We start from the raw sequence: 83,291 nt of genomic DNA, 5'->3' as shown, positions 1-83,291 counted from the left end.
GGATGGACATGATGGAGTCGCCGCCGAGGGCGAAGAAGTCGTCGTCGACACCGGCGTCCTCGCGCCCGAGCACCTGCCGGAACAGCCCCACCAGCCGTACTTCCAGCGGGTTGTGTGCGGTGTCGGGAGCCAGGGCCTGGGCGAGGCGGGCGGGGGTGCGGTGTTCGAAGACGTGGCGGGCGGAGAACTTCAGTCCTGCCGCACGGGCGCGGCCCACGAGCTGGATGGACATGATGGAGTCGCCGCCGAGGGCGAAGAAGTCGTCGTCGACACCGGCGTCCTCGCGCCCGAGCACCTGCCGGAACAGCCCCACCAGCCGCTCCTCCGAGGCGCCGGAGGCTGCGCGGCCCGCGGTGCCGGTGGTGGCGGCGGGCTCGGGCAGGGCCGCCCGGTCCACCTTGCCGTTGGGAGTGAGCGGCAGCTCGTCGAGGAACACGAACGCGGCGGGCACCATGTACTCGGGCAGCGCCGCCCGCATCCGCGCCTCGACCTCGGCACTCTCCACGCCCTCGGCCACCAGGTAGCCGACCAGGCGGGGTTCGGCGGCGGTGCCGCGGACGGCCGCGGCGGCACGGCGGACGCCGGGCACGGCCTCGGCGGCCGCTTCCACCTCGCCCAGTTCGATCCGGAAGCCGCGCACCTTGACCTGGTCGTCCACCCGGCCGAGGTACTCGATCGTGCCGTCCGGGCGCCGCCGGGCGAGGTCGCCCGTGCGGTACATCCGGCTGCCCACCGGACCGAACGGGTCGGCCACGAACCGGTGCGAGGTCTGGCCGGGCAGCCCGAGGTACCCCCGGGCCAGCCCCTCACCGGCGAGATACAACTCGCCCCGCGCGCCCGGCCGTACGGGCCGCAGCCCGCTGTCGAGCAGCTGCACCCGGGCATACGGGAACGCACGGCCGACCGGGACCGGTCCGTCGGCGAGCGGCTCGCCCGGCTCGATCCGGAACTCCATGACGTTGACGGTCGCCTCGGTCGGGCCGTACGCGTTGATCACGGTCGCCCCGGGGTGGGCGGCCCGCCAGCCGGCGAGCATCTCACCGCGCAACGCCTCGCCGCCGAGCACCAGCGTCCCGGAGGGGGAGACCTCCTCGGGCAGCGTGTCCAGCAGCCTGAGATGGCTGGGCGTGCCCTTGAGGAAGGTGGGGCGCGCGGCACCGATCGCGTCCGGCAGCTCGGCCAGGTGCACCTGACCGCCCGTGACCAGCGGGGTGTACAGGCAGGTGACGGTGAGGTCGAACGACACCGAGGTGTGCGCGAGGGAGATCCCCGCCGCGTCCGGGTAGGCCTCGGCGGCCCGCGCCAGGTAGGCGCCCAGCGCCCGGTGCTCCACCACCACACCCTTGGGGCGGCCCGTCGAGCCCGAGGTGAAGATGACGTACGCGGCGTCCTGCGGGCGCGGCGTACGGCCCACCGCGTCGGCCTCCGCGGTGCCGGGCCGCACGGTGACCAGGCCCGCCGGCGCGAGGTCCGGGTCGGCGGTGACGGCCAGTGCAGGGGCACTGTCCTGAAGGATCACGGCGATGCGCTCGGCCGGGTAGGCAGGGTCCACCGGCACATAGGCGGCACCGGACTTGAGCACGCCGAGCAGCGCGACCATCAGGTCCACCGAGCGCGGCAGCAGCACCGCGACCAGGCGGCCGGGTCCGGCGCCGCGCTCGATCAGCTCGGCGGCCAGAGCGTTGGAGCGGCGGTCGAGCTGCCGGTAGGTGAGGCTCTCGCCGCCGGCGAGGACGGCCGGCGCGTCGGGGGTGCGGGCGGCCTGCGCGGCGAACAGTTCGGGCAGCGTCGCGGCCGAGGACGGGACCGCGGCGACGTCCGCCGACGCGCTCTCCTCGTTCCTGGCGACGCGGCCGAGCGGCGTCCCGGGCGCGGACCCGAAGGCGCGCAGGGTCGCGAGCAGCTCCGCGGCGGCGGCCCGCGCGGTCGCCTCGTCCACCAACTGCGGCTGGTGGCGCACCCGCAGCCGCATCCGCTCGCCGGGTTCGACGACGACACTGATGGCGAAGTGGCTGCCGTCGCGGACCCGGGCGTCGGCCAGTTCGAGCCCGGCCTCCCGGGCGGCAGCGGTGATCGCCGGCAGGTCGAGCGGGTAGTTCTCGAAGCTGAGCAGGGTGTCGAACAGCTCACCCATGCCGAGGGAGCGCTGGATGTCGCCGAGGGCGACATGGTGGTGGTCGAGCAGCGCGGCCTGTTCACGGCCGAGCCGTACGGCGAGGTCGCCCAGTCGCTCGCCCGCGTCGAGGCGGACCGACAGCGGCACGGTGTTGATGAACAGGCCCACCAGGTCGCCCGCGCCCGGCAGTTCGGCCGGGCGGCCGGCCACGGTGACACCGAACAGCGCCTCGTCGCGGCCGGTCAGGCCACGCAGCACGATCGCCCAGGCGGCCTGCACCAGCGTGTTCACGGTGACGCCGTACCGGCGGGCGACCGCGGCCAGGGCGGCCGTCTCCCGCTCGCTCAGCAGGTGCTCCTGGCGGACCGGCTCCAGGACCCGGGCGCCCTGTCCGGTGGCGACCCGCGAGGGCTCGGTCACCTCGGCGAGGGCTGCCCGCCACACCTCCAGGGACGCCTGCGGGTCGGTCCCGTCGAGCCAGGCGAGGTGGTCGCGGTAACGGGCCCGGTCCGCGTCGTCCCGTACCGCACCCGGGGCGCCGTACTCGGCGAACAGGTCGCGCGCCACGATCGGCAACGACCAGCCGTCCACCACGATGTGGTGCAACGTCAGAACCACCGAGCCGGTGCCGTCGGCGCGGCGCACCGCGGCTGCCCGCACCAGGGGCGGACGGGTCAGGTCGAAACGGGTGGCCCGGTCCTCGTCGAGCAGGGCGGCGAACCCGGCGTCGTCGGCGACGCACACCTCCCGTACCGGCACGCCCGGCGCCTCGTGCACCACCTGCACCGACCGCTGGTCCTCGGTCGTGCGGAACCCGGCGCGCAGCGCCTCATGCCGGGCGAGCACCCGGTCAAGGGCGGCGCCGAGCCGTCCCGCGTCCACCGGGGCGGCGAAGTCGAGGACGACCTGCAGGGTGTACGGGTCGGCGTCGGTGTCGTCGAAGGCGTGGTGGAACAGCAGGCCCTGCTGGTTCGGCGAGAGCGGCAGGACCTCCGCCACGCCGGGTTCGGCGATGAGCCGCTCGGCCTCCTCGGCGGAGACGGGCAGCGTGATCCGCCGGGGCGTGGCCGCCGGCTCGTACGTGGAGCACACCTCGGCGAGCGCGGCCACGGTGCGCCGCTCGAACATGTCGCGGAAGCCGAAGGACACCCCGCGGGCACGGGCCCGGCTGAGCAGCCGGAAGCCGAGGATGCTGTCACCGCCGAGCGCGAAGAAGTCCTCGTCGACGCCGACCGACTCCAGGCCGAGGACCTCCGCGAAGAGCTCGCACAACAGCTCCTGGAGCGGTGTCTCGGGGCCCCGCACGGCCGTACCGGCGATCACCGGGACGGGCAGCGCACGCCGGTCGACGTCGCCTCCGGGGGCCGGGGGCAGGGTGTCCAGGGTGACGAGGACGGACGGCACCATGTAGTCGGGCAGTTGTGCGGCGACAGCGTCCCGCAGCGCCCTCGGGTCGACGGTGGCGCCCCGGCGGGGCACCACGTAGCCGACGAGGCGGCGCTCGCCGGGGATGTCCTCGCGGACCACGGCCGCCGCCCGCACCACGTCGGGGTGGGCCGCGAGCGCGGCCTCGACCTCGGCCGGGTCGAACCGGAAGCCGCGCAGCTCGGACAGATCGCCCCGGTCCGCACCGGCGACGTGCTCACGGTCGGCCACCAGCTCGCCGACCAGGGTGCCGGGCGCGTCCGCGAACCGGGCGAGGGTGTCGGTGAACCGGTCGAGCAGCCTCTGTGCGGCCACCGGCTCGAACAGGTGTGGCCGGCACACGAGCCGGGCTGCCAGCCGCTCGCCGGGGACGGCGGTGAGGGTGAGCGGATAGTGGTTGACGTCCGTGACGTCGACGGCGCCCGCCACCAGGCCGCTCCCGCGGGCGACGGCGTCCAGCGCGGCGCGGTCCACGGGATAGTTCTGGAAGGCGACCACGGTGTCGAAGAGACCGGAGACACCGGCCGCCCGCTGCACCTCGACGAGCGGCAGGTACTGATGGGCGAGCAGGTCGGCCTGGTCGTCCTGGACGGACCGGGCCAGCTCGGCGAGGGTGCGGCCCGAGCCGGGACGGGCGCGCAGCGGCACGGTGTTGACGAAGAGCCCGGCCATCTCGGCCACACCCGGCAGCTCGGCGGGGCGGCCGGCCACGGTGATGCCGAACACCACGTCGTCCCGGCCGGTCAGCTCACGCAGCGCGACCGACCAGGCCGCCTGCACCAGGCTGTTGACGGTGACACCCAGCGCGCGGGCGGACTGCTCCAGGCGCGTGGTGGTCGCGGCGTCCAGGGCACTGTCCAGGCGTACGGCGTCGGTGGCGCCGTCGGTGGCGCCGTCCGTGACACCCACCAGGGTCGGGTGGACTCCGGCAAGCGCCTCGCCCCAGACGGCGGCGGAACGCTCCTGGTCGTGCCCGGCCAGCCAGCCGAGGTGGTCTCGGTAGGGCCGGGGCCCGGGGCCCATGTCCTCGCCCGCGTACGCCCGCAGTGTCTCGCCGAGCAGGATCGGCACCGACCAGCCGTCCAGGACGAGGTGGTGGCAGGTCACCATGAACCGGTACCCGTCGTCGAGCCGCAGCAGGGCCGCGCGCAGCAGCGGCGCGGACCTGACGTCGAAGGGCTCACCGGCCTCGGCGCGCAGCACCGCGTCGAGTTCGTCCGCGCGGCCGCGCAGGTCGTGCACCCGCCACGGCACGGCGGCCCGGCGCCGCACCACGAGCACCGGCCGGGCGACCTCCTCGTGGGCGACCGACGAACGTAGCACGGGATGGCGGGAGACCACGGTGTCCAGGGCGGCGCGCAGCCGCTCGGCGTCCACGTCCCCGCTCAGGTCCATACCGATGTGCACGGTGTAGACGGCACCGTCCTGTCCGGCGGTGAGGCTGTGCACCAGCAGGCCGTCCTGCAACGGCGTCAGCGGCAGCACCTCCTCCACCTCGGGGTCGGCGAACAGCGCGGCCAGTTCGGCCTCCGGCAACGGCGCGGGCGGCGCGGACACGGGCGTCGGACCGGCGGCCGGGTCGCCGAGCGTGCAGGAGGGGGCGAGACGGGCCACGGTCCGGGCGCGGAACAGGTCGCGGATCACCACCGTGACGCCCTCGCGGGCGGCACGGGAGACCACGCGGGTGGCGGACAGGGAGGTGCCGCCGAGCGTGAAGAAGTCGTCGTCGACGGTGACGGAGTCCAGGCCGAGCACCTCGGCGTACAGGCCGCACAGCCGCCTCTCCAGCTCGGTGCGCGGGGCCCGCCCGTCGGGCAGCGAGACCCGCACCGGGGCGGGCAGGGCCCGTCTGTCCAGCTTGCCGTTGGGGGTCAGCGGCAGCGCGTCCAGGACCACCACGGCGCTGGGGACCATGTACTCGGGCAGCCGCTCGGCGAGATGGGCGCGCAGGGCCGCGGAGTCGCCTTCCGGGGAGACGATGTAGGCCACGAGGCGTTTGTCGCCGGGCCGGTCCTCGCGCATCAGCACGGCGGCCCGCTCCACCGGCGCGTGTGCGAGCAACGCGGCCTCGATGTCGCCGAGTTCGATCCGGAACCCGCGCACCTTGACCTGGTGGTCCAGGCGGGACAGGAAGGTGAGGGAGCCGTTCGGCTCGACCCGCACCAGGTCGCCGGTGCGGTAGATACGGCCGGGACCGTACGGGTTGGCGACGAACCGCTCGGCGGTCAGGTCCGGCCGGCCGCGATAGCCGCGGGCCACGCCGTCGCCGGCGATGTACAGCTCGCCGCTGTAGCCGGCCGGCACCGGGCGCAGCGCCGAATCGAGCACGTACACCTGGGTGTTGAGGATCGGGGCGCCCAGCGACACCGGACCGCCGTCCCCTTCGACCGGTGCGGTCATCGACCAGACGGTGGTCTCGGTGGGGCCGTACATGTTGGTGACGCTCGCGGCGTGCTCGGTCAGCAGACCGGCCAGGGACTGCGGCAGCGCCTCGCCGCCGGTCAGCACGCGCACGTCGGCGAAGACCTCGGGGCGGGTCTCGACCAGTGGCTGCCACAGGCTGGGGGTGGCCTGCATGACGGTGACGGCCTCGCGCTCGACGATCGCCCTGAGGGCGTCCGGGTCGAGCACCTCGTCCCGGCTCGCGAGCACCACACGGGCGCCGGCGAGCAGCGGCTGGAAGATCTCCAGGACGGCGATGTCGAAACTCACGGTGGTCACCGCGAGCAACCGGTCCTCCGGCCCGACCGGCACCGCACGGGCCATCGCGGTCAGGAAGTTGTCCATCGCGAACCGCTCCAGGGTCACGCCCTTGGGGCGGCCGGTGGAGCCGGAGGTGTAGATGACGTACGCGGTGGAGCGGGGGTCCTGCGGACGGCCGAGCGGGTTAGCGTCCCCGGCCGACCAGTCGACCGAGTCGAGCAGCAGGGCGGGCAGGCCGGCGGGGACCTCGGTGCCGGAGACGGTGACGAGCAGCTCGGGGCCCGCGTCCGCGAGGACCATCGCCCGGCGGTCGGCGGGGTGTTCGGGGTCGACGGGCAGGTAGGCGCCACCGGTCTTGAGCACGGCGAGCAGGGTCACGACCAGGCCGGCGGTGCGCGGCAGCGCCACGCCGACGAGCCGCTCGGGGCCGACCCCGTGCGCGGCCAGCCGGTGGGCGAGCCGGTTGGCGCGGGCGTCCAGCTCGGCGTAGGTGAGCGTCTCGTCGGCGCACAGCGCCACGGCGTCGGGGGTGGCGGCGGCCTGCCGCTCGAACAGCTCGACGAGGCCGCCGGGGATTTCGCCCGCGGTGTCGTTGGGGGCGTGCAGCAGCCGGTCGGCGCTCGCGGCGTCGAGCAGCTCGGCACGGCCGACGGGGGCGTCGGGGGCGGCGGCGAGCGAGCCGAGCAGGGTGAGGAACCGCTCCTGGTGGGCGTGGAGGTCGGCCGCGGAGTAGAGCTCCGGGTTGGCCGCGAACTCCAGGCGTACGTCACCGTCGGCGGGGTCGCCGTAGGTGGCCAGCGCCAGGTCGGCGACCGGGCCGTTGGACAGCTGGCGGGGGGTGGCGAGGACCTCGCCGAAGCGGACCCGGGCGTCGAACGACATGGCGTTGACGGCGGTGCCGAACAGGGCGCCGTCGGTGCCGGTGAGGTCGCGGGCCTGGTGCAGTTCCTCGCGGCGGAACCGCTGCGCGCGCAGCAGGGCGCCCAGTTCGGTGCGGACCGTGCCGACCAGATCGGCGAAGGTGGTGTCCGGGGTGACGGTGACGCGCAGCGGCAGGTCGTTGGCGAGCATCGACGGGGTGGCCAGGGCGGCCGGGGTGCGTCGGGCGGCCACCGGGATGCCGAGGACCACGTCGTCGACGGAGAGCATCCGGTGGTGGTACACGGCGGTGGCGGCGGCGATCACGGCCGGCCAGTGCCCGACCGCGGTGAGCGCGCCGGTCAGCTCGCCCGGCAGGTCGGTGTGGCGGCGCAGGGCGCGGGGAGCGGCGCCGGCCGCGCCGTCGGCGAGGGTCTGGCGCTCCTCGGCCCCGGCGAGACGAGTGAGGAGGAAGTCACGGTCGCTCGCGTGGTGCGGGGAGTCGCGGTAGGCGCGCTCCTCGGCCACGAGTTCGTCGAGCCCCCGGCGGCGAGCCGGGGCGGGCTCCGCACCGGCGGCCAGGGCGGTGTACACGCGGGCCAGGCGGTCCAGGTAGCGGGTCTGCCCGAAGCCGTCGAGGACGATGTGGTGGTAGCGCAGGTAGAAGAAGTGCCGCTCGTCCGAGAGAACCAGCAGGGCGTGCCGGAACAGGGGACCGGCTTCGAGGTCGGGCACGGTGGCGAGATCCCGGTCCATCCAGGCGTGCGCGGCGGCCTCCGGGTCGGCCTCGCCCCGCAGGTCCACCAGGTCCACCGCGGCGTCCACTTCGCCCCGCACGATCTGGAACACCTCGCCGTCGTCCCCGAACCGGGACCGCAGCGTGTCGGCCTCGGCCACCGCGCGGACGACGGAGCGGCGCAGCACCTCGATGTCGAGGGGAACGGAGTCGAAGTGGACGGCGCACTGGTAGAGCGGGCTCTCCGGTTCCAACCGCTGAGCCACCCACACGCCGAGTTGAGCGGCGGTGACCGGCAGGCGGACATCGTCTCGAACCTCGGAAAGTGCCAACCGACTCACGCTCCCAGAACGGTGTACCAGTGCGGACCACAGCGGAGGCGTCGGCCCGGTGACGGCGTGACGCTCCGAGCGGAGGATTCCGGCACCGCCTATCTCGCCCCTATAGGTGGCGGCCCTCCGTCAGGGAGCCCGGGTGCTCCGGGCGCGGCACAGCGGGGCCGTCGACGGCGGGCCGGGGCGGCCTGGAGCCGGTCGGTGAGGTGTCCGTGAGAGGGTGCGGGACTCGGGACTGTCAGAGCAGGGGAACCCGGGTGAAGTGCCCGGCGGCGCGCAGTTCCTCCTCGATGCGGGCAGCCGTCAGGCGGAGTTCGGGGAGGAGTTCCTCGACGCACTCCGCCGCCGTGCGGCCCGCCGCGTGCAGGGCCACGTTCACGGCGGCGACGACCCGGCCCGTACGGTCGTGCAGGGGGACGGCGAGGGTGCGCAGACCGTCCTCCCAGTCCTCGTCGAGCAGGGCGTAGCCCTGCGTGCGGAGGCGGGCGGAGGCGGCGGAGCCCTCCGTGTCCGACAGCAGGACCCGGCCCAGGGAGGTCGCCGCGGCCGGCAGCCGGGTGCCCACCCGGATGTCGACGCCCATGATCCGTGGGGACACGGCCCGTGCCGTGTACTGGATCTCGGCGGTCGGCCCCGAGGACACCAGGACCGCCAGCGCCGTCGACTCGCCGACCCGCGCCGCCAGGTCCGCCAGGTGGGGCGCGGCGATGCGCGGCAGGGACGTACGGGACAGCGGCGGGAAGCCCAGGGACAGGACCCGCGGGGTGAGGCTGAAGGTGCGGGACTCCGGCTGCCCGCGGACCAGGCCCAGGTGTTCGTAGGTGATCAGGGCGCGGCGGGCCGTCGCCCTCGTGAGGCCCGTCGCCCGGGCCACGTCCGTCAGGGTCAGCGCGGCCCTGCCCTCGCCGAACGCCGTCAGGACCGTCAGTCCGCGCGCGAGGGACTCGACGAACTCACGGCCCAGTTCGTTCTTGGACGCGCCGATCCAGGCGGCCGATCCCGAGGGGGGCGGGCCCGGGTCCGGGTCCGGGGCGGCGGCCAGTTCGCGTTCCATCTCGGCCACCGTCGCCCGCAGCCGTGGCAGCAGGGTGTCGCGCAGGTCCGTCGCCGTGTGGCGGCTGGTGTGGCTCACGACGTTCGCCACGCAGGCGATCCGGCCCGTGCGGGGGTCCCGTACGGGGACGGAGACCGCCACCAGGCCCGGTTCGATCAACTGGTCGTCCAGCGCCCAGCCGTTGCGGCCCGCCTGTGTCGCCGTCACCTCGAACTCTCCCTCCCGAAGGGGGAGTTCCCGTGCGGGTACGGCCGGAAAGCCCCGGTTCTCCGGGTCCGCCGCCCGGCGTTCACGCCAGGCCCGCCAGTCGCCCTCCGTCCATTCGGACGCGAACAGGGGCCCGGGCGCGGTGCGTTCGGCCGGGAGCAGGTCGCCGATGCGGAAGCTGAGGGACATCGCGCGGCGGCGGGTGGCCTGGTGGATGAACCGGATGCCGTCGCGGTCGGCGACCGCCAGCGACACCGACTCGTCCAGCTCGTCGGCGAGGGCGTCGGCCCGTGAGGAGAGCAGGGCGGGCAGGCGCAGGGCGGCGAGATAGGCGTTGCCGAGTTCCATGAGGCGGGGGGTCGTCACCGCGTCCCGGCCGTCCAGGCGGACGTATCCCATGCGGGCCAGCGTCGACGTGATGCGGTCGACCGTGGAACGCGCCAGGCCCGTCGCCCGCTCCAGCCCGCTCAGGCTCAGCGTCCCGCCCGCGTCGGTCAGCTCCCGCAGCACCCTGACCCCCCGGATCAGCGGCGCGACCGCCTCGGCCGGCACGGCGGACTCCGGTACCGGCGGGGGAGTGGTGGTCTCAGCGGGCATCGGCTCTCCGGTACGGCGGTCACGGCAGGCCTACGGTAATCCGCCACACCCCCCACGACGCGCCACGCCCCCTGCACCACCAACGCGAGCCCTACCCGCCCCTGCGACGCTCCACGGGCCAGCGAGCCGTACCGCACCTGCGGCGCGCCACGCCCCCTGCACCACCCCGCGAGAGTCGGCCGCCCCGCCCCTACCCCCGCGTCACCCCCACCCGGTAATTCCCGTCCCCGTCCACTCCCAGCACCCGCACCCTGATCCCCTTGGCCGGGTCCCGGAACTCCTCCCCGGTCGTGAACGGCGCGTCCGAGAGTTCCGCGTGGACGTTGGGGCTGCGGGTGCAGCCCCCGCTGTTCCGCCGTGAGTCGTACACGCGTACCGGACCCCGCCCGGTGTCCACGTCCGCGTCGACCTTGTAGACGAGGACGCCCGGCCGGCACACCGTCTCGTCGTTGCCCTCGCGGGTGCGGAGCTCGACCGCGTAGCCGGTGCGGCGGCCGAGGGGGACGAAGAGGAGTTTGGTGCCGAGGCCGGGCCGGGCCAGCGGGGTCAGCGTGAACTCCGAAGTCCCGGACGCCGTCACGCAGTTGACCTGGGCCGCGTCCAGCCAGCCGAGCTTCCACTTGTGCCAGCCGAGGAGGTCGTTGTTGGCGCCCCAGTCCTCGCTCATGATGTCCCAGTGGCCGACCGCGCCCCCGCCGTTCTGGGTGTAGAGGTCGGGCAGGCCGAAGACATGGCTGTTCTCGTGGGGCAGGACCCGGTAGCCGGTCCGCGGGTAGGAACCGGAGCCGTCGTCCTGGCGGGAGTACACGAAGGAGGCGTTGGCGACGGGGACGCCGTCGGCGACCGGGGCGTCGGGATTGCCGGCGAAGGTCACCGACAGGACCGTGTCCAGGGCGGGGGGCCCGGCGTTCGGGGTCACCAGGACGTTCAGGAAGTCGTACGACCGGAAGTCCACCCTGGGATCGGCGGCGGCCACGATGTCCTGGACGAGTCGGCGGTAGCCGGGGTCGAAGGGGGCGCCGCGCTCTATGCCGTAGGCCCGGAAGGACTTCGGCATCCGCAGCCAGTCGGTGATCGGGGCCTCGGGGCGGTAGTCGAGACGGCCGTAGGAACTGGTGCGGAACCAGTTCTGGGTCTGCGGGAAGAACTCGCGGAAGCGGCTCTGGGCGGTGCCGGAGCCGGGCGCGTCGGAGAAGTCGATCATCAGGGTGAGGGCGTGGACGGTGCCGGTGGAGCGGGAGTACCCGCCGGGCGTGGGCAGGCCCTCGGACATCTGGACGGCCGGGCCGCCGCTGATCAGACAGGCGCCGTGGGAGTCGGAGCGGGCCAGGGAGACCGGGCCGGCGGTGGTGGCCCCGGGGACGGGGCGCTCGGTGCCGGCCGAGGTGCTGACCGCGAGGGTCAGCACGGTCACGGACGCGAGGGCGGCGACGCGGCGCGGGCGTATGCGACGTCTGGTCCACGGCATGCGAGCACCCTCCGGAGCGCGGCAGCCGCTGGTCGGAAGGCTGCTCCTCTTCGATCACCCTCTGCCGGGGGAGGGGCGCACGCGCGCTGGAGGGACCGAACGTGGGTATCGCGAGATCTGTGACTCAGGTCACATCATAATTTCTCCTCAACCCGAAATAACCGGGGAGCGTCTCCCCGTTTAGACCTGTGTCCGAGCGAAACGGGGATTGAGTCCCCGGTTCACCGCCAACAGAGGAGCACACCGTGCAGACCGCTCTCACCGTGCAGCGCAAAGCGCCCCGCGCCGACGCCCTGCGCAACCGCGAGCGGATCGTCACCGCCGCCAGCGAGATGTTCACCGAGTTCGGCCCCGACGTGCCGCTCGACGAGATCGCCCGCCGGGCCGGCGTCGGCAACGCCACGGTGTACCGCAACTTCCCCGACCGCGACGCACTCGTCCGTGAGGTCGTCTGTTCCGTCATGGACCGGACGTCCGAGGCGGCCGAGCTCGCGCTCGCGCAGACCGGGGACGCCTTCGGTGCTCTGGAGCGCTTCGTGCACGCCTCCGCCGACGAGCGGATCACGGCACTGTGCCCGATGATCCAGGGCACCTTCGACCAGTACCACCCCGACCTGGTGGCCGCGCGCGAACGCATCGAGCAGCTCGTCGAGCAGCTCATGGACCGGGCCAGGGCGGCCGGTCAGCTTCGCGGCGACGTGAGCGTCGGTGACCTGATGGTCGCCGTGGCCCAGCTGTCCCGGCCCCCGGCCGGTACCGGCTGCCTCACCCTCGACGGGTTCGTGCACCGCACCCTTCAGCTGTTCCTGGACGGACTGCGGGCCCCGGCCCGCTCCGAGCTGCCGGGCGCGGCCCTGACCATGGAGGACCTCCGCCAGGCCTGATCCGACGACGAACCGATTAGTTCACAGCGCGAGAACAGTCTCCATCAACGACTTTCGACCGGCCGTCACCGAAGACGGACCGTCCCCTTTACACATCTTTTTTCCGTTCCGAAGTCCCGAAGTGGGTATCCCCATGTCTGAAACAGCCGCAAAGGCTCCCGGCGCACCGGCCGTGTCCGGTGACGCCAACCGCTGGAAAGCGCTCGTCTTCATCGCGCTCGCCCAGCTGATGGTCGTCCTCGACGCGACCATCGTGAACATCGCCCTGCCGTCCGCCCAGACCGACCTGGGCATCTCCGACGGCAACCGCCAGTGGGTCGTCACGGCCTACGCCCTCGCCTTCGGCGGCCTCCTGCTCTTCGGCGGCCGCATAGCCGACCTGTGGGGCCGCAAGCGCGCCTTCGTGGTCGGCCTGATCGGCTTCGCCCTGGCCTCCGCGCTGGGCGGCGCCGCCACCAGCGGCGCCATGATGTTCGGCGCCCGTGCCCTCCAGGGCGTCTTCGGCGCGCTGCTCGCGCCCGCCGCGCTCTCCCTGCTCGCCGTGATGTTCACGGACGCCAAGGAGCGCGCCAAGGCCTTCGGCATCTACGGTGCGATCGCCGGTGGCGGCGGCGCCGTGGGCTTCATCCTCGGCGGTGTGCTGACCGAGTACATGGACTGGCGCTGGACGTTCTTCGTGAACATCCCGTTCGCGATCGTCGCCGCGCTCGGCGCGTACTTCGTCATCCGTGAGCCCGAGGGCGGCCGCAACCGCAACCCGCTCGACATCCCCGGCGTCCTGCTGTCCACCCTGGGCCTGGTCGCGCTGGTCTACGGCTTCACCCGCGCCGAGTCCGACGGCTGGGCCGACTCCGTGACGGTCGGCATGTTCGTCGCCTCCGCCGTCCTGCTGATCGCCTTCGTCATCACCGAGGCCAAGGTCAAGGCCCCGCTGCTGCCGCTGCGCGTGATCACCGACCGCAACCGCGGCGGGATCTACCTCTCCCTCGGCATCGCGATCATCGCGATGTTCGGCACCTTCCTGTTCCTCACCTACTACCTGCAGATCGTGAAGGGCTTCTCGCCGATCAAGACCGGCTTCGCCTTCATGCCGATGATCGTCGGCATGATGGTCGGTTCCACCCAGATCGGCACCCGTCTGATGACCCGCCTGCCGGCCCGCCTGCTGATGGGCCCCGGCTTCCTGGTCGCCGCGGTCGGCATGCTCCTGATGACGCAGCTGGAGATCGGCTCGTCGTACGCCTCGACGATCCTGCCCGCGATGCTGCTGCTCGGCCTCGGCATGGGTACGGCGTTCATGCCCGCCATGTCCCTGGCCACCCTGGGCGTCGAGCCCCGTGACGCCGGTGTCGCCTCCGCGATGGTCAACACCTCGCAGCAGGTCGGCGGCGCGATCGGTACGGCCCTGCTGAACACGATCGCCGCCTCCGCCACGACCTCCTACATCGCCGACCACATCGGCTCCACGACCTCGAAGTCGCAGGCGCAGCTGGTGGCGCTGGAGGGCCAGGTGCACGGCTACACCAACGCGATCTGGTTCGCCGTCGGCATGCTGGTGCTCGCCGCGGTGATCGTCGTGACCCTCGTCAACGCCGGCCGCCCGGACACGACCACCGTGGCCGGGTCCGGAGAGGGCGCCGAGGAGGAGCTGGCCATTCCGGTCGTCGCCCACTGACGACGACCGCCCGGCGGTACCCCTTCGAAGACCTCGTGCGTACGGGGATGGGGACGCTCCGTACGTACGACCCCAGGAACTGCCCTGGTTTCGCTGAGCGAGCGGCTCAGCGGAGCCAGGGCAGATCCGCGCCCGCCTCGTTCGGCTGGAGTCCCTCGGCGACGATCTGCATGATCTCGCCGAGGGACTTCTGCTGTTCCGGGGTGAGCCGGTCGAAGAGAGCGGCGCGTACGGCCCGCACATGGCCCGGCGCGGCGCCCCGCAGCATCTCCAGGCCCGGGTCCGTGAGCACCGCGAACTGGCCGCGCCTGTCGTCCGGGCAGTCCTCCCGGCGCACCCAGCCGTTGCGCTCCAGACGGGCGATGGCGTGCGAGAGGCGGGACCTGGTGATCTTCGACTTCATGGCCAGCTCGGTCATCCGCAGCCGCCGCTGCGGGGCCTCGGCGAGGCCGACGAGCAGCCCGTAGTAGATGTGCGGCATGCCGGCGTCCCGCTGGAGCTGGCGGTCGAGATGGTCCTCGAGAAGGGTCGTGGCGTGCACGTACGAGCGCCAGATGCGCTGCTCTTCGTCGTCGAGCCACTGGGGCTCCTCGTCGGGGGCGGGTGCCGTGTTCATGTCTCCCACTCTACGAGCTCTCTCCTTGAAGCTTAAACAAATGAGGCGTACAGTCATGTCGTAAGAAGCTTTAAATTTGAAGCACTCAGTGCATCGGAAGTACCGGAGGAGTCCCCGCCATGTCCGCCGACACGCTGGAGCGCATGCCCGCCCTCTATCTGAGTCACGGCGCGCCGCCGCTCGCAGACGACCCGATCTGGCCCGGTGAGCTCGCCGCCTGGTCCGCGGAGCTGCCCCGCCCCAAGGCGATCCTCATGGTCTCCGCCCACTGGGAGGAGGCCCCCCTCGCCCTCGGCGCGGTACGGCCCGTCCCGCTCGTCTACGACTTCTGGGGCTTCCCCGAGCACTACTACCGCGTGACGTACGACGCCCCCGGTGCCCCCGAACTCGCCGAGTCCGTACGCAAGTTGCTGCGCGCCCCCGGCATCCCCGTGCAGGACATCCCGGACCGCGGACTGGACCACGGGGCGTACGTCCCCCTGGTCGAGATGTTCCCCGAGGCCGACATCCCCGTCCTGCAGATCTCCATGCCGACCCTCGACCCGGTCAAGCTGATGGACATCGGCCGCAAGCTGGCCCCCCTGCGCGACGAGGGCGTCCTGATCGTCGGCTCCGGCTTCTTCACCCACAACCTCGCCGCCCTGCGCCACACCGGCTCCGGAGTGCCCACCTGGTCCTCGGAGTTCGACGACTGGGGCCGGCGGGCCCTTGAGGCGCGGGACGTGGACTCCCTGCTGGACTTCCTCGACAAGGCTCCCGCCGGGCGCTACGCCCACCCCCGCACCGAGCACTTCGCGCCCCTCTTCGTCACCATGGGCGCGGCGGACGTGAGCGGTGAGCTGGACACGCAGAAGTCCGTCATCGACGGGTTCTGGATGGGGATGGCCAAGCGGTCGGTGCAGTTCGGCTGAGCCTTTCCGCGAGGGCCTACAGCTCCTTCTCGTACCAGGCCACGTCCCAGTAGCGGCCGAACTTGCGGCCCACCTCCTGGTACGTGCCGACGTGCCGGAACCCGAAGCGTTCATGCAGCCGCGTGGACGCTTCGTTGGGTTGTGCGATGCCTGCGTAGGCGCGATGCAGGTCCTCGCCGGCCAGGGCCTCGAAGAGGGCCTCGTAGAGGAGGGTGCCGACGCCCTGGCCGCCCGCGTCCGGGGCGAGGTAGACGGTGACCTCCACGGAGGTCGCGTACGCGGGCTTCGCGCGAAAGGGGCTGGATGTGGCGTACCCGAGGATCCGCTGTGAGGTTCCTGTCGGGTCCGTGTCGGTGGCAACCATCAGACGGTACGGGCCGTCTTCAGGGTGGGAGAGCAGCCAAGGGCGGCGCTCTTCCGGGGTGAAGACGGCGGTGTCGAATGTGATCGGCGTCTCACGAACGTAGTGGTTGTAGAGGTCGGTGAGGGCGCCGAGGTCGCTTTCGACTCCCGGTCTGACCTGCACCTCTGTACGTTCCGACGGCATCGTGCCTCCCCCGTGTGGCCGGACAGGGTACTGCAAGATCAGAAAAATAGCGGCACCGCTTGGGAATTCTGTCCGGTTTCCAGTCGTTGTTTCCATCGGATGCAGGGCACCCGAGGAGAGTCCGGAAAGCAACCGGAGCCGGGAACCAGCGTCCGAAGGACCACCCGCTGACCCAAACATCGCAAGGGAGCACGCATGGCAACCCGTGCCGTCGCCCGTCGTAAGTCCGCCACCGGCGGGTCTACCGACGCGGCACGCAGTGTTCGCGTCCATGGCGGCGAGATTGCCGACCGCGACCTGGTCGGCATGTACCTCGACGAGATCGCGCGTACGCCGCTGCTCGACGCCGCCAAGGAAGTCGAGCTGTCCCAGATCATCGAGGCGGGTGTGTTCGCCCGACAGGTCCTCGACGGGTTCGAGGAGGCCAAGGCGGACGCCACCCGCGAGGAGCTGGAGGCGTTGGTGGAGGAGAGTGAGCGCGCCAAGGACGTGTTCATCCGCTCCAACCTCCGCCTGGTCGTCGCCGTGGCCCGCCGCTACCCCCGCAGCGGCCTGCCCCTGCTCGACCTGATCCAGGAGGGCAACGCCGGCCTGGTGCGCGCGGTCGAGAAGTTCGACTACCGCAAGGGCTTCAAGTTCTCCACGTACGCGACCTGGTGGATCCGCCAGGCCATCACCCGCTCCATCGCCGACCAGTCCCGCACCATCCGGCTGCCCGTCCACCTCGTGGAGGAGCTGGGCCGCATCCGCCGTGTGCAGCGCGAGTTCAACCGCGAGCACGGCCGCGACCCGGAGCCCGCGGAGATCGCAGCCGAGCTCGGCTCCAACCCGGAGCGCGTGGTCGACGTCCTGGACTGGGCCCGCGACCCGGTCTCGCTGAACATGGCGGTGGACGACAACGGCGACACCCAGTTCGGCGACCTCCTGGAGGACACGTCGGCGGTCTCGCCGGAGCAGTCGGTGCTGACCCTGCTGCGCAGCGAGGAACTGGACGACCTCATCGGCCGCCTCGACCAGCGCACCGCGTCCATCATCAAGATGCGGTACGGCATCGAGGACGGGCGCGAGCGCACGCTGACCGAGGTCGGCAAGGAGCACGGGCTCACCCGTGAGCGGATCCGGCAGATCGAGAAGCACGCCCTGCTGGAGCTGAAGAAGCTGGCGCGGGACACCGGGTTCGACGCGGCGGCGTAGGCGGGATGTGCCCGCGTGCGCCGGGTGGCGAAAGACCGCGTAAACATGGCTGTACTAGGCCGCTTCAAACTGCCGGACCCGGGGCACAAGACTTCAGGGTCCACACGTTCGAGTCCCGGAGGCCAAGCCATCGGACCCATCGGACCCTCCTGAACCAAGTCCCGACGCAATCCCCCCCCCGGCGCCGGGACTCTCCCCGAGCCGGACTCCGGCGCCCTCCCCCCGGGCGCCGGGGTCCGGCTCTTTTTTCGCCCCGCGAAAGCCAAAAACGGTGGGTCACCCCGTACCTGAACCACGGGGTGACCCACCGAAGGGCAGATTCTGTCACGTTTCCCGACCACTTCGCCGACCGGGCGGCGGTCCCGGCGCAGCACCCCTCAGGCGGCTCCCCCCGACGCCCGAACCAGTCGGCCTCCCAACTCCCGTACCGCCTCCACCAGTTCCGCGGGCTCCTCCACCTGGAAATCCACCCCCGTCATCGCCAGCCGCACCGCCATCCAGTCCACCGAGTCCCCGACGGTCGCCCGCAACCGGCACCGTCCCTCGCCCAGCGGCTCCGGTACGCCCATCCACGCCGGCACCCGGGCCCCGACCACCGACACGTCGCCCTCGAACGTCACGACCAGCTCGTACGTCTCCTGGCGGCGGTACATCGACTGCCGCAGATACTCCGCCGCACCCCCCGTCGGCAGCTCCCGCGGAGCGAACCGCGCCCCCGTGGCGAAGGGCTCGTTCACCCGGTCGACCCGGAAGGTCCGCCAGTCGCCGCGGTCGAGGTCGTAGGCGACGAGGTACCAGCGTCGCCCGGTGGAGACCAGGCGGTACGGCTCCACGACCCGTCGGGACTCGGCGCCGTCCTTCGCGCGGTAGCCGAACCGGAGCCGCTCGTGTCCGGCCACCGTGGACGCCATCACCGTCAGGGTCTCGGTCGGGATGCTCGCCCCGTCCCCGCTGGTGAGCGGGGTCGTCGCGGCCTGGAAGGTGGACACCCGGTGCCGTAGGCGGGAGGGCAGCACCTGTTCCAGTTTCGCCAGCGCTCGTACGGACGCCTCGTCCATCCCCTCGACCGCGTGCCCGGCCCCGGCCCGCAGTCCGACCGCGATGGCCACCGCCTCCTCGTCGTCGAGGACCAGCGGGGGCAGGGCCTTGCCGGCGACGAGCCGGTAGCCGCCGTCGGAGCCCTTGGTCGCCTGGACCGGATAGCCCAGTTCGCGGAGGCGGTCGATGTCCCGTCGGACCGTGCGGCGGGAGACCCCGAGGCGGTCGGAGAGCTCGCCGCCGGGCCATTCGCGGGGCGTCTGGAGAAGGGAGAGGAGCATCAGGAGCCGTGCCGGAGTGTCCGTCGTCATGAGTTCGAGAATGCCGTAGAAGTAGGACACGATCTGACCTAATGGGGTCATAGGTTCAGGACATGACCTCCACCGAGACCACTCTTTCGGGCAGTCCCGACGCACAGCCCGCCGTGGGCGACCGGCGTCGCTGGTTCGCTCTCGCCATCGTGATGACCGCGGCCTTCATGGACCTCGTCGACGTCACGATCGTCAACATCGCCATCCCGTCCATCCGGCAGGACGCAGGCGCCTCCGTCAGCCAGATCCAGTGGATCACCGCCGGTTACGCCCTGGCCTTCGCCGCGGGGCTGATCACCGGAGGGCGGCTCGGTGACATCCACGGGCGCAAGCGGCTGTTCCTCGTCGGCATCGGCGGGTTCACCCTCGCGTCGGCGCTGTGCGGCTTCGCCGCGAACCCGGAGATGCTGGTCGCGGCCCGGATCCTCCAGGGCGGTATGGCCGCGATGATGGTTCCGCAGGTGCTGTCGATCGTGCACGCGACCTTCCCGGCCCACGAGCGGGGGAAGGTGTTCGGGCTGTTCGGCGCGGTCGTCGGGCTGGGGGCCGTTTCCGGTCCGCTGCTGGGGGCGCTGCTGACCGAGTGGAACCTCTTCGGCCTGGAGTGGCGGCCGATCTTCCTCATCAATTTGCCGGTCGGGATCATGGGCCTCGTGCTCGGGAGCCGTTTCATCACCGAGTCCAAGGCGCCGCGGGCGCTGAAGCTGGACCTGGTGGGCGTGGCCGTGGTCGTGCTCGGACTGCTGATGCTGCTCTATCCGCTGACCCGCGGCGAGGAGCTGGACTGGCCGCTGTGGGGGTACGTGTCGATGGCCGGCGCGCCCCTCGTGTTCGCGGCGCTGGTGGCGTACGAGAAGCGCAAGGGCGAGCGGGACGGGTCGCCGCTGGTCGAGCTGTCGCTGTTCAAGGTGAAGAGCTTCGCGGCCGGGATCGCGGTGCAGACCGTGTTCGGGGTCGGGCTCGGCATCTTCTTCCTGGTGTGGACGCTGTACATGCAGACCGGGCTGGGCTGGAGCCCGCTGCGGGCGGGGCTGACCGGGGTGCCGTTCTCGATCGCCGTCTCCGTGGCCGCCGGGCTCTCGGTGCAGAAGCTCGTGCCGCGGTTCGGGCGCGGGGTGCTCCAGGCCGGTGCGCTGCTGATGGTGGTGGGTGTGCTGCTCTACCTCTGGGAGGCCGAGCGGTACGGCATGTCGATCAGCTCGTGGCAGATGGCGTTGCCGCTGGTCGTGATGGGCGTGGGGATGGGCCTGATCGTCGCGCCGCTCACCGACGCAGTGCTGTCGGAGGTGCCGCGTGAGCACGCCGGCTCGGCGTCGGGGCTGATCAACACCGTGCAGCAGATGGGCAACGCGCTCGGCCTCGGGCTGGTCTCGGTGGTGTTCTTCGGGGTCATCGGCGACGACCTGGGACCGGCGCAGGTGGGCCCGGCCTTCGTGGACGCCTTCCAGCACGCGCTCGGGTGGGTCGCGGCGGTGATGGGCGTGATCTTCGTGCTGATGTTCGCGCTGCCGAAGCGGCCCGCGCTGCATGGGGAGGGGGCTACGGAGCCTGTGGTGGTGGAGGAGCGGGAGCCGCAGCCGGTGGGATGAGCTTTCCGGTGAGGGCCCGGCATCTTTCGAGATGCCGGGCCCTTCTGGCATGCGCTTCTGCCCTGTTCGGGCCTGACCGGAAGTCCGTTCATGTCCGGATGGGGTCCGAACCTGTTTACTTTCCGGAAATCCGGGCGTAGCCTCCGACTGAAACCACACGTTCGGGCATCAGTCGGAGGCGAGCGGACATGTACGCACCGGAACGGCAGCAGGAGATCCTCCGGCTCGCGCGTGACGGCGGGCGGGTGGACGTCGTCTCGCTGGCCGAGGAGTTCCAGGTCACCGCCGAGACCATCCGGCGGGACCTGAAGGCCCTCGACCGCGCGGGGCTGCTGCGCCGGGTGCACGGCGGGGCCATCCCGGCCGGGCGCCTCGACTTCGAGCCGGACCTCGCCGAGCGCGAGACGACCGCGGCCGACGAGAAGGACCACATCGCCAAGGCGGCCCTCGCCGAACTGCCGACCGAGGGCACCCTGATCCTCGACGCCGGCACGACCGTGGCCCGTCTCGCCGCCGCCGTCCCGCTGGAGGCCTCGCTCACCGTCGTCACCCACAGCCTGCCGATCGCGGCCCGCCTCGCGGACCACCCCGGCATCCAGCTCCACCTCGTCGGGGGGCGCGTACGGCACCGTACGCGCGCCGCCGTGGACGCCTGGGCGCTCAGGGCGTACGGCGAGATCCGCGCCGACGTCCTTTTCGTAGCGGCCAACGGCTTCTCCGCCGAGCACGGCCTCACCACCCCCGACCTCGCCGAGGCCGCGGTCAAGCGCGCGGCGATCGCCGCCGCCCGCCGCGTGGTGCTGCTCGCCGACTCCGCCAAGCACGGCCAGGAGCACTTCGCCCGCTTCGGCGACCTGAGCGATGTGGACCTGCTGATCACCGACAGCGGGCTGAGCCCCGAAGACGCCGTAGCCATCGAGCGTGGCGGCACGGAAGTGCTGTGTGTTTGAGAAACGAGTGCGCATGATCCTCACCGTCACCCCGAACCCGTCCCTGGACCGTACGTACGAGGTCCCGTCCCTGGAGCGCGGCGAGGTCATCCGCGCCTCCGGTGAACGCATGGATCCCGGCGGCAAGGGTGTCAACGTCTCGCGTGCCGTCACGGCCGCCGGGCAGCGCACGGTCGCGGTCCTGCCCCTGGGCGGGGCGCCGGGAGCGCTCGTCGCCGACCTGCTCGACGCGCAGGGCATCGAGGTCGCGCCGGTACCGGTCGCGGGCGCCACCCGGTCGAACATCGCGCTCGCCGAGTCGGACGGGGTGCTCACGAAGATCAACGCGCCGGGTCCCGAGCTCACTCCCGAGGAGCAGGAACTCCTCCTGGAGACCGTGCGCGAGCAGTCGCGCGACGCGTCATGGATCGCGTGCTGCGGGAGCCTGCCCCGGGGGCTCGCGCCCTCCTGGTACGCCGAGGTGGTCGCGCGGGCGCACGCTGGTGGTGCGCGGATCGCGCTGGACACCTCGGGGCGCGCGCTCCTGGAGGCACTGCGCGAGCGGCCCGACGTGGTCAAGCCGAACGCCGAGGAGCTCGCGGAGGTGGTCGGACGCCCCCTGGCCACGGTGGGCGACGCCGTGAAGGCGGCCGAGGAACTGCGGGAGATGGGTGCGCGGGCGGTCCTGGCGAGCCTGGGCGCCGACGGGCAGCTGCTGGTGGACGCCTCAGGCGCCTGGTTCGGCAGTGCCCGCGTGGAAAACGTACGCAGCAATGTCGGCGCAGGCGATTCCTCGCTGGCCGGCTTCCTGATCGCCGGCGGCAGCGGCCCCGAGGCCCTCGCCTCCGCGGTCGCGCACGGCGCGGCGGCCGTCCAGCTGCCCGGCAGCGTCATGCCGACCCCAAACGACCTGGACCCGGCCGCGGTGACGGTCACGGCCGAGGTGCCGGTGGACCGGGTGCTGAAGGAGCCGGTGTCATGAGCGGCCCGGTCGCGGCGGCTTCCGGTACGGCGGTCCCCCGTCGTGCCGATACGGCCGTGCCGGCGCTGTTACTCCGCGCCGCCACCCTCCTCCCGAACCCCATGAACCCCCACCGCACCACCCCCGTCCCCACCCCTGACGCCCACCCCACTCCCCGGGCGATACGCGTGCGAAGGAGCCCGCGATGAGCGACATGATCACCGCGGACCTGGTCGACCTCGACCTGTCCGCCGATACCAAGGAAGCGGCGGCCCGTGCCCTCGCCGAGCGCATGGTCGCCCTGGGCCGGGTGACCGACCTGGAGGGCTTCCTCGCCGACGTGGCCGCCCGCGAGGCACAGATGCCGACCGGCCTCGACGGCGGTATCGGCATCCCGCACTGCCGCAGCGAACACGTCACCGAGCCGACGCTCGCCTTCGGGCGCAGCGCCGCCGGGATCGACTTCGGCGCGCCGGACGGACCCGCCGACCTGATCTTCCTGATCGCCGCACCGGCCGGCGCGGACGACGCCCACCTGACGATCCTGTCCTCCCTCGCGCGGCAGCTGATGAACGCCGAGTTCACCGACGCGCTGCGGTCCGCGGGCGACGCGGGGAGCGCGGCGGCGCTGATCCGCGGGGACGAGGCATCCACGGGGACGTCCGAAGACTCCGTTGCGGCATCGGCGGCGGCCTCCGCCGATGCCGCAACGGCCAGTACCGCTCCCGACGCTCCGGAGACCCCCTTCCGGATCGTCGCCGTCACCTCCTGCCCGACCGGCATCGCCCACACCTACATGGCCGCCGAGTCGCTGGAGAACGCCGGCCGCGAGGCGGGCGTCGAACTCGTCGTCGAGACACAGGGCTCGGCCGGCTTCACCCGTCTCGACCCGGCCGTCATCGCCGCGGCGGACGGCGTGATCTTCGCGCACGACGTCCCCGTACGCGACAAGGACCGCTTCGCCGGCAAGCCCACCGTCGACGTCGGCGTGAAGGCGGGCATCAACCGGCCCGCGGAACTCATCACCGAGGTGCGCGGGAAGGCCGCGCGCGGCGAGGTGACGGCAGGCGCCGGCGCGGGTGCGGGGACGCCGGTCGAGCGGGCCGGCGAGTCCGGCGACAGCTACGGCACCAAGCTCCGCAAGTGGCTGATGACCGGCGTGAGTTACATGGTCCCGTTCGTCGCCGCGGGCGGTCTGCTGCTCGCCCTCGGGTTCGCGATCGGCGGCTGGCAGATCGCGAGCGCGCCCTCGGTCATGAAGCACTTCTCCTGGACCGAGATCGACAGCTGGGGCGCCCTGCTGTTCCAGATCGGCCAGGTCGCCTTCGGCTTCCTGGTCCCGGTCCTCGCCGGATACATCGCGTACGGCATGGCGGACCGACCCGGTCTCGTCCCCGGCTTCGTCGGCGGAATGATCTCCTCGCAGATCGCCGCCGGCTTCCTGGGCGGCCTGGTCGCCGGTCTGCTGGCGGGTGGAGTGGTCCTCACGATCCAGCGGATCAGGATCCCACCGGTGCTGCGCGGCATCATGCCGGTGGTGGTGATCCCGCTGATCTCCTCGCTGATCGTCGGCTTCCTGATGTTCGTGGTGATCGGAAAGCCCATCGCCGAGGCCCAGAAGGGCATGACGGACTGGCTCAACGGCCTCTCCGGCACCAACGCGATCCTGCTCGGCGTCCTTCTCGGCCTGATGATGTGCTTCGACCTCGGCGGCCCGGTCAACAAGGTCGCGTACGCCTTCGCCACCGCCGGAATCGCCGTGCAGGACCCGAGCGACTCCGCGATGAAGGTCATGGCCGCCGTGATGGCCGCGGGCATGGTCCCGCCGCTGGGCATGGCGCTCGCGACCACCGTCCGCAAGAAGCTCTTCACGCAGACCGAGCGCGAGAACGGCAAGGCCGCCTGGGTCCTGGGCGCGTCCTTCATCTCCGAGGGCGCGATCCCGTTCGCCGCGGCCGACCCGCTGCGGGTCATCCCGGCCTCGATGGCGGGCGGCGCGGTCACCGGCGCCCTGTCGATGGCCTTCGGCGCCACCCTGCGCGCTCCGCACGGCGGCATCTTCGTGGTCCCGCTGATCGGCAGCCCGTTCCTCTACCTGATCGCCATCGCGGCGGGCGTGTGCGTCACCACCGCGCTGGTGGTCGTCCTGAAGAGCATGCGCAAGCCGGTCCCGGGAGCGGCGGCCACCGCGGTGCCCGCCGCCAAGGCGGAGGCCAAGCAGCCGGTCGCCGCATAGAACCTGCCCCTTTGGGGCGGCTGTGAGGTGTTCACGGCACCTGCGAGATACGTCACGGTCCGGGGCCAAAGTCCCGGACCGTGGTGTCTACTGGAACGCATGCCTGAGCACGTCTCCGTCTACCAGTGGCTTGGTGTGACCCTGCTCGTCCTGGTGGTCGTCGCCTGGACGGCGGGGTTGGCCTACCTGCTGCGCCACGGCCGCCACGAGGCCGTCGTGTGGCGCGTCGCCCACGGCCTGCCCGCCCTCCCGCGCCAGCGCCGGGCCGCCCCCGGCCACGAGTGTGTCGAACTGACACCGGCGGAGGAGGACGCGTTCGCGGGGCTGGTACGACAGCTCGGCGGCGGCCGCTGAGCCCGAACCGTCGGCCGGTTCAGGACAGTTGCGCGGCCCGCCGCTCCATGGCGTCGCGGGCCGCGTCCTCGGTGACGTACACCTCGCACATGTGCCGCCCGTCGGGCGTCGCCGTGTGCTCGACCTCCCACAGGGAGATCTCCGCGCCGTCGCGCAGCAGAAACGCGTGCTCGTACAGCGAGAAACCCAGCCCGGCGCGGCCCGCCCGGCACGGCCGCCCGAACGCCTGCGTGATCTGGTGGGCGAACGCCTGGGCCAGCAGCGCGGCCGTCTCCGCACCCGGCCGGTCCGCGTTCTCCGCGCGGCGCAGGAGACGGCGCGCGTGATCCGCCGAGTCGTCCGGGGCGTAGGCGTGCCGCGGCGGCTGCACGGGCGAGAGCTGCACGGTCACCGGCAGCTCGAAGTCCGGGGTGTCCTGCGGCAACGGCAGCCGCGCGGTCGCCGCCCGCAGCTCCTCCTCGTCGACGTACACCTCGTGCTGCGGAACGCTGTCCCGCGCGGTGTTGTGGACGAGCTCCCACAGAGTCAGTGCCGAGCCGTCGGCGAGCAGCCACGTGTGCCGGTACGTCTCCCGGTGCAGCCCAGCGCTGTGGTGCGCGGAGTGCAGTGAACTGTCGTACGCCAGCGCGCAGTCCAGCTGCCGGATCGTCTCGTCGGGCAGCTCGAAGGAGTTCAGGGCACGACCCAGGAGCCGCGCGAGGTGCTCCTCCGGAGACTCGGGCGACTCGGGTGGTTCGTACGCTGCCGTCTCGTACGGAACGCTCAAGGTTTCTCCCGGCGTTGCTGCATGTCACCTTGTGGGTGCATACCGTAGCCCCTCGGTCGGACATCATGTCCGGGAACCGAGAAAACGTGCGCCTGGAAAACGTGCGGGCCGCGCGGGAAATTCCCCCGCGGCCCGACGGACCGTCAAAAGTCCCTGATCGGGAGGTGTTTTCCGTGATCAGGAGGTGCTGACGGCGCTCCCCGCGACCCACTCGTTCCACGTCATGTTCCAGCCGTTCAGCCCGTTGTCGGGCGCCACCGTCTTGTCGGGGGAGTTCTTCACGACCACCACGTCCCCGATCAGCGAGTTGTCGTAGAACCACTTGGCCGGGGTGTCCGCCTTCCCGCCCTTGACGTCCCGCAGGCCGACGCATCCGTGGCTGGTGCCGGTGCGCCCGAAGGGCGGATTCCCCTTGCTGTACCAGTAGTTGCCGTGGATGAAGGTCCCCGACTGCGTCAGCCGCATCGCGTCCGGGACGTCGGGGATGTCGTACGCGTTGGCGAGCGCGACCGTCCGGCTGTCCATGCGGATCTTCTTGTACTTCTCGGAGATCACCATCTGCCCGTTGTAGGTGGTGAACTCCGGACTGCCCGTGGAGATCGGCACGGTCTTGACGGTCGTCCCGTCCCGCACGACCTTCATGGTCTGCGTGTCGGCGTCCACGGTGGACACCTGCGAGCGCCCGATCGTGAAGCTGACGGTCTTCTCCTGCACACCGGTGACCCCGTTGGCGCCCTTGACCCCATCCAGGTCGATCTTCATGGTGACCTTGGAGCCGGCCTTCCAGTACTCCTCGGGCCGGAAGTCGAGCCGCTGCGCCCCGAACCAGTGCCCCACCACCTGCTGCCCGCTGCTGGAGCTGACGGTGATGTGCGACTGCACGGCCTTCTTGTCGCTGATCGCCTTGTCGAACTTGAACGACACCGGCATCCCCACACCGACCGTCGTCCCGTTGTCCGGCGTGTACGTGCCGATGAAGCTGTTCTCCTTGGAGACGGTCGTGAAGACGGACTTCGAGGTCACGGCCCTGCCGTCAGAGTCCTTCGCCGTCGCGGCTATCTCGTACTTCGTCCCCCGCTCCAGCTGCTCCCCGGGCTTCCAGCTCCCGCCGCCCGCGGCCAACGACCCCGGCACCTCCTGCCCTGTGCCCGCCACGGTCATCCTCACGCCGGTCAGCGTGCCGTCGCTGACCTTCACGCCGGTCGAGTTGATCGACGCGCCCGTCGAACCGTTCCTGGCGGAGATGATGATCCGCGCCGCGGAGGTCTTCGCGGGATCCTTGCCGCCCTTGCCCTCACTCCTGGCGTCGGAGTCGCCTCCGCACGCGGTGAGGGTGAGGGCGCCGACCATCAGGACGGCACAGGCCCCCAGTGCGCGCCGCGCTGCTATGTCCGGCGTTGTCACGAGTTACTCCAGATTCGTGTGGTCTGCACGCTCCGCTCCACTTCGTGAAGAAGGAGGGAACCCGGTCCCCGACCGGGTTCCCCGAGAGCGCGACGAATGCGTCAGTGGGGCTGCCGGGATGAGGTTGCCGGGCGGGTGCGGGTCCGTTGTGGCCGGTCGCGCGGTTCCCCGCGCCCCTGATGCCTGCGGCGGCCTGGGTATCCGTCCTGGCGCAGGGTGACTGCAACCCCGCTAGGGGCGCGGGGAACCGCGCGACCAGCCCCCGTCGGCCCGCAGACACCACCGCCCCACCTCACCCCGCACAGCCGCCGCAGGTATCACGCCCCGGCCCCGTACAACTCCCGGTAGGAAGGCCACGCCCCACCCACCCCCTCCACCGACTCCGCCGCCCGCACCGCCCGCACGATCGCGCGCGTCACCACATCCGCGCCCGCGGCGAGCACGGAGTTGAGCGCGAGCGGATCCCCGGCGTCCAGTGGACGCGCCCCCGTGGCCAGGGCGAACACCGTGTCGCCGTCGTGCAGCAGGTGCACCGGACGTACGGCACGCGCGATGCCGTCGTGCGCGGTCCCCGCCACTTTCTGGGCCTGAGCCTTCGACAGGTCCGCGTCCGTGGCCACCACCGCGAGCGTGGTGTTCAGCGGGGGCGGCCCGTTCTTCGCCGCGGTCTCGGCGAGCCGTCGGCGGGCGGCCTCGTGCACCCGCTCCTCCGGATACCGCACCCGCCCGTCGAACAACTCCCCGTACAGAACTCCCGTCTCCTGATCCGACACCGCTCCCACCGCGTTGGCCACCACCAACGCCGCCACGGTGATCCCCGAGGGGAGAACGACACTCGCCGTCCCCACCCCGCCCTTCATCGCTCCGACCGCGGCCCCCGTACCCGCCCCCACGCACCCCTCCGGCACTTCCGCGCCGACGGCACTCGCCGCGGCGGCCTCGACGGCGGCCCGCCCGGTCGCCGCGTCCGGCCGGGCCCGGAAGTCGCCGCCCCGTCCGAGATCGAAGACACAGGCGGCAGGGACGACTGGCACCACATGCGAGGGGTCCGGTCCGACCCGCACCCCCCGCCCCCGCTCCTCCAGCCAGGCCATCACCCCGGAAGCCGCGTCCAGCCCGTACGCGCTGCCCCCGGTCAGCACGATCGCCTCCACCTTCTGCACCAGGTTGCGCGGGTCGAGCGCGTCGGTCTCCTTGGTGCCGGGCCCGCCGCCGCGCACGTCCACCGCGGCGACCGCCCCACCCTCCGGGGCGAGCACGACCGTGGTGCCGGTGAGCCAACCGCCGCCGGTACGCGTCGCGTGACCCACGCGCACCCCGGCGACATCCGTCAGAGCGTCAACTGTCATGGACCCAGTCTTGTCCAGCCACCGCCCCGGCCGGACGAGGTCAGGCCACCCGGGCCGGCTCCTGGCCCTCCCGCGCCGCCATCCGCGCGGTCAGCGAAGTCCCGGTCACCACGGCCAGCGCCACCACGATGCCCGCCGCGAGCACCGCCCGGTCGCCCAGGAAAGTGCAGCAGATCACCAGCAACGCCGTGACCGGCAGCACCAGTTGTTGCGCGATGCCCACCTTGAAGTACCGCGAGTGCAGGAGCCAGACCGTGAGCAGATAGAGCGAGGTCGGCAGGGTCACCGCGGCCGACGCGGCCAGGGTCGAGATGTGCGCCTTGCCCACGGCCTGTTCCACGGCCACCTCCAGACCCGCCCCGATCGCGGCGGCCGACGCGAACACCAGGTAGTGGCCGTATCCCCACAGGAACGCCTGCCTGCTGGAGCGCAGATGACCGTGGATGGGCACCACGAAGTAGATCCACCAGGCGGCGAAGACGATCAGCAGTCCGCCGGCGGCGATCGGCAGCAGCTCGCCGAGCGCCTCGTGCTCGTCGATGCCGGACTTCACGGCGACCGTGGCGGCGGCGATCGTCTCGCCGAGCACGATGATCGTGAACAACCCGTAGCGTTCCGCGATGTGATGCGGATGCCACGACGTCGGATGGTCCCTCTCGGCGAACGGCGGCACACACATCTCCAGCACCGCCATCACCAGGAACACCCAGGCCCGGCCGCCCTCCGGCAGCACCAGCAGGCCCAGCCAGCCGACCTGGCACATCAGCACGCCGAACGCGTAGCGCAGGGCCGTCGTCCGCTCCGCACCCTCGCTCGAACGCGCCACCCGCAGCCACTGTGTGATCAGCGCCAGCCGCATGATCACATAGCCCAGCCACACGGCCAGGAACTCGTGGTCCTCGAACGCCCGGGACACCCCGGCCGCCAGCACCAGGACACCCGCGATCTGCAGCAGGGTGACGACCCGGTAGAGCGCGTCGTCGTTGTCGTAAGCCGAGGCGAACCAGGTGAAGTTCATCCACGCCCACCAGATGGCGAAGAAGACCATCGCGTAGTTGAGGATCCCCTCGCCGGCGTGCGCCTCGGCGATCGCGTGCACCAGGGCCACGCCCGCCTGGGCGATGGCCACGACGAAGCACAGGTCGAAGAAGAGCTCCAGCGGCGAGGCGACCCGATGCGCCTCGTCCCGGCCGCGAGCGGTGATTCTGCGCAGTGGACTGCGTGTCGGACTGGACGTCATGGAGCCAAGCAGAACAGATACCGTCCCGAAACGCTTGTGGACTGTTCACCGGCGTCGGCCGGCCGGAAGACCGGGCCGGGACCGGGGTGGGCGGCCGCTCCCACGGGGTGGGTCCGGCAGGGCCGTACCCTGGAGCCATGAGTAGCGCCCCCCGACCCGAGTCCCGCGAGCCGAAGCCCGCGCTGGTCTTCGACGATCCGCTGGACCAGCAGTCCGCGGACGACACCGACCGAGGCTGGGGCGACCGGCCGCGCGGCGACGGCGACAGCGCGGCCGACCTGAAGCGCTTCCTCGACGAGAAGCCGCCCCACCACCTCTGAGCGGGGCGCGCGGTCCGGCTCAGTAGCGCCCGTCGTGGCCCGAGCCCCGCTGGGCGACCAGGGCGTCGCGGATCTCCTTGAGGACCTCCAGCTCGGTCACCTCGATGACCTCGCGCGTGCCCTCCTTCGCCTTCCGGCGGGCCTCCATCCGGGCCAGGTACTTCGCCATCGGCAGGACCATCAGGAAGTAGACGACGGCCGCGGTGATCACGAAGGTGAGGGTGGCGCCGAGCACTGAGCCCCACAGGATCGTGATGCCCTGCTCGCCCTTGCACGTGGAGCTCAGACAAGAGCTGTAGTGGTCGAGGTTCTTGGTGCCGATCGCCCCCACCAGCGGGTTGATGATCCCCTTCACCACCGAGTTCACGATGTTGGTGAAGGCGGCGCCGATGACCACCGCGACTGCCAGATCGACGACGTTCCCGCGCATCAGGAAGGCCTTGAAGCCCTCCCAGACGCTCGGCTTCTTCTCGCTCACCTAGAGGCCTCTTCTCGCACGCACAGGTTGTGGAACAAACAGCTCCGCAACCTACGTCAACGCGAGGTGACCCTGTCCCATCGGGTAGCTCGAAGAGGGGACTTGACAGGAGGCCCCGCAACAGAAGGACCACACCGCTCAACACAGCGTCACCGCCAGCCGCGCCGTCGCGCTCGCGCCCGCGAGGCGGGCCGCCGTCGATCGCGGCACCGAGAGCACGACCAGCGCCCCTGCCTCGCTCGCCCCGTCCAGCGGCTCCGGCACCTTCGTCACCCGCGCTCCGCGGGCGACCACCCGGGCCTCCCCGCCCAGCGCCGACTCCTCGGCCGCGATGACGTCGACCCGGTCCCCGGGCCGCAGCAGCCGGACCGTGGCCCCGTCGGCGATCCGCACCGGCGCCGACACCGTCTCCACGGCAGGGTGCTCGCGCACGGGCGCGGTCGCCGGGTGCCCCCGGGCTCCGTCGTTGCCTCGCGCCCCGTCGCCGCCCCGCGGCCCCGCCGCCACCAGTGCGGCCGCGGTGACGGCCAGGCCGAGGGCCACGGCACGCCTCCGGTTCCGTACGAACCGCCGTAGCCGATGCTGCCCGCCGCGCACCCGCACCGGTGCGAAGTGCGGGACCTCGCAGGTCGGGGGAGCGTCGGTGCCGGGCGGGCACGGAACGAGGGGAGAGGGGGGAGCGAAGGACATGAGGACCACCACCAGCGACGGGACGACGGCTTGCACTGCCACGATGCGGCTTCGCGCCGAATCCCGCCGACGCCGGTGCACTACCGGCCGGTTGTGGAAAACTCCCTCACCCGAACGAGAACTTCCGCCCCCGCTAGGGCAGTTCGAACCCCGGGTCCATCCCGCCCAGCGCGTTCACGCACAGGCAGTCCCGCTCCCCGTTCGAAGGCAGCGCCGCCACCGCGTCGAACAGCACGCCGCGCAGCCGGTCCACGTTCGCCGCGAACACCCGCAGCACCTCGTCGTGCGAGACGCCCTCACCGGTCTCGGCGCCCGCGTCGAGGTCGGTGACCAGGGTCAACGACGTGTAGCAGAGCTCCAGTTCACGGGCGAGGGAGGCCTCGGGGTGGCCGGTCATGCCCACCACCGACCAGCCCTGCGCCTGGTGCCACACCGACTCGGCGCGGGTCGAGAACCGCGGCCCCTCGACCACGACCAGCGTGCCGCCGTCCACCGCCTCCCAGTCCCGGCCGCGGGCCGCCTTCAGCGCGACCGCCCGCCCGACGGGGCAGTACGGGTCGGCCAAGGACACGTGCACCACGTTCGGCACGCCGCCGTCCGGCAGCGGCAGCCCGTCGAAGTACGTTCCGGCCCGGGACTTCGTGCGGTCGACCAGCTGGTCCGGCACCAGCAGCGTGCCCGGCCCGTACTCGGCACGCAGCCCGCCCACCGCGCACGGTCCGAGGATCTGCCGTGCCCCCACCGACCTGAGCGCCCACAGATTGGCCCGGTAGTTGATCCGGTGGGGCGGCAGATGGTGGCCGCGTCCGTGCCGGGGCAGGAAGGCGACCCGTCGGCCGGCGACCTCGCCGAGGAAGAGGGAGTCGCTGGGCGGACCGTAGGGGGTGTCCACCTGGACCTCGGTCACGTCCTCGAGGAACGAGTAGAAGCCCGAGCCGCCGATTACGCCGATCTCTGCGTTCGCCATGACCAGCACAGTATCCGGCCCCGGGAATGAGCGACGGCCGGGATCCGGAAACACCGAAGACCCTGCCGTCGTACGACGACAGGGCCCCGGAGGTGAGACCTATGCGGCGGAGCTGCTGCTGGACGTGGTGCCCGAGCTCGACGACTTCGAGTCCGAGGAGGACGACGAAGAAGACGACTCGGACGACGACGAGGTGGACGTCGACGGCTTCGAGGACGACGACGCCGGCGAGGTGCTCGACGAGGAGCCGCGGCTGTCGTTGCGGTAGAAGCCGGAGCCCTTGAAGACGATGCCGACCGCGGAGAACACCTTCTTGAGGCGACCCTGGCAGTTGGGGCACTCGGTCAGAGCGTCGTCGGTGAACTTCTGCACCGCCTCGAGGCCCTCGCCGCACTCGGTGCACTGGTACTGGTAGGTGGGCACTGTCTTCCTCCTGGCACTCTCACTCAATGAGTGCTAACGATGGTCCATAGTGACGTATTCCCGGGGATCAGTCCACTGTCACCGGCACTCGGTGACCGATGCCACGTGCGACGGTCCGGCCGCGGGGCCGGGCCGCGAGGTGGGAACGCAGCGCCACAAGGGTCGCCAGGGCGAGCAGAGTGCCGCCCATCGGCACCAGGAACCCGGCGCCGCCCCAGAAGCGGTCCTCCAGCTGTCCGGCGATCGTCACGGCGGCCGCCTGGCCGAGCGCCACCGCTCCGGTCAGCCAGGTGAAGGCCTCGGTGCGGGCGCCGGCCGGGACCAGGTCGTCGACCAGGGTGTAGCCGGTGATCAGGGCGGGCGCGATGCACATGCCGACCAGGAGGCCGAGGCCGGCCAGGACGAGCACCGAGTGCGCCGCCCACAGGCCGGAGGCCGTCAGCGCGAGGGCGCCGTAGCCGACGACCAGGCGCCGCTGGGGGGCCACCTTCCAGGCGATGGCCCCGCAGACCAGGCCGGAGAGCATGTTGCCCGCGGCGAAGACGCCGTACAGGACACCGTTCAGGCCGGGCTCGCCGATCGACTCGCTGAACGCGGCGAGCGAGACCTGCATGCCGCCGAAGACGGAACCGATGCCCAGGAAGGTCACGATCAGGACGCGCACTCCGGGGACGCGCAGCGCCGAGGCGTGCTCCACGCGTGTGTGCCCGTCGACCGCGGTGACAGTCGGCTGCGTGCTCTTCTGCGCGGCGAACAGCAGCCCGCCCAGCAGCGTCAGCGACGCCTCCGTCAGCAGGCCCGCGGCGGGGTGGACGGCGGTGCACAGGGCGGTGGCCAGCAGCGGGCCGAAGACGAAGGTCAGCTCGTCCGTGACGGACTCGAAGGCCGCCGCCGTGGTCATCAGGGGGGAGTCCTGGAGCTTGACGCCCCAGCGGGCGCGCACCATGGGCCCGATCTGCGGCACCGAGGCACCGGTGGGCACGGCCGCGACGAACAACGCCCACAGGGGCGCGTGCGTGAGGGCGAGGGCCGTCAGGGACAGGCCCGACAGGGTGTGCACCAGGACGCCGGGGATCAGCACGGCGCGCTGCCCGTGGCGGTCAGCGAGACGGCCGCTGTAGGGCGCGAACAGCGCCATGGAGACACCGGTGACGGCCGCGACGGCGCCCGCCGCGCCGTACGAGCCGGTGGTGTGCTGCACGAGCAGCACGAGCGAGAGGGTCAGCATCGCGAACGGCTGGCGCGCCGCGAAGCCGGGGAGCAGGAACGTCCAGGCGCCGCGGGTGCGCAGCAGCTGTCCGTATCCCGGGCGGGAGGAGGTGACCGTGGATGCCACGGCCCGTGCCTTTCTGCCGCCTGGTAGCGCGGCCCCTTCAAGGGAAGGGGTGGCGCCGAGAGCTGTCCTCTTGCGCGGACTGCGGTAGATGCCGATACCGACTGCTCAGGGACGTCTCGGCCGCCATACGGTCGCGCCAGCTCTGCGTCAGGCAGAGTTGGTTCGATCAGGGGTGCCTTCATCCTACAGGCATCGCGTAACACACCCTTAACGTGTGCTGTCGGTCCCGCCCGTGCCCAGCCAGTCGGCCAGCTTGCCGCCGTGGCCCACCGCGCGCAGCCGCCGTTCGGCGGCGTCGCGGACCGGGTCGGTGGCGACGACGAGCAGTTCGTCGCCGTGCCGCAGCACGGTCGTGGGGAGCGGAACGAACGATTTTTCATCGCGGACGACGAGAGTGACCGCGGCCCCGGCCGGCAGCCGCAGCTCGTTGACCTCGACGCCGTGCATCCGGGACCCCTCGGGAATGCCGACGGACAGCAGGTGCCCGCGCAGCCGCTCCAGCGGCGCCGACTCGATGCCGAGGTCGGCGGCTTCGGGGTCGCCGCCCAGGCGCAGCATGCGCGCCAGCCAGGGCAGCGTCGGACCCTGTACGAGGGTGTAGACGACGACCAGCACGAAGACGATGTTGAAGACGCGACGGCTGCCCTCGATGCCGCTCACCATGGGGATCGTCGCCAGGATGATGGGCACGGCGCCGCGCAGTCCGGCCCAGGACATGAGCGTCTGCTCCTGCCACGGCACCCGGAACGGCGTCAGGCACAGGAAGACGCTCAGGGGCCGCGCCACCATGGTCAGCACCAGCCCTATGACGAGCCCGGGCAGTACGTCATCGCCCAGTTCGTGCGGGGTGACCAGCAGGCCGAGCAGGACGAACATGCCGATCTGGGCGATCCAGCCGAGACCGTCGGCGAAACCGCGGGTGGCGGGCCAGTGCGGCAGCTTGGCGTTGCCCATCGCCATGGAGGCGAGATAGACGGCGAGGAACCCACTGCCGTGCGCCAGCGCGCCCGCCGCGTACGCGGTGACGGCGATCGCCATGACCGCGATCGGATAGAGACCGGAGGCGGGCAGCGCGACGTGCCTGAGGCCCCAGGAGCCCAGCCAGCCCACCGCGATGCCGATGGCGGCGCCGATGGCCAGCTCCAGAGTTATCTCGGCGATCAGCGTGTACCAGTGCTCGACCGGACCGGTCTGGGAGAAGGCCACGACCAGGATGACCACCGGGGCGTCGTTGAAGCCGGACTCGGCCTCCAGCGTGCCCGTCACGCGCGCGGGCAGGGGGATCCTGCGCAGCACCGAGAAGACCGCCGCCGCGTCCGTCGAGGAGACGACCGCCCCGATGATGAGCGCCTGGCGCCACTCGAGACCGATCAGGTAGTGCGCGGCCGTCGCAGTGACCCCGACGCTCACCGCGACCCCGCCCAGCGCCAGCGCGGTGGCGGCCGGCAGAGCCGGCTTGATCTCCTTCCACTTCGTGCCGAGGCCGCCCTCGGCCAGGATCACGACCAGGGCCGCGTACCCGATGACCTGGGTCAGTTCGGCGTTGTCGAAGTGGATGTCGCCGATGCCGTCCTGGCCCATGGCGATGCCGATCCCCAGGTACACGAGCAGGCTGGGGAGCCCGCTGCGCGAGGAGATCCGGACTGCTGCCACAGCGACGAGCAGGACGAGCGAGCAGACGAGCAGGAGCTGGTTGAGATGGTGGACAGTCAGCGGCCGTTCCCTTCCCTGGCTCACCGCATCACGCGCGCGTGAGCTCACGTACATAGGACACGAAGCGGCGGAGCTCCGCATCCAAGTACTTCGTTACCTTACCTAACTCTTGACGATTTCTTGACACTCCGCGAGGCAAGATCGAACGCTCGTGCGCGCTGGTTCCCCACTCCGCGTCAAGTCCGCCTGGGCCCTGCGCCTATGGTTGCTCCAGCGCGCAGAGCCTGCGTCACATCCCCGGGCGCGCGCGACGCCTGGTCGGGGATGTGACGCAGGCTCCCGTCAAAAAGCACAGCCCGCCCTGCCGCTCGCGTTAGGACAGCAAGGACAGCGATGCCCCCCACCACCACCGCCTCATCGGGTCAGCAGCCCGGCAAGTCCGGCAGGAAGAAGGGGCGCAGAGCCCGCCTGATCGTTCTCGTCCTCGTACTGGCCGTCATCGGCGGTGTCGCGTACGGCGGGTACTGGTCGGTGAGCACCGTCCGCGCGTCCTTCCCCCAGACCAAGGGCTCCATAGAGCTCGAGGGACTGTCGGGCCCGGTCGACGTCAAGCGCGACAGTTACGGCATCCCGCAGATCTACGCCTCCTCCGACGCGGACCTGTTCATGGCACAGGGTTACGTCCAGGCGCAGGACCGGTTCTACGAGATGGACGTGCGCCGGCACATGACCTCCGGGCGCCTGTCGGAGATGTTCGGCAAGGGCCAGGTCAAGGACGACGAGTTCCTGCGCACCCTGGGCTGGGACCGGGTCGCGAAGAAGGAGTACGACACCAAGCTGTCGGCCTCCACCAAGAAGTACCTCCAGGCCTACGCCAAGGGAGTCAACGCCTACCTCCAGGGCAAGAGCGGCAAGCAGATCTCCCTGGAGTACGCGGCGCTCGGCTTCGAGAACGACTACAAGCCCGAGAAGTGGACCCCGGTCGACTCGGTGGCGTGGCTGAAGGCGATGGCCTGGGACCTGCGCGGCAACATGCAGGACGAGATCGACCGCGCCCTGATGACCAGCCGCCTCGGCCCGAAGCAGATCGCCGACCTGTACCCCGACTACCCGTACAGCCGGAACCAGGCGATCGTGCAGGAGGGCCAGTACAACGAGCTGACCCAGACCTTCGAACAGAACGGCAGCTCGCAGGACAACGGCCTGTCCGGCACCGGAACGTCCACGAGCGGCACGGGCACCTCCACGAGCGGCTCCGGAACGGCCACGGGAGGCACCGCGACGGGCACGCCGGCCTCGACCTCGTCCTCGACCGCCTCGGCCCTCCAGAGCCAGCTCTCGGGCCTCTACAACGTCCTGGACGACGTCCCCACGGCCGTCGGGGTCAACGGCCAGGGCATCGGCTCCAACTCCTGGGTCGTCGCGGGCTCGAACACCATCACCGGCAAGCCCCTGCTCGCCAACGATCCGCACCTGTCGGCCTCGCTGCCGTCCGTCTGGTACCAGATGGGCCTGCACTGCCGGTCCGTCTCCGCCAAGTGCCAGTACGACGTCTCCGGCTACACCTTCGCGGGCATGCCCGGCGTGGTCATCGGCCACAACGCGAAGATCGCCTGGGGCATGACGAACTCCGGCGTCGACGTCACCGACCTCTACCTGGAGAAGCTCTCCGGCGACGGCTACCTCTACGACGGCACGACCAAGCCCTTCAGCACGCACGAGGAGACCATCAAGGTCGCCGGCGGCGCGTCCAAGAAGATCGTCGTCCGTGAGACGAACAACGGCCCCCTGCTCTCCGACCGCTACGACGAACTCGTGAAGGTCGGCAAGAAGGCCACCGTCGACAACGCGGCCCCCGACCGCGGCGACGGCTACGGCGTCGCGCTGCGCTGGACCGCGCTCGACCCCGGCACCTCCATGGACGCCGTGTTCGCGATGGACAAGGCGTCGAACTGGAGCGAGTTCCGCGCGGCGGCGGCCCTGTTCGACGTGCCCTCGCAGAACCTGGTCTACGCCGACTCCGAGAACATCGGCTACACGCTGCCCGGCCGCATCCCGATCCGCGCGAAGGGCGACACCGGTGCCATCCCGGCCCCGGGCTGGGACCCCAAGTACGCCTGGACCGGCAAGTACATCGAGCAGGACGAGCTGCCCTACGAGTACAACCCGGAGCGCGGCTACATCGTGACCGCCAACCAGGCCGTGGTCGACAAGGGCAAGTACCCCTACACGCTCACCACGGACTGGGGCTACGGCACCCGCAGCCAGCGCATCACCGACCTGATCGAGCAGAAGATCAAGGGCGGCGGCAAGATCTCCACCGACGACATGCGCCAGATGCAGCTCGACAACAGCAGTGAGATCGCCAAGCTGCTCGTACCGAAGCTGCTGAAGATCGACGTCGATGACAAGGACGTCCGTCAGGCGCAGGAGCTCCTGGAGGGCTGGGACTACACCCAGGACGCCGACTCGGCCGCGGCCGCCTACTTCAACGCCGTCTGGCGCAACATCCTCAAGCTCGCCTTCGGCAACAAGCTGCCCAAGGAGCTGCGGGTCAAGGGCCAGTGCCTGTGGGTCGACCCGGTCACCACCACCGGGCCCGCGGACGAGACGGACAAGGTCCGCGAGTGCGGCCAGCGCGACGCCGACCAGGCGCAGCCCGACGGCGGCGACCGCTGGTTCGAGGTCGTGCGCAACCTCATGGACGACGAGAACAGCGACTGGTGGAAGACCCCGGCCGGCGTGGGCGACCGGCCCAAGGCGGACAACCGCGACGAGCTGTTCAAGCGCGCCATGATCGACGCCCGCTGGGAGCTGACCGCCAAGCTCGGCAAGGACATCGACACCTGGAGCTGGGGCCGGCTGCACCGCCTGTTCCTGAAGAACCAGACCATGGGCATCGAGGGCCCGGGCTTCCTCCAGTACATGCTCAACCGCGGCCCCTGGAAGCTCAGCGGCGGCGAGGCGACGGTCAACGCGACCGGCTGGAACGCCGCGGGCGGCTACGGCGTCGTCTGGGTGCCGTCGATGCGCATGGTGGTCAACCTCGGTGATCTCGACAAGTCGAAGTGGATCAACCTCACCGGCGCCTCCGGGCACGCCTACAGCGCGCACTACACCGACCAGACCGGCAAGTGGGTCAAGGGCGAGCTGCTGGACTGGTCCTTCTCGGACGACGCCGTCGACAAGAGCACGACCGACACGCTGGTGCTGAAACCGTAACGCCGAAGAAGGGCCCCTCCACGCGCGCGTGGAGGGGCCCTTTCTCATTCCGGGTCCTGGAACCGGCGCACGCCCGACGGCGTCACCACCGCGTGCACCGGGCGGTCGTGCGCCTCCTCCGGGACATGCTCGACGACCTCGGCGTCGTACAGGAGCACCACGAGCGCCGGTCGTGCGCCCGCGCGCTCCAGACGCGCGAGCACCCGGTCGTACGACCCCCCGCCGCGCCCCAGGCGCATCCCGCGCCCGTCCACCGCGACACCCGGCAGCAGCACGACGTCGGCGCCGGTCACCGCGTCCGGGCCCAGACGCTCGCCGGAGGGCTCGAAGAGGGTCATTTTCCCGCCGTGTTGCACGCGCGCCAGAGAGCCCTCGCCGGTGTAGGCGCCCCAGTCCAGATCGTTGTCCGGCAGAAGCGCCGGGAGCAGGACGCGCGCCCCCCGCTCGCGCAGCGCGTCGAGGAGCGTGAGCGTGCCGGGTTCGCTCCCCACGGAGACGTACGCCGCCACCGTGCGCGCACGCGCCAGCTCGGGCAGTCCGAGGGCCCGGCCGGCCAGCGCGGAAGCCGCTTCCCGCACGTCATCGGCCGTCAACCTGTTCCTCACCGCCAGGTACTCTCGTCGCAATGTTCGCTTGTCAGGCTCGCTGGGACGTCCGACATGACTCAAAGTCTGCACCCGTACCCTCTCAATAAGCTCATATAACAGCTTATTAACCGGAGCCTCAGATTCCAGGCAAAGGCACCGGATAAGGTTCGGACATGACTCAGTCGCACCCTCGGATCAGCAAGGCTGTCATTCCGGCAGCAGGGCTCGGCACCCGCTTCCTGCCGGCAACCAAGGCCACTCCCAAGGAGATGCTGCCGGTGGTCGACAAGCCGGCGATCCAGTACGTGGTCGAGGAGGCCGTCTCGGCGGGCCTCGATGACGTCCTCATGATCACGGGACGCAACAAGCGCCCCCTCGAGGACCACTTCGACCGCAACTACGAGCTCGAGTCCGCTCTCCAGAGGAAGGGCGACGCCAGCCGGCTCGCCAAGGTCCAGGAGTCCAGCGACCTCGCCACCATGCACTATGTGCGCCAGGGCGACCCCCGCGGCCTCGGCCACGCCGTCCTGTGCGCGGCCCCCCACGTGGGTCACGAGCCCTTCGCCGTCCTCCTCGGCGACGACCTGATCGACGCCCGCGACCCCCTGCTCAAGCGCATGATCGAGGTGCAGGAGCAGTACGGCGGCAGCGTCATCGCGCTGATGGAGGTCGCACCCGAGCAGATCCACCTCTACGGCTGTGCCGTCGTCGAGGAGACCGAGGACGGCGACGTCGTCAGGGTGAGCGGCCTCGTCGAGAAGCCGGAGGCGGCCGACGCCCCGTCGAACTACGCGGTCATCGGCCGCTACGTCCTCGACCCGCACATCTTCGACATACTCCGCAAGACCGAGCCGGGCCGGGGCAACGAGATCCAGCTCACCGACGCCCTCCAGCAGCTCGCGCAGGACGAGAAGGTCGGCGGCCCGGTGCACGGCGTCGTCTTCAAGGGCCGCCGCTATGACACCGGCGACCGCGGCGACTATCTGCGTGCCATTGTCAGACTCGCGTGCGAACGTGAAGACCTGGGCCCGGACTTCCGGGCCTGGCTTCGCAGTTACGTAGCCGAGGAGATGTAGGCATTTGAGCAGCGCCGCACCCCGCCCCACCGACCAGGACCACCTCTGGTCGGTGGACGAACACCTGGAGGACATCCTCGCGACCGTCCGCCCCCTCGAACCCATCGAGCTGCAACTGCTCGACGCCCAGGGCTGCGTCCTGGTCGAGGACATCACAGTCCCGGTGTCCCTGCCCCCGTTCGACAACAGCTCCATGGACGGGTACGCGGTGCGGGTCGCGGACGTGGCGGGCGTCAGCGAGGAGTTCCCGGCCGTCCTGGACGTCGTCGGGGACGTCGCGGCGGGCCAGACCGAGCCGCTCCACGTCGGCCCCGGACAGGCCGCCCGCATCATGACCGGCGCCCCGCTGCCGCCGGGCGCCGAGACGGTCGTACCCGTCGAATGGACCGACGGAGGTCTCGGCGAGGGCCCCGTCAGCGGGATGCGCGCCCGCAGCCTCGCCCCCGAGGGCGCCGAGGGGCACGTCCACGTGTACCGGTCCGCCGAGGCCCGCGCGCACGTGCGGGCGGAGGGCAGCGACGTCCGGGCCGGCGACCGCGCCCTGGACGCCGGCACCGTCCTCGGCCCGCCCCAGATCGCCCTCCTCGCCGCCATCGGCCGCGGCACCGTACGCGTGCGCCCGCGCCCGCGCGTGGTCGTCATGTCCACCGGCAGCGAACTCGTCCAGCCCGACCAGAGTCTCGGCGCCGGCCAGATCTACGACTCCAACAGCTTCGCCCTCACCGCGGCCGCCCGCGACGCCGGTGCGATCGCCTACCGCGTGGGCGCCGTCGCCGACGACGCCGAGACCCTGCGCTCCACCATCGAGGACCAGCTCGTCCGCGCCGACCTCATGGTCACCACGGGCGGCGTCAGCGTCGGGGCGTACGACGTCGTCAAGGAGGCGCTGTCCTCCGTGGGTGACGAGGACGAGCCGGGCAGCGGCGTCGACTTCCGCAGGCTCGCCATGCAGCCCGGCAAGCCCCAGGGCTTCGGCACCATCGGCCCCGACCACATCCCGCTCCTTGCCCTGCCGGGCAACCCGGTGTCGTCGTACGTCTCCTTCGAGCTGTTCGTCCGCCCCGCGATCCGCACCCTCATGGGACTCGACGACGTCCACCGGCCGCGGACCCGGGCCACCCTGACCGCGGACAAGGCGCTGACCTCGCCCAAGGGCCGCCGGCAGTTCCTGCGCGGTGCCTGTGCCGACGGCGCGGTCACCCCGGTCGGCGGTGCCGGCTCCCATCTGGTGGCCGCCCTCGCGCAGGCGGACGCGCTGATCGTCGTACCGGAGGACGTGGAGTCCGTCGAGCCCGGAACCGAGGTCGAAGTGGTCCTGCTCGGCTGAGCACCCCAGGTTGGCGGTACCGTGTCGCGCACAACAGGCCGGACCGGGAGCGCCGCACAACCATGAGTACGCAGGACCGACTGACGCACATCGACGAGGCGGGAGCCGCCCGCATGGTCGATGTCTCCGGCAAGGACGTCACGGCACGCACCGCGCGCGCGAGTGGACGTGTCCTCGTGTCGCCCCGGGTGATCGAGCTGCTGCGCGGCGAGGGCGTCCCCAAGGGCGACGCCCTGGCCACCGCGCGGATCGCGGGCATCATGGGCGCCAAACGCACCCCGGACCTCATCCCGCTGTGCCACCCGTTGTCGGTGTCCGGTGTGAAACTGGACCTGTCGGTCGCGGACGACGCCGTGGAGATCCGGGCCACCGTGAAGACCACGGACCGCACGGGCGTCGAGATGGAGGCCCTCACCGCGGTCTCCGTCGCCGCGCTCACCGTGATCGACATGGTCAAGGCGGTCGACAAGGGAGCGGTCATCACGGACGTACGGGTCGAGGAGAAGACGGGCGGCAAGTCGGGCGACTGGAGCCGGGCATGACGGCCGACGAGTCGATCGGCGGCGCGCTCCTCGCGCCGTACAGCGCTCTGGTGGTCACCGCCTCCAACCGGGCCGCCGCCGGTGTCTACCAGGACAAGGGCGGCCCGCTGATCGCCGACGGCCTGAAGGGGTTCGGCTTCACCGTCGACGGCCCCCAGGTCGTCCCCGACGGCGACCCCGTGAAGGCCGCCCTGCGCGCGGGCGTGGAGGCCGGATACGACGTGATCGTCACCACCGGCGGCACCGGCATCTCGCCCACCGACCGCACCCCCGAGGCGACCCGCGAGGTGATCGACCACGAGGTGCCGGGCATCGCGGAGGCCATCCGGGCGTTCGGACGGGACAAGGTGCCGACCGCCGCGCTCTCCCGGGGCCTGGCCGGGGTGGCGGGACACACGCTGATCGTCAACCTGCCGGGTTCCAGCGGCGGGGTGCGGGACGGACTGGCCGTCCTGGAGCCCCTGTTGATCCACGCCGTCGACCAGATCCGCGGCGGCGACCACCCGAGACCCGGCGCCGGCAGTGGGGGTGCGAGCTGAACAGCTTGTCCTGGCCCGTCGTACTGGCGGACGGCGATGTCGTCCTGAGGCCGATAAAGATGCGCGACCAGCGGGTCTGGCGCGAGGTGAACCGGCGCAACCGGGACTGGCTGCGCCCCTGGGAGGCGACCATTCCGCCGCCCACCCCGAGCGGCCCGATCGCGCACCGGCCGACCTACCGTCAGATGGTCCGGCACCTGCGGTCCGAGGCGAACGCGGGGCGGATGCTGCCGTTCGTCATCGAGTACCGGGGCCAGCTGGTCGGACAGTTGACGGTGGCCGGAATCACCTGGGGCTCGATGTGTTCGGGGCACGTCGGCTACTGGGTGGACCAGTCGGTGGCCGGGCGCGGGGTGATGCCGACCGCCGTGGCGCTTGTCGTGGACCACTGTTTCCGCGCGGTCGGTCTGCACCGCATCGAAGTCTGCATTCGCCCCGAGAACGTGCCCAGCCGACGGGTCGTGGAGAAACTCGGATTCCGCGAGGAGGGACTGCGGCCGCGCTATCTCCACATCGACGGGGCCTGGCGGGACCACCTCGTGTTCGCGCTCACCGCGGAAGAGGTACCCGACGGATTGCTCAGGCGCTGGCAGCGGGCACGCTCCCCACAGGGACGACAAGCAGGACCCGGGAATTGAATAAGTGTTCGAAAATGATCGGTGCATGACCGCCTCGGGGCATTGAATTCACGACTGAGGCGGTCTGCTGATCGGATCGGTCACAAAAAAAGCTCGAAATATCAGCCAGATCGTGCGACACACCGGCGCAATTGGCAGATGGCCTCACGCAAACCCCTCTACCGTGTGAGGCGTGAGCAGCAGCGGCCTCATCTACGCAGTCATTGTCGGGGCCTGGGCCGCCTACTTGGTGCCTATGTGGCTCCGTAGGCAGGACGAGCTGAACGAGGCCCGTCCGACGGAACGCTTCAGCACCGCCATCCGGTTGCTTTCCGGACGGGCGGGCATGGAGCGTCGGTACGCCAAGGACCTGCGCGCGCGCTCCACCGACGAGGGGGAGCACGGCGCCGACGAACCGGATGCCGTCACCGACTCGGTGGACGTCCGGGCCTTCGCCATGCCTCCGACCCGTCCGCAGACCCAGGCGACGGTCCAGCCGTCGGCTTCGGAGCGCCGGGAGGCGACGCGCGAGCCCGCGCGGAAAGCCGAGAGGGAAACGGGGCACGGCGACCCGGCCCGCGCGAAAACGAACGCGCCCGAACACGGCGGCGCCCCGACGCGCAAGCAGACACCCGCGTCCGCCGCCCGCCGCACGGCCGCCGCCGAGGCGGCCGCGGCGCGCGCGCGGCGTGTGAAGGTACTCGCACGCCGACGGCGTACGACGGTGATGCTCTTCCTCGCCTTTACGCTCGGCGCGATCGTCGCCGCCGTCGGAGGACTCGCCTTCCTGTGGGCGCCCGGCGTCCCCGCGGTGATGCTCAGCGCGTACATCGCGTACCTGCGCTCCCAGGAACGCCGCCGCTTCGCCTACCAGATGGACCGGCGCCGGGCCGAGCTCGCCGCCCAGCACCTGCGGGAGCGGGCCCGCCAGCCGCGCCGGCGCGCGTCCGTGAGCACTGCCGCGGACGCCGACGAACCGGACGAGGGACCAGGCGCGGAAACCGATCCCGGCCTCTCCGCCCTCGCCGCCGACCGGCGCGCCCTCGTTGAGCAGACCGACCACGCCGAGTGGGTCGACCAGCAGCGCGAACGGCAGCGCAGGCCGGGGCACGGGGACAGCTGGGACCCGGTGCCGGTGCCGTTGCCGACGTACGTGACCGCGCCGGTCGCTCCGCGGGCCACCTCGGACGTGGACCTCGGCGCGCCGGACGCGTGGAGTTCGGCCCGGTCCAGCGCCGTGGCCCCCGAGCACTCCGGCCAGGACGCGGCGCCCGTCGCGGAGGACGGGGGATCGGAGGACCCGTCCGCCGACGCGGACGACACGCCCTCGGCGGACGGTCGCACCGACGCCCGTCGCGCCGCCTCCGCACGCCGGGCACGCGAGCGTGGCCGTACCCCGCTCTTCGACCAGTACGAGGAAGGCGAGCGGCCGCGCGCGGCGAACGAGTGACGGACGGCGTCGGAATCGCCGCGCTCTGACCAGCCCGGAACGGATTTCCAAGCACCCGGACGGGGATGCTAGAGTTTCACTCGTTGCAAGGGCCTGTGGCGCAGTCTGGTAGCGCACCTCGTTCGCATCGAGGGGGTCTGGGGTTCAAATCCCCACAGGTCCACGCATCATGAAGACCCGCTCCTGATTCAGGAGCGGGTCTTCTGTCATGTGTCCGGCGTCCTCACAGTGCCTTCGCGTAGCAGCGGCTCTCTTCGTGGAAGCGGTAGTAGCCGAACTTCACGCAGGGTTCGTAACCGCTGGACGTGTAGAGGGCGATGGCCTCCGGCTGCTTGGTGCCGGTCTCCAGGACCATGCGGCTGCGGCCGGCCGCGCGGGCGTGGTCCTCCAGGGCGGTGAGGATGCGGCGGGCCAGACCCCGGCCGCGCGCCGCGTCGACGACGTACATGCGCTTGAGCTCGGCGTCGCCGTTCAGGTTGCCCTCGCCGTTGGCGTCCTGGGCGCGCCAGCCGCCCGTGGCCACGGGGGCGTCGGTCTCGTCGTACGCGATCAGGTAGACGCCGTTCGGGGGCTCGAAGTCCTCCGGTGCCAGGGTCGTGGCGTCGCCGCCGTCGCCGTAACGGACGTGGTACTCGGCCTGTACCTGGTCGTTCAGCTTCACGGCGTCCGGGTGGTCGAAGGCGACCTGGCGTATGTGCATGTTCATCCCCACGAATCGATCAGGTCCACAACTGGGTCCGGTCCAGTGTGCCGGTATCGTTCCCGGGTGCTCACTGTGACCTCCGCCAATGTGAACGGGCTGCGTGCCGCCGCGAAGAAGGGCTTCGTGGAGTGGCTCGCCGACACCTCCGCCGACGTGCTGTGCCTGCAGGAGGTGCGTGCCGAGCCGCAGCAGCTGCCCGAGAGCGTTCGCGCTCCCGAGGGCTGGCATGTCGTGCACGCGCCCGCCGCCGCCAAGGGGCGTGCCGGTGTCTCCCTTTACACCCGCCGCGAGCCCGACCGGGTCCGGATCGGGTTCGGGTCGGCGGAGTTCGACACCAGCGGGCGGTACGTCGAGGCCGACCTGCCCGGTGTCACCGTGGCCTCCCTCTACCTGCCCTCCGGCGAGGTCGGCACCGAGCGGCAGGACGAGAAGGTGCGCTTCATGGACGAGTTCCTCGTGTACCTGAAGGACCTGCGGGTTCGCGCCGCCGCCGACGGCCGCGAAGTCGTCGTCTGCGGCGACTGGAACATCGCCCACCAGCAGGCCGACCTCAAGAACTGGCGCGCCAACCAGAAGAGCTCCGGGTTCCTGCCGGAGGAGCGGGCCTGGCTGAGCCGGGTGCTCGACCCCGCCGACGGCGGATACGTCGACGTCGTACGGTCGCTGCATCCGGATGTGGAGGGGCCGTACTCGTGGTGGTCCTACCGGGGCCAGGCCTTTGACCGCAACACAGGTTGGCGCATCGACTACCACTTCTCCACGCCCGGCCTCGCCGCCAAGGCGGTCAAGGGGTTCGTGGAGCGCGCTGCCACGCACGCCGAGCGCTGGTCGGACCACGCTCCCGTGACGGTCGTCTACGACCTCTAGTCCCGTTTCCGCAGCCGCCGGTCCAGCGCCAGTGACAGCTCCGCCTCCACCACGCTCCGGGCCAGCGGCCGCAGGCGGTGGAGGTCGTCCTCGCCCGCGTGGCGCAGGACGAGCTCGGCGAACATCTCCGCCAGGTCGTCCACGTGCTCGCGGACCCGTTTGCCGGCCGCCAGGACCTCTTCCAGGGGGATGCCCTCGCGGACGAGTTCGGAGGAGACGTCCAGGAGGCGGCGGCTGATGTGGACGATCTCGTCGCCGTCGGTGCCGAGGTAGCCGAGGTCGAGTGCGGCCGCGAGGTTCTCCGGGGTGACCTCGCCCTCGAAGCGGGCGGCGAGTTCCTCGGGGGTGAGGCGGACCGGTTCCTCCTCGGTCGGCACGACCCCCAGTACGTCGGCGACGTCACGGCCGTGGTCCAGGGCCTCGGCGAGTTCCGCGATGCCGGTGAGGGTGTGGCCGCGCTCCAGGAGTGCCGCGATCGTGCGCAGGCGGGCCAGGTGGTGGTCGTCGTACCAGGCGATGCGGCCCTCGCGGCGAGGGGGCGGGATGAGTTTGCGTTCGCGGTAGAAGCGCAGGGTGCGCACTGTGATGCCGGCCAGGCGGGCCAGTTCCTCCATGCGGTATTCGCGCTTCTCCGTCACGCCCGAACTTTATGTCGTACCCCGGGTACCCGTGGCGGTAGCCACTGATGTCAACGTCCTTCCCCCGACCCCTACCCATCGGTACGGAGCTGCTCTACCCTCCCATTGCGCCAGTGTTCACTGGCAGAGTCGTGCAGGGAAGGGCGTCGGCATGGCCGAACACGAGCATGTGCGGGTGGCGGTGGTCGGGTCCGGGTTCGGCGGGCTCGGGGCCGCCGTGCGGCTGCGGCGGGAGGGCGTCACCGACTTCGTCGTGCTGGAGCGGGCCGGCAGTGTGGGCGGTACCTGGCGGGACAACAGCTATCCGGGATGTGCCTGCGATGTGCCGTCCCATCTGTACTCGTTCTCCTTCGCGCCCAACCCGGACTGGCCGCGCACCTTCTCCGGGCAGGAGCACATCCGCGCCTATCTGGAGCATGTGACGGACGTCTTCCGGCTCCGCCCGCACATCCGCCTCAACTCCGAGGTGCAGCGGATGACCTGGGACAGCGAGAAGCTGCGCTGGGACATCGAGACCGCCGGTGGCAGGCTCTCGGCCGACTTCGTCGTCTCCGCCACCGGGCCGCTCTCCGATCCCAGGATCCCCGACATCCCCGGGCTCGACTCCTTCCCCGGCAAGGTCTTCCACTCCGCCCGCTGGGACCACGACTACGACCTGCGCGGCAAGCGGGTCGCCATGGTCGGGACCGGCGCCTCGGCCATCCAGATCGTCCCGGCCATCCAGCCGCTCGCCCAGAGCGTCACGCTGTTCCAGCGCACCCCGCCCTGGGTGATGCCCCGCATGGACCGGGCGATCAGCGGCGCCGAGCGCCGGCTGCACCGGCAGCTGCCCTTCACCACCCAGCTCCGGCGCGGACTGCTGTGGGGCATCAGGGAGTTGCAGGTCCAGGCGTTCACCAAGCGCCCGAACGAGCTCGGTGCCGTGGAGCAGCTCGCCAAGCGGAACATGGCCCGTGCCATCAAGGACCCGGCGCTGCGCGCCAAGCTCACCCCCGACTACCGCATCGGCTGCAAGCGGATCCTGCTGAGCAGCACGTACTACCCGGCGCTGGCCCAGCCCAACGTGGACGTGGTCGCGAGCGGGCTCAGCCGCGTCGAGGGGTCGACACTCGTCGCCGCCGACGGCACCGAGGCCGAGGTCGACGCGATCGTCTTCGGTACGGGCTTCCACGTCACCGACATGCCGATCGCCGACCGGGTCGTCGGCGCGGACGGGCGGACGCTCGCCGAGGCGTGGAAGGGCGGGATGGAGGCGCTGCGCGGTGCCTCCGCCGCCGGCTTCCCCAACTTGATGACCATCATCGGGCCCAACACCGGCCTCGGGAACTCCTCGATGATCCTCATGATCGAGTCCCAGCTGAACTACCTGGCCGACTTCGTGCGGCAGCTCGATGTGCTCGGGGGGCGGGTGGCCCTCGACGCGCGTCCTGCCGCCGTGGCGGCCTGGAACCACAGGGTGCAGGAGCGCATGGAGCGCACGGTGTGGAACACCGGCGGCTGCACCAGCTGGTACCTGGACGCGAACGGCCGCAACAGCACCATCTGGCCCGGTACGACGACCGAGTTCCGGCGGGCGACCCGGCGGGTGGATCTCGCCGAGTACGAGGTGCTGCGGGTGCCGGCGCACGCGGAGGCGAGTGCCGTATGAGCCGTCGGACGCATGTCGTCTCCGGGCCGTACGCCCCGCCCGCCCCGGCGCGCGAGCTCACCGCCTTCTCCGCCGACGGCGCTCGCCTGCACGTGGAGGTGCACGGCCTTGAGGGCGCGCCCCCCGTCGTCCTCGCGCACGGCTGGACCTGCTCCACCGCCTTCTGGGCCGCCCAGATCCGTGAACTCGCCGTGGACCACCGGGTCATCGCGTACGACCAGCGCGGCCACGGACGCAGTCCGGCGAGCCCCGCCTGCAGTGCGGACGGACTCGCCGACGACCTCGAAGCCGTGCTGGAGGCGACCCTCGGGGCAGGGGAGAAGGCGGTGGTCGTCGGTCACTCCATGGGCGGGATGACCGTCATGGCCGCCGCCGGGCGTCCCGCGTTCCGGGCGCACGCGGCCGCCGTCCTGCTGTGCAGCACCGGTTCGTCGCGGCTGGTCGCCGAGTCGACCGTCGTACCGATCCGGGCCGGGCGGCTGCGCACCTGGCTGACCCGGCACGTCCTCGGGGCGCGGGGGCCGCTCGGGCCGGTCACGCCGCTCGCCCTGCGGATCCTCAAGTACGGGACGATGGGCCCCGGTTCGGCCCCGCACATGGTGGAGGCGTGCGCGCGGATCGTGCACGCGTGCCCCCGCAAGGTGCGCTACGCCTGGTCGCAGGTGCTGGATCTGCTCGACCTGGATCACGGGGTACGGCAGCTCACCGTGCCGACGGCCGTCGTCGTCGGCACGGCCGACCGGCTCACCCCGCCCGTGCACGCACACCGGTTGGCGGCCGCGCTGCCGAACTGCCTCGGGGTCACCGAACTGGCCGGCGTGGGCCACATGACTCCGGTCGAGGCGCCCGAGCCGGTCAGCGCGCGGATCCGGGAACTCGTCACCACGTACGTCCAGGTCAAGGAGGGCGCATGAGCAGGGTCGGACTCGAAGGACAGGTCGCGGTCGTCACGGGAGCCGCGCGGGGCGTGGGCGAACTGCTCGCCCGCAAGCTGTCGGCGCGCGGGGCGAAGGTCGCGCTGGTCGGCCTCGAACCGGACGCGCTCAAGCAGCTCTCCGAGCGGCTGCACGGCGACAGCGACCACTGGTACGCCGACGTCACCGACCACGCGGCGATGGCCCGGGTCGCGCAGGAGGTCAAGGCGCGGTTCGGGAAGGTCGACATCGTGGTCGCCAACGCCGGGGTCGCCACCGGCGGGCCCTTCGTCGACTCCGATCCGGAGGCGTGGCGGCGGGTGATCGAGGTCAACCTCATCGGATCGGCCGTCACCGCGCGGGCGTTCCTGCCGGTGCTGATGGAGAGCCGGGGCTATCTGCTCCAGATCGCCTCCCTCGCGGCGATCACCCCGGCACCGATGATGACCGCGTACTGCGCCTCCAAGTCCGGTGTGGAGGCGTTCGCGCACAGTCTGCGGGCCGAGGTCGGGCACAAGGGCGTGCGGGTCGGGGTCGGGTATCTGTCGTGGACCGACACCGACATGGTGCGTGGGGCCGACCAGGACGACGTCATGCGGGAGCTCCGGCAGCGGCTGCCGTGGCCGGCCAACAAGACCTATCCGCTGGGGCCGGCCGTCGAGCGGATCGTGGCCGGGATCGAGCGCCGGTCGAGCCATGTGTACGGCCAGGGATGGCTGCGCGGGATGCAGGGCATGCGCGGATATCTGCCGGGGCTCATCGGAACCGTCGGGCAGCGGGAGATGCGGCGCTTCGGGCAGCGCTTGGAGGGCATGAGGGTGGGACTCGTCGGTGCAGGTGGGGCGGCGGACGAGGAGGCTCGCGCTACGCACCGTAACTGATCGAAATGCGTTCTTTGTCCGGGCGTGTGAATCTGGTCGAGGCCCCGGCCAGGGGCTCTTCCCCTCACCCCCACGGGAGTGAACCCACATGGGTATGAAGGACCAGTTCCAGGACAAGTCCGAGCAGTGGCAGCAGCAGGCCAAGCAGAAGGCCCAGGAGGGCCGGGAGCAGGCCCAGCGTGGTCGTCAGGGTCAGGGCCAGGGCCCGGACCGACCGGGTCAGAACCCGGAGCGTAAGGGCCAGGGCCCGGACCGCGACCGCATGCGGGACGAGGAGAGCGAGCGGCTCCGGCGCGAGGAGCAGGAGCGGCTCGACCCCGACTTCGACATGTAGTCACTGCTTGAGTGCAGGGTGCCCTCTCCTTCGGGGAGGGCACCCTGTGCGTTTGTGTGTGGCTGCCGGCGGTGGGGTTTCTCGCGCAGTTCCCCGCCCCCCGAAAGCACTCACCTGGGCGGCAGCTTCGGCCTCGACCTGTCCGGTACGTGCCGGTAGTCCGGCGGTGTCGCCGGGGGATTCGTCTCCAGCAGGTCCAGGGCGAGCTGTACCGCGTCGTCCAGTTGGGCGTGGCGGCCCTCCGCCCAGTCCAGGGGCGTGCGGAGGATCTCCAGGTCCGGGGTGACGCCCTGGTTCTCGATCGACCAGCCGTAGGCGTCGAACCAGGCCGCGTTCATCGGAACCGTGATCACCGTGCCGTCGCCGAGCTGGTGGCGGCCGGTCATGCCGACCACTCCGCCCCAGGTGCGCTGGCCCACCACCGGGCCGAGCTTCAGCAGTTTGAAGGCCGCCGTGATCATGTCGCCGTCCGAGGAGGTCGCCTCGTCGGCCAGGGCCACCACGGGGCCGCGCGGGGCGTTCGAGGCGTACGACACCGGCTGGGCGTTTCGCGTCAGGTCCCAGCCGAGGATCGTGCGGCTCAGCTTCTCCACCACCAGTTCGCTGATGTGGCCGCCCGCGTTGCCGCGTACGTCGACGATGAGGGCGGGGCGGGAGACCTCCATGCGCAGGTCCCGGTTGAACTGGGCCCAGCCCGAGCCGCCCATGTCGGGGATGTGCAGATAGCCGCACCGGCCGCCGCTCAACTCCCTTACGACAGCCCGGCGTTTGGCGACCCAGTCCTGGTAGCGCAGGGGGCGTTCGTCGAGGAGCGGGACCACCGCCACCCGGCGGGCCCTGCCTTCGCCCTCCGCCGGGGTGAACGTCAGCTCCACCGTCGTACCGCCCGCCGCCGCGAGCAGCGGATACGGGCCCGTGACCGGGTCGACCGGGCGGCCGTCGACGTGGGTGAGGACCGCGTCCTCGCGGATACCGGTGCCGGCCAGCGGGGAGCGGGCCTTGGAGTCCGAGGAGTCGCCGGGCAGGATCCGCCGGACCGTCCAACCGCCGTCCCTGAGGACGAAGTTGGCGCCCAGCAGGCCCTGGCGGCGCTGGTAGTGGGGTGGGCCTTCGTTGCGGCGGGCGGCGGTGACGTAGGCGTGGGAGGTGCCGAGTTCGCCGAGGACCTCGCGCAGGAGGTCGGCGAACTCGTCGGGGGAGGCGATCCGGTCGAGCAGCGGGCGGTACTGGTCGAGCACCGCGTCCCAGTCGATGCCGCACATCCCCGGTTCCCAGAAGTACGCCCGGATCAGGCGGCCCGCCTCCTCGTAGGCCTGGCGCCACTCGGCTGCCGGGTCGACCTCGTGCAGGATGCGGCGCAGGTCGATCCAGACGGTCGAGTCGCTGTCGCCGGACTCCGTCGCGGGGGTCGCGCGCAGGTCGCCCTCGTCGACGAGGACCAGCCGGGAGCCGTCGCCGCTGACCGCGAACCAGTCCAGATGCTCGACGAGTTCGGTCTTCTTCGCCTTGCTGATGGCGAAGTGTTCGAGGGTGGGGCGCTCGGAGGTGTCGTCCGAGTTGACGAAGGTCTCGCCGAGCGCGCCCGAGATGGGCCAGCGCAGCCAGAGCAGGCCGCCGCCCGCGACCGGGTGCAGCGCCGAGTACTTGGAGGCGGGGACCGGGAAGGGGGTGACCCGGCTCTCCAGGCCCTCGATCTCGACCGTGACGGCACTGTGGTCGGCGCCTTCCCCGCCCTCGTCGTCGGAGGCCGGGTCCAGCCCTCCGGCGGCGGGCCGGCCCTCGGGGTTCAGCGCGAAGGGGGAGGGGGTCGCCGAGGACAGCGGGACCAGGTAGGGGCGGCAGCCGAGCGGGAAGGACAGGTCTCCGGTGTGGACGTCGTACACCGGGTCGAAGCCGCGCCAGGAGAGGAACGCCAGGTAGCGGCCGTCCCGGGTGAACACCGGGTTCTCGTCCTCGAAGCGGCCGTTCGTCACGTCGACGATCAGGCGGTCCTTGATGCGGGCCATCTTGATCTGGCGCAGTGAGCGGCCGATCCCCGGATGCGACCACGTCAGCCAGGTGCCGTCCGGGGAGAAGGCGAGGTCGCGGACCGGGCCGTTGACCGAGCGGATGAGCTCGGTGACCTCGCCGTCGGAGTCCTCCGTGCCAGCGGCGTCAGCCGCATTTTCGGACACCGTGATCAGGAGCAGCCGTCCGTCGTGCGAGGCGAGGGCCAGGCGCTCGCCCGTCGGGTCCGACACCAGCTCCAGGACCCGGCCCAGCTCGCCGGAGGCCAACCGTCGCGGCTCGCGGTCACCGGTCGCCCGCGGCAGATAGGCGATCTCCACGGCGTCCTCGCCCTCCGCGTCCGTCACATAGGCGACCTGGCCGACGGAACCGAGCATCTCCGGGAGCCGGACCCGTACCCCCGGGGTGTCGGTGATCGTGCGGGCCGGGCCGTCCCGGTGGGTCAGCCAGTACAGGCTGCCGCGGACGACGACCGCGCTCGCGCGGCCCGTCTCGTCGACCGAGATGCCGTCGACGTGCTGGGCGGCGGGCACCTGGTAGGTACGGCGTCCCGCGCCCGGTCCGCCCAGTCGTACGTCGAGCCGGCGCGGCTCGGCGGACGAGAGGTCGTCGACGATCCACAGGTCGCCCGCGCACTGGTACACCACCCGGGTGCCGTCGCTGGAGGCGTGCCGGGCGTAGAAGGAGTCGTGGTCGGTGTGGCGGCGCAGGTCGGAGCCGTCGGGGGCGCACGAGTAGAGGTTGCCGACGCCCTCGTGGTCGGAGAGGAAGGCGATCCGGTCGCCGACGAACATGGGGGAGTGGAGGTGGCCGCCGAGGTCGGGCAGCAGGCGTTCGCCGTGCAGCCAGAGGCGGCCCGTGGCGCCGCCCCGGTAGCGCTTCCAGGCGGCCGGTTCGTGCGGCGGGGTGCCGGTGAGCAGAAGGGTCCTGCGGTCGGCGACCTGGATGTCGGCGACCGGGCCCCAGGGGAGCCTGTGGCCGGGGGAGCCGTCGGTGGGCACCTTGTACGCCCAGGTGAAGTAGGAGAAGGGCTCGCCGTGGGAGGCGACGGCGAGGATCGTCCCCTGGGGGGTCCAGCCGCACACCTGGGTGTCCGTCGAGCCCCAGTACGTGAGCCGGCGGCCCGGCCCGCCGTCCACGTCCGCGAGGTGGATCTCGGGCACGAGACTGCGCCAGCTCGTGTACGCGAGGTGGCGGCCGTCGGGCGAGAAGCGGGGATGGCCGACCTTGGTGCGGTCGACGGTCAGGCGCCAGGCGCGGCCCGGGCCGTCGAGAGGGGCCAGCCAGAGGTCGTCCTCGGCCACGAAGCACAACAGGTCGCCGCTCAGATGCGGAAGGCGCAGATAGCTCACCTCCCCATGCTTTTCCCGGGGATGGACCGGAGCAACTTATGAAAAATGGGGCGGATATAAACGGCGGCGAACCCGGGTGACCCACCACACGAACGAAACCGTTTCGTTTCGCTGGCGGATGCGCTACATTCGTGTCGTACGAAACAGTGTCGTTCCAAGTCCCGGAGCGGAAAGGGTGAGTGACATGACCGAGGTCTCGACCACGCGTCGCAGCCGTATCACCCCCGAGCGCGAGGCCGAGCTGTACGAGGCCGTGCTCGAACTGCTCCGGGAGGTCGGCTACGACGCCGTCACCATGGACGCCGTCGCCGCCCGCACCCGTTCCAGCAAGGCCACGCTCTACCGCCAGTGGGGCGGCAAGGCCGAGCTGGTGGCGAAGGCGGTGCGGCACAGCAAGCCGGGCGGTATCGGTCTCGACGAGATCGACACCGGATCCCTCAGGGGCGACCTGCACGCCCTCACCATGCGCTCGGACGACTGCACGATGGAGCAGAACTCCGCGCTCATGCGGGGTCTGGCCATGGCGATCCACGGCAATCCGGATCTCCTGAAGGCGTTCCGCGCGCACCTCATCGAACCCGAGATGGCGGAGTTCCGCCGACTGGTGCAGCGGGCGATCGACCGGGGCGAGGTGCGCCCCGACAACCCGGCGATCGATTTCATGATCCACATGATGATCGGCGGCTTCGCGGCCCGCACGATGATCGACGAGCTGCCGCCGACGCAGGCCTTCCTGCTTTCGTACATCGACGCCGTGGTCCTCCCCGCCCTCGGCGTTTCGGACTGACCCCCAGTCTCCCCAGCAAGCCCTCCACCTGACGTAACCGCTCACGTCGTCGGGCTGATCATCCCTGCCCTGGGGCCATGTCGCCCCGGACCCCACGACCTGACCGGGAGTACGCCTTCGTGGCCACTTTCCTCTACCGACTCGGCCTGCTCGCCTTTCGGCGACGGCACTTCGTCGCCCTCATGTGGGTGGCCCTGCTGACCATCGCCGGCGTCGGCGCGTTCAGTGCGCCCGCCGCCGGATCGACCTCCTTCTCCATCCCGGGCACGGAGGCGCAGAAGGCCTTCGACCTGCTGGAACAGCGTTTCCCGGGGGCCAGCGCCGACGGCGCGACCGGGCGCATGGTCTTCAAGGCGCCCGAGGGCGAGAAGATGACGGACGCCGCCAACAGGGCGACCGTCGCGAAGACCGTCAAGGAACTGGGCGACGGCTCCGAGGTCGTCTCCGTCACCGACCCGTTCACCACCGACGCGGTGAGCAGGGACGGCACGGTCGCCTACGCGTCGGTGCGCTACGACGCCCCCGCCATGGAGCTCAAGGACGCCACCGTGGACGCCCTGGAGAAGGCCGCCGACCAGGCCCGGGACACCGGGCTGACCGTCGACGTCGGCGGCGACGCGCTCCAGGCCCAGCCGGAGGCGGGAGCCATCGGTGAGGCCGTCGGTCTCGCCATCGCCGCGGTCGTCCTGGTCATCACCCTGGGCTCGCTGGTCGCGGCGGGGCTGCCGCTGCTGACGGCGATCATCGGGGTCGGGATCGGCGTCTCCACCATCGCCGCCCTCGCCAAGGCGCTCGACCTCGGCGACACCACCTCCACACTCGCGGGGATGATCGGCCTCGCCGTCGGCATCGACTACGCCCTGTTCATCGTCTCCCGCTACCGCGCCGAACTGGCCGAGGGCCGCGACCGCGAGGAGGCGGCGGGCCGGGCCACCGGCACCGCCGGTTCCGCGGTGGTCTTCGCGGGCCTCACCGTCGTGATCGCGCTCGCCGGCCTCTCGGTCGTCAACGTGCCGATGCTGACCAAGATGGGCCTCGCCGCGGCGGGCACGGTCGTGATCGCCGTCCTCATCGCGCTCACCATGATCCCGGCGCTGCTCGGGTACGCGGGCCGCAGGATCCGCCCGGCGGGCGCGAAGCGCGGCAACTCTCCTGAGCGGACCGCCTCTTCCGCGAAGCCCTCTTCTCAGCAGCCCTCTTCCCAGCAGCCGGTGAAGCCCAACCTGGGCACCCGCTGGGCGAGCTTCGTCATCCGCCGCCCGGCCGCCGTGCTGCTGCTCGGCGTGATCGGTCTCGGCGCCGTCGCGCTGCCGGTCAGCCAGTTGGAACTGGGCCTGCCCGACGACGGTTCGCAGCCGACGTCCACGACCCAGCGCCGCGCCTACGACCTCCTCTCGGAGGGCTTCGGGCCCGGCTTCAACGGACCTCTGATGATCGTGGTCGACGCCAAGGACAGCGACGACCCGAAGGCCGCGGCCGCCACGGTGACCGACGGGATCAAGGGCCTCGACGACGTCGTCACGGTCACCCCGCCGGCCTTCAACAAGGCCGGCGATACCGCGACCATCACGGTCGTCCCCCACTCCAAGCCGTCCTCGCCCCAGACCCAGGACCTGGTGCACGCCATCCGCGACGACGTCGCGTCCAAGGCGGACGCGGACGTCCTGGTCACCGGCACCACCGCGATGAACATCGACTTCTCGCAGAAGCTCTCGGACGCCCTGATCCCGTACCTGGCCCTGGTGGTCGGCCTCGCCTTCCTCCTCCTGATCGTGGTGTTCCGCTCGATCCTGGTCCCGCTGAAGGCAGCCCTCGGCTTCCTGCTGTCGGTGCTCGCCGCGCTCGGCGCCGTGGTCGCGGTCTTCCAGTGGGGCTGGCTCGGCGGGGTGCTCGGCGTCGAGGAGACCGGCCCGATCATGTCGATGATGCCGATCTTCATGGTGGGCGTGGTCTTCGGGCTCGCGATGGACTACGAGGTCTTCCTCGTGACCCGCATGCGCGAGGCGTACGTCCACGGCGAGTCCCCGAGCCAGGCCATCGTGACCGGGTTCAAGCACAGCGCCCGGGTGGTGGTCGCCGCCGCGGTCATCATGATGGCCGTCTTCGGAGGCTTCATCAGCTCCGGCGAGTCGATGATCAAGATGATCGGCTTCGGCCTCGCGATCGCCGTCTTCTTCGACGCGTTCGTGGTCCGCATGGCGATCGTCCCCGCGGTCCTCGCCCTGCTCGGCCGCCGCGCCTGGTGGCTGCCGAAGTGGCTGGACCGCGCACTGCCCAACGTCGACGTCGAGGGCGAGGGACTGCGCACCCGGGCCGAGAAGGACACGGATCCGGACGGGGACCGGGAGCTGGTACGCGTCTGACGCACGCCGTGTGACAGGGAGCCGGCCGGTGAGGGGGTGCCCTCACCGGCCTTCTGCTGCCGTGGACCGGCCGAGAAAGGTGACGGGCCCGGGATCCGGTACGGCGATCTCGTGGAAGCCGAGACGGTCGTAGAAGGCACGGGCAGGCGTGTTGGCGCTCACCATCGTGAGATGTACGGCGGCCACGCCCCGCGCGTCCAGCGCGCGCAGGAAGGTCTGCATGAGCGCGCGCCCGTACCCGCGGCCCTGCCGGTCGGGGAGCAGGTCGATGTGCAAGTGGGCGGGGTAGGCGGCGACTTCGGGCACGAGCATCCGCTCCGGGCGGTGCAGGAGCGCGACGATCTCCTCGTCGGGAGTGCGCGGCGCGTGGCGGGGCTCCGGATAGCGGTCGGCCACCAGGGGGATCCACTTGGCCCGGTAGTCCTCGACGAACCGGGGCGTGTCGGCGGTACCGACGATGTACCCGACGGCCCGCCCCTCCCCGTCGTCCAGCACGAAGGCCAGCTCCGGTTCGAGATGGACGTACGGCGCCGCGAAGGCCGCGGGGAAGACGCCGGGGTCCTTGTAGTGGGGGCGGCTGTCCTGGCCCACGTGGGCGGTGCGGACGCAGATGTCCTCGACGGCGTCGCGGTCGTGGGGGTGGTAGGGGCGTACGGCGGGAGACGGGACGGACGGTGGGTTCATCGCAGCATCCTGCACGAGTTGAGGGGATGCGGGAACGCCTGTTCAGGCCGGGGGTGCGAAGACGTTGCGCTCGCTCAGGTCCGGGAGGACGTGTGCGGCGGCTCGGAAGTCGTTGTCGTCGTGCAGGACGACGACGCCGTGGTGCGCGGCGGTGGCGCACACGAGCCAGTCCACCGTGGAGAGACTCTGGTGCTGTCCCCGCTGCGCGAGCCGGTACTGGGCGGACTCGATCCAGCGCCAGGCGTTCTTCGGAACCGCGACATCTGGATACAGGTAGGCGAACATGTCCGCCATACGCTCGTACTCGTCGAGGTTCCGCGCGGACTGAAGGAATTCTGTACGTTGCGCCGCACAGGAGCCGATCGCTCCGTCGTTCACCTCGGGCGCCCAGAGGTCACTGAGCTTCTGGTCGCGCTGGAGACGCCAGACGGCGGTCGAGTCGGCCAGGTAGCGGATCACGATCGAGCGACGCCCTTCTCCGCCGAGTGGCGCTGCCAGAATCCGTCCTCGTCCCATTGCTGGGCCAGTTCCAGATAGCGCAGCCGGGCCTCCGTGCGGCGCCGCCGCTCGGCGTACTCGCGCAATGCCAGGTTGACCATCTCTTTCTTGGTCTTGGCACCGGACAGCCGCATCGCCTCGGCAAGCGCTTCGTCGTCTATGTCGATCTGCGTCGCGGACATGGCACACCTCCATCGGATCTCCTGCATACAAAGGTAGCCCATGCTTCATACATTCGGGAGACGGCTTCTGGGGGCGCTGCGGAACGGAAAGCTGTGGCCCGACGGGAGCCTGCGGCCCGCGCTGGTGGATCTGCTCGGGGCCGGGGCCGTCATCGCCGCGTTGCGCGAACTCGTGGGGGACACGCTCTCGCCCGAAGCTGCCGTGGCGGCGCGGGCGTTCCGGCTGGTGGAGGACGTCTCAGCTGGGGTGGCCGGATGCGTCTCCGGGCGGGAGCCGATCGAGGCGGGGTTCCCCGAGGACGTCCTGATCGCTACCGAAGTGGACGTCTCGACGGCCGGCGCGTTCACCGGCGTACGTACCCCTTAACCCGGTCGCATGCCCCGTACACCCACCGCTAGCGTGCCCTGCATGACGACCACCGACGCCGACGGCTCCCGGGCCGCCCACCCCCGTTTCGCCGAGGCCCTGCGGGAACTGGGTCTGGAGGAACTGACCGCGGGGATCCGCCGCTTCCCGGACGCCACCCGTACCGCCGCCGAGGCCGCCGCGGCGATCGGGTGCGAGCTCAGCCAGATCTGCAAGTCGCTGATCTTCGCGGCGGACGGGGTGCCCGTGCTGGTGCTGATGGACGGGGCGTCCCGCGTCGACGTCGAACTGGTCCGGCGGGAACTCGGCGTCGAGAAGGTCACCCGGGCCAAGGCCGATGTCGTACGGGAGACGACCGGGTATGCCATCGGGGGCGTGCCGCCCTTCGGGCACCGTACGAAGACCCGGGTGCTGGCCGATCGTTCGCTGCTCGACCATGACGTCGTGTGGGCCGCCGCCGGCGATCCGCACGCCGTGTTCCCCATCGCGCCGGGGGACCTGATCGCCCACGCGGGCGCCACTCTCGTGGACGTGCGCGAGCGCACCCCGTGACGCCGCTCGTCACGGCGGCCGTTCTCCTCGCCGCGGTCACGCACGCCGGCTGGAACGCCATCGCCCACCGGATCACCGACAAGCTGGTCGGGTTCACGCTGATCTCGGGTGGGGGGATGCTCATCGGGCTGGCGATCATCCCGTTCGCTGCGGTTCCGGCGGCGGGCGCGTGGCCGTATCTGCTAGTCTCGTGCTGCATCCACATCGCCTACTACGCGCTGCTGATGAAGTCCTTCCGGCTCGGGGACTTCGGGCAGGCCTATCCGATCGCGCGCGGCACCGCACCGCTGGTCGTGACCGTGCTGGCCGCCCTCTTCGCGCACGAGGTCCCGGACGGGTGGGCCGCCGCCGGAATCGCCCTGTCCTGCGCGGGACTCACCGGCGTCGCCCTGTGGGGGCTGCGCGGCCGCCGGCCCGACTGGTCGGCGATCGGCGCCGCGTTGGCGACCGGGCTGACCATCGCCGCGTACACGGTCGTCGACGGGCTCGGCGTGCGCGCCTCCGGCTCCTCGCTCGGGTACATCGCCTGGCTGATGGCGGTGCAGGGGGTCGTGATCCCGGCCCACGCCCTGTCGCGGTGGCGCGGTCGGATCGTCGGCGTACTACGGCCGTTCGCCGGGGTCGGGCTCCTCGGCGCCGCCCTCTCCGTGACCGCGTACGGACTCGTCCTGTGGGCCCAGACCAAGGCCGAACTCGCCCCCGTGGCCGCCCTGCGCGAATCCTCGATCATCGTCGGCGCTGCCATCGGCGCCGTGTTCTTCAAGGAACGGTTCGGAGCGCCGAGGATCGTCGCGGCGGGGCTGCTGGTCGCGGGCATCGGGCTGATGCTGCACGCCGGTTAGCCGTCCGTCCCGGAGGTCTCTCCCCAGCGCCGCCCAAGTCGCGTCCGACGCCGACCAGTTGTTTGCACTTTCGCCGATGCGCGAGGAGGGACGCGAGGGACTCCATGCGCCGAAACGACGTGCCCGGCGCCTACTGCCGTCGCCGGCGTCCGACGGCTGACGCCCTGGTCCGGCCGGGGCGCGCCCGCCCCGGCCGGAACCCGGTGCCTGTGCGGGGACCACGGCCCGTGCATCGGCGTTCCGGGAGGAGCACCCTGGAAGCAGAGGTTTTTCCGGAGGTGACCGTGATGACGCACACCGCTGTGGGATGGCACATCGAGCTGGAGTTCCGGGAGGACGAACGGCACACGGAGGCGGTCGCGCTGGTCCGCCTGCCCGACGGGACCGAGGTACGGGCGCACGGACACGCCAGCCGCCACCGCAGCGACCCCGATCAGCCGCGGGTCGGCGAGGAGGTCGCGGGGGCGCGGGCGCTGAACGAACTCGCGATGCAGCTGCTGACCAAGGCGCACGACGAGATCGACGAGGTGTCCGGGCGGAGGTCCCACTCGATCAACGTCTGAGCCGTATCAGCCCCTACAGGGCCGCCCGCACCGCCCTGACCAGCGCCTGTGCCCTCGGATCCGCCGTGACCGTCTTGCGGAAGCCGTTGGTGACATAGCCGAAGGCGATACCCGTCTCCGGGTCGGCGAAGCCGAGGGAGCCGCCGCGGCCGGGGTGCCCGAAGGAGCCCGCGCCGAGGAACGGCGACGCGCTGCCGTGCAGCATGTGGCCAAGACCGAACCGGGTGTTCACGACCAGCACGCGGTCGGGGCCCGCCGACTCCTCGGTGCGGGCGAGGTCGACCGTGGCCGGGTCGAAGAGCCGCACCCCGTCGACCTCGCCGACCATCGCCGCGTAGATCCGGGCCAGCCCGTCGGCCGTCGCGATCCCGTTGGTCGCGGGCAGGGCGCTCGCCCGGTACGCCGGTGCGTTCTGGTCGGGGAACGGGGTGATCGCGGCGAAGGCGCGGCGGGTGAGGGAGCCGGGATCGTCGTAGGCCTCGGTGACGGACCGCTTGGGACGGGCGCGCAGGGCGCCGGTGGGCTCCGGTGCCTCGATACGGCCCACCCGGCCCGTCCGCCCGGCCGCCTCCTCTTCCTGCGGCAGCCCGAGCCAGAACTCGGCCCCGAGCGGCCCGGCGATCTCCCGCGCGATCCACTCACCGGCCCCGAGCCCGGTCACCCGTCGCACCAGCTCGTCCAGCATCCAGCCGTACGTCAGCGCGTGGTACCCGTGGTCCGTGCCGGGCTCCCAGACGGGCGCCTGCGCCGCGACCGCCTCGGGTCCCTTCAGCGGGTCCAGGGCCTGTTCGGGGGTGAGCGGACGGTCGATCACCGGCAGCCCGGCCCGGTGGTTCAGGACATGCCGGACCAGCACCCGCTCCTTGCCGCGCGCCTTGAACTCGGGCCAGTACTCCGCCACCGGCGCGTCCAGATCCAGCTCCCCACGCTGATGCAGCAGCAGGGGTACGGCGGCGGCGACGCCCTTGGTCGCCGAGCGCACGACCTGCGCGGTGCCGTGCCGCCAGGGCTCGGTGCCGTCGATGTCCCTGGTGCCGGCCCACAGGTCGACGACCTTGCGCCCGTCCCGGTACACGGCGACCGCCGCGCCCCGGTCCCCGAGCGCCTCGAAGTTCCGCGCGAACACGTCCCTGACCGGCTCGAAGCCCTCGGCGACTGTGCCGTTCACGTCCACGTCCGTGCTCCTCCTGCTGTCGCTCGCTGCCTCTCTCAGCCAAGCAGAATCGTCACGTCGATGTTCCCGCGGGTCGCGTTCGAGTAGGGGCAGACCTCGTGGGCGGCGTCCACCAGCTTCGCCGCGAGGCCCGGGTCGAGGATCGGGAGGGAGACGCTCAGGGCGACCGCGAGGCCGTAACCGTGGTGCTTGTTGGGGCCGATGCCGACCTTGGCGGCGACCGTGGAACCGCTCAGGTCGTAGCCCTCGCGGTTGCCGACGAGGATCAGCGCGTTGTGGAAGCAGGAGCTGTACCCGGCGGCGAACAGCTGCTCCGGGTTGGTGCCGTTGCCGTCCCCGCCGAGCGCCGGGGGCATCGCGACCTTCAGCTCGATCTGGCCGTCCTGGCTGGTGACAAAGCCGTCCCGGCCGCCGTGGGCGGTGGCCTCGGCGACGTACATGATCTTCGTCGGCCGGGTGTCGACGACGGTTTCCTCAAGCATGGCTGGTCTCCCCCCGGAGAAGTGCGCGCAAGTACATCGTGCACAAGGTACCGGCCGGTAGGTCAGTACCGGGTTACCAGGGGGTAGTGACTTGGGGTAACAGGAGGTCAGTGGGGGCGCTCGATCGCCGCGTCCGCCCGTTGCGCGAGCCGCCGCAACTCCTCGCGCAACCGCGCGGCCTCCGTGCCGTCGAGAGCCGTCGCCGCGAGGAGAGCGCCCGGGAGGCAGGTCGCGCGCTCCCTGAGTTCCTCCGCGCGTCCCGTGCACGCCACGAGCACCGAGCGCTCGTCGGCCGTCGCGCGCTCCCGGCGCACCAGCCCCGCCGCCTCCAGCCGCTTCAGCAAGGGCGAGACGGTGCCGTAGTCGAGGCGCAGGGCGGTCGCCAGCTCCTTCACCGTCGTCTCGCCGCGTTCCCACAGCACCAGCAGCACGAGGTACTGCGGATAGGTGAGCCCGAGCTCGTCGAGGAGCGGCCGGTACGCGGCGGTCACCGCGCGCTGGGCCGCGTACAGCGCGAAGCACAACTGGTCGTCAAGGAGCAGTGAGCCGGCGTCCTCTTCGTTCGTCACGCGCCCATTGTCACGGACCGCGGATCGAATCCGAAGGGCAACTCGAGCCGGTGGGCGCGCATCAGCTCGTCGTCGGCGAGGAGCTCGGCGGTCTTCCCGTCCGCGGCGATCGTGCCCTCGCTCAGGATCAGCGAGCGCGGGCACAGCTCCAGCGCGTACGGCAGGTCGTGCGTGACCATCAGGACCGTCACGTCCAACGAGCGCAGGATGTCGGCGAGTTCGCGGCGGGAGGCCGGGTCGAGGTTGGAGGAGGGCTCGTCGAGGACGAGGATCTCCGGCTCCATCGCCAGCACGGTCGCCACCGCCACCCGGCGCCGCTGGCCAAAGGACAGGTGGTGCGGGGGCCGCTGCGCGAAGTCCGCCATGCCGACCCGCTCCAGAGCGGTACGCACGCGTGCCTCCAGCTCGGGCCCCTTGAGCCCGGCCGCCGCCGGACCGAACGCCACGTCCTCGCGCACGGTCGGCATGAAGAGCTGGTCGTCGGGGTCCTGGAAGACGATCCCGACCCGGCGCCGGATCTCGGCCATGTGCTGTTTGCCGACGGGCAGCCCGGCCACCTTCACCGTGCCCACCCCGCCGCTCAGGATGCCGTTGAGGTGCAGGACGAGGGTCGTCTTGCCGGCGCCGTTCGGGCCGAGCAGCGCGACCCGCTCGCCGCGCGCGATCGAGAAGTCCACGCCGAACAGGGCCTGGTGCCCGTCGGGGTAGGCGAACGCGAGGCCGGAGACCTCCAGGGAAGCAGTGCTCACAGGGCCCATCCCAACACGCAGACGACAAGGGCGGCGACGGGGAGCGCGAGGGCGTACGACCACTGCGCCCGGGACGCGGTCACCTCGTCGATGACCGGCATCGAACCGGCGTACCCCCGGCTGACCATGGCCAGGTGCACGCGCTCGCCGCGCTCGTAGGAGCGGATGAACAGCGCCCCGGCCGACTTCGCGAGGACGCCCCAGTGCTTGACGCCGCTCGCCTCGAACCCCCGCGACTCCCGCGCGATCCGCATCCGCCGCATCTCGTCGGTGATGACATCGCCGTAGCGGATCATGAAGGACGCGATCTGGACGAGGAGCGGCGGGAGCTTGAGCCGTTGCAGGCCGAGGAGCAGTTCGCGCAGTTCGGTGGTGGAGGCGAGGAGCACCGACGCGGCGACTCCCAGCGTGCCCTTGGCCAGCACGTTCCACGCGCCCCACAGGCCGCTGACGCTCAGGGACATCCCGAGCACCTCGACCCGCTCGCCCTCCGCGACGAACGGCATCAGCACCGCGAACGCCACGAACGGCACCTCGATCAGCAGCCGCTTCAGCAGGAAGCCGGCCGGCACGCGCGCGGCGTACGCGACGGCGCCCAGGAGGGCGGCGTACAGGCCGAACGCCCACATCGCCTCGCGCGGGGTCGAGACGACGACCACCACGAAGGCGAAGACCGCCGCGAGCTTGGTGTGCGGCGGCAGGGCGTGCACGGGCGAGTGCCCGTGCCGGTAGAGCTTGTGCGCTCCCCCACTACTAAACGTGTGGGAGGTACCCCCATCGGCGCCCATGTCAGACGCCCGTGCTCACGGGAGTGGTGTCGGCGCTGCGGCGCCGGCGGACCACCCAGAACACCGTGCTGCCCGCGACGACGGTGACGCCGACGCCGATCACGCCCGCCAGCCCCCCGGCCAGGCGGGCGTTTTCGACGTCCTTCACGCCGTAGTCGGCGAGCGGGGAGTTGGAGGTGGCGTGCTTCTCGGTCTTCGCGTCGATGCCCTTGTCGGCGGCGACCTTCTCCAGCCCGTCGGGGTTGGCGGAGGCGTAGAAGCTGACGAATCCGGCGAGGACCAGGGAGGTGACCAGGCCGGTGATCCACACCTTGCGGTGGGACCGGGCAGCGGTGACGGGCGCGGTGTCCGGTACGTCGACCAGCTCGCCGCCGACCCGCAGCTTGAGCTTCTGCTGGAGGCCGCGGGCGCCGTACACCAGGTCGGGGCGTACGGCGACGACGGCACCGACGGTCAGCGCGGTGATGACCGCCTCGCCGATGCCGATGAGGACGTGGACGCCGACCATCGCGGTGGCGACCTTGCCGATGGAGACGTCGGTGGTGCCGCCGATCGCGTAGATCAGAGTGAAGGCGACGGCCGCGGCGGGCACGGAGAGCACGGCGGCCACGAAGGAGGCGGCGGTGATCGAACCGCGCCTGCGCGGGAGCACCTTCACCAGCCCGCGGAAGACGGCGTACGCCACGACCGTGGTGACGACGGCCATGTCGGTGATGTTCACGCCGAGCGCGGTCAGGCCGCCGTCCGCGAAGAGGATGCCCTGCATGAGCAGGACCACGGACACACACAGGACCCCTGTGTACGGGCCCACGAGGATCGCTGCCAGCGCCCCGCCGAGCAGATGTCCGCTGGTCCCCGCGGCGACGGGGAAGTTCAGCATCTGCACGGCGAAGATGAACGCCGCGACCAGGCCCGCCAAGGGCGCGGTGCGTTCGTCCAGTTCACGGCGGGCACCGCGCAGGCTCACCGCGACGGCGGCCGCGGCGACCACGCCGGTCGCCGCCGAGATGGGGGCGTCTATGAATCCGTCAGGCACATGCACACTTCGATGATAGTGGCTTGTTGCGAACTCTTTGCAAGAGAGTCGTGCGACGAACAGCAAGTCGCAAGCTTTCGGCTCAGGGGGCGGAACACAGGAAATGTGCGACGCTGGGGAATGAATGGATGCACAGCTTCCGCACAGGTCACGCAGCGTGAGAGGGCCGTCACGATGTCTGTAGTCGAACAGTACGCGCGAGCCCATATCGTTTCGGACGTGGACATCGCGGAGGACGAGGCGGTCCCGGTGGTCCTGCGCTACGACCCGGAGACCGACCCCCGCTCGGTACGGATCGGTCTGCCGGGCACACACGAGTGGACCTTCTCGCGGGCACTCCTCGAGCAGGGCCTCAGGGCTCCGGTCGGCACCGGTGAGGTGCGGGTGTGGCCGTGCGGGCGGGTGCAGGCCGTGGTGGAGTTCCACTCGCCGCAAGGGGTGTCGGTGGTGCAGTTCGAGCAGAAGACCCTGCTCAGGTTCCTGCGGCGGACGTACATGGCCGCGGCACCCGTACGGGGCTAGCCGCCCATCTTCAGCAGGGCCGCCACGATCGGGCCCGCCGTGTCGCCGCCGTGGCCGCCCGCCTGGACGACGCCCGCGGCCGCGAGGTCGCCCCGGTACGCGGTGAACCAGCCGTTCGGCTTCTTCTGGCCGTCGACCTCCGCGGAGCCGGTCTTCGCGCCGACGTTGCCGTAGACCCCGGACATCGCCTCGGCCGCCGTGCCGTAGCCCGCCGTGTACGCCATCAGCTCACGCAGCTGCGACAGCGTGCCCGCGGACATCGTGCGCGAGGCGGTGGCCAGGGTGCGGTGGTCGACCGAGGGGGACACCAGGTAGGGCTGCTTGAAGGTGCCCGACTCGATGGTGGCGGAGACCGACGCCATGTTCAGCGGGTTCATCCGGACCGCGCCCTGGCCGATGAGCGAGGCCGCCTTCTGGGCCGCGCTCTGCACCGGCACCGAGCCGTCGAAGGACGGGACGCCGATGGCCCAGTTGTTCATGGACAGGCCGAAGACCTGCTGGGCCTGCTTGGTGAGGCTGTCGTTGTCCAGCTTGCCCGCCTGGCTGATGAAGGCGGTGTTGCAGGAGCGGGCGAAGCTCGCCTTGAAGGTGCCGCCCTTGATCTCGAACTTGTCGTCGTTCTGGAACTTCCAGCCGCCGTACGTGAAGTACTTGGGGCACGGGTGCGGCTTGTCCGGCGACGCGAGGTCCTTCTCGATGAGCAGCGAGGAGGTGATGACCTTCATCGTGGAGCCCGGCGCGAGGGAGCCCTGGAAGGCGGTGTTGAAGCCGTGGCCCGCGTTGGCCACCGCGAGGATCTCACCGGTCGAGGGGCGCAGGACCACGACGGAGGACTTGGCCTGCTTGGCGACCTGCGCCTCGGCCGCCGCCTGGAGCGTCGGGTTCAGAGTCGTCCTCACCGTGCCCGGGGTGCCCTTGCTGAGCTCCACCAGGGTCTTGTCGGAGGACTTGGAGCCCTTGCCGCGGATCACCCGCAGCTCGATGCCCGCCTTGCCGCCGGCCTTCTTGCCGTACTTCTCGCGCAGCCCGTCCAGCACCGTGCCCAGGGACGGGTACGTGGCCTCGGTGATCTCGCCGCCGTCCCGGTCGACCGCCTTGATCGGCGGGGTGCCGGACTCGCCGGTGACCAGGGTGTCGCCGTCCTTCAGGTCGGGGTGGACGACCGAGGCGGTCCAGGCGACCCGCGGCTTCCCGGTGGCGGTGTCGCGGACGACGGTCAGGGAACCGGCGTAGGTGAGCGGCTTGGTGAGGCCCTTGTACGACACCGTGCCCTTCACGGAGAAGGGCACCTTGTCGCCGGTGCGGGGGCCCGGGGTGAGGGTGACGCCGGTGATGTGGGCGTCCTTGGTGTAGCCGGTGAGGAGGGCGGTGGCGGCCGCGCTGTCGCTCGTCGAGGCGGCGGCCGCGCTCACCTTGCCCTGCTGCCAGGAGGTCAGGAAGGTCGTCGCGGTGGTGGTGACCTCGGTCGCCGACAGCGGGCCGGTCTTGACCTTCGGCTTGTGGTCCTCGGCCGACGTGGACGTGTTCTGCGTCCGGTCGTCGGCCGCCGCCCCGGCGCCGTACAGCGCGTAGACGCCGAAGCCGGCGCCGCCGACGACCACGGCGATCATCCCGCCGATCACGGCGGGCTTGGTCTTCCGTCGCTCGGCGACGCGCCTTCTGCTGCCCACGGCTTTCGTTTCCTCCGCCAGTTCCCAGGGTCCTCGTCGCCCTCATCCATCCCAACGACGGCAACAGCCTAGAGTCCCTGTCCGGACCGGGTGACGTCAGCCGGCGGCTCGTAGCACAGCTGCGACAATCGGGCCCGCCGCGTCGCCGCCGTGGCCGCCCTCCTCGGTCATGGCCGCCGCCGCCATGTCGTTGCGGAAACCGGTGAACCAGCTGTTGGACACCTGCTGTCCGTCGACCTCCGCGGAACCGGTCTTCGCGCCGATGTCCCCGCCGAGCCCCGCCATCGCCTTGGCCCCCGTGCCCTGGGTCGCGGTCAGCCGCATCATCTGCTTCAGCTGGGAGGCGGTGTTGTACGGCAGCCCCTTGGCGGTGGCCAGTTCGCGGTCGTCGAGCTTCGGCGAGACCAGGTAGGGCTGGCGGAAGGCGCCGGTGATCGCGGTGGCCGTCACCGAGGCCATGTTCAGCGGGTTCATCTGGACCTGGCCCTGGCCTATCGCGTTCGCCGCGCGGTCCGGACCGCTGACGGCGGGCACCTTGCCGTCGAAGGAGACGATGCCGGTCTTCCAGTCCTCGCCGATCCCGAAGCGGTTCTGGGCCTCCAGGGTCAGCGACTCGTCGGTGAGCGGCTTCTCGTCGATCAGCTTGATGAAGGCGGTGTTGCAGGACCGCATGAAGCTGTTGGCGAGCGAGGCGCCCTCGTTGGGCTGCATGCCCGTGAGGTTCTTGAAGGTCTGCCCCTGCCACACGGCGCTGTCCGGGCAGGGCGCGGGGCCGGTCATCGAGGTCACGCCGTTGTCGATGAGCATCGCGGCGGTGATGATCTTCATGGTGGAGCCGGGGGCCTTGGTGCCCTCGAAGGCCGCGTTGAAGGCGTCCGTACGGTTGTTGGCCACGGCCAGCACCTCACCGGTGCTGGGCTTGACGGCCACGACCGAGGACTGGCCGTACAGCTTGACGGCCTTCTCGGCGGCGGCCTGCGCGGTCGCGCTGAGCGTGGTCTCCAGCTTGCCCGCCCTGCCCTCGGCAAGGGTCAGCAGCGAGGTGTCGGGGCTCTGGTCCGGGTGCTTGATGACCAGCTCGATGCCGGGGGTGCCGCCGGCCTCGGTGCCGTACTTCTCGCGCAGGGCGTCCAGGACCGGGCCCAGCGACGGGTACTTCTCCTTGGTCAGCACCTTGCCGTTGCGGTCCACCGCCTCGATGGACGGGTTCGCGGACGCGCCGGTGACGAGCCGGTCGTCCCGCTGGAGCTTCGGGTACACCACGGAGGGCTGCCAGTCGACCAGCGCCTTCCCGGTGGTCACCCCGCGCACGACCGTCAGCTTGCTCCGGTACGCCAGCGGCTTGGACTTCCCGTCGTACGAAACGGTCGCCTTCACGCTGTACGGCACGGTGGCGCCGGTCGCCCTGCCGGGCGTGATCTGCACGTCACCGATGTGCGCGTCCGTCCCGTAGGCCGTCAGCAGCACCTCGGCCGCGGTGCTGTTGTTGGTCAACGCCGCCGCGCTCGCCGCGTTGCCCTTCTCCCACGCGGCGAAGAAGTCCTCGGAGGCCGCCTTGATCTCGTCGTCACCGGGCGGCCCGCTCCGCTTGGCGTCCCCGACCCCGCCGCTCCCGTCGTCGCTCAACGCCGACACGAAGTTGTACGCCCCGTATCCGGCCCCGCCGACCATCACGGCGAACACCGTGCTGACGACAGCGACCTTCACCCCCTTGGCCATGGTGTGGCCCCCTCCCCGATTCCCCGTTGTTGGGGGAACTCTAAGCGGGAGGTGTGACAGGCGGGGTGGGAGTTTCTTGATTCGTCGAAGCAGGTGCTCAATCACACATGTGAACGCCGGGGCTCTAGACCCACGTGTCCAGCCACATCCGCGACCGCCAGTCGTCGATCGGGATGCTCGTGCCGGTGTACAGGGGCCAGAAGTAGATGAAGTTCCAGGCGATCAGGAGGACCAGGACTCCGGCCGCTGTGGCGCCTGCCACGCGGCGGGTGTCGGAGGCGCGTGGCGGGCCGACGAGGGCGCCGATGAGCATCGCGACGGCCAGACAGAGGAAGGGGAGGAAGACGATCGTGTAGAAGAAGAAGATCGTGCGTTCCTGGTAGTTGAACCAGGGGAGGTAGCCGGCCGCGATCCCGCAGGCGATGGCGCCGGCGCGCCAGTCGCGGCGGAAGAACCAGCGCCACAGGACGTAGAGGATCGCGAAGCAGGCGGCCCACCAGAGGAGGGGCGTGCCGATGGCCAGGACCTCGCGCGCGCACTTCTCGCCCGCGTCGGCCGGGCAGCCGTCGGTGCCGGGCGTGGGGGACTCGTAGAAGTACGAGACCGGCCGGGCGTCGACGATCCAGCTCCACGGGTTGGACATGTACGTGTGCGGCGAGGACAGGCCGACGTTGAACTTGTAGACCTCGTGCTCGTAGTGGATCAGGCTGCGCCACCAGTCGGGCAGGAAGGTCCAGCTGCCGCCCTTGCCGTCGGTCGCCGCCCAGTTGCGGTAGTAGCCGCCGGTGCCGTCCGCGGGGGAGAGGATCCAGCCGATCCACGAGGTGACGTAGGTGATGACCGCGACCGGCACCATGGCCAGGAACGCGATGCCGAGGTCGTACTTGAGGACCGCCTCGTAGGGGCGGCGGGCTCCCGCGACCTTGCGCGCGCCGACGTCCCACAGCACCGTCATGATGCCGAACGCGATGAGGAAGAACAGTCCGTTCCACTTGGTGCCCATGGCCAGGCCCAGCAGCAGGCCCGCCAGCCAGCGGTAGGGGCGCCAACCGAGGCGCAGGGTGTCCGCGATGTGTGCGTCGGGGCGCACGAGACCGTAGCCGTCGACCGGCAGCGCGGCCGCGAGCTTCTCCCGGGCCCGGTCGCGGTCGATGACCAGGCAGGCGAACGCGGCCAGCACGAAGAACATCAGCACACCGTCGAGCAGCGCGGTCCGCGCCATCACGAAGGCCAGGCCGTCCACGGTCATCAGCGCGCCCGCCAGGCAGCCGAGGAACGTGGAGCGGAAGATGCGGCGGCCCACCCGGCACACGATCAGCACCGACAGCGTCCCGAGCAGCGCCGTCATGAACCGCCAGCCGAACGGGTCGAACCCGAACATCAGCTCGCCGAGCCCGATGACGTACTTGCCGACCGGCGGATGCACCACATAGGCGGCGTCCGTCGGCAGCGCCACGTGCCCGTTCGAGGACAGGATCTGACTGTCGACGTTCTTGCCCCAGCTGAGCTCGAAGCCGCGGTGGACGAGCGCCCACGCGTCCTTCGCGTAGTACGTCTCGTCGAATATCACCTTCTTCGGGCTGCCCAGGTTCCAGAACCGCATCAGCCCCGCCACCAGCGTCACCAGCAGCGGCCCCAGCCAGCCCGACCAGCGCGTGACCCGCTCGGCGAGCGCCCCGGGCACGCCCAGGACCTGCCACATCCGTGGACTGGGCGCGACGAACGGCGGCACCAGGCGCTCGCGCACGTCGCTTCTGGCCTCGGGCGTGTAGCCGAAACGGCGCAGCCTCTGCTGCCACGACGGCCGCCGGTCCTGGGGGGCCTGGTCCTGCCGGGTGTCCGTGGAGGATGCGGTACTGGTCACCGCGCCATCGTAAGGAACGGCGCTGTGTGAGTCCCGTGCATGGGCGGATGCGTCCGGTTCGGGGCGCGGCTGGGAGGATGGGGACGTGACTGGAACCCTTGTCCTGGCAGGCACCCCCATCGGCGACATCGCGGACGCCCCTCCCCGGCTCGCGGCGGAACTGGCCGGGGCCGACGTGGTCGCGGCCGAGGACACCCGGCGGCTGCGGCGGCTGACCCAGGGCCTCGGCGTGACGCCCAAGGGGCGGATCGTGTCGTACTTCGAGGGCAACGAGGCCGCCCGTACGCCCGAACTCGTCGAGGAACTCCTCGGCGGCGCGCGCGTCTTGCTCGTCACCGACGCCGGGATGCCCTCGGTGTCCGACCCCGGGTACCGGCTGGTCGCCGCGGCCGTGGAGAAGGACGTCCGGGTCACCGCCGTACCGGGACCGTCCGCGGTGCTCACCGCGCTCGCGCTGTCCGGGCTGCCCGTTGACCGGTTCTGCTTCGAGGGGTTCCTGCCGCGCAAGGGCGGCGAGCGGCTGTCGCGGCTGCGGGAGGTCGCCGAGGAGCGGCGCACCCTGGTCTACTTCGAGGCGCCCCACCGGCTCGACGACACCCTCGCCGCCATGGCCGAGGTGTTCGGGGCGGAGCGGCGGGCGGCGGTGTGCCGGGAGCTGACCAAGACGTACGAGGAGGTCAAGCGGGGTGCGCTGGGTGCGCTCGCCGAGTGGGCCGCCGAGGGGGTCCGCGGGGAGATCACCGTCGTCGTGGAGGGGGCGCCCGAGAAGGGGGTCGGGGAGATCGACGACGTGGAGCTGGTGCGCAGGGTGCGGGTGCGGGAGGAGGCGGGGGAGCGCCGCAAGGAGGCGATCGCCGCGGTGGCCGTCGAGGCCCAAGTGCCCAAGCGGGTTGTTTTCGATGCGGTCGTCGCGGCGAAGAACGCCACGGCCTGACGTCCTTCATGAGGTGGGTCACACCCCCTCTGAGCAGGGCGCATGACTTCTGAGCGTGCGCCCCATGTGCGGGCAAAGCGACGTCTCGGAATGCAAAGCTCCGCGCCGCCCGGCGGGCCGGTTTGGCAAGGAAGGTCCAAATCGGCTCCAACAGTCGACAGGCCTGTCGCCATCGTGTCCCGGGAGGCGTCCACTGGGGTGAGGGACGTACCCGTCCTTCGAACCAGCGGACACACAGGAGCTGGCATGAGCGAGATCGCAGGGCACCCCGGTGCGACAGCTGTCGTCAACGAGTCCTACTCCTTCGCCTGCATGCGCTGCGGGCACGGATGGGAGCAGTCGTACGAGATAGAGCACCACGTCGACGGCGACGGCCGGGAGTTCGTGCAGTACGTGGTGGACGGACGGGTCGTGCCCTCTCCGCTCTCCAGGCCCACGTGCGCGAACTGCGACCACCACGTCGTACGGATCATGCGGCCCGGCCGGGTCGCCTCCGCCCGTGACGCGGCGCACGGTCAGCACCGCACGCCGCCCGCCGGGCCCGTGGAGGCGCCGGCGGCCGGGGACACCGCACCGGGGCCGGGCGCAGAGCACCACTGGCACCTGGCCGACCTGCTGCACGTCTTCCAGCGCAAGGCGAGCTGACCGCTCCACCATCCGGGTGGGCATGCCCCTTTCGTAGGATCGGGGCATGCCTTCGAACAGCCCCCGCGAGAAGAACGCGGCCCCGCCGCTCCCGGAGCCCCTGCGGGTGCCGGTCGCCGACTCCCACACCCACCTGGACATGCAGGACGGGACGGTGGAGGAGGGGCTCGCTAAAGCCGCGTCGGTCGGGGTGACCACGGTCGTCCAGGTCGGCTGCGACGTCCGCGGCTCGCAGTGGGCGGCCGAGACGGCGGGCCGGTACGACGCCGTCCACGCCACCGTCGCCCTGCACCCCAACGAGGCGCCCCGGATCGTGCACGGCGACCCCGACGGCTGGTCGCGGCAGGGCGCGCGGCAGGCGGGGGGCACACCAGCGCTGGACGAGGCGCTCGCGGAGATCGACCGCCTGGCCGCACTCCCGCAGGTCAGGGGCGTCGGCGAAACGGGCCTTGATTACTTCCGCACCGGGCCCGAGGGCAAGGAGGCGCAGGAGGCGTCCTTCCGCGCCCACATCGAGATGGCCAAGCGGCACGGCAAGGCCCTCGTCATCCACGACCGCGACGCCCACACGGACGTCCTGCGCGTGCTGAAGGAGGAGGGCGCTCCCGAGCGCACCGTCTTCCACTGCTACTCCGGGGACGCCGAGATGGCGGAGATCTGCGCCGCCGCCGGATACTTCATGTCCTTCGCCGGCAACGTCACCTTCAAGAACGCCCAGAACCTGCGGGACGCGGTGGCCGTGGCCCCGCTGGAACTCCTCCTCGTGGAGACGGACGCGCCCTTCCTGACCCCGGCGCCGTACCGCGGACGGCCCAACGCCCCCTATCTCATTCCGGTCACGGTGCGCGCCATGGCCGCCGTGCGCGGTATCGACGAGGACGCGTTGGCCACGGCACTCGCCGCCAACACCGCACGCGCCTTCGGGTACTGACACCCTCGAACGTAACTCCGGGTAGCCGAGTCGCTTTGGAGAGTGACGATCGCTCCGCTAGGTTCTGTGGGCCCGATCCGGACCCCTGGAGCGTGTCGTCGTGAGCAACTCGCAGTACGAGACGTACAAGGCCTACGAGACGTACGGCCCGACCGAGCCGTACCAGCCCTCGGCGTACGGCGGTCCCGCCGCGCCGCCCGCCGGCCCGGACACCGCGCAGACGCTCGACTACGGCGTGTACGGGGCGCCGGACATGGCCCGCACGCGGCCCTACGAGGACACCTACCGTGCCGCGTACGAGATGCCGGAGCCACCCCTCCCGCGCCAGGCCGCGGTGGGCCGTCGAGCCGCGCGCCGGCACAGGACGCGGTACGCGCAGCGGCCGGACAGCGCGATGCGCCGACTGCTTCCGCAGGCGCTGGTCGTCGCCTTCCTAGCCGGCGGCACTACGGCGTTCGTCGCCAAGGACAAGGCGATCGAGCTCACCGTCGACGGCAGGCCGCGCACCCTGCACACCTTCGCGGACGACGTGGGCGAACTGCTCGCCGAGGAGGGCGTCGCGGTCGGGGCGCACGACGTGGTCGCGCCCGCACCCGGTGAGCAACTCGCCGGCGAGGACGAGGTCGCGGTGCGCTACGGGCGTCCCCTGCGGCTCACCCTCGACGGGCACCCGCGTGAGGTGTGGACCACGGCACGGACGGTGGACGGGGCGCTCGAACAGCTCGGGGTGCGCGCGGAGGGCGCGTACGTGTCCACCTCGCGCTCCCGGCGGATCGGGCGGGAAGGGCTCGCGCTGGACGTGCGGACCGAGCGCACCGTGACGATCATGGCCGACGGCCGGGCACGGACGATCCGGACGAACGCGGCGACCGTGGCGGAGGCCGTCGAGGAGGCCGGGGTCACGCTGAAGGGGATGGACACCACCTCGGTGGCGCCGGGGAGCTTCCCCCGCGAGGGGCAGACCGTCACGGTGCTGCGGATCACCGGGAGCAGGGAAGTGCGCGAGGAGCAGATCCCCTTCCGGGAGCGGCGGAGCGAGGACGCCTCCCTCTTCAGGGGCACGGAGGTCGTGGAGCAGGCGGGCGTGCCGGGGGTGCGGCGGGTCACGTACTCCCTGCGGACCGTCAACGGCGTGAAGCAGAAGCCGCGCCGGATCAGGGCCCAGGTGGTGCGGGAACCCCGGACGCAGGTGGTCAGGGTGGGCACGAAGCCGATGCCGACGTCCGTGCGGGGCGCGGACCACCTGAACTGGCAGGGCCTGGCGCACTGCGAGTCCGGGGGCCGCCCGAACGCGGTGGACCCCTCGGGAACGTACGGCGGGCTGTACCAGTTCGACACGAGGACCTGGCAGGCGCTCGGGGGCTCCGGCCGCCCCCAGGACGCGCCCGCGGCGGAGCAGACGCTCCGCGCGAAGAAGCTGTACGTACGGCAGGGGGCGAGCCCTTGGCCGCATTGCGGGGCTCGGTTGCACGGATAGGCGGGCGGGACCGACCCCACCGGCCCGCAGCTAGGCTGTCCACGTGAGCAGCCCCTCTCCAGACTCCCTCCTCGGCCCCGCCGACATCCGCGAACTCGCGGCCGCGCTCGGCGTACGCCCCACCAAGCAGCGCGGCCAGAACTTCGTGATCGACGCGAACACGGTCCGCAGGATCGTGCGGACCGCCGACGTCCGGGACGACGACGTGGTCGTGGAGGTCGGTCCGGGCCTCGGCTCGCTCACCCTCGCGCTCCTGGAAGCCGCCGCCCACGTCACCGCCGTCGAGATCGACGACGTCCTCGCGTCCGCGCTCCCCGCCACCGTCGCCGCCCGCATGCCCGACCGTGCGGAGCACTTCGCCCTCGTGCACGCCGACGCCATGCACGTCACCGAGTTGCCGGGCCCCGCGCCCACCGCACTTGTCGCGAACCTGCCGTACAACGTCGCCGTACCCGTGCTGCTGCACATGCTCGACACCTTCCCGAGCATCGAGCGCACCCTCGTCATGGTCCAGGCGGAGGTCGCCGACCGGCTCGCCGCACCGCCCGGTTCGAAGGTGTACGGCGTCCCGTCCGTGAAGGCCAACTGGTACGCCGAGGTCAAGCGGGCCGGGTCGATCGGCCGCACCGTGTTCTGGCCCGCGCCGAACGTCGACAGCGGCCTCGTCGCGCTGACCCGCAGGACCGAGCCGATCAAGACGACCGCGTCCAAGCGCGAGGTGTTCGCCGTCGTCGACGCCGCCTTCGCCCAGCGCCGCAAGACTTTGCGGGCCGCACTCGCCGGGTGGGCGGGGTCGGCCGCGGCCGCCGAGAGCGCCCTCGTGGCGGCCGGGGTCTCGCCCCAGGCCCGCGGGGAGTCGCTCACCGTCGAGGAGTTCGCACGGATCGCAGAGCACGCAGAGAACAAGGAGCCGGTCCAGCAGTGAGCGTCACCGTCCGCGTCCCCGCCAAGGTCAACGTCCAGCTCGCGGTGGGCGCCGCCCGCCCCGACGGCTTCCACGACCTGGCCAACGTCTTCCTCGCGGTCGGCCTCCACGACGAGGTGACCGTGACGCCCGCCGACGAGCTCCGCGTCACCTGCGAGGGCCCCGACGCCGCCCAGGTCCCCCTCGACCGTACGAATCTGGCGGCCCGCGCGGCGATCGCCCTCGCGGAGCGCCGCGGACTCGACCCCGCCGTGCACGTCCACATCGCCAAGGACATCCCCGTCGCCGGCGGCATGGCGGGCGGCAGCGCGGACGGCGCCGGCGCGCTGCTGGCCTGCGACGCGCTGTGGGGGACGGGCGCCTCCCGTGAGGAACTGCTCGAGATCTGCGCCGAGTTGGGCAGTGACGTGCCGTTCAGCCTGGTGGGCGGGGCCGCGCTCGGGACGGGACGCGGGGAGAAGCTCAGGACGCTGGAGGTCGGCGGCAGCTTCTCGTGGGTCTTCGCCGTTGCGGAACGCGGACTGTCGACCCCGGCCGTCTTCCGGGAGTTCGACCGGCTCACCGAGGGCCTCGACGTCCCCGCGCCCGTCGCCTCCGAGGCGCTGCTCGACGCGCTGGCCACAGGCGACCCGGAGGCGCTCGCCGCCGCCGTCTCCAACGACCTCCAGCCCGCCGCCCTCTCGCTCTTCCCGGAACTCTCCGACACCCTCGCGGCCGGCAGCGCCGCGGGCGCCCTCGCCGGGCTCGTCTCGGGGTCGGGCCCCACCACGGCGTTCCTCGCCCGCGACGCCGGGTCCGCGGCGAAGATCGCGGACGCACTGCGCGCCTCCGGCACGTGCCGGGCGGTGCGTACGGCGTCGGGGCCGGTGCCGGGTGCGACGGTGATGGGGCCCTAGCGGTCGGACTACCCTGGAGGGTCGATCGATCCCCCTGGGCAGGAGAGAAATGGCCGTCAATCTGGTCAATGTCGAGAACGTCAGCAAGGTGTACGGCACCCGTGCCCTGCTGGACGGTGTCTCGCTCGGCGTCTCCGAGGGCGATCGCATCGGCGTCGTGGGCCGCAACGGCGACGGCAAGACCACCCTGATCCGTATGCTCGCCAAGCTGGAGGACGCCGACACCGGACGCGTCACGCACTCCGGCGGACTGCGCCTCGGGGTGCTCACCCAGCACGACTCCCTCGACCCGGCCGCCACCGTGCGGCACGAGGTCATCCGGGACATGGCCGACCACGAGTGGGCCGGCAACGCCAAGATCCGCGACGTGCTGACCGGGCTGTTCGGCGGGCTCGACCTGCCCGGCTTCCCGCAGGGCCTCGACACCGTCATCGCGCCGCTCTCCGGTGGCGAGCGCCGCCGTATCGCCCTCGCCAAGCTGCTCATCGAGGAACAGGACCTGGTCGTCCTCGACGAGCCCACCAACCACCTCGACGTCGAGGGCATCTCCTGGCTGGCCAAGCACCTGCGCGAGCGCCGGTCCGCGCTCGTGTGCGTCACCCACGACCGGTGGTTCCTCGACCAGGTCTGCACGCGGATGTGGGACGTGCAGAAGGGCGACGTCTTCGAGTACGAGGGCGGGTACTCCGACTACGTCTTCGCGCGTGCCGAGCGCGAGCGGATCGCCGCCACCGAGGAGACCAAGCGGCAGAACCTCGTCCGCAAGGAGCTGGCCTGGCTCCGGCGCGGCGCCCCCGCGCGGACGTCCAAGCCGCGCTTTCGGGTCGAGGCCGCCAACGAGCTCATCGCCGACGTGCCGCCGCCGCGGGACAGCAGCGAGCTGATGAAGTTCGCCTCGTCGCGGCTGGGCAAGACGGTCTTCGAGCTGGAGGACGTGACCGTCCAGGCCGGCCCGAAGGTGCTGCTGAAGCATGTGACGTGGCAGCTCGGTCCGGGTGACCGGATCGGCCTCGTCGGGGTCAACGGCGCCGGCAAGACGTCCCTGCTGCGCGCCATGGCCGAGGCCGCGCGCACCGAGGGCGAGACCCAGCCGGTGGGCGGACGGGTCGTGGTCGGCAGGACCGTCAAGCTCGCCTATCTGTCGCAGGAGGTCGCGGAGCTCGACCCCGCGCTGCGGGTGCTGGAGGCCGTCCAGCAGGTGCGGGAGCGCGTCGACCTCGGCAAGGGGCGCGAGATGACCGCCGGGCAACTCTGCGAGACCTTTGGCTTCAACAAGGAGAAGCAGTGGACGCCGGTCGGGGATCTGTCCGGTGGTGAGCGGCGGCGGTTGCAGCTGCTGCGGTTGCTGATGGACGAGCCCAACGTCCTCTTCCTCGACGAGCCCACGAACGACCTCGACATCGAGACGCTGACGCAGCTGGAGGACGTCCTCGACGGGTGGCCCGGCTCGATGGTCGTCATCTCCCACGACCGGTTCTTCGTCGAGCGGACCACCGACCGGGTCTTCGCGCTGCTCGGGGACGCGACGCTGCGGATGCTGCCGCGGGGCATCGACGAGTACCTGGAGCGACGGCAGCGGATGGAGGAGGCCGCCGCCGCCTCGGCGCCCGTCGTGGAGAAGCCCGCCGCCGAGAGGAGCTCCGCCGATCAGCGGGCCGCCAAGAAGGAGCTCCAGAAGATCGAGCGGCAGCTCGACAAGATCTCCGAGAAGGAGACGAAGCTGCACGCCCGGATCGCCGACGACGCCACCGACTTCGCCAAGGTGGCCTCCCTCGACGCCGAACTCCGGGACCTCGCCGGGGAGCGGGAGGAGCTGGAGCTGCGGTGGCTGGAGCTCGCCGAGGACGCCTGAGGTCTCTCGTGAGGGTCTTTCAAGAGCGAATGAGGCGAAACCCAGAAATTCCATCGATCCGGGGCACTTCTCGCCGGTAGGGGAAGCGCAACGTCGAACAAGCGTGTAGCTTCCGGGGGCATGAAGGGCGGGGGAGCCGGGTGGGGACCCCTGTCCGGGGGGATCGGTGGGCATCCATAGTGGGGCATTCACGCGGATCCATGGGGGGACTGGGGGGTTGCTCGATGGGAGTTCGGCTCATGGTGGTCGACGACCACCGATTGCTCGCCGAGGCGCTGGCCTCGGCTCTGAAACTGCGCGGGCACCGGGTGCTCGCGGCGGCGGCACCTGCCGCGGGGGCGGCGGAGCTGGTGATCAGCCGGGCGCCCGAGGTGTGCCTGCTGGGGACGGCCACGCCGGCCGAGCCGGGGATGTTCGACCCGGTCGTGAAGATCAAGCGGGAGCGGCCGCAGGTGGCGGTGCTGGTGCTGGGACCGGTGCCGAGTCCTCGCGGGATCGCCGCCGCGTTCGCCGCGGGGGCCTCCGGCTATGTGCGGCACGACGAGCGCATCGAGGGGGTCGAGCGGGCGATCATGAAGGCTCGTGCGGGGGAGGCGGCGGTTGCTCCGCAGTTGCTCCAGGGCGCGTTCAGTGAGCTGTTGAACCCAGCGGCCCAGCCGGACGACGAAGGGCAGCGGTTGCTCCAGATGCTGACGCCTCGCGAGGTGGAGGTGCTGGTCCGGGTGGCCGACGGGGAGGACACGCGGCTGATCGCGGCGGGGATGGGGATTGCGCCGTCCACCGCCCGGACGCATGTGCAGCGGGTGCTGATGAAGCTGGGGGTGGGTTCTCGGTTGGAGGCGGCGGCGTTGGCTGCGCGGACGGGGTTGCTGGATCGGGCGGGGCCTGTGCCTCAGCCTCAGCCTCCGGCGGTGGGGCCGGGGTAGGTGGTCGGGTGTCTGCGGGCCGGTGGGGGCGGGCGTTTTGCGCAGTTCCCCGCGCCCCTGATGCCTGCGGCGGCCTGGTTCGGCTTCGGTGGGGGCTTGTGTAGCGCGTGCGGTTCGGTGGGTGGGTCGGGGCCGGGGTGGGGGGTGTCCGTCCTCGGTCCGGCGGTTGCTGTTCCTTGAGCAGGGCTCGGTGACGGACGCCGGCCGCTGCGGGCGGACACCCCCCACCCCGTCCCCTGCGCGCCGTACGCGACTGACGGCCCGTCGTAGTGCGCGAGGGGTGACAAACGGTCCGCCGGTGGCGCGCGAGGTAGCGAACGGCCCGTCCTGGCGCAGGTGACTGCAACCCCCTAGGGGCGCGGGGAACTGCGCGGCCAGCCACGACGGACCCGCACTCGCCCCACAAGCCCACCCGGCACCCTCTACTCCTCAGGTGTCTCCCGCTGCGGCGGTGCCACCGGCTTCAGTTTCTGCCAGATCAGGAAGAAGATGCCGAGGATCAGCATGCCGAGGCCGGTCCAGAGGTTGATGTTGACGCCCTCGGCCTTGTCGAGGGTGGCGTCGGACGGGTTGATCCCGGCGATCGTGACGATGATGCCGTAGAGGACGAACAGGCCGCCGATGATGCGGCGCAGGTCGAAGATGCGGGCAGCCGTCGCAGACTCGGCCTGGAGTTCGGAGACTTCCCGCTGGACGTCGTGTTCGGACATGGTCTCAATCCTCCGGGATCAGAACGAGAACGGGATGTAGCAGGCGGCCGCCAGTACCACCGCACCCCAGCCCAGCAGGGCCGGCCTGCGGTACCAGGCGTCGTCGCCGACGGCGGGGGGCTCGGACATGCCGGGGGACGTCGTGCCGTAGACGAGGCCCTGGAGTTCCCCGGCGGGCTTGGGGGCCGTGAAGAGGGACACGGCGACCATGACCACCGCACCGGCCACGAAGCCGACGATCGCGGAGACGAAGTTGGCGCCCTGGTCGGAGGGGATGTCGATGATGCCCTGCTTGTAGATCCAGAAGTAGTTCACCATCGCCGCGACCGTGCCGGCCAGCAGGCCCCAGAAGCCCGACTTCGCGGACGCCCGCTTCCAGAACATGCCGACGATGAAGACGACGAACATCGGCACGTTGAAGAAGGAGAACAGGGTCTGGAGGTAGCTCATGATGTTGGAGAAGGAGGACGCCAGGAACGCTGTTCCCACCGACGCGCAGACGCCGATCACCGTGATGAGGCGGCCGAAGCGGACGTAGTAGCCGTCCTCGCGGCCCCGCTGCACGTACTTCGCCCAGATGTCGTTCGTGAACACCGTGTTGAAGGACGAGACGTTCGCCGCCATGCCCGCCATGAAGGCGGCCAGCAGGCCGGTGACCGCGATGCCGAGGACGCCGTTCGGCAGGAGCTGTTCCATCAGGTACGGGATGGCGTCGTTGTACTGGTAGCCGGACTTGGTGGTGCCGAAGCCGGGGATCAGGGCCGCCGCCGTCAGACCCGGGATCATCACCAGGAACACGATGAAGATCTTCGGGAACGCGGCGATCAGGGGCGTGCGCTGGGCCGCCGAAAGGTTCTTCGCCGACAGCGCTCGCTGGACCTCCGCGAAGTTCGTCGTCCAGTAGCCGAAGGACAGCACGAAGCCGAGGCCCAGCACGATCGTCAGCCAGTTCGCGCCCAGCGGGTTGGCGCTGCCGATGCCCGTGCCGCCCCAGGCCGTGGTGAAGTTCGCCCCGTGCTGCGCCGTCAGCTTGTCGGTCAGGCCGTCCCAGCCGCCGACCTTCTTCAGGCCCAGGAAGACCAGGGGGATCAGGGCCGCCAGGATCACGAAGAACTGGAGGACCTCGTTGTAGATGGCGGAGGACAGGCCGCCGAGGGTGATGTAGGCGAGGACGAAGGCGCCGGCCACGACGATGGCCACCCACTGCGGCCAGCCCAGCAGGGCCTCGACCACGATCGCGAGGGCATAGAGGTTCACGCCGGCGATGAGGATGGCCGCGAAGGCGAACAGGGCCGAGCTGAGCAGGTGGGCCCACTTGTCGAAGCGCAGGAGGAGCATCTCGGGGACCGAGCGCACCTTGCTGCCGTAGTAGAAGGGCATCATCACCAGGCCGAGGAAGACCATGGCCGGGATGGCGCCGATCCAGTACCAGTGGACCGTGTAGGCGCCGTACTGTGCGCTGTTGGCGGCCATCCCCAGGATCTCCGTGGCGGCCAGGTTGGCGGAGATGAAGGCGAGACCCGTGATCCAGGCCGGCAGTGAGCGGCCGGAGAGGAAGAAGTCCAGGCTCGTCTTCACCGATCTCCGGGCCGCGAAACCGATGCCGAGGACTACGACGAAGTAGATGCCGAGGATCGTGTAGTCGAGCCAGTTGGTGGGGAGCCGGAGCTCCGCGGCCAGGTATGCGCCTTTTGTGGCGGTCTGCATAGTCAGCAATTGAACACCTCGACTGATGCGCTTTGTTTGATTCCGATGTTGACGCGGGTGGGTGGTTATGGTTACTTGTGTTTAGTTATGTTTGAGTGAAGGAGCCCCAGCGGTGAAGAAGACCTCGACCCGGCTGGCCGACGGTCGCGAGCTCATCTACTACGACCTGCGCGACGACACCGTCCGCGACGCCGTGGACCGGCGTCCGCTGGAGCGGACTGTCACCACGTCCGAGGTTCGTCGGGATCCGCTGCTCGGCGACTCCGTGGCCATCGCCTCGCACCGACAGGGGCGCATCTACCACCCGCCCAAGGACGAGTGCCCGCTGTGCCCGTCGCGCGACGGCCGGCTGAGCGAGATCCCGGACTCGTCGTACGACGCCGTGGTCTTCGAGAACCGTTTCCCCTCGCTGGCCGGCGACTCGGGGCGTTGTGAGGTCGTCTGCTTCACCTCGGACCACAACGCGTCCTTCGCGGACCTCACGGAGGAGCAGGCGCGTCTCGTCCTGGACGCGTGGACCGACCGGACGTCGGAGCTGTCGCATCTGCCCTCCGTGGAGCAGGTCTTCTGTTTCGAGAACAGGGGTGCGGAGATCGGTGTGACCCTGGGTCACCCCCATGGCCAGATCTACGCCTACCCGTTCACCACCCCCCGCACCGCCCTGATGCTGCGTTCTCTCGCGGCGCACAAGGAGGCGACCGGAGGGCAGAACCTCTTCGACGCCGTCGTGGAGAGCGAGCTCGCCGGCGAGCGGATCGTCCTGGACGGCGAGCACTGGGTCGCCTTCGTGCCCTATGCGGCGC

72 protein-coding genes and 1 tRNA gene (1 of these 73 only partly in view) are annotated in these 83,291 nt (G+C 71.2%); 39 read left to right on the top strand and 34 right to left on the bottom strand.

Annotated elements, in window-relative coordinates; translation table 11 throughout:
* From ABZT02_RS16285 to ABZT02_RS16275, 3 genes are all read right to left on the bottom strand, one after another.
* The coding region (locus tag ABZT02_RS16285; RefSeq protein ID WP_356018432.1) for an amino acid adenylation domain-containing protein at nt 1-8,170 on the bottom strand (8,170 nt) is incomplete at its 3' end.
* Between the two features lie 241 nt (nt 8,171-8,411).
* Nucleotides 8,412-10,031 carry a helix-turn-helix domain-containing protein gene (locus tag ABZT02_RS16280; protein ID WP_356018430.1) on the bottom strand — a complete coding sequence of 540 codons (1,620 nt, stop codon included), beginning with the start codon at nt 10,029-10,031 and terminating at the stop codon, nt 8,412-8,414.
* 190 nt (nt 10,032-10,221) lie between these two features.
* Nucleotides 10,222-11,499 carry a M6 family metalloprotease domain-containing protein gene (locus ABZT02_RS16275; protein WP_356018427.1) on the bottom strand — a complete coding sequence of 426 codons (1,278 nt, stop codon included), beginning with the start codon at nt 11,497-11,499 and terminating at the stop codon, nt 10,222-10,224.
* A gap of 245 nt (nt 11,500-11,744) precedes the next feature.
* On the opposite strand from ABZT02_RS16275, the gene ABZT02_RS16270 reads away from it, so the two are divergent.
* Together ABZT02_RS16270 and ABZT02_RS16265 are read left to right on the top strand one after the other, a co-directional pair.
* Nucleotides 11,745-12,383: a TetR/AcrR family transcriptional regulator gene (locus tag ABZT02_RS16270; protein WP_356018425.1), complete on the top strand. Its 639-nt coding sequence runs from the start codon at nt 11,745-11,747 to the stop codon at nt 12,381-12,383.
* 133 nt (nt 12,384-12,516) lie between these two features.
* Entirely contained in the window at nt 12,517-14,058 is a 1,542-nt protein-coding gene (locus ABZT02_RS16265; RefSeq protein WP_356018423.1) for an MFS transporter, read from the top strand.
* A gap of 106 nt (nt 14,059-14,164) precedes the next feature.
* On the opposite strand, the gene ABZT02_RS16260 is transcribed toward ABZT02_RS16265, so the two are convergent.
* On the bottom strand, nt 14,165-14,674 hold the full coding sequence (locus ABZT02_RS16260) for a MarR family transcriptional regulator (RefSeq protein ID WP_356018420.1): 510 nt from the start codon (nt 14,672-14,674) through the stop codon (nt 14,165-14,167).
* A 119-nt stretch (nt 14,675-14,793) separates the two neighbouring features.
* Between ABZT02_RS16260 and ABZT02_RS16255 the strand changes: the two genes are divergently transcribed.
* Nucleotides 14,794-15,585, top strand: coding sequence for a class III extradiol ring-cleavage dioxygenase (locus tag ABZT02_RS16255; RefSeq protein ID WP_356018418.1), 792 nt, complete (start codon nt 14,794-14,796; stop codon nt 15,583-15,585).
* 16 nt (nt 15,586-15,601) lie between these two features.
* On the opposite strand, the gene ABZT02_RS16250 is transcribed toward ABZT02_RS16255, so the two are convergent.
* On the bottom strand, nt 15,602-16,132 hold the full coding sequence (locus ABZT02_RS16250; RefSeq protein ID WP_356018416.1) for an N-acetyltransferase family protein: 531 nt from the start codon (nt 16,130-16,132) through the stop codon (nt 15,602-15,604).
* Nucleotides 16,133-16,327: 195 nt separating this feature from the next.
* Between ABZT02_RS16250 and ABZT02_RS16245 the strand changes: the two genes are divergently transcribed.
* Nucleotides 16,328-17,326, top strand: coding sequence for a sigma-70 family RNA polymerase sigma factor (locus ABZT02_RS16245; RefSeq protein WP_356018414.1), 999 nt, complete (start codon nt 16,328-16,330; stop codon nt 17,324-17,326).
* A 377-nt stretch (nt 17,327-17,703) separates the two neighbouring features.
* Here ABZT02_RS16245 and ABZT02_RS16240 read toward each other — a convergent pair whose 3' ends face one another.
* A complete protein-coding gene (locus ABZT02_RS16240; protein WP_356018649.1) occupies nt 17,704-18,675 on the bottom strand; it encodes a YafY family protein in 972 nt (323 codons plus the stop codon).
* 62 nt (nt 18,676-18,737) lie between these two features.
* Here ABZT02_RS16240 and ABZT02_RS16235 point away from each other — a divergent pair, with 62 nt between their 5' ends.
* The 5 genes from ABZT02_RS16235 (at nt 18,738) to ABZT02_RS16215 (ending at nt 24,744) form a co-directional block, all read left to right on the top strand.
* Nucleotides 18,738-20,264, top strand: coding sequence for an MFS transporter (locus tag ABZT02_RS16235; protein ID WP_356018412.1), 1,527 nt, complete (start codon nt 18,738-18,740; stop codon nt 20,262-20,264).
* 188 nt (nt 20,265-20,452) lie between these two features.
* On the top strand, nt 20,453-21,214 hold the full coding sequence (locus tag ABZT02_RS16230; protein ID WP_356018409.1) for a DeoR/GlpR family DNA-binding transcription regulator: 762 nt from the start codon (nt 20,453-20,455) through the stop codon (nt 21,212-21,214).
* A gap of 13 nt (nt 21,215-21,227) precedes the next feature.
* A complete protein-coding gene (gene pfkB, locus ABZT02_RS16225; protein WP_356018407.1) occupies nt 21,228-22,175 on the top strand; it encodes a 1-phosphofructokinase in 948 nt (315 codons plus the stop codon).
* A 184-nt stretch (nt 22,176-22,359) separates the two neighbouring features.
* Nucleotides 22,360-24,390 carry a fructose-specific PTS transporter subunit EIIC gene (locus tag ABZT02_RS16220; RefSeq protein WP_356018405.1) on the top strand — a complete coding sequence of 677 codons (2,031 nt, stop codon included), beginning with the start codon at nt 22,360-22,362 and terminating at the stop codon, nt 24,388-24,390.
* A gap of 99 nt (nt 24,391-24,489) precedes the next feature.
* Entirely contained in the window at nt 24,490-24,744 is a 255-nt protein-coding gene (locus ABZT02_RS16215; protein WP_356018403.1) for a hypothetical protein, read from the top strand.
* Nucleotides 24,745-24,763: 19 nt separating this feature from the next.
* On the opposite strand, the gene ABZT02_RS16210 is transcribed toward ABZT02_RS16215, so the two are convergent.
* From ABZT02_RS16210 to ABZT02_RS16195, 4 genes are all read right to left on the bottom strand, one after another.
* Complete coding sequence (locus ABZT02_RS16210) at nt 24,764-25,510, bottom strand: DUF6227 family protein (RefSeq protein WP_356018400.1); 747 nt, start codon at nt 25,508-25,510, stop codon at nt 24,764-24,766.
* A gap of 177 nt (nt 25,511-25,687) precedes the next feature.
* Entirely contained in the window at nt 25,688-26,914 is a 1,227-nt protein-coding gene (locus tag ABZT02_RS16205; RefSeq protein ID WP_356018398.1) for an Ig-like domain-containing protein, read from the bottom strand.
* A gap of 317 nt (nt 26,915-27,231) precedes the next feature.
* Nucleotides 27,232-28,263: a P1 family peptidase gene (locus ABZT02_RS16200; RefSeq protein ID WP_356018396.1), complete on the bottom strand. Its 1,032-nt coding sequence runs from the start codon at nt 28,261-28,263 to the stop codon at nt 27,232-27,234.
* 40 nt (nt 28,264-28,303) lie between these two features.
* Entirely contained in the window at nt 28,304-29,503 is a 1,200-nt protein-coding gene (locus ABZT02_RS16195; protein WP_356018394.1) for a low temperature requirement protein A, read from the bottom strand.
* 137 nt (nt 29,504-29,640) lie between these two features.
* Here ABZT02_RS16195 and ABZT02_RS16190 point away from each other — a divergent pair, with 137 nt between their 5' ends.
* Nucleotides 29,641-29,823 carry a hypothetical protein gene (locus ABZT02_RS16190; RefSeq protein WP_356018392.1) on the top strand — a complete coding sequence of 61 codons (183 nt, stop codon included), beginning with the start codon at nt 29,641-29,643 and terminating at the stop codon, nt 29,821-29,823.
* Nucleotides 29,824-29,842: 19 nt separating this feature from the next.
* Here ABZT02_RS16190 and mscL read toward each other — a convergent pair whose 3' ends face one another.
* From mscL to ABZT02_RS16160, 6 genes are all read right to left on the bottom strand, one after another.
* The gene (gene mscL / locus ABZT02_RS16185; protein WP_356018390.1) at nt 29,843-30,301 is read right to left on the bottom strand and encodes a large conductance mechanosensitive channel protein MscL; all 459 of its coding nucleotides are present in this window, start codon (nt 30,299-30,301) and stop codon (nt 29,843-29,845) included.
* Nucleotides 30,302-30,439: 138 nt separating this feature from the next.
* On the bottom strand, nt 30,440-30,991 hold the full coding sequence (locus tag ABZT02_RS16180) for a hypothetical protein (RefSeq protein WP_356018648.1): 552 nt from the start codon (nt 30,989-30,991) through the stop codon (nt 30,440-30,442).
* Between the two features lie 133 nt (nt 30,992-31,124).
* Nucleotides 31,125-31,958 (bottom strand): S-methyl-5'-thioadenosine phosphorylase, encoded by an 834-nt coding sequence (locus ABZT02_RS16175; protein WP_356018388.1) that lies wholly within the window; start codon nt 31,956-31,958, stop codon nt 31,125-31,127.
* Nucleotides 31,959-32,057: 99 nt separating this feature from the next.
* Nucleotides 32,058-32,381: an FmdB family zinc ribbon protein gene (locus ABZT02_RS16170; RefSeq protein ID WP_356018386.1), complete on the bottom strand. Its 324-nt coding sequence runs from the start codon at nt 32,379-32,381 to the stop codon at nt 32,058-32,060.
* A gap of 67 nt (nt 32,382-32,448) precedes the next feature.
* Nucleotides 32,449-33,717 (bottom strand): MFS transporter, encoded by a 1,269-nt coding sequence (locus ABZT02_RS16165; protein ID WP_356018383.1) that lies wholly within the window; start codon nt 33,715-33,717, stop codon nt 32,449-32,451.
* 207 nt (nt 33,718-33,924) lie between these two features.
* Nucleotides 33,925-35,484 (bottom strand): potassium/proton antiporter, encoded by a 1,560-nt coding sequence (locus ABZT02_RS16160; protein ID WP_356018381.1) that lies wholly within the window; start codon nt 35,482-35,484, stop codon nt 33,925-33,927.
* A gap of 279 nt (nt 35,485-35,763) precedes the next feature.
* Between ABZT02_RS16160 and ABZT02_RS16155 the strand changes: the two genes are divergently transcribed.
* A complete protein-coding gene (locus tag ABZT02_RS16155; protein WP_356018379.1) occupies nt 35,764-38,592 on the top strand; it encodes a penicillin acylase family protein in 2,829 nt (942 codons plus the stop codon).
* Nucleotides 38,593-38,636: 44 nt separating this feature from the next.
* Here the strand turns inward: ABZT02_RS16155 and ABZT02_RS16150 are convergent, their stop codons facing one another.
* The gene (locus ABZT02_RS16150) at nt 38,637-39,260 is read right to left on the bottom strand and encodes a 5-formyltetrahydrofolate cyclo-ligase (protein ID WP_356018647.1); all 624 of its coding nucleotides are present in this window, start codon (nt 39,258-39,260) and stop codon (nt 38,637-38,639) included.
* Between the two features lie 92 nt (nt 39,261-39,352).
* Between ABZT02_RS16150 and galU the strand changes: the two genes are divergently transcribed.
* From galU to ABZT02_RS16115, 7 genes are all read left to right on the top strand, one after another.
* Nucleotides 39,353-40,255, top strand: a complete 903-nt coding sequence (gene galU, locus ABZT02_RS16145) for a UTP--glucose-1-phosphate uridylyltransferase GalU (RefSeq protein ID WP_356018377.1) — start codon at nt 39,353-39,355, stop codon at nt 40,253-40,255.
* A gap of 4 nt (nt 40,256-40,259) precedes the next feature.
* Entirely contained in the window at nt 40,260-41,582 is a 1,323-nt protein-coding gene (gene glp / locus ABZT02_RS16140) for a gephyrin-like molybdotransferase Glp (protein WP_356018375.1), read from the top strand.
* A gap of 62 nt (nt 41,583-41,644) precedes the next feature.
* On the top strand, nt 41,645-42,124 hold the full coding sequence (moaC, locus tag ABZT02_RS16135) for a cyclic pyranopterin monophosphate synthase MoaC (RefSeq protein WP_266518136.1): 480 nt from the start codon (nt 41,645-41,647) through the stop codon (nt 42,122-42,124).
* The gene (locus tag ABZT02_RS16130; protein WP_356018373.1) at nt 42,121-42,663 is read left to right on the top strand and encodes a MogA/MoaB family molybdenum cofactor biosynthesis protein; all 543 of its coding nucleotides are present in this window, start codon (nt 42,121-42,123) and stop codon (nt 42,661-42,663) included. The genes moaC and ABZT02_RS16130 overlap by 4 nt, the downstream gene beginning before the upstream one ends.
* The gene (locus ABZT02_RS16125) at nt 42,660-43,301 is read left to right on the top strand and encodes a GNAT family protein (protein ID WP_356018645.1); all 642 of its coding nucleotides are present in this window, start codon (nt 42,660-42,662) and stop codon (nt 43,299-43,301) included. The genes ABZT02_RS16130 and ABZT02_RS16125 overlap by 4 nt, the downstream gene beginning before the upstream one ends.
* Nucleotides 43,302-43,473: 172 nt before the next feature.
* Nucleotides 43,474-44,730 (top strand): gephyrin-like molybdotransferase receptor GlpR, encoded by a 1,257-nt coding sequence (gene glpR / locus ABZT02_RS16120; RefSeq protein WP_356018370.1) that lies wholly within the window; start codon nt 43,474-43,476, stop codon nt 44,728-44,730.
* 89 nt (nt 44,731-44,819) lie between these two features.
* Nucleotides 44,820-44,893 (top strand) — tRNA-Ala (locus ABZT02_RS16115).
* 60 nt (nt 44,894-44,953) lie between these two features.
* Here the strand turns inward: ABZT02_RS16115 and ABZT02_RS16110 are convergent.
* Entirely contained in the window at nt 44,954-45,430 is a 477-nt protein-coding gene (locus ABZT02_RS16110) for a GNAT family N-acetyltransferase (RefSeq protein WP_356018644.1), read from the bottom strand.
* A 66-nt stretch (nt 45,431-45,496) separates the two neighbouring features.
* Between ABZT02_RS16110 and ABZT02_RS16105 the strand changes: the two genes are divergently transcribed.
* A complete protein-coding gene (locus tag ABZT02_RS16105; protein ID WP_356018368.1) occupies nt 45,497-46,300 on the top strand; it encodes an exodeoxyribonuclease III in 804 nt (267 codons plus the stop codon).
* Here ABZT02_RS16105 and ABZT02_RS16100 read toward each other — a convergent pair.
* Nucleotides 46,297-46,938 carry a MerR family transcriptional regulator gene (locus ABZT02_RS16100; protein ID WP_356018366.1) on the bottom strand — a complete coding sequence of 214 codons (642 nt, stop codon included), beginning with the start codon at nt 46,936-46,938 and terminating at the stop codon, nt 46,297-46,299. The two genes, ABZT02_RS16105 and ABZT02_RS16100, sit on opposite strands and share 4 nt — an antisense overlap.
* Before the next feature lie 151 nt (nt 46,939-47,089).
* Between ABZT02_RS16100 and ABZT02_RS16095 the strand changes: the two genes are divergently transcribed.
* The 4 genes from ABZT02_RS16095 (at nt 47,090) to ABZT02_RS16080 (ending at nt 50,715) form a co-directional block, all read left to right on the top strand.
* Complete coding sequence (locus ABZT02_RS16095) at nt 47,090-48,586, top strand: NAD(P)/FAD-dependent oxidoreductase (RefSeq protein WP_356018364.1); 1,497 nt, start codon at nt 47,090-47,092, stop codon at nt 48,584-48,586.
* The gene (locus ABZT02_RS16090; protein ID WP_356018362.1) at nt 48,583-49,500 is read left to right on the top strand and encodes an alpha/beta hydrolase; all 918 of its coding nucleotides are present in this window, start codon (nt 48,583-48,585) and stop codon (nt 49,498-49,500) included. Before ABZT02_RS16095 ends, ABZT02_RS16090 begins: the two co-directional genes overlap by 4 nt.
* The gene (locus ABZT02_RS16085) at nt 49,497-50,381 is read left to right on the top strand and encodes an SDR family oxidoreductase (protein ID WP_356018360.1); all 885 of its coding nucleotides are present in this window, start codon (nt 49,497-49,499) and stop codon (nt 50,379-50,381) included. Before ABZT02_RS16090 ends, ABZT02_RS16085 begins: the two co-directional genes overlap by 4 nt.
* Nucleotides 50,382-50,469: 88 nt before the next feature.
* A complete protein-coding gene (locus ABZT02_RS16080) occupies nt 50,470-50,715 on the top strand; it encodes a hypothetical protein (protein WP_356018357.1) in 246 nt (81 codons plus the stop codon).
* Nucleotides 50,716-50,825: 110 nt separating this feature from the next.
* Here the strand turns inward: ABZT02_RS16080 and ABZT02_RS16075 are convergent, their stop codons facing one another.
* The gene (locus ABZT02_RS16075) at nt 50,826-54,074 is read right to left on the bottom strand and encodes a S41 family peptidase (protein ID WP_356018355.1); all 3,249 of its coding nucleotides are present in this window, start codon (nt 54,072-54,074) and stop codon (nt 50,826-50,828) included.
* A gap of 184 nt (nt 54,075-54,258) precedes the next feature.
* On the opposite strand from ABZT02_RS16075, the gene ABZT02_RS16070 reads away from it, so the two are divergent.
* The gene (locus ABZT02_RS16070; protein WP_356018353.1) at nt 54,259-54,861 is read left to right on the top strand and encodes a TetR/AcrR family transcriptional regulator; all 603 of its coding nucleotides are present in this window, start codon (nt 54,259-54,261) and stop codon (nt 54,859-54,861) included.
* Nucleotides 54,862-54,980: 119 nt separating this feature from the next.
* Entirely contained in the window at nt 54,981-57,224 is a 2,244-nt protein-coding gene (locus ABZT02_RS16065; protein WP_356018351.1) for an MMPL family transporter, read from the top strand.
* A gap of 42 nt (nt 57,225-57,266) precedes the next feature.
* Here ABZT02_RS16065 and ABZT02_RS16060 read toward each other — a convergent pair whose 3' ends face one another.
* Genes ABZT02_RS16060 through ABZT02_RS16050 form a run of 3 tightly spaced genes read right to left on the bottom strand, consistent with a single transcriptional unit; the run spans nt 57,267 to nt 58,588 of the window.
* Nucleotides 57,267-57,908 (bottom strand): GNAT family N-acetyltransferase, encoded by a 642-nt coding sequence (locus ABZT02_RS16060; RefSeq protein WP_356018349.1) that lies wholly within the window; start codon nt 57,906-57,908, stop codon nt 57,267-57,269.
* A gap of 42 nt (nt 57,909-57,950) precedes the next feature.
* Nucleotides 57,951-58,367: a PIN domain-containing protein gene (locus ABZT02_RS16055; RefSeq protein WP_356018347.1), complete on the bottom strand. Its 417-nt coding sequence runs from the start codon at nt 58,365-58,367 to the stop codon at nt 57,951-57,953.
* Nucleotides 58,364-58,588 carry a type II toxin-antitoxin system VapB family antitoxin gene (locus tag ABZT02_RS16050; protein WP_356018344.1) on the bottom strand — a complete coding sequence of 75 codons (225 nt, stop codon included), beginning with the start codon at nt 58,586-58,588 and terminating at the stop codon, nt 58,364-58,366. Before ABZT02_RS16050 ends, ABZT02_RS16055 begins: the two co-directional genes overlap by 4 nt.
* A 40-nt stretch (nt 58,589-58,628) precedes the next feature.
* Here ABZT02_RS16050 and ABZT02_RS16045 point away from each other — a divergent pair, with 40 nt between their 5' ends.
* The 4 genes from ABZT02_RS16045 (at nt 58,629) to ABZT02_RS16030 (ending at nt 60,912) form a co-directional block, all read left to right on the top strand.
* Nucleotides 58,629-58,955, top strand: coding sequence for a hypothetical protein (locus tag ABZT02_RS16045; protein WP_356018342.1), 327 nt, complete (start codon nt 58,629-58,631; stop codon nt 58,953-58,955).
* Nucleotides 58,956-58,997: 42 nt separating this feature from the next.
* Complete coding sequence (locus ABZT02_RS16040; RefSeq protein ID WP_356018340.1) at nt 58,998-59,507, top strand: YbaK/EbsC family protein; 510 nt, start codon at nt 58,998-59,000, stop codon at nt 59,505-59,507.
* Complete coding sequence (locus ABZT02_RS16035) at nt 59,504-60,349, top strand: EamA family transporter (protein ID WP_356018338.1); 846 nt, start codon at nt 59,504-59,506, stop codon at nt 60,347-60,349. Before ABZT02_RS16040 ends, ABZT02_RS16035 begins: the two co-directional genes overlap by 4 nt.
* A gap of 287 nt (nt 60,350-60,636) precedes the next feature.
* The gene (locus tag ABZT02_RS16030; RefSeq protein ID WP_356018336.1) at nt 60,637-60,912 is read left to right on the top strand and encodes a DUF1876 domain-containing protein; all 276 of its coding nucleotides are present in this window, start codon (nt 60,637-60,639) and stop codon (nt 60,910-60,912) included.
* A 13-nt stretch (nt 60,913-60,925) separates the two neighbouring features.
* Here ABZT02_RS16030 and ABZT02_RS16025 read toward each other — a convergent pair whose 3' ends face one another.
* The 6 genes from ABZT02_RS16025 to ABZT02_RS16000 form a co-directional block, all read right to left on the bottom strand.
* Nucleotides 60,926-62,086 (bottom strand): serine hydrolase domain-containing protein, encoded by a 1,161-nt coding sequence (locus tag ABZT02_RS16025; protein ID WP_356018334.1) that lies wholly within the window; start codon nt 62,084-62,086, stop codon nt 60,926-60,928.
* Nucleotides 62,087-62,121: 35 nt separating this feature from the next.
* On the bottom strand, nt 62,122-62,568 hold the full coding sequence (locus ABZT02_RS16020; protein ID WP_356018332.1) for an organic hydroperoxide resistance protein: 447 nt from the start codon (nt 62,566-62,568) through the stop codon (nt 62,122-62,124).
* 107 nt (nt 62,569-62,675) lie between these two features.
* A complete protein-coding gene (locus ABZT02_RS16015; protein WP_356018330.1) occupies nt 62,676-63,137 on the bottom strand; it encodes a MarR family transcriptional regulator in 462 nt (153 codons plus the stop codon).
* Complete coding sequence (locus ABZT02_RS16010; protein WP_356018328.1) at nt 63,134-63,895, bottom strand: ABC transporter ATP-binding protein; 762 nt, start codon at nt 63,893-63,895, stop codon at nt 63,134-63,136. The genes ABZT02_RS16015 and ABZT02_RS16010 overlap by 4 nt, the downstream gene beginning before the upstream one ends.
* On the bottom strand, nt 63,883-64,674 hold the full coding sequence (gene cbiQ / locus ABZT02_RS16005) for a cobalt ECF transporter T component CbiQ (RefSeq protein ID WP_356018325.1): 792 nt from the start codon (nt 64,672-64,674) through the stop codon (nt 63,883-63,885). Before cbiQ ends, ABZT02_RS16010 begins: the two co-directional genes overlap by 13 nt.
* 1 nt (nt 64,675) lies before the next feature.
* Nucleotides 64,676-65,716, bottom strand: a complete 1,041-nt coding sequence (locus ABZT02_RS16000; protein ID WP_356018323.1) for an energy-coupling factor ABC transporter permease — start codon at nt 65,714-65,716, stop codon at nt 64,676-64,678.
* A gap of 168 nt (nt 65,717-65,884) precedes the next feature.
* Here ABZT02_RS16000 and ABZT02_RS15995 point away from each other — a divergent pair, with 168 nt between their 5' ends.
* Entirely contained in the window at nt 65,885-66,232 is a 348-nt protein-coding gene (locus tag ABZT02_RS15995; protein WP_356018321.1) for an SsgA family sporulation/cell division regulator, read from the top strand.
* On the opposite strand, the gene ABZT02_RS15990 is transcribed toward ABZT02_RS15995, so the two are convergent.
* The 3 genes from ABZT02_RS15990 to ABZT02_RS15980 form a co-directional block, all read right to left on the bottom strand.
* Nucleotides 66,229-67,902, bottom strand: coding sequence for a penicillin-binding transpeptidase domain-containing protein (locus tag ABZT02_RS15990; protein ID WP_356018318.1), 1,674 nt, complete (start codon nt 67,900-67,902; stop codon nt 66,229-66,231). The genes ABZT02_RS15995 and ABZT02_RS15990 overlap by 4 nt on opposite strands.
* Nucleotides 67,903-67,998: 96 nt before the next feature.
* Entirely contained in the window at nt 67,999-69,621 is a 1,623-nt protein-coding gene (locus tag ABZT02_RS15985; RefSeq protein WP_356018316.1) for a penicillin-binding transpeptidase domain-containing protein, read from the bottom strand.
* 124 nt (nt 69,622-69,745) lie between these two features.
* On the bottom strand, nt 69,746-71,485 hold the full coding sequence (locus tag ABZT02_RS15980; protein ID WP_356018313.1) for a phospholipid carrier-dependent glycosyltransferase: 1,740 nt from the start codon (nt 71,483-71,485) through the stop codon (nt 69,746-69,748).
* Between the two features lie 85 nt (nt 71,486-71,570).
* Between ABZT02_RS15980 and rsmI the strand changes: the two genes are divergently transcribed.
* The 8 genes from rsmI to ABZT02_RS15940 all read left to right on the top strand — a co-directional run bounded on the left by rsmI (nt 71,571) and on the right by ABZT02_RS15940 (nt 80,071).
* Nucleotides 71,571-72,419: a 16S rRNA (cytidine(1402)-2'-O)-methyltransferase gene (rsmI, locus tag ABZT02_RS15975; protein ID WP_356018311.1), complete on the top strand. Its 849-nt coding sequence runs from the start codon at nt 71,571-71,573 to the stop codon at nt 72,417-72,419.
* Between the two features lie 246 nt (nt 72,420-72,665).
* Nucleotides 72,666-73,064 (top strand): hypothetical protein, encoded by a 399-nt coding sequence (locus tag ABZT02_RS15970; protein ID WP_356018309.1) that lies wholly within the window; start codon nt 72,666-72,668, stop codon nt 73,062-73,064.
* Between the two features lie 46 nt (nt 73,065-73,110).
* Nucleotides 73,111-73,995 (top strand): TatD family hydrolase, encoded by an 885-nt coding sequence (locus ABZT02_RS15965; protein ID WP_356018307.1) that lies wholly within the window; start codon nt 73,111-73,113, stop codon nt 73,993-73,995.
* Nucleotides 73,996-74,095: 100 nt separating this feature from the next.
* A complete protein-coding gene (locus ABZT02_RS15960; RefSeq protein ID WP_356018305.1) occupies nt 74,096-75,472 on the top strand; it encodes a ubiquitin-like domain-containing protein in 1,377 nt (458 codons plus the stop codon).
* A 43-nt stretch (nt 75,473-75,515) separates the two neighbouring features.
* Complete coding sequence (gene rsmA, locus ABZT02_RS15955) at nt 75,516-76,397, top strand: 16S rRNA (adenine(1518)-N(6)/adenine(1519)-N(6))-dimethyltransferase RsmA (RefSeq protein ID WP_356018302.1); 882 nt, start codon at nt 75,516-75,518, stop codon at nt 76,395-76,397.
* Entirely contained in the window at nt 76,394-77,293 is a 900-nt protein-coding gene (locus ABZT02_RS15950; RefSeq protein WP_356018300.1) for a 4-(cytidine 5'-diphospho)-2-C-methyl-D-erythritol kinase, read from the top strand. The genes rsmA and ABZT02_RS15950 overlap by 4 nt, the downstream gene beginning before the upstream one ends.
* A 49-nt stretch (nt 77,294-77,342) precedes the next feature.
* Nucleotides 77,343-79,145, top strand: a complete 1,803-nt coding sequence (locus ABZT02_RS15945; protein ID WP_356018298.1) for an ABC-F family ATP-binding cassette domain-containing protein — start codon at nt 77,343-77,345, stop codon at nt 79,143-79,145.
* Between the two features lie 224 nt (nt 79,146-79,369).
* Nucleotides 79,370-80,071, top strand: coding sequence for a LuxR C-terminal-related transcriptional regulator (locus ABZT02_RS15940; RefSeq protein WP_356018296.1), 702 nt, complete (start codon nt 79,370-79,372; stop codon nt 80,069-80,071).
* Nucleotides 80,072-80,493: 422 nt separating this feature from the next.
* Here ABZT02_RS15940 and ABZT02_RS15935 read toward each other — a convergent pair whose 3' ends face one another.
* Both ABZT02_RS15935 and ABZT02_RS15930 read right to left on the bottom strand, forming a co-directional pair.
* The gene (locus ABZT02_RS15935) at nt 80,494-80,781 is read right to left on the bottom strand and encodes a hypothetical protein (protein WP_356018294.1); all 288 of its coding nucleotides are present in this window, start codon (nt 80,779-80,781) and stop codon (nt 80,494-80,496) included.
* Nucleotides 80,782-80,799: 18 nt separating this feature from the next.
* The gene (locus ABZT02_RS15930) at nt 80,800-82,488 is read right to left on the bottom strand and encodes a sodium:solute symporter family protein (protein ID WP_356018643.1); all 1,689 of its coding nucleotides are present in this window, start codon (nt 82,486-82,488) and stop codon (nt 80,800-80,802) included.
* Between the two features lie 112 nt (nt 82,489-82,600).
* On the opposite strand from ABZT02_RS15930, the gene galT reads away from it, so the two are divergent.
* Nucleotides 82,601-83,291 carry the 5' portion of a galactose-1-phosphate uridylyltransferase gene (gene galT, locus ABZT02_RS15925; protein WP_356018292.1) on the top strand. 371 nt of this gene lie beyond the right edge of the window, so 691 of the gene's 1,062 nt are visible here — the first part of the coding sequence; the start codon lies at nt 82,601-82,603; its stop codon lies beyond the right edge, outside the window.

Source organism: Streptomyces sp. NPDC005402, from assembly GCF_040606575.1.
In the GTDB taxonomy this organism is placed as follows: Bacteria; Actinomycetota; Actinomycetes; order Streptomycetales; family Streptomycetaceae; genus Streptomyces.
This window is presented reverse-complemented; position numbering and strand designations above follow the sequence as displayed.

What these genes read in the sequence shown, in the direction of transcription:
- ABZT02_RS16280 (WP_356018430.1), bottom strand. Translation starts at nt 10,031, where the DNA reads ATGCCCGCTGAGACCACCACTCCCCCGCCGGTACCGGAGTCCGCCGTG.
- ABZT02_RS16275 (WP_356018427.1), bottom strand. Translation starts at nt 11,499, where the DNA reads ATGCCGTGGACCAGACGTCGCATACGCCCGCGCCGCGTCGCCGCCCTC.
- ABZT02_RS16265 (WP_356018423.1), top strand. Translation starts at nt 12,517, where the DNA reads ATGTCTGAAACAGCCGCAAAGGCTCCCGGCGCACCGGCCGTGTCCGGT.
- ABZT02_RS16260 (WP_356018420.1), bottom strand. Translation starts at nt 14,674, where the DNA reads ATGAACACGGCACCCGCCCCCGACGAGGAGCCCCAGTGGCTCGACGAC.
- ABZT02_RS16255 (WP_356018418.1), top strand. Translation starts at nt 14,794, where the DNA reads ATGTCCGCCGACACGCTGGAGCGCATGCCCGCCCTCTATCTGAGTCAC.
- ABZT02_RS16250 (WP_356018416.1), bottom strand. Translation starts at nt 16,132, where the DNA reads ATGCCGTCGGAACGTACAGAGGTGCAGGTCAGACCGGGAGTCGAAAGC.
- ABZT02_RS16245 (WP_356018414.1), top strand. Translation starts at nt 16,328, where the DNA reads ATGGCAACCCGTGCCGTCGCCCGTCGTAAGTCCGCCACCGGCGGGTCT.
- ABZT02_RS16240 (WP_356018649.1), bottom strand. Translation starts at nt 18,675, where the DNA reads ATGACGACGGACACTCCGGCACGGCTCCTGATGCTCCTCTCCCTTCTC.
- ABZT02_RS16235 (WP_356018412.1), top strand. Translation starts at nt 18,738, where the DNA reads ATGACCTCCACCGAGACCACTCTTTCGGGCAGTCCCGACGCACAGCCC.
- ABZT02_RS16230 (WP_356018409.1), top strand. Translation starts at nt 20,453, where the DNA reads ATGTACGCACCGGAACGGCAGCAGGAGATCCTCCGGCTCGCGCGTGAC.
- pfkB (WP_356018407.1), top strand. Translation starts at nt 21,228, where the DNA reads ATGATCCTCACCGTCACCCCGAACCCGTCCCTGGACCGTACGTACGAG.
- ABZT02_RS16220 (WP_356018405.1), top strand. Translation starts at nt 22,360, where the DNA reads ATGAGCGACATGATCACCGCGGACCTGGTCGACCTCGACCTGTCCGCC.
- ABZT02_RS16215 (WP_356018403.1), top strand. Translation starts at nt 24,490, where the DNA reads ATGCCTGAGCACGTCTCCGTCTACCAGTGGCTTGGTGTGACCCTGCTC.
- ABZT02_RS16200 (WP_356018396.1), bottom strand. Translation starts at nt 28,263, where the DNA reads ATGACAGTTGACGCTCTGACGGATGTCGCCGGGGTGCGCGTGGGTCAC.
- ABZT02_RS16195 (WP_356018394.1), bottom strand. Translation starts at nt 29,503, where the DNA reads ATGACGTCCAGTCCGACACGCAGTCCACTGCGCAGAATCACCGCTCGC.
- ABZT02_RS16190 (WP_356018392.1), top strand. Translation starts at nt 29,641, where the DNA reads ATGAGTAGCGCCCCCCGACCCGAGTCCCGCGAGCCGAAGCCCGCGCTG.
- ABZT02_RS16180 (WP_356018648.1), bottom strand. Translation starts at nt 30,991, where the DNA reads ATGTCCTTCGCTCCCCCCTCTCCCCTCGTTCCGTGCCCGCCCGGCACC.
- ABZT02_RS16175 (WP_356018388.1), bottom strand. Translation starts at nt 31,958, where the DNA reads ATGGCGAACGCAGAGATCGGCGTAATCGGCGGCTCGGGCTTCTACTCG.
- ABZT02_RS16160 (WP_356018381.1), bottom strand. Translation starts at nt 35,484, where the DNA reads ATGTACGTGAGCTCACGCGCGCGTGATGCGGTGAGCCAGGGAAGGGAA.
- ABZT02_RS16155 (WP_356018379.1), top strand. Translation starts at nt 35,764, where the DNA reads ATGCCCCCCACCACCACCGCCTCATCGGGTCAGCAGCCCGGCAAGTCC.
- galU (WP_356018377.1), top strand. Translation starts at nt 39,353, where the DNA reads ATGACTCAGTCGCACCCTCGGATCAGCAAGGCTGTCATTCCGGCAGCA.
- moaC (WP_266518136.1), top strand. Translation starts at nt 41,645, where the DNA reads ATGAGTACGCAGGACCGACTGACGCACATCGACGAGGCGGGAGCCGCC.
- ABZT02_RS16130 (WP_356018373.1), top strand. Translation starts at nt 42,121, where the DNA reads ATGACGGCCGACGAGTCGATCGGCGGCGCGCTCCTCGCGCCGTACAGC.
- ABZT02_RS16110 (WP_356018644.1), bottom strand. Translation starts at nt 45,430, where the DNA reads ATGCACATACGCCAGGTCGCCTTCGACCACCCGGACGCCGTGAAGCTG.
- ABZT02_RS16095 (WP_356018364.1), top strand. Translation starts at nt 47,090, where the DNA reads ATGGCCGAACACGAGCATGTGCGGGTGGCGGTGGTCGGGTCCGGGTTC.
- ABZT02_RS16090 (WP_356018362.1), top strand. Translation starts at nt 48,583, where the DNA reads ATGAGCCGTCGGACGCATGTCGTCTCCGGGCCGTACGCCCCGCCCGCC.
- ABZT02_RS16085 (WP_356018360.1), top strand. Translation starts at nt 49,497, where the DNA reads ATGAGCAGGGTCGGACTCGAAGGACAGGTCGCGGTCGTCACGGGAGCC.
- ABZT02_RS16080 (WP_356018357.1), top strand. Translation starts at nt 50,470, where the DNA reads ATGGGTATGAAGGACCAGTTCCAGGACAAGTCCGAGCAGTGGCAGCAG.
- ABZT02_RS16070 (WP_356018353.1), top strand. Translation starts at nt 54,259, where the DNA reads ATGACCGAGGTCTCGACCACGCGTCGCAGCCGTATCACCCCCGAGCGC.
- ABZT02_RS16060 (WP_356018349.1), bottom strand. Translation starts at nt 57,908, where the DNA reads ATGAACCCACCGTCCGTCCCGTCTCCCGCCGTACGCCCCTACCACCCC.
- ABZT02_RS16050 (WP_356018344.1), bottom strand. Translation starts at nt 58,588, where the DNA reads ATGTCCGCGACGCAGATCGACATAGACGACGAAGCGCTTGCCGAGGCG.
- ABZT02_RS16045 (WP_356018342.1), top strand. Translation starts at nt 58,629, where the DNA reads ATGCTTCATACATTCGGGAGACGGCTTCTGGGGGCGCTGCGGAACGGA.
- ABZT02_RS16040 (WP_356018340.1), top strand. Translation starts at nt 58,998, where the DNA reads ATGACGACCACCGACGCCGACGGCTCCCGGGCCGCCCACCCCCGTTTC.
- ABZT02_RS16030 (WP_356018336.1), top strand. Translation starts at nt 60,637, where the DNA reads ATGACGCACACCGCTGTGGGATGGCACATCGAGCTGGAGTTCCGGGAG.
- ABZT02_RS16020 (WP_356018332.1), bottom strand. Translation starts at nt 62,568, where the DNA reads ATGCTTGAGGAAACCGTCGTCGACACCCGGCCGACGAAGATCATGTAC.
- ABZT02_RS16010 (WP_356018328.1), bottom strand. Translation starts at nt 63,895, where the DNA reads ATGGGCCCTGTGAGCACTGCTTCCCTGGAGGTCTCCGGCCTCGCGTTC.
- cbiQ (WP_356018325.1), bottom strand. Translation starts at nt 64,674, where the DNA reads ATGGGCGCCGATGGGGGTACCTCCCACACGTTTAGTAGTGGGGGAGCG.
- ABZT02_RS15995 (WP_356018321.1), top strand. Translation starts at nt 65,885, where the DNA reads ATGTCTGTAGTCGAACAGTACGCGCGAGCCCATATCGTTTCGGACGTG.
- ABZT02_RS15985 (WP_356018316.1), bottom strand. Translation starts at nt 69,621, where the DNA reads ATGGCCAAGGGGGTGAAGGTCGCTGTCGTCAGCACGGTGTTCGCCGTG.
- ABZT02_RS15970 (WP_356018309.1), top strand. Translation starts at nt 72,666, where the DNA reads ATGAGCGAGATCGCAGGGCACCCCGGTGCGACAGCTGTCGTCAACGAG.
- ABZT02_RS15965 (WP_356018307.1), top strand. Translation starts at nt 73,111, where the DNA reads ATGCCTTCGAACAGCCCCCGCGAGAAGAACGCGGCCCCGCCGCTCCCG.
- ABZT02_RS15945 (WP_356018298.1), top strand. Translation starts at nt 77,343, where the DNA reads ATGGCCGTCAATCTGGTCAATGTCGAGAACGTCAGCAAGGTGTACGGC.
- ABZT02_RS15940 (WP_356018296.1), top strand. Translation starts at nt 79,370, where the DNA reads ATGGGAGTTCGGCTCATGGTGGTCGACGACCACCGATTGCTCGCCGAG.
- ABZT02_RS15935 (WP_356018294.1), bottom strand. Translation starts at nt 80,781, where the DNA reads ATGTCCGAACACGACGTCCAGCGGGAAGTCTCCGAACTCCAGGCCGAG.
- ABZT02_RS15930 (WP_356018643.1), bottom strand. Translation starts at nt 82,488, where the DNA reads ATGCAGACCGCCACAAAAGGCGCATACCTGGCCGCGGAGCTCCGGCTC.